General features: G+C 66.5%; 86 protein-coding genes and 3 tRNA genes (1 of these 89 running past the window's edge). 53 read left to right on the top strand and 36 right to left on the bottom strand.

The features are described 5' to 3' along the window. Positions 1-498 precede the first annotated feature (498 nt). The 4 genes from AC3WL8_RS17975 (at position 499) to phbB (ending at position 5,417) form a co-directional block, all read left to right on the top strand. On the top strand, positions 499-942 hold the full coding sequence (locus AC3WL8_RS17975; RefSeq protein ID WP_211979817.1) for a CzcE family metal-binding protein: 444 nt from the start codon (positions 499-501) through the stop codon (positions 940-942). Between the two features lie 459 nt (positions 943-1,401). Further along, a complete protein-coding gene (locus tag AC3WL8_RS17970) occupies positions 1,402-3,480 on the top strand; it encodes a copper-transporting P-type ATPase (RefSeq protein WP_041227967.1) in 2,079 nt (692 codons plus the stop codon). 368 nt (positions 3,481-3,848) lie between these two features. After that, positions 3,849-4,406 carry a TIGR01841 family phasin PhaP3 gene (gene phaP3 / locus AC3WL8_RS17965; RefSeq protein WP_013957051.1) on the top strand — a complete coding sequence of 186 codons (558 nt, stop codon included), beginning with the start codon at positions 3,849-3,851 and terminating at the stop codon, positions 4,404-4,406. Positions 4,407-4,673: 267 nt separating this feature from the next. Beyond that, positions 4,674-5,417: an acetoacetyl-CoA reductase gene (gene phbB, locus AC3WL8_RS17960; RefSeq protein WP_013957050.1), complete on the top strand. Its 744-nt coding sequence runs from the start codon at positions 4,674-4,676 to the stop codon at positions 5,415-5,417. 75 nt (positions 5,418-5,492) lie between these two features. Here phbB and AC3WL8_RS17955 read toward each other — a convergent pair whose 3' ends face one another. The 3 genes from AC3WL8_RS17955 to AC3WL8_RS17945 form a co-directional block, all read right to left on the bottom strand. Beyond that, positions 5,493-5,975: a DUF4440 domain-containing protein gene (locus tag AC3WL8_RS17955; RefSeq protein WP_041227965.1), complete on the bottom strand. Its 483-nt coding sequence runs from the start codon at positions 5,973-5,975 to the stop codon at positions 5,493-5,495. 76 nt (positions 5,976-6,051) lie between these two features. Beyond that, the gene (locus AC3WL8_RS17950; protein WP_211979816.1) at positions 6,052-7,089 is read right to left on the bottom strand and encodes a transporter; all 1,038 of its coding nucleotides are present in this window, start codon (positions 7,087-7,089) and stop codon (positions 6,052-6,054) included. A gap of 85 nt (positions 7,090-7,174) precedes the next feature. Further along, a complete protein-coding gene (locus AC3WL8_RS17945) occupies positions 7,175-8,938 on the bottom strand; it encodes an ABC transporter ATP-binding protein/permease (protein ID WP_211979815.1) in 1,764 nt (587 codons plus the stop codon). A 243-nt stretch (positions 8,939-9,181) separates the two neighbouring features. Here AC3WL8_RS17945 and AC3WL8_RS17940 point away from each other — a divergent pair, with 243 nt between their 5' ends. The 3 genes from AC3WL8_RS17940 to AC3WL8_RS17930 all read left to right on the top strand — a co-directional run bounded on the left by AC3WL8_RS17940 (position 9,182) and on the right by AC3WL8_RS17930 (position 11,316). Further along, on the top strand, positions 9,182-10,099 hold the full coding sequence (locus tag AC3WL8_RS17940) for a LysR family transcriptional regulator (protein WP_211979814.1): 918 nt from the start codon (positions 9,182-9,184) through the stop codon (positions 10,097-10,099). 248 nt (positions 10,100-10,347) lie between these two features. Further along, the gene (locus tag AC3WL8_RS17935; RefSeq protein WP_211979813.1) at positions 10,348-10,779 is read left to right on the top strand and encodes a universal stress protein; all 432 of its coding nucleotides are present in this window, start codon (positions 10,348-10,350) and stop codon (positions 10,777-10,779) included. A 72-nt stretch (positions 10,780-10,851) separates the two neighbouring features. Then, positions 10,852-11,316: a ferritin-like domain-containing protein gene (locus AC3WL8_RS17930; RefSeq protein WP_153954635.1), complete on the top strand. Its 465-nt coding sequence runs from the start codon at positions 10,852-10,854 to the stop codon at positions 11,314-11,316. A gap of 18 nt (positions 11,317-11,334) precedes the next feature. Here the strand turns inward: AC3WL8_RS17930 and AC3WL8_RS17925 are convergent, their stop codons facing one another. The 7 genes from AC3WL8_RS17925 to AC3WL8_RS17895 form a co-directional block, all read right to left on the bottom strand. Continuing rightward, the gene (locus AC3WL8_RS17925; protein ID WP_211979812.1) at positions 11,335-12,900 is read right to left on the bottom strand and encodes a TolC family protein; all 1,566 of its coding nucleotides are present in this window, start codon (positions 12,898-12,900) and stop codon (positions 11,335-11,337) included. Beyond that, entirely contained in the window at positions 12,887-14,866 is a 1,980-nt protein-coding gene (locus tag AC3WL8_RS17920) for an FUSC family protein (protein WP_211979811.1), read from the bottom strand. Before AC3WL8_RS17920 ends, AC3WL8_RS17925 begins: the two co-directional genes overlap by 14 nt. Then, positions 14,847-15,896: a multidrug transporter subunit MdtN gene (gene mdtN / locus AC3WL8_RS17915; protein ID WP_211979810.1), complete on the bottom strand. Its 1,050-nt coding sequence runs from the start codon at positions 15,894-15,896 to the stop codon at positions 14,847-14,849. The genes AC3WL8_RS17920 and mdtN overlap by 20 nt, the downstream gene beginning before the upstream one ends. Then, positions 15,893-16,156 carry a hypothetical protein gene (locus AC3WL8_RS17910; protein ID WP_211979809.1) on the bottom strand — a complete coding sequence of 88 codons (264 nt, stop codon included), beginning with the start codon at positions 16,154-16,156 and terminating at the stop codon, positions 15,893-15,895. The genes mdtN and AC3WL8_RS17910 overlap by 4 nt, the downstream gene beginning before the upstream one ends. A gap of 128 nt (positions 16,157-16,284) precedes the next feature. Further along, entirely contained in the window at positions 16,285-16,563 is a 279-nt protein-coding gene (locus AC3WL8_RS17905; RefSeq protein WP_013957039.1) for a hypothetical protein, read from the bottom strand. A 245-nt stretch (positions 16,564-16,808) separates the two neighbouring features. After that, on the bottom strand, positions 16,809-18,287 hold the full coding sequence (locus tag AC3WL8_RS17900; RefSeq protein WP_211979808.1) for a DASS family sodium-coupled anion symporter: 1,479 nt from the start codon (positions 18,285-18,287) through the stop codon (positions 16,809-16,811). Positions 18,288-18,341: 54 nt separating this feature from the next. Then, a complete protein-coding gene (locus tag AC3WL8_RS17895) occupies positions 18,342-19,289 on the bottom strand; it encodes a lactate/malate family dehydrogenase (RefSeq protein ID WP_492378500.1) in 948 nt (315 codons plus the stop codon). A gap of 207 nt (positions 19,290-19,496) precedes the next feature. On the opposite strand from AC3WL8_RS17895, the gene AC3WL8_RS17890 reads away from it, so the two are divergent. From AC3WL8_RS17890 to AC3WL8_RS17870, 5 genes are all read left to right on the top strand, one after another. Beyond that, on the top strand, positions 19,497-20,084 hold the full coding sequence (locus AC3WL8_RS17890; protein ID WP_153954628.1) for a hypothetical protein: 588 nt from the start codon (positions 19,497-19,499) through the stop codon (positions 20,082-20,084). A 29-nt stretch (positions 20,085-20,113) separates the two neighbouring features. Next, complete coding sequence (locus tag AC3WL8_RS17885; protein ID WP_492378499.1) at positions 20,114-21,133, top strand: hypothetical protein; 1,020 nt, start codon at positions 20,114-20,116, stop codon at positions 21,131-21,133. 239 nt (positions 21,134-21,372) lie between these two features. Beyond that, a complete protein-coding gene (locus tag AC3WL8_RS17880) occupies positions 21,373-24,312 on the top strand; it encodes an HD domain-containing phosphohydrolase (protein ID WP_492378498.1) in 2,940 nt (979 codons plus the stop codon). Between the two features lie 833 nt (positions 24,313-25,145). Beyond that, entirely contained in the window at positions 25,146-26,816 is a 1,671-nt protein-coding gene (locus tag AC3WL8_RS17875) for a sensor histidine kinase (protein ID WP_211979806.1), read from the top strand. After that, positions 26,797-27,462, top strand: coding sequence for a response regulator (locus tag AC3WL8_RS17870; protein ID WP_211979805.1), 666 nt, complete (start codon positions 26,797-26,799; stop codon positions 27,460-27,462). The genes AC3WL8_RS17875 and AC3WL8_RS17870 overlap by 20 nt, the downstream gene beginning before the upstream one ends. Positions 27,463-27,509: 47 nt before the next feature. Here the strand turns inward: AC3WL8_RS17870 and AC3WL8_RS17865 are convergent, their stop codons facing one another. Beyond that, complete coding sequence (locus AC3WL8_RS17865) at positions 27,510-28,433, bottom strand: LysR family transcriptional regulator (protein ID WP_211979804.1); 924 nt, start codon at positions 28,431-28,433, stop codon at positions 27,510-27,512. A gap of 113 nt (positions 28,434-28,546) precedes the next feature. Between AC3WL8_RS17865 and AC3WL8_RS17860 the strand changes: the two genes are divergently transcribed. The 7 genes from AC3WL8_RS17860 to AC3WL8_RS17830 all read left to right on the top strand — a co-directional run bounded on the left by AC3WL8_RS17860 (position 28,547) and on the right by AC3WL8_RS17830 (position 37,407). Further along, positions 28,547-29,635, top strand: coding sequence for a tartrate dehydrogenase (locus AC3WL8_RS17860; protein WP_013957030.1), 1,089 nt, complete (start codon positions 28,547-28,549; stop codon positions 29,633-29,635). A gap of 149 nt (positions 29,636-29,784) precedes the next feature. Further along, on the top strand, positions 29,785-31,140 hold the full coding sequence (locus tag AC3WL8_RS17855; RefSeq protein ID WP_013957029.1) for a dicarboxylate/amino acid:cation symporter: 1,356 nt from the start codon (positions 29,785-29,787) through the stop codon (positions 31,138-31,140). 51 nt (positions 31,141-31,191) lie between these two features. Further along, complete coding sequence (locus tag AC3WL8_RS17850) at positions 31,192-32,442, top strand: glycerate kinase type-2 family protein (protein WP_211982269.1); 1,251 nt, start codon at positions 31,192-31,194, stop codon at positions 32,440-32,442. Then, on the top strand, positions 32,439-33,857 hold the full coding sequence (pyk, locus tag AC3WL8_RS17845) for a pyruvate kinase (RefSeq protein ID WP_211979803.1): 1,419 nt from the start codon (positions 32,439-32,441) through the stop codon (positions 33,855-33,857). Before AC3WL8_RS17850 ends, pyk begins: the two co-directional genes overlap by 4 nt. Positions 33,858-33,867: 10 nt before the next feature. Beyond that, positions 33,868-35,154: a phosphopyruvate hydratase gene (eno, locus tag AC3WL8_RS17840; RefSeq protein WP_211979802.1), complete on the top strand. Its 1,287-nt coding sequence runs from the start codon at positions 33,868-33,870 to the stop codon at positions 35,152-35,154. A gap of 53 nt (positions 35,155-35,207) precedes the next feature. Next, entirely contained in the window at positions 35,208-36,194 is a 987-nt protein-coding gene (locus AC3WL8_RS17835) for a tripartite tricarboxylate transporter substrate binding protein (protein ID WP_013957025.1), read from the top strand. Between the two features lie 109 nt (positions 36,195-36,303). Beyond that, positions 36,304-37,407: a mandelate racemase/muconate lactonizing enzyme family protein gene (locus AC3WL8_RS17830; protein WP_211979801.1), complete on the top strand. Its 1,104-nt coding sequence runs from the start codon at positions 36,304-36,306 to the stop codon at positions 37,405-37,407. Here AC3WL8_RS17830 and AC3WL8_RS17825 read toward each other — a convergent pair. From AC3WL8_RS17825 to AC3WL8_RS17810, 4 genes are all read right to left on the bottom strand, one after another. Next, positions 37,392-38,258 (bottom strand): c-type cytochrome, encoded by an 867-nt coding sequence (locus AC3WL8_RS17825; RefSeq protein ID WP_211979800.1) that lies wholly within the window; start codon positions 38,256-38,258, stop codon positions 37,392-37,394. The two genes, AC3WL8_RS17830 and AC3WL8_RS17825, sit on opposite strands and share 16 nt — an antisense overlap. Positions 38,259-38,301: 43 nt before the next feature. Further along, positions 38,302-39,852 (bottom strand): serine hydrolase, encoded by a 1,551-nt coding sequence (locus AC3WL8_RS17820; protein WP_211979799.1) that lies wholly within the window; start codon positions 39,850-39,852, stop codon positions 38,302-38,304. A gap of 642 nt (positions 39,853-40,494) precedes the next feature. Then, positions 40,495-40,581: transfer RNA gene (locus AC3WL8_RS17815), tRNA-Leu, on the bottom strand. A 103-nt stretch (positions 40,582-40,684) separates the two neighbouring features. Next, entirely contained in the window at positions 40,685-41,590 is a 906-nt protein-coding gene (locus AC3WL8_RS17810; RefSeq protein WP_041228411.1) for a LysR family transcriptional regulator, read from the bottom strand. Positions 41,591-41,710: 120 nt separating this feature from the next. On the opposite strand from AC3WL8_RS17810, the gene AC3WL8_RS17805 reads away from it, so the two are divergent. Further along, complete coding sequence (locus AC3WL8_RS17805) at positions 41,711-42,535, top strand: substrate-binding domain-containing protein (protein ID WP_211979798.1); 825 nt, start codon at positions 41,711-41,713, stop codon at positions 42,533-42,535. Between the two features lie 75 nt (positions 42,536-42,610). On the opposite strand, the gene AC3WL8_RS17800 is transcribed toward AC3WL8_RS17805, so the two are convergent. The 6 genes from AC3WL8_RS17800 to AC3WL8_RS17775 all read right to left on the bottom strand — a co-directional run bounded on the left by AC3WL8_RS17800 (position 42,611) and on the right by AC3WL8_RS17775 (position 45,740). Beyond that, positions 42,611-42,697: transfer RNA gene (locus tag AC3WL8_RS17800), tRNA-Leu, on the bottom strand. Between the two features lie 112 nt (positions 42,698-42,809). Continuing rightward, positions 42,810-43,622 (bottom strand): MetQ/NlpA family ABC transporter substrate-binding protein, encoded by an 813-nt coding sequence (locus tag AC3WL8_RS17795; protein ID WP_013957018.1) that lies wholly within the window; start codon positions 43,620-43,622, stop codon positions 42,810-42,812. 203 nt (positions 43,623-43,825) lie between these two features. Further along, on the bottom strand, positions 43,826-44,146 hold the full coding sequence (locus tag AC3WL8_RS17790) for a type II toxin-antitoxin system PemK/MazF family toxin (protein WP_013957017.1): 321 nt from the start codon (positions 44,144-44,146) through the stop codon (positions 43,826-43,828). Further along, entirely contained in the window at positions 44,140-44,388 is a 249-nt protein-coding gene (locus AC3WL8_RS17785; protein ID WP_013957016.1) for an AbrB/MazE/SpoVT family DNA-binding domain-containing protein, read from the bottom strand. The genes AC3WL8_RS17790 and AC3WL8_RS17785 overlap by 7 nt, the downstream gene beginning before the upstream one ends. A gap of 161 nt (positions 44,389-44,549) precedes the next feature. Beyond that, positions 44,550-44,948 carry a VOC family protein gene (locus tag AC3WL8_RS17780; RefSeq protein ID WP_013957015.1) on the bottom strand — a complete coding sequence of 133 codons (399 nt, stop codon included), beginning with the start codon at positions 44,946-44,948 and terminating at the stop codon, positions 44,550-44,552. 117 nt (positions 44,949-45,065) lie between these two features. Then, a complete protein-coding gene (locus AC3WL8_RS17775; protein WP_211979797.1) occupies positions 45,066-45,740 on the bottom strand; it encodes an SGNH/GDSL hydrolase family protein in 675 nt (224 codons plus the stop codon). 135 nt (positions 45,741-45,875) lie between these two features. Between AC3WL8_RS17775 and AC3WL8_RS17770 the strand changes: the two genes are divergently transcribed. Continuing rightward, on the top strand, positions 45,876-46,352 hold the full coding sequence (locus AC3WL8_RS17770) for an SRPBCC family protein (RefSeq protein ID WP_211979796.1): 477 nt from the start codon (positions 45,876-45,878) through the stop codon (positions 46,350-46,352). Next, a complete protein-coding gene (locus AC3WL8_RS17765) occupies positions 46,349-47,830 on the top strand; it encodes a DHA2 family efflux MFS transporter permease subunit (RefSeq protein ID WP_013957012.1) in 1,482 nt (493 codons plus the stop codon). Before AC3WL8_RS17770 ends, AC3WL8_RS17765 begins: the two co-directional genes overlap by 4 nt. A gap of 25 nt (positions 47,831-47,855) precedes the next feature. Here the strand turns inward: AC3WL8_RS17765 and AC3WL8_RS17760 are convergent, their stop codons facing one another. Continuing rightward, complete coding sequence (locus AC3WL8_RS17760) at positions 47,856-48,125, bottom strand: acyl-CoA-binding protein (protein ID WP_011615505.1); 270 nt, start codon at positions 48,123-48,125, stop codon at positions 47,856-47,858. Between the two features lie 129 nt (positions 48,126-48,254). Between AC3WL8_RS17760 and tsaB the strand changes: the two genes are divergently transcribed. The 4 genes from tsaB to AC3WL8_RS17740 are packed head-to-tail and all read left to right on the top strand — an operon-like array spanning position 48,255 to position 51,538. Further along, on the top strand, positions 48,255-49,013 hold the full coding sequence (gene tsaB, locus AC3WL8_RS17755; protein WP_211979795.1) for a tRNA (adenosine(37)-N6)-threonylcarbamoyltransferase complex dimerization subunit type 1 TsaB: 759 nt from the start codon (positions 48,255-48,257) through the stop codon (positions 49,011-49,013). Then, complete coding sequence (gene rimI, locus AC3WL8_RS17750) at positions 49,010-49,570, top strand: ribosomal protein S18-alanine N-acetyltransferase (protein WP_211979794.1); 561 nt, start codon at positions 49,010-49,012, stop codon at positions 49,568-49,570. Before tsaB ends, rimI begins: the two co-directional genes overlap by 4 nt. Continuing rightward, entirely contained in the window at positions 49,567-50,424 is an 858-nt protein-coding gene (locus AC3WL8_RS17745) for a uracil-DNA glycosylase (RefSeq protein WP_492378497.1), read from the top strand. Before rimI ends, AC3WL8_RS17745 begins: the two co-directional genes overlap by 4 nt. Next, the gene (locus AC3WL8_RS17740; RefSeq protein ID WP_013957007.1) at positions 50,399-51,538 is read left to right on the top strand and encodes a DUF1853 family protein; all 1,140 of its coding nucleotides are present in this window, start codon (positions 50,399-50,401) and stop codon (positions 51,536-51,538) included. Before AC3WL8_RS17745 ends, AC3WL8_RS17740 begins: the two co-directional genes overlap by 26 nt. Positions 51,539-51,580: 42 nt before the next feature. Here the strand turns inward: AC3WL8_RS17740 and lplT are convergent, their stop codons facing one another. Beyond that, a complete protein-coding gene (lplT, locus tag AC3WL8_RS17735; RefSeq protein WP_041227955.1) occupies positions 51,581-52,900 on the bottom strand; it encodes a lysophospholipid transporter LplT in 1,320 nt (439 codons plus the stop codon). Between the two features lie 570 nt (positions 52,901-53,470). Between lplT and alr the strand changes: the two genes are divergently transcribed. The 4 genes from alr (at position 53,471) to AC3WL8_RS17715 (ending at position 57,245) form a co-directional block, all read left to right on the top strand. Beyond that, positions 53,471-54,592: an alanine racemase gene (gene alr / locus AC3WL8_RS17730; protein WP_114130991.1), complete on the top strand. Its 1,122-nt coding sequence runs from the start codon at positions 53,471-53,473 to the stop codon at positions 54,590-54,592. A 95-nt stretch (positions 54,593-54,687) separates the two neighbouring features. Then, positions 54,688-56,049, top strand: a complete 1,362-nt coding sequence (gene radA, locus AC3WL8_RS17725; protein ID WP_010810633.1) for a DNA repair protein RadA — start codon at positions 54,688-54,690, stop codon at positions 56,047-56,049. 2 nt (positions 56,050-56,051) lie between these two features. Further along, positions 56,052-56,615 (top strand): GNAT family N-acetyltransferase, encoded by a 564-nt coding sequence (locus tag AC3WL8_RS17720; protein WP_211979792.1) that lies wholly within the window; start codon positions 56,052-56,054, stop codon positions 56,613-56,615. Between the two features lie 144 nt (positions 56,616-56,759). Continuing rightward, a complete protein-coding gene (locus tag AC3WL8_RS17715; RefSeq protein ID WP_010810635.1) occupies positions 56,760-57,245 on the top strand; it encodes a disulfide bond formation protein B in 486 nt (161 codons plus the stop codon). Between the two features lie 87 nt (positions 57,246-57,332). On the opposite strand, the gene AC3WL8_RS17710 is transcribed toward AC3WL8_RS17715, so the two are convergent. Continuing rightward, positions 57,333-59,267 carry an ATP-binding cassette domain-containing protein gene (locus AC3WL8_RS17710; RefSeq protein WP_013957002.1) on the bottom strand — a complete coding sequence of 645 codons (1,935 nt, stop codon included), beginning with the start codon at positions 59,265-59,267 and terminating at the stop codon, positions 57,333-57,335. 284 nt (positions 59,268-59,551) lie between these two features. Here AC3WL8_RS17710 and AC3WL8_RS17705 point away from each other — a divergent pair, with 284 nt between their 5' ends. The 16 genes from AC3WL8_RS17705 (at position 59,552) to AC3WL8_RS17630 (ending at position 76,951) form a co-directional block, all read left to right on the top strand. Further along, complete coding sequence (locus AC3WL8_RS17705) at positions 59,552-60,514, top strand: MurR/RpiR family transcriptional regulator (protein ID WP_013957001.1); 963 nt, start codon at positions 59,552-59,554, stop codon at positions 60,512-60,514. A gap of 8 nt (positions 60,515-60,522) precedes the next feature. Then, on the top strand, positions 60,523-61,497 hold the full coding sequence (locus tag AC3WL8_RS17700) for an isoaspartyl peptidase/L-asparaginase family protein (RefSeq protein ID WP_013957000.1): 975 nt from the start codon (positions 60,523-60,525) through the stop codon (positions 61,495-61,497). A gap of 52 nt (positions 61,498-61,549) precedes the next feature. Then, positions 61,550-63,454: a dipeptide ABC transporter ATP-binding protein gene (locus tag AC3WL8_RS17695; RefSeq protein ID WP_249221177.1), complete on the top strand. Its 1,905-nt coding sequence runs from the start codon at positions 61,550-61,552 to the stop codon at positions 63,452-63,454. Positions 63,455-63,492: 38 nt separating this feature from the next. After that, complete coding sequence (gene gsiB / locus AC3WL8_RS17690) at positions 63,493-65,049, top strand: glutathione ABC transporter substrate-binding protein GsiB (RefSeq protein ID WP_013956998.1); 1,557 nt, start codon at positions 63,493-63,495, stop codon at positions 65,047-65,049. Between the two features lie 157 nt (positions 65,050-65,206). Then, complete coding sequence (gene gsiC / locus AC3WL8_RS17685; protein WP_013956997.1) at positions 65,207-66,127, top strand: glutathione ABC transporter permease GsiC; 921 nt, start codon at positions 65,207-65,209, stop codon at positions 66,125-66,127. Positions 66,128-66,134: 7 nt separating this feature from the next. Next, positions 66,135-67,049 (top strand): glutathione ABC transporter permease GsiD, encoded by a 915-nt coding sequence (gsiD, locus tag AC3WL8_RS17680; protein WP_013956996.1) that lies wholly within the window; start codon positions 66,135-66,137, stop codon positions 67,047-67,049. A 16-nt stretch (positions 67,050-67,065) separates the two neighbouring features. Then, complete coding sequence (locus tag AC3WL8_RS17675; protein ID WP_153954610.1) at positions 67,066-68,112, top strand: DmpA family aminopeptidase; 1,047 nt, start codon at positions 67,066-67,068, stop codon at positions 68,110-68,112. Continuing rightward, on the top strand, positions 68,112-68,930 hold the full coding sequence (locus AC3WL8_RS17670; protein WP_114130982.1) for a M55 family metallopeptidase: 819 nt from the start codon (positions 68,112-68,114) through the stop codon (positions 68,928-68,930). The genes AC3WL8_RS17675 and AC3WL8_RS17670 overlap by 1 nt, the downstream gene beginning before the upstream one ends. A gap of 79 nt (positions 68,931-69,009) precedes the next feature. Then, complete coding sequence (locus AC3WL8_RS17665) at positions 69,010-69,774, top strand: hypothetical protein (RefSeq protein ID WP_153954608.1); 765 nt, start codon at positions 69,010-69,012, stop codon at positions 69,772-69,774. 63 nt (positions 69,775-69,837) lie between these two features. Then, entirely contained in the window at positions 69,838-70,908 is a 1,071-nt protein-coding gene (locus AC3WL8_RS17660) for a M14 family metallopeptidase (protein WP_211979791.1), read from the top strand. A 241-nt stretch (positions 70,909-71,149) separates the two neighbouring features. Next, positions 71,150-71,776, top strand: a complete 627-nt coding sequence (locus tag AC3WL8_RS17655) for a CDP-alcohol phosphatidyltransferase family protein (RefSeq protein ID WP_013956991.1) — start codon at positions 71,150-71,152, stop codon at positions 71,774-71,776. Positions 71,777-71,780: 4 nt separating this feature from the next. After that, entirely contained in the window at positions 71,781-73,550 is a 1,770-nt protein-coding gene (locus tag AC3WL8_RS17650; RefSeq protein WP_492378496.1) for a bifunctional alpha/beta hydrolase/class I SAM-dependent methyltransferase, read from the top strand. Beyond that, positions 73,547-74,938, top strand: a complete 1,392-nt coding sequence (locus AC3WL8_RS17645) for a phosphatase PAP2/dual specificity phosphatase family protein (protein WP_211979790.1) — start codon at positions 73,547-73,549, stop codon at positions 74,936-74,938. The genes AC3WL8_RS17650 and AC3WL8_RS17645 overlap by 4 nt, the downstream gene beginning before the upstream one ends. Next, complete coding sequence (locus tag AC3WL8_RS17640; RefSeq protein ID WP_013956988.1) at positions 74,928-75,359, top strand: hypothetical protein; 432 nt, start codon at positions 74,928-74,930, stop codon at positions 75,357-75,359. Before AC3WL8_RS17645 ends, AC3WL8_RS17640 begins: the two co-directional genes overlap by 11 nt. Before the next feature lie 6 nt (positions 75,360-75,365). Beyond that, positions 75,366-75,992 (top strand): lysophospholipid acyltransferase family protein, encoded by a 627-nt coding sequence (locus AC3WL8_RS17635; protein WP_211979789.1) that lies wholly within the window; start codon positions 75,366-75,368, stop codon positions 75,990-75,992. Next, complete coding sequence (locus AC3WL8_RS17630; RefSeq protein ID WP_153954602.1) at positions 75,989-76,951, top strand: phosphatidate cytidylyltransferase; 963 nt, start codon at positions 75,989-75,991, stop codon at positions 76,949-76,951. Before AC3WL8_RS17635 ends, AC3WL8_RS17630 begins: the two co-directional genes overlap by 4 nt. A gap of 12 nt (positions 76,952-76,963) precedes the next feature. Here the strand turns inward: AC3WL8_RS17630 and AC3WL8_RS17625 are convergent, their stop codons facing one another. Further along, the gene (locus tag AC3WL8_RS17625) at positions 76,964-77,863 is read right to left on the bottom strand and encodes a LysR family transcriptional regulator (protein ID WP_153954601.1); all 900 of its coding nucleotides are present in this window, start codon (positions 77,861-77,863) and stop codon (positions 76,964-76,966) included. A gap of 243 nt (positions 77,864-78,106) precedes the next feature. On the opposite strand from AC3WL8_RS17625, the gene AC3WL8_RS17620 reads away from it, so the two are divergent. From AC3WL8_RS17620 to AC3WL8_RS17610, 3 genes are read left to right on the top strand one after another with little or no spacing between them, the layout of a single operon-like run. Continuing rightward, positions 78,107-79,102: a Bug family tripartite tricarboxylate transporter substrate binding protein gene (locus AC3WL8_RS17620; RefSeq protein WP_153954600.1), complete on the top strand. Its 996-nt coding sequence runs from the start codon at positions 78,107-78,109 to the stop codon at positions 79,100-79,102. 11 nt (positions 79,103-79,113) lie between these two features. Beyond that, positions 79,114-80,127: an NADPH:quinone oxidoreductase family protein gene (locus AC3WL8_RS17615; RefSeq protein WP_492378495.1), complete on the top strand. Its 1,014-nt coding sequence runs from the start codon at positions 79,114-79,116 to the stop codon at positions 80,125-80,127. 14 nt (positions 80,128-80,141) lie between these two features. Beyond that, entirely contained in the window at positions 80,142-81,290 is a 1,149-nt protein-coding gene (locus AC3WL8_RS17610; RefSeq protein ID WP_153954598.1) for a CaiB/BaiF CoA transferase family protein, read from the top strand. A gap of 64 nt (positions 81,291-81,354) precedes the next feature. On the opposite strand, the gene AC3WL8_RS17605 is transcribed toward AC3WL8_RS17610, so the two are convergent. The 3 genes from AC3WL8_RS17605 to AC3WL8_RS17595 all read right to left on the bottom strand — a co-directional run bounded on the left by AC3WL8_RS17605 (position 81,355) and on the right by AC3WL8_RS17595 (position 84,160). Next, positions 81,355-81,431 (bottom strand) — tRNA-Val (locus AC3WL8_RS17605). A gap of 96 nt (positions 81,432-81,527) precedes the next feature. After that, complete coding sequence (locus AC3WL8_RS17600) at positions 81,528-83,078, bottom strand: class I adenylate-forming enzyme family protein (protein WP_013956981.1); 1,551 nt, start codon at positions 83,076-83,078, stop codon at positions 81,528-81,530. 65 nt (positions 83,079-83,143) lie between these two features. After that, the gene (locus AC3WL8_RS17595; protein WP_013956980.1) at positions 83,144-84,160 is read right to left on the bottom strand and encodes a tripartite tricarboxylate transporter substrate binding protein; all 1,017 of its coding nucleotides are present in this window, start codon (positions 84,158-84,160) and stop codon (positions 83,144-83,146) included. Between the two features lie 329 nt (positions 84,161-84,489). Here AC3WL8_RS17595 and AC3WL8_RS17590 point away from each other — a divergent pair, with 329 nt between their 5' ends. Further along, positions 84,490-84,810 (top strand): helix-turn-helix domain-containing protein, encoded by a 321-nt coding sequence (locus tag AC3WL8_RS17590; RefSeq protein WP_013956979.1) that lies wholly within the window; start codon positions 84,490-84,492, stop codon positions 84,808-84,810. Beyond that, on the top strand, positions 84,803-86,125 hold the full coding sequence (locus tag AC3WL8_RS17585; protein ID WP_013956978.1) for a HipA domain-containing protein: 1,323 nt from the start codon (positions 84,803-84,805) through the stop codon (positions 86,123-86,125). The genes AC3WL8_RS17590 and AC3WL8_RS17585 overlap by 8 nt, the downstream gene beginning before the upstream one ends. Before the next feature lie 6 nt (positions 86,126-86,131). Here the strand turns inward: AC3WL8_RS17585 and AC3WL8_RS17580 are convergent, their stop codons facing one another. The 7 genes from AC3WL8_RS17580 to dapC all read right to left on the bottom strand — a co-directional run bounded on the left by AC3WL8_RS17580 (position 86,132) and on the right by dapC (position 92,818). Beyond that, positions 86,132-87,394: an MFS transporter gene (locus AC3WL8_RS17580; RefSeq protein ID WP_013956977.1), complete on the bottom strand. Its 1,263-nt coding sequence runs from the start codon at positions 87,392-87,394 to the stop codon at positions 86,132-86,134. 377 nt (positions 87,395-87,771) lie between these two features. Continuing rightward, positions 87,772-88,665 (bottom strand): 50S ribosomal protein L3 N(5)-glutamine methyltransferase, encoded by an 894-nt coding sequence (gene prmB, locus AC3WL8_RS17575; RefSeq protein ID WP_492378494.1) that lies wholly within the window; start codon positions 88,663-88,665, stop codon positions 87,772-87,774. Between the two features lie 26 nt (positions 88,666-88,691). After that, complete coding sequence (dapE, locus tag AC3WL8_RS17570; protein WP_013956974.1) at positions 88,692-89,855, bottom strand: succinyl-diaminopimelate desuccinylase; 1,164 nt, start codon at positions 89,853-89,855, stop codon at positions 88,692-88,694. A gap of 19 nt (positions 89,856-89,874) precedes the next feature. Further along, the gene (locus AC3WL8_RS17565; protein WP_013956973.1) at positions 89,875-90,222 is read right to left on the bottom strand and encodes an ArsC family reductase; all 348 of its coding nucleotides are present in this window, start codon (positions 90,220-90,222) and stop codon (positions 89,875-89,877) included. Positions 90,223-90,244: 22 nt separating this feature from the next. Next, positions 90,245-90,628 (bottom strand): hypothetical protein, encoded by a 384-nt coding sequence (locus AC3WL8_RS17560; RefSeq protein ID WP_011615476.1) that lies wholly within the window; start codon positions 90,626-90,628, stop codon positions 90,245-90,247. Between the two features lie 93 nt (positions 90,629-90,721). After that, positions 90,722-91,549, bottom strand: coding sequence for a 2,3,4,5-tetrahydropyridine-2,6-dicarboxylate N-succinyltransferase (gene dapD / locus AC3WL8_RS17555; RefSeq protein WP_013956972.1), 828 nt, complete (start codon positions 91,547-91,549; stop codon positions 90,722-90,724). Positions 91,550-91,618: 69 nt separating this feature from the next. Beyond that, positions 91,619-92,818 carry a succinyldiaminopimelate transaminase gene (gene dapC / locus AC3WL8_RS17550; RefSeq protein WP_013956971.1) on the bottom strand — a complete coding sequence of 400 codons (1,200 nt, stop codon included), beginning with the start codon at positions 92,816-92,818 and terminating at the stop codon, positions 91,619-91,621. A gap of 193 nt (positions 92,819-93,011) precedes the next feature. Here dapC and AC3WL8_RS17545 point away from each other — a divergent pair, with 193 nt between their 5' ends. Beyond that, on the top strand, positions 93,012-93,980 hold the full coding sequence (locus AC3WL8_RS17545; RefSeq protein ID WP_013956970.1) for a DMT family transporter: 969 nt from the start codon (positions 93,012-93,014) through the stop codon (positions 93,978-93,980). 14 nt (positions 93,981-93,994) lie between these two features. Here AC3WL8_RS17545 and AC3WL8_RS17540 read toward each other — a convergent pair whose 3' ends face one another. Beyond that, positions 93,995-94,822 (bottom strand): ferritin-like domain-containing protein, encoded by an 828-nt coding sequence (locus AC3WL8_RS17540; protein WP_013956969.1) that lies wholly within the window; start codon positions 94,820-94,822, stop codon positions 93,995-93,997. A gap of 431 nt (positions 94,823-95,253) precedes the next feature. Here AC3WL8_RS17540 and smc point away from each other — a divergent pair, with 431 nt between their 5' ends. Then, positions 95,254-97,888 carry the 5' portion of a chromosome segregation protein SMC gene (smc, locus tag AC3WL8_RS17535; protein ID WP_041227949.1) on the top strand. Its footprint extends 881 nt past the window's final position, so only the first 2,635 of its 3,516 coding nucleotides appear in the window; its start codon is at positions 95,254-95,256; its stop codon lies off the right edge, out of view.

Raw genomic sequence — 97,888 nt, 5'->3', positions numbered from 1 at the left:
GCTTGTTGTTTCGGTCATAAGGGCGTTTCTTTCGATATCGTCTCATGACCTCAACACACAAGAAATCTGACAGGCTCCGGGGGCGGTATCCCACGCATTGCCGCGGCTTTCAGGCGCGCAGCAGTTCGCCAAAACTAGGTACGTCTCGTCCAGTTGCCGGCTGTCCTGGCCTTGACCAGCCATGGCTTCGAGGGCGCTCAGGAGAAGATCGGCGACGACATATTGTTCTTGCTCGCATGTCCGCCTGAACACGGCAAGGACATCGTCATTCAAATGGACCTTCCCATGGGAGGAAGGTCAAGCAACGTCGGCTGTTCTTCAGGGCAATTATGAATGCCTGCCTTCTGACGTACTCATCCGCGAACGGCATCGCCGACTGGACAGGCTAGTGGCACTACAGCTTACCGGCATGTAATGGCTGCGTAACGCCCCGGTGAGAGATAGCCTCATACCATTGATTCAAGAGGTCGATGCCTCGAAACTTCAATGGAGTGCACCATGAAAACCAACAAGTCCGTGGCTGTCGCGCTGGTTCTTTCGGCGTTGTCCATCTCCACAGCATGGAGCACCGATAAGTCGAAGACCAACGCCGGCGACGACGTGGCGCAGCATGTTCAGCGCCAGGCCGCAGAACCCGCCGCAGCTCCGGCAGCAGCGCAGGTAAGCGCAACGCGTGTCGGTTCGCAGGCCGCCCTTTTTGGCAGCCAGGTAGCTGCAGGAACAGCTTCCCGCACCGTGGCGGTGACCTCCGGCATGAAGTACGTCAACGTTGCGTCCAGCGAGACCGTGACGTTCAGGAGTGGCGAGCAGGAGGCAACGTGGAAGTTTGCCGAATCGATTCGCGGAACGAACGTAGACCTGGGGGTCCTCTTGCCGGGCGTGCCGGATGCTCAAGGTGTACGCGTCTATATCGACCGTAGTCATCTCTTCACCGGCGGCTGACCTCGCCCCTGAAGGCGACTTCTCGTTGGCGGCCAACTCATCCTGGACCCGAGCGCGTTGGCCTTTGAGAGCAGTCCAGCCACCGTGCCTCCTTGCCCTTGACCTTCCAACGATGGGAACCTCTAAGCTGGCGTCATCAGGCGTGACATGGACGTCCCATCTCGAATGGCCGTCATCTTCGCGTAAGGAGCGTGTCATGAAGGTAAAAGGCAAGCCGGATGACGCAGTGGATGCCCGGCCCAACAACTGAAGGAAGCCAGGATGAACAGGACAAGCAACGAACGCGATGCAACCGAGCCTGGCCGCCACAGCGCCGGTGCACATACCTCGGCTCAGGATCAGTCCGATCCTGGTCATCATCACGAGCATGCGCATCACCATGACCATGTTCATGAACAGGCTGGCACTGGCGCCGGGGCGGCGCAGCCAGCTGCCGAGGGAACAATCTATACCTGTCCCATGCACCCGGAGATCCGCCAGGATCATCCGGGCAACTGCCCCAAATGCGGCATGGCGCTGGAACCGTTGTTGCCGGAACTGGATGAAGGAGAGAACCCCGAGCTGGTGGATTTTCGTCACCGCTTCTGGTGGACGCTACCGCTCACCGGTGTGGTGTTCGTACTGGCCATGTTCGGGCATCGCCTTGGCTGGATGCAGGTGTCGACCCAGAGCTGGGTAGAGCTTGCATTGGCGACGCCTGTGGTGCTGTGGGCGGGCTGGCCGTTCTTCGTGCGGTGTTTCCAGTCGATCGTCAACCGCAGTCCGAACATGTGGACGCTGATCGGAATCGGCACAGGTGCGGCCTATGTCTACAGCGTCATTGCGACCGTCATACCTGGCGTATTTCCGCAGGTGTTTGCCGAGCATGGCCGCATCGGTGTCTACTTCGAGGCAGCGGCGGTGATCATTTCCCTCACGCTGCTGGGTCAGTTGCTTGAACTAAAGGCCCGTTCCCAGACTTCCGCCGCCATCAAGTCGCTGCTGGGACTGGCGCCAAAGACGGCGAGGCGTATCGGCCCCGACGGAGCCGAAGAGGACGTGCCGCTCAGCCATGTCCACGTGGGCGACCTGCTGCGCGTGCGGCCCGGCGAGAAGGTGCCGGTCGATGGCGTGGTAACGGAAGGCTCCAGCGCGGTCGACGAATCGATGATAACCGGCGAGCCCATTCCGACCACCAAGCGCGTCGGCGACCGCGTCATCGGCGCCACGATGAACACGTCGGGCAGCCTCGTCATCCAATCCGAAAAGGTAGGCTCCCAGACCGTGCTGTCCCAGATAGTCCAGATGGTGGCGCAAGCGCAGCGATCGAAGGCGCCGATGCAGCGGATGGCGGACAAGGTTGCCGGCGTCTTCGTCCTCGGTGTCATCGGCATTGCGGTGCTGACTTTTGTCGCGTGGGGACTCTTCGGCCCCGAGCCGAGCTGGGTGTTCGGCCTGATCAATGCGGTCGCGGTGCTGATCATCGCATGTCCGTGCGCACTGGGTCTCGCCACGCCGATGTCCATCATGGTCGCAAGCGGGAAGGGCGCTTCCAACGGCGTGCTGTTCCGCGATGCCGCTGCAATCGAGAACCTGCGCACGGTCGATACCCTGATTATCGACAAGACCGGGACGCTCACCGAGGGTCGGCCGGTTTTTGAGCGCGCGATCGGCACCAATGGCTATGCCGAGGAGGACGTGCTGCGGTTAGCTGCCAGCCTGGATCAGGGCAGCGAACATCCTCTGGCTGCCGCGATTGTTGAAGCAGCCCGTGAGCGCGGCCTGCAGTTGGAAAAGCCGGAGGGCTTCGAGTCGAGTTCCGGGATCGGGGTAAGAGGCAAGCTGGGCGGCAGGAAGGTCGCGATCGGAAACACGGCGCTCATGCAAGCTGAAGGAATTCCCATTGATCGGCTCGTGGCGCAGGCTGATGCGCTGCGTGCGCAAGGCGCCAGCGTGATGTATCTCGCCGTCGAAGGCACGCTTGCTGGCCTGCTCGCCGTCTCGGATCCGGTCAAGGCCACCACGCCGGAGGCGCTGGCGCATCTCAGGGAAGAAGGTATCCGTGTCGTGATGGCGACCGGTGACGGGATTGCAACGGCAAAGGCGGTGGCCGGGAAACTCGGCATTGACGAGTTCCACGGCGAGGTGAAGCCGGCCGACAAGCTTGAACTTGTCAGTTCCCTGCAACAGGCAGGCGCGGTGGTGGCCATGGCGGGCGACGGTATCAATGATGCGCCGGCGCTGGCGAAGGCGGACGTTGGTATTGCCATGGGCACGGGCACTGATGTCGCGATGAACAGCGCTCAGGTCACGCTGGTCAAAGGGGATTTGCGCGGCATTGCCCGTGCCCGGAAACTCTCGCAAGCGACCATTCGGAACATGAAGCAGAACCTCGGTTTTGCGTTCATTTATAACGCCTTGGGCGTTCCGCTGGCGGCGGGCGTTCTGTATCCAATGACAGGCCTGCTGTTGTCGCCGATGATTGCGGCGCTGGCGATGAGCCTGAGTTCTGCCTCGGTCATTACCAATGCGTTGCGGCTCAGGAAGGCTGCTACATGAGCCGTGCCGTCAGCTCGGGGCGCCGCGATCCTGTTGCCTCGATCCCATTTCCGCTTCTCCCTCTTGGTGTATTCGGCGATCCGTTTCAAGCGTCCGGGGTGAGGTGCGCCCCACACGTGTCATGCACCGCAACATTTCCACGTAAATACATGTAACATAAGTGCCTTATAGTGCACGTTTATTGTCATGTTTTAAAGACTTTTTGGGTATATACCTAGGGATCAAATTAGAGGAAAGCCTCTAGGATTCGCACTCGGATGGTGCGCTGCAGGATTGGTGGCGCTGCCAATCCGCAAGCCATACGGTGGCGGATTCAATTTGCAGCACTCTTGCGCGAATCCGTTCGATCAATCCACAGGAGATTTCGCATGTCCCCTTTTATGCCCGAGCAATTTGCTGCAGTGCAAAAGTCCAGTCTGAACCAACTGTTCGCGCTGACGAACATGGCTTTTGACGGCTTCCAGAAGTTGACCGAGTTGAACCTGCAGGCAGTCAGGACGACGCTTGCCGAAGGCCAGGGCAATGTCGAAGCGGTGCTGGCCGGAAAGGACCTGCGTGACGTGTTCGCCGTGCAGAGCAATCTGGCCCAGCCCGCCGCGGAGAAGGCGGTTGCGTATGCACGCCACGTGTACGAAATCGCGTCGAACACGCAGGTGGAACTGACCAAGGCGGTCGAGGGCCAGTACGAACAGCACAACCGCAATGTGCAAGCCTTCGTCGACACCTTCGTGAAGAACGCGCCGGCCGGGTCTGAAGCGATCACCGCGCTGCTGCAATCGAGCGTAGCGGCCGCCAGCAGCACCTTTCAATCGTTCCAGGACGCCGCAAAGCAGACGGCTGAAGCCGCCAAGGCCAACTTTGCCAAGACCGCCGCAGCTGCGTCCGGCGCGGCCCAGCAGGCGGCGCCCCGCGCTTCGAAGCAGTAACGGCGTGCGGCCGGCCGTGCCGGCCAGGCCAGCGCGCTGAACAGAGATCGCAGGCTTGCAGGCCAGGGGCATCAGTTCTCCTGGTGTGAAGCACTGCGACGCCAATCTTCCCGCATCGGCATACAAGCCGGGACCGGAATCATCCGGCCCGGCTCGCCCTCGCTATTTTCGCGCCAGGGCAGTGGGAATATGGTCGGGATAGTCAGGGCAAACGCCCGTCCCGGCAAGGCAGGGGTCTTTCAACTTTACGAGAATGAAGCACGCAGCATGACGAAGAGAATTGCACTGGTAACAGGTGGTATGGGTGGGCTGGGAGAAGCCATCAGCATCAAGTTGCACGACGCAGGCCACACCGTGGTGGTGACGCACTCGCCGGGCAATGCGAACGCCCAGGACTGGCTTGCCGCGATGGCCGCCAGCGGCCGCGAGATGCGTGCCTACGAGGTGGATGTCTCCGACTACGATGCCTGCCAGGCTTGCGCTGCGCAGATCCTGGCTGACGTAGGTCGCGTAGATATCCTGGTGAACAACGCCGGCATTACCCGCGACATGGCCTTCAAGAAGATGGACAAGCCGAACTGGGATGCCGTGATGCGGACCAACCTCGACTCGGTGTTCAATCTCACCAAGCCGCTTTGCGAAGGCATGGTCGAACGCGGCTGGGGACGCATCATCAACATCTCGTCGGTCAACGCATCCAAGGGCGCCTTTGGCCAGACCAACTATGCAGCCGCCAAGGCCGGGATGCACGGCTTCACCAAGTCGCTGGCGCTGGAAGTGGCAAGAAAGGGCGTGACCGTCAACACCGTCTCTCCGGGCTACCTTGCCACCAAGATGGTCAACGCCGTGCCCAAGGAAATCATGGAGACCAAGATCCTGCCGCAGATTCCGGTCGGCCGCGTCGGCAAGCCGGAAGAAGTCGCCGCACTGGTTGCCTACCTTTGCTCGGAGGATGCGGCCTACGTGACCGGGTCCAATATCGCCATCAACGGCGGGCAGCACATGCAGTAAGGGCGCTGGGCCAGGCGCCGCCAGGTGAATGCGCGGCGGGGCCCTCGCCCTCGGTAACTGAGGCTCAGGCCTCAGTTACGTCTTCTCCGGCATGGCCGACGAGTGATGGCTTGTAATGAGCCATTGCTTGCCGTCCCAGTGATAGGTGTAGGTAAAGCGGGCCTTCACCACGGCGCCCGTTCGTGCGAAGGTGAAGGTGTAGAGCCCGGAATCCACCGCGGAATTGCATCCCAGCTCAATGGTGCGGAAGTCGATCTTCCCGGACGGACCGTTTTGCAGGAAGTGATGGAAATAGTCCTCTTTCTCCGCGACGGTCAAGCGAGGCTTGTTGGATACCGTCGGAAGAAGAATGGACCGTTCCGCATAGTTGGCCACCACCTTGTGTGGATCGCCTGTCTGCAGTGACCGATTCCATCGATCAAACAACGCCGCAATCTCCTGCTCCGACGTCATCTTGCAGCTTTCTGTGCGCGACGCCTGCGCCGTGCCTGGCGCGCCCTGGTTCATGGCGCATCCCGAAAGCACGAACGCCAGGGCAGCAATGCGAAGTAGCTTCATGGCCGGGTTCCTCAGGTTAGGGGGTTGAGAGCCAGGGGGACACTGCCTGAAGTATGGTATATCCCGCAAGCGTTACCTACCCGGCCTGCTTGCGGAATGCCCAGCGCCCGGCCAGTACCGTGAAACTTGCCACTAGCGCCACCAGTACCCAAAAGCCGTGCGGGTGTCCGGCCAGCGGAATGCCGCCCACATTCATGCCGAAGAAGCCGGCCACGATATTGATCGGAAGCGCCAGCACAGTCACCAGCGTCAGCGTGAACAGCGTGCGGTTGGTTTGCTCGTTGAGCTTGGCGGCAATTTCTTCCTGCAACAGCTTGATGCGTTCGACCAGCGCGGCCAGGTCGTTGAGTACCAGCGAGAATTCTTCGGTCGATTCACGCAACTCCTGCAAGTCCGATTCATGCAGCCAGGCCGGCGGCCGGTTCAACAGCCGGAACAGGGCGCCGGGCTCGGGCGCCAGCAGCCGTTGCAGCCGCACCAGCCCGCGCCGCATCGAACCCAGGTCGGCGCGGTTGCCGTGCAGGCGCTGCGACAGCAACTGGTCCTCGATCTGGTCGACGTTCACACCGGTCTCGCGCACGATCTGCACCAGCACGTCGGCCTGGTCACGCAACAGGTGCACCACAAGGTCCAGTGGCGAGCGGAATGCCTCTCCGCGCCGCACCGCCTCGCGCAGCCGGTCCACGGAACGCAGCGGCCTGGCGCGGGCCGTCACCAGCAAGCGGTGGTCGGCGTGGGCCCAGAGCGTGGAGATATCCGTCGACGTGACGCCGAAGTTGTAGATCACGTCGTTGACCACGGCCAGCAGGGCGGCGTCCAGGCGCTCGATCCGCGTCGAGCGCGAACCCTGCCGCAGGGCCTCGAAGAATTCGTCCGGCAGGGCCAGCTGGCCCTTCATCCAGCGTTCGCATGCGCTGTGCGACAGGTTGAAGTGTAGCCACAGGAAGGGGCGATGGTGCGCGGCGTCCGGCGGTACTGACGGCATCTGCTGCAGCCATGCCGCTGCGGCGCGGGAATCAATCTCGCGCACCGGTCCGCCGGGTTCGAACAGAAAACCGCTGACCAGACCGACCGGGTCCGAGCCATAGCCGGCCTCGACAATGCCCGCTTGCATGCAAACGCCCTCCACATCAAATGTGCCTCGCGCGACGTTAGCACGGCACGATGATGGTTGGGGCCGCTACAAGGCAGCTGGACGCCTACCACCCCAGGCGATAGTCCCTGGTCGGATGCAGCCACCACTTTCCGTTCCCGGGCAGTTCCAGGACCTGGTGGTGGAATTTCAGCAGAGTGGGGCGGTGGCTGACGCTGACAAGCGTCGCCTGCAGGTCGGCCAGCAACTGGTACATGCTTTCCTCATTGCGGATATCCAGGGCACTGGTCGCTTCGTCCAGCATGACATAGCGCGGTTTTGAGAGCAGTACGCGAGCGATGGTCAGCCGCTGTTGCTCGCCAAGAGACAGGACTTTCCCCCAGTCCACTTCCGTGTCCAGGCCGCCAAACCGGCCAGCGATGTCCTTCAGGTTGACCATCTCCAGCAACTTCAGAAGCTCCTCGTCCGGGATCCGCTGGCCAATGTGGTTCGGGTACAGCAGCTGGCTGCGCAGGCTGCCGACCACCATGTAAGGATGCTGCGGCAGGAATAGCATTTCCTGCGGCATTGGCCGCACGATGCATCCCGTGCCGTTGTTCCACAATCCGGCGATCGCGCGCATCAGGGAACTCTTGCCGCCGCCGCTGGCGCCGACGATGAGCAGGCCCTCTCCCGGGTTGACCGACAGGGTCAGGTCGGTGACCAGCGTTCGCTCTTGATTCGGCGTGCGCAAGGTGACATGTTCCAGCGCCAGGCGGGAGTCATGGATGGACTCGATCGTGGTGGCCGGCTTCACGGAGGCTGCTGCCGTCCCGGTCAGCGCGATGGAGAATGTGTCCAGTCGATCCAGCCCCGCCACGAACCGGCTCAGGTCTTCAAAGTTGTCAACGATCACGGTCAGCGCGTTCAGTATGGCGGCAAACGCGCCGGCCGCCTGGATGGCGCTGCCTACTTCAAGCTCGCCGGAAAGCACGCGTGAAGCGACGATGGCGCTGGGCAGCAGGATGGTCAGGAAGCCATAGGCATACTGGAACATGTTCAGGCTCAGCTGCCACTTGATGAGGCGGTCGAAGTTCTGGAAGGCCTTACCGAAACGGCCGCTCACATGGGTTGATTCCAGCGCTTCGCCGCGATAGAACGCGATGGACTCGGCGTTCTCACGCACCCGGATCAGGCTGAAGCGGAAATCCGCCTCCCGCCTTAGCTGGAAGAAGTTCAGGCCGATCAGGACGCGGCCGAAGAAGAAGATGGAGATGAATGTGCCGGCGATGGCATAGATGACAAGAAAGTAGACCAGCTCCCTGGAGATCGACCACAGGACGGCGCTGAATGCAATGAGCTGCAGCAGCGCGCCGATGCCGATCGAAAGGAAAAACAGGGATTGCCGCGTGAAGGTATTGATGTCCTCCGCGATGCGCTGGTCCGGGTTGTCGATCGCGGCATCTGAATTGAGCTTGTAGTAGACCCGGCTTTTGAAATACCGTTCCAGATAGTGACTGGTCAGCCAGCGCCTCCAGAGCAGGCCAAGCTTATTCCTCAGGTAGTAATAAACAGCGTAGATGGGAACTGCCACCATCAGGATATAAAGACACTTCGTGATCGAGGCCCAGAAGCGATCCGCGTCTTGCGCCGCCAGGGCCGAAGTGAATTCACCGGTCTGCTTGACGATCAGTACCTCGGTCTGGGTCTGGCCCAACAGCAGCAGGATCAGCAGGACCAGCAAGCCCGAGGCTTTCCATTTTTCCCGCGAGAACCAGTAAGGTTTTGCAATGGCCCAGTATCGGGTCCACACGTGCCGGGTGGAAGTGACGGGGCGTTTCCCTGGGGCCGAAGTGGTGCCGGTGACTCGCGACTCAGGAACGGCGCTCATATCCCATCTCCCAGCACTAACCGGATTGCATACTCGCCACATGGCCCCGCCACGGGACACGCGGGAGAACGGCAGAAGACTATGAAATGAAATATAGGCTAGCAGAATCGATGCCTGGCTGATTCGTGCTCCCTGGCCGGGCTCAGGGACTGACCCTGGACAAGCGAGTGGAGATCCGACTTGACGCAGGCCGGGAACCTGATTCCAATCCGGAAGTGACCCTTCCGCTATGACAGCCCCCGCATGGACCGCTTCGACTCGCTGCAACTCTTTACCCGGATCGTGGAACTGGGTTCCTTCACCGGCGCCGCCAGCGCGTTGGACATGCCACGGGCCACCGCGACGCACGCCATCAAGGAACTTGAGGCCCGCATCGGCGCGCGTCTGCTGGAGCGCACCACGCGCCAGGTGCGCCCCACGCTGGACGGCCAGGCCTTCTATGAGCGCAGCAAGCGCGTGCTGCAGGACCTGGAAGACGCCGAGACCTCGCTCAGCACGCAGGTGGCCAACCCGCGCGGCACGCTGCGGCTGGACCTGCATGGCACCCACGCCACCATGATCATCCTGCCGCGCATCGGCGAGTTCCGGGAGCGCTATCCGCATATCGACCTGATCGTCAGCAGCGGCGACCGGCTGGTCGACCTGGTCGGGGAGGGCATCGATTGCGTGGTGCGTGCCGGCCGGCCGCGCGATTCCTCGCTGGTGGCCCGGCGTCTTGCGGATATGCCGGAGGTGCTGTGCGCCAGCCCCGGATACCTGGCCGCGCACGGCGCGCCGCAACACCCGTCGGAACTGGCGCAACACATCGGCGTGGGGTTCTTCTCGCGCAACCATGACTACCGTTATCCCTTCACGCTGACCGTCGATGGCGAGGTGCAGGAGTTCAAGGCGCGCGGCTGGATCTCGGTGAGCGATGCCGAGTGCTATACCAGCTCGGCCCTGGCCGGCTGCGGCCTGATCCAAGTGCCGCGCTTCCGCGTGGCAGAGCACCTGCGCGCAGGACGGCTGGTGCCCGTGCTTGAGGCCTGGCCCTGCCCGGACTTGCCGGTGTCAGCGCTGTATCCGTTCCACCGGCAGCTGGCGCCGCGGGTGCGAGTGTTTGTCGATTGGGTGGCGGGGTTGTACGTGGAGCGGTTCGGGCCGCTCCGGGGGGCGGCCTGAGCCAATTCGCGCCCGAATCTGCCGCCACGCCTGAGGCATTCGCCGCGCAGATCGGGGCCGATCATGCGCGTTGGGGGCAGTTCATCAAGGATGTCGGATTCAAGATCGATGGATAAGGGCGAGACGGTGCGTCGGCGTGTGCGCAGGTGCATCCGCGTGGGTGGCGAGAGGCGGATTCTTGTCCATACTGAACTTTGACTAGCGGGCTGTCGCTGCCCGCCGGGATCAATTGCCCAAGGAGAAGAATCGTGTTCAAGCACATTTTGCTGGCTACCGATGGCTCAGAACTTTCAAGAATGGCAATGGACGCGGCCATTGGCTTTGTCAAAGCCGGTGGCGCCAGGCTGACGGCCTATACGTGCATGGAAGAGTATCCCTACGTGGCGTCAGGCGATTCCGGCCATCCCAGGCGCAAGGCCTTCGAGGAGCAGGAGGCCGCGCATGCAACCGCCAGGCTGGAAGAGGTTGTTGCTGCAGCCAAGGCCGCGGGAGTCACATGCGAAACGGATATGACGACCTCGGTACCCTACAAGGGCATCATCGATGCCGCCGCGAGGCACGGGTGTGACGTGATCTTCATGGCGTCGCACGGCCGCAGGGGCTTGGAGGGCCTGCTGGTCGGCAGTGAAACCCAGAAAGTTCTCACCCATTGCCGGGTCCCTGTCCTCGTCTACCGCTAATGAGGGGATTGCGCGGTGCCCGGCTACGGGCGCCGGCTTGCAGTCCGAACCTACCTCAGGGAGGAATCTGCCATGTCGGAAATCGAACAGCAAAAGGTCGTCGGCGTGCTCAATCGAATACTCGAAGCTGAGCTCGCCGGTGTTGTGCGCTACACGCACTATTCATTCCTGATATTCGGCTTCGGCCGCATTCCCATCGTGTCGTGGCTGCGTGAGCAGGCGAATGAGTCGCTGCTGCACGCGCACCAGGCCGGCGAATGGATCACGACCCTCGGCGCCTATCCCTCGCTTGGCATCGGCGGACTTCTGGACAGCCACACGACCGATATCGGCGCGATCCTGCGTGAATCGCTTGCGACGGAGATGCAGGCCCTGGATCTGTACCGTGAACTGCTAAGCCTGGTCGAAGGGCGCTCCGTCGCCCTGGAAGAGTATGCGCGGCAGTTGATCCAGTTGGAGGAACTGCACGCGGGAGATGTGGAGAAAATGCTGCGCAAGCCCGGCCTTGCGGCGGCGGTGCAGCCTCGGCAGGGTTGAGCAGTACACCAGGCGGTATCACCGCACCGGCCATCCACCTCCATCGCGCACCGCGCCGACCGACCCCGTCGCCAGCGCCAATGTCGCCGCAGCGGCGAGCGCCCCGTTATAGGCGTCGGCAGACGCATTGCGCGCCAGCAGCAACTGGTTCTGCGCCAGATTGGCTTCGGTGACAGGCCCCACGCCCTTGCTATACGCGGCGAAGGCAGCGTCATAGGTGGTCTGCGCGGCCTCGGCCAGTGCCCTGGCCGCATCGTAGGCGGCCAGGCTCGATTCGAGCGCGCTCTGGCTGACCACGATCTGGCGCACGGACTCTTCCTTGGCGCGCGTCAGCCTGGCCGACGCGCTGTCGGCGTCGTTGCGCGCCTGTGCCAGCACCGCGGAGCGCACCCCGCCGTCGTAGATCGGTACGGTCACGCCCAGGAACACGCTGGCGCCGTAGCGGTAGCCGTTCAGGTTGACCGTGGGCGGCTGCTGGCCGACCGGCGGAATCGCGGTGATTGCCGAGCCGCCGGACGCGTACGACGTGAATGCAGACATGAACACCTTGGGCATGAAGCCGGCCTCTGCCGCCCTGACCTTGGCCTGGCTGGCGCGTTCGATGGCATAGGCCGCCAGCACGTCTGGCCGGCTTGCAATCGCACGTTCAACGATCTGCTCGATCGAGCTGCGCATGGCCGGCGACAGGAGCCGCACCGGCATCTCGGCTATTTGGGGCCTGGAAAGCGGGGAGATGCCGATGGCCGTGACCAGTGCCAGGTAGGCATCGGTTTCGGCCCCTTGCGCCTGCACCGTGGCGAGATTGGTCTGCGCTCGATTCTGCGTGGCCTGGGCGACTTCCACCACGGTGCCGATGCCGCGCTGGTAGCGCGCCTTGGCGGCGGCAAGCACGGCATCGGCGTTGTGCATCGCCTGCTGCACGGTGGTCGCGCGCGAACGCGCGGCCTGGTAGCGATAGAACGCCGTGCTGACTTCGTGAATGATCTTCTGGTGCGCCGCGGTAAAGCCGATGTTCGCGGCAATCGATGCCTGTTCAGTGGCATCGACAATGCCCGCGCGCTCGCCGAAATCGAACAACAGCCACTGCAGCGACAGCACCGAGACCGCGCCATGCGTCGACGCGTTTGCGCCCAGCGTGCCCAGCGCCGTGGACGAAGCGCTGTGTCCGTTCTGGTAGCCGCCCATCGCCGCCGCGGAGATGTACGGCAGGTAGCTGCTCCTGGCGATGCCGGCGGCCAGTGCGGCATTGCGCGCGTCGTTCCAGGCAATCCGGGTCAGCGGGTTGGTGGATTCTGCCAGGTCGATCAGCTCGGGCAGCGTGTAAGCGTGCGTGGTATCGAGTTCGGCTGGCGGGGGCACGGATGCCAGCGCGTTGTTGGCCGGCAGCGTGTAGTCGGATGGCCGGGTTGCCGGTGCCGGCTTGCTGGCCGCGCCCGGCACGATCTCGCCGGACGCGGTGGTCTCGGGCTGCCATGGCCGGTCGGAGGCCGGCGGGGCCAGGTCGAGCGACGCGGTGGCACATCCGGCCAGCGTCACGGCGGCGACCAGTGTCAGCGGGATCGCCAGCGAATCAGGTTTGCGCATGAATGGAAGTTGGAGAGGTCGCAGCCGGTGCCTCGGCGGGCGAATCCGCCAGGCGCCGGTCGACCAAGGTCAGCAGGGCGTGACGGACCTTGTCGGCTTGTGCATCGTGGGTGCCGTTGGCAGCTTGCGCAGTTGGTGCTACAGCGTCGGTAGCCTGCGGCGTGTGCAATCGCCGTGCAATTTCCGGGTCGCCGGGAAAGCGCTCCGCGAGTAGGAACAGGGGCCCCGCAATCGCATCGAGCGCGGCCAGGCGCCGGCGCCGGTCTTCGATCCAGTCCCGCCCCGGGCTGACCGATGCGGGTTCATAGTTGGCCAGGATCAGGTCCTGCGTGATCTCGCCGTGCCGTGCCATGGCGGCCGCGGCATGGCTGCGTCGGGCATCGGGCCGGCGCGCCTCGGTCAGTTGGTGCCATTGCGTGACCAGTGCCGCCAGTGCCGCCTCGATGCGGCTGGCAATACTGACTGGCCAGATCCGCGTGAAGACCAGGTACACAACCAGATTGCCCAGCACCACGCCAATCACCCGGTCGCGCGCAATGGTCAGGTCAAAGCCCGGTCCGGAACCCTGGATGACGCACAGGTAGTACGCAAACGCCACCTGGAAGCCTGCGTAGGCAATGCGCGGCGAGCCCTGCGCCACCCATGCCGATATCCACGTGCCGGCAAACACCAGCAGCATCAGCCCGCCCACCGAGGTGAGTGATGGCACCACGTAGACAATGGCTGCCGTGCCGATCACCGCGCCGACCAGGCAGCCGGCCAGCCGCAGCGTCAGCTTTTCCACGGTTTCCGCCGCGGTGCCAAGCGACACCAGGTAGCAGGTGATAAAGCAGGTATGAATGCCGGGCCAGTTCAGCTGCTGATACAGCAAGTAGCAGAACATTGCCGCGCCGGTGGTCTTGAGGGCGTAGCGGACATGGGCCGGATTCGAGAACGCGTCGGCATCGAGGAAGCCGCCATGTGCCTGGTCGGCTTGCTCCTGCGGCGCGGGGTCGCCTGGCTCCGCGTAGCGGTTGATGGCGCCGACCAGTTCCGCGGCAACCGCTTCCTGCACGGGCGACAGCCCTGCAAGACCGGGCACGCTCAGCCCGATTTCCACCGGATAGCCGCCGGCATCGAGCATGCGCGCCATGTCGTCGAGCGTAGTGGCGATGGGCACGGCAACGGCTGCCGGCAGTTGCGCCCCGGGCTGCCGGCGTGCGACATCTGCCGCCAGCAGAATCGCCATGGTCGACGACGCGGCCTGCCGCAGTGCCAGCAGATCCTGCGCGTCGATGCTGCCTTCGATCTTCGCCAGCTTCAGCCAGCCTGCGACAGGCTGGACGCCATCGCGCAAAGCCTCGTGCAGCGCCTCTGGGTCACCATCGGGAGCCTGCAGGCTGTGTGCAGCAAGCTGCAGGCAATGGGCCAGGCGGTCGGTCGCCAGCCGGCGCGGCGCCGGGCCCAGCACCAGGTTGACCACCACATTGACGCCGAGGGGAATCGCCACCATCAGCCAGGCATAGAGCAGGGCACGCGTAGCGATTTCGCCAGACGGCACCAGCCCGAGTTCGTCGAGCCCAAAGCCGATGATCATCGCCACGATGGCGCCGACCGGCCGCAGCTTGCTGGCCGAGGCCAGGAACAGTACTGCCGCCGACACCACCGCCATGCACGCCACGCGGCGCAGCGGGTCGTCGACGCTGAAATCGGCGAGCCATATCACCAGGCCGATGATCATGCTGACCAGCACCAGCGCGGCCACGCTCATGACGATGCTGGAGGTACGGTCGGCCCGGTTGATGAAGAAAATCACATAAGCGGAGATGGCCGCCTCAGGGGTGCCGTAGATACTGGTCACCAGTACCGTCAGGGTGCAGGCCACCGTGATGCGCGTGGCAGCTGCCGCACGGCCGGGGAGCGGCGCCAGCAGGGCCCGGATATCCGCCAGGCCCAGGCGCAACTTGTCAGCTGCAGGCTGCGCCATGCCGGATCTCGACGGTTGCGCTCGCGCCCACCCTGGCCAGCGCTTCCGGCGGATCTGCCAGCTTGATGCGCACCGGGAAGCGTTTGGCCACGCGTACCCAGTTCACGGATGGCTGGACATAGGGCAGGGAGCGCGGCAGGTTCACGCGGTCGGTATCGGTGATGCCGACACCGATGCCTTCCACCTTCCCGCGGATGGCCTGGCGCCGGTCGATCATCGAATAGACCGTGGCACAGTCGCCGACATTGATATCAGCCAGGTAAGTCTCGCGGAAGTTCGCCACCGCGAACCATTCCCCGGTATGCACCAGCAGGAACAGCGACTGGTTGGGGAGCACGACCTCGCCGGACAGCACCGTCAGCCCGCTCACGCGGCCGGCATGCGGGGCGCGCACCACGGTGTCGTCAAGCGCACGCCGCGCAATCGCCAGTGCCGCCTCGCGCGCATGCACGGTGGCGATGGCGCCGGCTTCATCACCGACCGCCTGTGCCGTGGCGGCGCGCTGCACGTTGGCCTGCTTCAAAGTCACCGCGGCGTCGCGCTGCGCCACCTGCGCCTGGTCCAGCTGCTGCCTGGGCACGTAGCCGTCCGCAGCCAGCGGGCGCAACCGTTCCACCGTGCGCGCCGTGAGCGCGTAGTTCTGCTCGGCCCGTGCGATCTGGTCTGACGCCACCGCCGCCGTGGCCTGCTCGGTGGCAATCGTGCGCCGCCGCGTGCCAAGGGTTGCCTGCGCCAGCTCCAGGTCGGCACGGGCCTGGGCCACGGCCAGCTGATACGGCACCGGATCGATCTCGAACAGGACATCGCCCTTGGCCACCAGCTGGTTCTCCGCCACATGGATGCGTGCAATCCGGCCGCCTACCGGCGACGCAACGTGGACCAGGTCGGCATCGAGCGAGGCATCGTCCGATGCCGGGAAGCGAAGCGTGCGATGGTAGGCGTAGAAGGACAGCAGGGCGGCCAGCAGGACGATGACCAGGGCGATCAGTTTGCCGCGCAGCGGGCTTTTGCGGAGGCCGGCCATTTTCATAGGATGTGTCCCGTACCCAGTAGCCAGACGATTTCAGCAATCATGACGCCGATCGCCGTATTGACCAGAAGCTGGTAGCGGACCGTTTCCGCCCAGCCCGTCATGATGAAGATCCGATAGGACACGACCGCGCCGGCAATGCCAAGCACGGTGCTCAGGAGCCAGAGCGGGAAATAGGCACCGAACAGGCTGAAGGACGGCGCGCCGGCGCAACCGTAGAGCGATGCCGCCAGCGCGGCGGGCAAAAGCGTGCGTGCCATATAGGTTGGACCAGGATCGATCCACGCAATATAGCAGCGCGGATTCGGGCTTGTCCAAGGCGCGGGCAGCGTGGGCGCGCCGGTTGTCGCGTCGGCGATCCAGGATGATCGCGAACGCAGGCGCGCGGCTATGGCAAATGCTTGCCGGGGAGCGTGGGTGCAGCTCCGCGCGCGTTGATCGGGCGTGCGCTACGCGGGTCGGCGGCTTGCCTGCCTGGCTTTGCCGTATTGAACCTGCGCCCGGTGGGCATGCCGCGATTGCTGTCGGTGCCGTGCGTCGGACCGGCGAACGCGCCGATCCTGACTTCCTCGCCCATTCCCCCCACGACATGCTGCGCAAAGGCGGCCCCCGAGGCGGTAGTCAGCATGGCCATTGCCATCAGGGGGTACGCGTGGATCTTCTTCATATGTGGCTGTTTTCCGTGTGGTGGGCCCGGGCGGGCAAGGTTCAGGCAGCGGAGGGTAATTCAACCGGATGTCCGTGTATGTAAGCTATTGTTAGCGACGCCGGCAGTCGGGTAGGGATGCATGATTGGCGCGAGTTGTTCCAACAATCAAGGAATGGATAAAAGTGCTGCATGGTGCGCACTTGATGCCGTCCGGAGCCATCCCCGATCAGGGGGGCTGGCCCATTTTCCTGCCCGGTGCGGTGTCAGACGTGCCCGAGGAACTGCCACCAAAGCGGGCCGATCACCAGCCAGACGAACATGTAGATAAGGCTCATCAGAAAGCCAGCCTTCCACCATTCCCCCTGGGTGACGTAGCCCGCGCCGAACATGACCGGTCCGGAGCCGATGCCATATTGGGTCAGGCAACCGTTGACATTGCTCAGGACGCCCAGGGCGACCGCCGCGGTGAAAGGCGGGATGCCGGCCGCGACCATCAGCGCCATGGACAGGGGGAAGAGCGCGCTGATATGTGCCGTGGCGCTGGCGAAGAAGTAGTGAATGTAGCAATAGATCGCCGCCACCAGCATATAGACGGCCAGCCTGTGGAAGCCCTCGAGGTGCGCCCCGAACTCCTTGCCGAACCAGGAGACCATGCCGTACTCATTGAGCTTGGAGGCCAGCATGATCAGCAGACCGATCCAGATCATGGTGTCCCAGGCGGACTTCTCGTTCAGGGCATCGTCCCAGGTCAGCACGCCGGTGATGAACAGCAGCGAGACGCCGAGAGCCGCCGCCAGCGTTGCGCCGATGGCCAGGTCCTCACCGAAAATCCAGAGCACCAGCAAGCCAAGGAAAATTGCCGCCATGATAATTTCCTTGGCGGAGATGGGGCCCAGGGCGACGAGTTCCCGTTGGGCCAGGGCCGTTGCATCGGGTGTCTGGCGGATCTGCGGCTGGACAATCCACAGCATGGCGACCGGAATGATGGCCAGGCACACCAGGCCGGGAACCGATGCGGCCACCGCCCAGTCGAGCCAGCTGATCGAGACGCCCTGATCCGCGGCCAGCCTGACCGCAAGGGGATTGCCAGCCATCGCCGTGATGAACATGCCTGCGGTAATGATGTTCGCGTGGAAGGCGCAGAGGATCAGATAGCTTCCCACCTTGCCGCGGGAATCCGGGTCATCGGCATGGCTGCCGAGGACTTCCGCTATCGCCTTGGTAATCGGCAGCATCACCCCGCCGGCGCGGGCGGTGATGCTTGGCATGGCGGGCGAGATCATGAGTTCGGTCAGGGCCAGCCCATAACCAAGTCCCACGGTTCGCTTGCCCAGCAGGCGCATGAACAGCAGGGCAATGCGGCGCCCCAGCCCGGTCTTGATGACGCCTCGGGAAATGAAGAAGGCGAGCATCACCAGCCAGACCAGGTCGGTGCCCGTGGATTTGGTGACGTCGGCAAAGGACACGACACCAGCAAGCACGCCTGCCGTGGCGCCGATGATGGCGACGGCGGCCATGGGCAGGGGGGCGGTCATGATGCCGGCGATGGTGGCGACAAATACCGCGAACATGTGCCACGCCTTCACCTCCAGGCCGGCCGGCGCCGGCAGGAACCAGAGGACGATGCCGATTCCCACCGGGACTAGAAATCTCCAGAGATCTTTGAGATGCCCAGCGGGGGCCGCTGGTTTCGCGGCCGGGGAGCTTGCAGGCGGTGGAGCCTTGGCGGGCGATACATCCATGATCAGCCTCCTGGCGGCGGCGTGGTTCGGTACTCCGGAGCGTGCGCGATGTCCCTACCGGTCCTGCAGCACGCTGTCGGTCGCCTCCTTGACGATGCGCGCGCTGCGCCGCAGGCTCTCGCGCTCGGTGGGGTTGAGTTCCGGGTAAGCCAGCAACTGCGCTCCGCCGCCATTGACCACCATCGGCAGCGACACGCACACCTCTGGCACGCCTTCGACTTCGGGATGTACGATGCCAACCGTGAGAATCAGGTCGGCGTTATGCACGATGGCCTGGCAGATTCGCCCGATCGCACTGGCGATGCCATAGTGGGTGGCGCCCTTGCCTTCCTTGATGAGCTTGGCCGCCTCGTGCACGGAGCGCAGGATCAGATCGCGGCTGGCTGGCCCCAGCCCCTTGCCGGTCCTGGACAGGAAGGTTTCGAGGGGCATGCCGCAGACCGTTGCACCCGACCATGCGATGACCGCGGATTCGCCGTGTTCGCCGACAACGTAGGCGTGAATCCCCGGCGCCACGACGCCCAGCCGCTCGGACAGAAGCGATCGCAGCCGTCCTGTGTCGAGAGAGGTGCCTGTGCTGATGACGCGCTCCCGCGCGCAGCGCAGGCGGTCAAAAACGACGCCAGCCAACACATCGCAGGGGTTGGTCGCGATGACGTAGATGGCATCCGGCGCCAGGGGCGCAATGCGATCCACGATTTCCGCCGCGATGCCCGCATTGGTCTTGGCCAGGTCCAGGCGAGTCTGCCCCGGCTTCACGCCGACGCCGGCAGTGATGACGACGACGTCCGCGTCGCGCGCGTTCTCGTAGTCGCCCGCATAGAAACGATTGTTTCCCCAGAATGCGGCGGAGTGGGCGAGGTCCAGCGCCTGCCCTTCGGCCCGGATTCGGGCAACATCGATGATGACCACCTCCGCGCTCGGGATGGCCACGGCCGCAAACAGGGCCGCCGAGCCGCCAACCAGTCCTGCGCCGACCACGACAATCTTGGGTTGATGCATTGGCATGCCTCCCACGTGCCTGGATAGTCGTATACCTGAATTAGGGCCCAGTCCGTGAGTGCCAACGCAAATGTGGAGTGACGGGCGCGGGGCAGGCGAATAACCGTTCGTATGCTATGGTTTATAGATCTTTTCGGTAGAAGCGCCAGCGTTGTGCCGACGCCGCCGAACGACGGTATGCCACAGACGGGGCTCGAGGAGTAAGTCATGCATCCCAGCAAGCTAATCGTGGCGGCGGTACTTGCCGCGGCAACTCTTCCGGTGCTGGCACAGCCCGAGACTCGCGTGGACACGGTGTCGGGCGTGGGGGCTACCAAGACCACCGGCACGGTCAAGGCGACCGCCACGGTGGTGGCCATCGATGCCGCCACGCGCACCATTTCGCTCAAGAACAAGCAGGGCAAGGTCACGGACGTACAGGTCGGCGAGGACGTGCGCAACTTCGAGCAGCTCCGCGTGGGCGACATGGTCACGGTCGAGTACACGCAGGCCTTGTCAGTGACCCTCGCCAGGCAGAGTGGCATGCGCTCCAGCACCGAACGCGAGACCGCCGACCGGGCCGCTCCTGGCGCCAAGCCCGGCGGCATGGTCGGGCGCGAGGTGACGGTGACTGCCGACGTGGTGGCCGTCAACGCCAAGACCGGCATGGTGACGCTCAAAGGGCCAAGAGGCAAGACGGTGGACGTGCATGTCGAGGATCCGAAGCAACTGAAGGCGGTTCGACGCGGTGACCAGGTGCAGGCCGTCTACACCGAAGCCCTTGCCATTTCCGTCACGCCCAAGCATGCCCGCTGAGTAAGGCGGCGCCGGGTGGGAGCATGCCGATGGGTTTTCTGGGGTGGTTGCGCCGGCGCAAAGCGCAAGTCCACGCGCACGACAGGCAAGAGATTGCCGAGCTGACCGAGCGCGTGACCCGGATCTATCCGCGCTTGCGTCTGGTATCACGCTACCAGCAGCGGCTTCGGCCTGCGCTCGAGCAAGCGCAGGACTACGTGCGCGAACTGGTCCAGGGTCTTCCCGCGCCGCGGGAGGCCAGCATGCAGGCATGGGGTGACGATCCCTATATTCACGCCTTCTTCGGCACGCCGCGTGACGTGCAGCTGGCCTTCAGCCGTTCTCCTGATCTGCGAGCGTTCTTCGGACAGTCGCCCGATACGCCGCAGGCGTTTGCAGTGCTGGGGATGGCGATGACCGAGCGGCGCACGCTCGGGGTTGCGCTGGAAGGCGATGTCATGCGCACGGAAGTGCCGCAAACCACCGTCAGTTTCGGCGATCATAAGGTCAGGATCATCGCTCGCAGCGAGGCCGCGCTGCGCGAGGAAATTGTGCGGCGCATGTTCGATCAGTTCAGCATGGAGGGTCTCGCCCGTTTCGCTGCCGGCAAGTCACGCCGCGACGTTCTCGCGCGCGAGCAGGCGCTGCTGGTGGCGCGCCTGCGCCTGCTCCAGCAGCAAGGCACCGGCATGCGTTCGGTGCTCGGCGGCGATGCCGACGCAAGTCCCGGCGAGCAGGCCAACCTGAGCGGGCAGATTGCCGCGAACGAGCAGGAACTTGCGCAGCTCGGCCCCGAAACCGGGGCGCTTGACCGTCAACTGGAATGTCTGGCTGAGGTCCTGGCGGACGCACGCTCCTGCTTTTCCATCGAGCAAAGACATTTGCGGCTTAGTGCCATGAACGTGCTGCTCGCGACGGACAGCGCGGGGCCGGCATACGACATCGACCTGCTCACTGCCCACGTCCCGGGCGATCCGCCGCTGGTGCGATCCGTCGAACTGGTGCGTTTCGCGCGTGGCGACATGCTGTCGCCCACCGCCCTGATCGAGGAGGCGGAGCGCCTGCTGTGAAAGCGCGGCGGCGACGAGCAGGCGCGGAGTTGTCTGGCCGCGTCCGGCTTTTGCCCGCACTACGCCGTTCTTATCCAGGCACGAACGCGCAAATGCATCCTTGTGTGCACTTTTCCCCACCGAATTGGTGCACACAGCCAGGTGTGGCTTGACGCACAGGCAAACGCATTCGAAGCTTCAGGGCCATAGTTTGCAGCGATTCGCACGCATCGCGCAGACAGTCTCCCCTGGAGGGTCGTATGCGATTGCCAAGAGCTCTTCCGCTGCATCAGTACCTGTGGGTGCTGTTTGGCTCGCTGGTCTTTCTTGTCGGCGCCTTGTCGTGCGGCATCAACTACCTGATGACGAAGGCAGCGTTGGAGGCTGCCACTGCCGACACTACACGCAGGATCAGCCAGCAGATGCTTGATGAGGTCGACGAGTTGCTGGCGCCCGCGCAAATCGCCGTCAAGCTGGTCAGCCATAGCTCTCTTGCGGAGGCCCGGACCCTTCAAGCCCGCATGGCGCGACTCGGCCTGGTGCGCGATGCACTGGAGAACGCACCTGCGCTGCAGTCGCTCTACATAGGCTATGCGGACGGCGCGTTTTTCTATGTTCGATCCTTGCGCCAGGACTCGGACCGGGCCATTTTCAAGGCGCCAGCCACGGCCGCCTATGCCGTTCGCAGTGTCGAACGCAGCGGTACGGCGCCCACCGGGCAGACCAGTTTCTTTGATGCCGATCTGGCTCACCTCTCGACAGTTGACGACACGGACTTTGCGCGCCGGTTCGACCCCAGGGCGCGCGCATGGTACCAGGCCGCCATGGCTTCTGAGGCGCTGGTGCGAACGGATCCGTACCTCTTTTTCTCGGACCGGGAAGCCGGCAGCACCTTTGCCTCACGTACACCCGAGCGCAGAGCCGTAGTGGGGGGCGATTTCCGGCTGGACTTCCTTGGGCAGATGCTGGCAAGGAAGAAGGCCACTGCGAGCACGATGCTGGCGCTGCTTGATAGCCGTGGCAAAGTGCTGGGCATAGACAGCAGGCTGCCCGAATCTTCAACGGCGCCCGACGTCGCCCAGGCCGATCTTCACGCGGCTGCGGGCGCGTATGGCATTCCGATACTCACCGCGCTGGCATCGGCCATGTCATCCAGCGGGGGCGCCCCCAGGCGCGAGACGTTGTCCGTGGACGGGGTAACCTGGTACACGACGACAGACCCGATTCCCGCTCCGAAAGGCAAGCCGCTTTTCCTGTTGTCTGCCGTACCCGAGGACGAACTGCTGGCGGATGCAAGATACCAGGCGTGGATAGGAATAGCCGTCACGGTTGGCATCGTCCTGCTTTGCATGCCATTGCTCTGGTTGGTGTCGCGCCGCATTGCCAGGCCGTTGGACGTCTTGTCAGAAGGGCTGGAAGGGATTCGCCATTTCGACTTTCATCATCCATTGTCGGTACAGACCCAAATCAGGGAGGTCAATGCGCTCAGCAGCGCCACCGAACAAATGAGACAGACCATCAGGCGCTTTCTCATCATCGTGCAGGCCATCGCTGCCGAAGGGCGCCTCGAGCAGCTATTGCCTGTACTGCTGAAAAAGACGCTGAACGAGGCTGAAGGAAAGGCCGGTATCTTCTATCTGGCTGATGGCGATGATCTCGCAGTGGTTGCCGCGCAGGATTGCTACGGCAATGACATGGCACCGGGTCTGTCGCGGCTATCGCTTGGCCAGGCCTTGCCGCTGATCCGCACCGCTGCCAGTGAAGGCAGCCCGCAAAGCGGCTGCCTGACGAAGGACGAACTCCAGTCCGCTGCATTGGGGGCGTTGTCCCTGGGCGAAGTGAATCACGCCGTCGCGATGCCGCTGGTCAATCGGCAACACGAGCTTCAGGGACTCATCCTCGTGCTGCGCGAGACGCCGATGGAAGCCGCCCAGCTTGCCTTCGTGAGCACATTGGCCAGTCTCTACGCCGGGGCGATTGAGGTTCGGGAGCTCACCAATGCCCAGCGCGAGCTGTTCAACGCGTTCATCCGCTTGCTGGCGGATGCGATTGATGCAAAAAGCCCGCACACCGGTGGCCATTGCTCCCGGGTGCCAGAGCTGGCCAGGATGCTGGCTCAGGCGGCATGCGATGCCAGGGAAGGTCCCTTTCAGTCGTTTTCCATGAGCGAGGCGCAGTGGGAAGCCTTGCACGTTGCAGCATGGCTGCATGATTGTGGAAAGGTGACGACCCCCGAGTACATCATCGACAAGGCAACGAAGCTGGAAACGCTGTACGACAGGCTCCACGAGGTGCGCATGCGCTTTGAAGTCCTGAAGCGCGAAGCCGAGATCCGCTGCCTGCGCGGTATCGCCGCGGGGGAGGACGCCGCTGACGCCATCTCGAGGCGAGACACGACGCTGCAGGAACTGGATGACGACTTCGCCTTCGTCGCCGAATGCAACCAGGGTGGTGAATCCATGGATGCAGGCCGCAAAGAACGGCTGCGCCGGATTGCCGCACGCACCTGGACCCGAACGCTGGACGACCGCATCGGCCTGTCCCCGGACGAGCGCGCGCGCAAAGCCGGCATACCCGCTGCGGCACTGCCCGCGCAAGAGCCGCTGTTGGCGGACAAACCGGAACACCTGGTGCCGCGGAGCGTGCACGATACGATTGCCGCTGGCAATCCGTGGGGATTCAAGCGGAACACGCCAGCCTATCTGTACCACCGGGGCGAACTGCACAACCTGATGGTGGGACGGGGTACGCTCTGCGAAGAAGAGCGCTTCAAGATCGAAGACCACATCGTCCAGACGCAGATCATGCTGTCGCGTTTGCCGTTCCCCAAGCATTTGCGCCAGGTGCCGGAGATTGCCGGCAGCCATCACGAGAAGATGGATGGAACCGGATACCCGCGCCAGCTGCGTCAAGAGGATATGAGTCCGCTCGCCAGAATGCTGGCGGTCGCGGATATCTTTGAAGCGCTGACTGCGGCGGATCGACCGTACAAGAAAGCCAAGACGCTGTCCGAGTCGGTCCATATCATGTCAGTGGCCGCGGCACAGCACCATATCGATCCCGAACTGTTCCAGCTGTTCCTGGCATCCGGTGTCTATAAGCAGTATGCGCAACGGTTCATGCACGCTGACCAGATCGACGAGGTTGACATTGCACGATACGGTGTGCGAAGCACGACGCGCGGGAGCGCTGAAACATGACTGATCTGCTTGAGCGATGCCACTCCGCTCCCTGCAATAAAAATCCCCCGAGGCTGTGCCTCGGGGGAGTTGCTGGTTTATGGCCGAGGAGGCTGAGTGCCGGACACGTATTTTTTCAGGGGACTTTTTTTGTAATTCCTTACATGCTGTCGCCAACGAGTCGATCGCGGTTGGTGATTCATGCGCCATCGGTGAACGCGTCGCGTCTATCCGTGACTTTCGCCCCATCTGAATAGACGTCAAATTTTGTGGTCTTCCCCCCATCGGAATATGGGTCTCGCGGCCCCATCGTGCTGGCGCCGTCAGTGTAGACATCCCGCGCCCCGATGCCGGCATAGGCAATTCCGGCACTAAGCGCCGCACTCGCCGCAGCGAGCAGTATGACTGTCTTTATCATTTTTCTTACCTCCATTTCAGGTCGTTGCAAAAACACCGAAACGATTCTTCTTTCGCTTCAGCTTGAGGGTCGCAACTTCGCACAAGTGCAATGAAATGTAGGCCCTGACAGCAAGCATATGAATAAGGCTTTTTTCCGAAAAGAGGCTAGGGGATTGCCCTAGCCGGTCGGCAGGGAAGACTCACCCTGCATTACTGCACGGTGGCGATCGAATCCGTCCGGCCACGCTTACCGCGCGGGGGAGTTCTGAAGTAGATTCATAGTAGTGTTGCGGCACCATGGTTTTGCAGAACTTCACCTTGCATCGATTCGGTGCAGGCTCGTGATTTGCCGCAGCTGCATGGAACATTCACTTTCGCAAGAGTGTCGTCATTCCGCTTAACGATAGAAATGACTGGCTGTGACAGTGTCTGTTCCCGAGGATTTGAAGCGAACAATGTTTATTATCCCGCGCAACTTAAGGCTCAGACTTTTCGTCTATACCGGATTTGTCGCTTTGGCGTATTTCGCAAGTGCAAGGCTGGGACTGGCTTATGCAGTAGTGGGCGGTGCAGTGTCTCTGGTGTGGCCTTCCAGCGGCATCGCCCTCGTTGCGCTCCTTGTCATGGGCTTCGCAGCCGCCCCCGGAATTGCCATTGGCTCCTTTCTTGCCAATATGTCGGTCGGCGTGCCACTGCCAATGGCCGCGCTGATTGGCTTCGGCGCGACGGCTGCAGCCCTGACGGCCACGTTGTTGTTGACGCGCGTGGCCCGATTCCAGATCACCCTCGACCGCATCAGGGACGTGTTGGCCTTCGTCATCCTGGCTGCGGCGGTCAGCACGGCAGTGAGTGCCCTGATTGGCGCGACCGCCCTCTTTGGAGCGGGCCGGGTGTCGGCTTCCGAGTACGGCAAAGCAGTCCTGGAATGGTGGCTCGGTGACATGATGGGGGTGCTGGTGGTGGCGCCGCCCCTGCTCAGCTTGCTTGCGAGTCCTGGCCCTGTGCACTCCGCAAAGCAGGCCGTGGAAGCGTGCGGACTGGCCGTTGCCATCCTCTGGGCAAGTTTCCTCATCTTCGGCGCTCCCGAACTTGCCGGGCACGGCTACTATCCTTCAGCCTTGGCGATTCTTCCGTTCATTATCTGGGCGGCTCTGCGCTTCGATCATCTGGGCACCACCTTCGCAACTCTGATGGTCTCGATCGTGGCCATCTGGGGCACCACGAACGGCACCGGTCCCTTTGCCGCCGAGTCTCCAGTGGATAGCCTTGTGAGATGGTGCGCCTTCGCGAACGTCGTGGCAGTAACCGGGCTGCTGCTGGTGGCGGCACATGCCCAGGAGAAGCGCGTTCATCGCCTGCTGCAGGCATCCCACATCGAACTGGAGCGGCGCGTGCAGGAGCGAACCCGGGACCTGGAGCGGGCAAACCATGAGCTGAAGCAGGAGATGGCGCGTCGTCGTCTGCTGGAAGCGGAACTGATCCGGATCGGCGATCAGCAGCAGAGGCTCATCGGCCGGGAACTGCATGACGGCCTCGGGCAGCACCTCACCAGCCTGGGCTTCTACTGCGCCACCTTGAATCAAACACTGCAGAAGCATGGCCACCCGGCTGCCGCGGACGCGGCTACCATCGTCGGACTGGTGAAGCAGGCGTCCTTGATGACTCGCAAGATTGCCCATGGCCTGGACCCGGTCGCCATGGAATCGGGTGGCCTTGCGGTCGCACTGCAAGGCCTGGCGCAGACGACCTGCGCACTGGACGGCATAGACTGCACGCTGCGCATCGGGTCAGACGTGGACATGCTGGATCCGCCGATGCAGATCAACCTTTACCGTGCAGCACAGGAAGCCGTGAATAATGCGCTGAAATATAGCCAGGGACACCACATCGGGATCGACCTCGAGCGCGAAGGCGGAATGCAGCGCCTTTCCATCAGTGACGATGGGGTGGGGGTCGACCCGGAAAAAATGGAGCGTGCTTCGGGGCTGGGTCTTCACAACCTGCGTCACCGGGCAAGCCTCCTGGGCGGCTCCTGCACGATCACCCGCAATGCTCTGGGTGGCACCACGGTTGCCATCAGCTATCCGATACCAGAGAGTCCGGGCCATGCAACAGCAGCCATCTAGCCCGGGCCGCGCGACCCAGATCCTGATCGTGGATGACCACCCCATCATCCGGGAGGGGTTAAGCCAAATGCTGAATCTGCATGAGGACCTGCACGTCTGCTGTGCGGCCGGTAGTGCCGAAGATGCGCTGGCGTTGATGACCTGCCAGCCTGACATGGCCATTGTGGACCTCAGCCTGCACTCGAATTCCGGCCTGGATCTTGTCAAGACGCTTCGGCAACACTATCCAAAGCTGGCAATCCTTGTCCTCAGCATGCATGACGAAACGCTGTTTGCCGAACGCGCACTGCGGGCAGGCGCCAACGGGTATCTGATGAAACTTGAGGCCACGGAGCATATTGTGAACGCCATCCGCGAGGTGATGGCAGGCAATGTCTACCTGAGCGCCGCCATGCATGAAAAGCTGGCGCGGGCCCTGAAGGCTCCTCAAAAAAACCCGACGGGCTCGATCGCGAGCCTTTCGGAACGGGAGTTCGAAGTCCTGCACCTGATCGGACTCGGCTTCAGCACCCGCCAGATCGCCGCGAAGCTGAATCGCAGCGTCAAGACCATCGAGGCACATCAGGCCAACATCAAGGAAAAGCTGGATATTCCCAACGGCAAGGAGCTGATGCGCTTCGCGATTCAGTGGATCGAGAGCCAATAGGCGTTGAGCTTTTTTCGCCTGCGTGAACGCTTGACTGCTTGTCGCCGCTACTTCCCAAACTCACTGAACTTCGCCGCCAGGAACTCCACGAACAGCCGGATCCGGGACGACAGCTGGTGCCGCTGCTGGTAGACGGCGTAGATGTCTGCCTCCGGCGTCGCGTATTGAGGCAGTACCTGCACCAGGCGCCCGCTGCGCAGGAATCGCTCGATATCCCACTCGGCGCGCATCACGATGCCGTGGCCTTCCAGCGCCCAGTTCACCGCGATTTCGCCGTCATTGGTGGTGAGGTTGCCGCGCACATGGACCGATTCGGTCCGCGCCTTCGCCCCCTTGCCTGAGGTCAGGCGCCATACGCCATAGGCGTCGCTGCCTTGGCGGATGCCGATGCAGTTATGCAGGCGCAGGTCCGCGGGCGTATGCGGCGTGCCGTGGCTGCGCAGGTATTTGGGCGAGGCGCACAGCAGGCGTCGGTTCGGCGCCAGCTTCCTGGCCACGATGCGGGCGTCGGGCGGCTGGCCGAAGCGGATGCAGACGTCGAAGGCGTCTTCGGTCAGCGGCGGCGGGTCGGCGGAGAGCTGGAGCTGGACGTCCACCTCCGGGTAGGCAGCGACATACTCGGAAATCACTGGCGCCACATGCATGCGCCCGAACCCCAGCGTGGCATTGACCCGCAAGAGGCCGCTCGGCCGGCCCTTTGAGCGGGTCAGGATCTGGTCCAGGTCGTCGATGTCGCTGAGGATGCGCCGTGCGTGCTCCAGATAGACCTCGCCCTCCGGCGTCAGGCTCATGCGCCGCGTGGTGCGCGTCACCAGCGGCATGCCGATGCGCGCCTCCATCTGCGCCAGCCGCTTGCTGACCGCGGCCGTTGTGATTCCGAGGCCGCGTGCGGCCGCGCTCAGGCTGCCTGCGGTGGCGACTGATGTGAAAAAGCCCAGCTCGGAAGGCTGAATACCGGACGATGAAGCCATTCCATCTTTAATTTCAGGTTAAGAATGGTTTAACTCTACAAGCGATCCAATACCTTGTCCACGGCCCAGAATCCGCTCCACGTACTCAACGCGATTCAGACCAGGAGACACAGATGAAGACGTACCGCATTGCAACGATCCCCGGCGATGGCATTGGCAAGGAGGTGGTGCCGGCCGGCCGTGAAGTGATGGAGGCACTGGCGTCTGCCGGCGCAGGCTTCCGCTTTGAATTCGAAGACTTCGACTGGGGCGGCGACTACTATCGCCAGCACGGCGTGATGATGCCGGCCGACGGCCTGGACGCGCTGCGCGACAAGGATGCCATCCTGTTCGGCTCGGCCGGCGACCCGCATATCCCGGATCACATCACCCTGTGGGGCCTGCGCCTGAAGATCTGCCAGGGCTTCGACCAGTACGCCAACGTGCGCCCGACGCGCATCCTGCCCGGCATCGATGCGCCGCTCAAGCGCTGTGCCGCGGAGGACCTGAACTGGGTGATCGTGCGTGAGAACTCGGAAGGCGAATACTCGGGCGTGGGCGGCCGCGTGCACCAGGGCCACCCGATCGAGGCAGCCACCGACGTCAGCATGATGACCCGCGTGGGGGTGGAGCGCATCCTGCGCTTTGCCTTCAAGCTGGCCCAGTCGCGTCCCCGCAAGCTGCTGACGGTGATCACCAAGTCCAACGCGCAGCGCCACGCCATGGTGATGTGGGACGAAGTTGCTGTGCAGGTGGCCAGGGAATTCCCGGACGTCACCTGGGACAAGGAACTGGTCGATGCGGCCACGGCGCGTATGGTGAACCGTCCGGCGTCGCTGGACACCATCGTCGCCACCAACCTGCATGCCGACATCCTGAGCGACTTGGCCGCGGCGCTGGCCGGCAGCCTGGGCATCGCCCCGACCGGCAATATCGATCCGGAGCGCCGGTATCCGTCGATGTTCGAGCCGATCCACGGCTCGGCCTTTGACATCATGGGTAAAGGCCTGGCCAACCCGGTCGGCACCTTCTGGTCGGTGGTCATGCTGCTGGAACACCTTGGCGAGAACGAGGCGGCGCAGCGCGTGATGCAGGCCGTCGAAGCCGTGACCGCCAACCCGGCGCTGCATACCGGCGACCTGGGCGGCAAGGCGACCACCGCTGAAGTGACCAAGGCCGTGTGCGACCTCCTCGCCGCCGGCAAGCAGGCGAAGGCGGCCTGAGCGCCAGGCCACGCCAGCCGCGCGTCCCGGCCAGGCCGGGGCGCATCCTGCGGGCCTGCACGGCCCGTACAGCCTTCCGGGCATGAGGAGCAGCCGTTGAGAGCTGCGCCGGGGAGCGCTTTGCCTTAAAGACACAGCAGGAGACAGCAATGATTCATAGGCTGCTTGGCAAGCTCTATGTCCAGGTATTGCTAGGCGTTGGCGCCGGCGTTGCCCTGGGCGTGTGGGCGCCCGATATCGCGAGTGACCTGAAGCCGCTTGGCGACGTGTTCATCAAGCTGATCAAGATGGTGTTCGCGCCCATCATCTTTGCGACGGTGGTGCTCGGCATCGCGCGCATGGAGAACATGAAGGAGCTCGGCCGCGTCGGCGTGCGGGCCCTGATCTACTTTGAGGTGTTGTCGACGTTTGCGCTGGCCCTGGGCCTAGTCGTCGTCAACGTGGTCCAGCCGGGCCATGGCATGAATATCGATCCGGCGCACCTGGACACCAAGGCCATCGCCAGCTACACGCATGCCGCGGAGAAACCGCACACGTTCATCGACTTTATGATGAACCTGGTGCCGACCAGCATCGTCGACGCGCTGGCCAAGAACGACATCCTACAGATCCTGGTCTTTGCCACGTTGTTCGGCATTGCGTTGTCGCATATCGGGGCGCGCGCCAGGCCGGTGGTGGATTTCCTGGATTCCTTTACGCACGGCATCTTCACTGTCGTGGGGATGATTATGCGGCTGGCGCCGATCGCGGCGTTCGGCGCCATGGCCTTTACCGTGGGCAAATACGGCCTGGGCTCGGTGGTCTCGCTGGGCAAGCTGATGGGCACGATGTACATCACCTGCTTCCTGTTCGTGGTGATCGTGCTGGGGGGCGTGGCCCGGCTGTCCGGATTCAGCCTGTGGAAGTTCCTGAAGTACATCCGCGATGAGCTGTTCACCGTGCTCGGCACCAGCTCGTCGGAGTCGGTGGTGCCGCAGCTGATGCGCAAGCTGGAAAACGCCGGCGTCAGCAAGCCAGTGGTGGGGCTGGTGGTGCCTTCCGGCCTGACCTTCAACCCGGACGGGCAGTGCATCTACTACACCATGGCCGCGATCTTCGTGGCCCAGGCGACCAATACGCCGCTGACCATGACGGACCAACTGGTGGTGCTTGGCGTGCTGCTGCTGACCTCCAAGGGTTCGGCGGGCGTGACCGGCTCCGGCTTTATCACGCTGGCGGCAACGCTGGCGTCGCTGGGCAAGATCCCGGTTGCCGGCATGGTGCTGCTGCTCGGTGTCGATCGCTTCATGTCCGAGGCGCGTGCCATCACCAACACGATCGGCAATGCCGTGGGCACACTGGCCATTGCACGATGGGTGGGGGCGGTGGACCGCCGGCAACTGGCCGATGCACTGGACGGCAAGCTCGATGACGAAGCCGATGCGGTGCCGGCGAGCCGGGATGAAACCCCGCTACGCGCACGCATCGCCGCCGCGGCGGATGCCCACGCCAATCTGATGCACTAAGGGGCCGACGTGACCAAGCCATATTCCGAGCCCACCGTGCTGCTGCAGCGCATGTTCGAAGCGGCGGTCGCCGCCGCGCAGCCTGCCAGGACCCTGGCGCGGCACCTGCCGCCGCCGCCGCGCGGACGCACCGTTGTCATTGGGGCCGGCAAAGCGTCGGCGGCCATGGCGAACGCGCTGGAGGCGGCATGGCCCGGCCCGCTTGAAGGCCTGGTCGTCACCCGCTACGGCTATGCGGTGCCGTGTTCGCGCATCGAGATCGTGGAGGCCGCGCACCCCGTGCCGGACGACGCCGGGCTGGCCGCTTCGCAGCGCATGCTGGAGCTGGTGGCGGGCCTGGGCGAGGACGACCTGGTGATCTGCCTGGTCTCGGGCGGCGGGTCGTCGCTGCTGCCACTGCCGCTTGCCGGCATCACGCTTGACGACAAGCAACGCGTCAATCGCGCGCTGCTCAAGTCCGGCGCCACGATTTCGGAGATGAATTGCGTGCGCCGGCACCTGTCCGCCATCAAGGGCGGCCGGCTGGCCGCGGCCTGCTATCCGGCGCGGGTGCTGAACCTGCTGATTTCCGATGTGCCGGGCGATGACCCGATCGATATCGCCTCGGGTCCGACCGTGCCTGACCCGACCACGCGCGCCGATGCGCTGGCCATCGTCAAACGGTATGCGATCGACCTGCCGCCCAACGTGATGGCAGTGCTGGCGTCCGACGCCGCAGAGACGCTCAAGCCCGGCGACCCGCGCTTGCCGCGCATCCGCACCGAGTTCATCGCCACGCCCCGGCTGGCGCTGGAAGCGGCTGCGCAGGTGGGCCGCGAGGCCGGCTATGCCGTGCACACGTTGGGCGACGCCATCGAAGGCGAAGCCCGCGATGTCGGCAAGGTCCTGGGCGGTATCGCGCTGGAAGCCGCCAGGCATGGCCAGCCGTTTGCTGCGCCGTGCGTGCTGCTGTCCGGTGGCGAGACCACGGTCACCGTGCGCGGCGCGGGCAGGGGCGGCAGGAACGTGGAGTTCCTGTTGTCGCTGGCGCTGACGCTGCGCGGCGAACCCGGCATTCATGCGATCGCGGGCGACACCGATGGTGTCGACGGCCAGGAAGAGATCGCAGGGGCCGTGCTCGGCCCCGACACGCTGGAACGTGCCTGGCGCGCCGGCCTGCGCCCGCAGGATGCGCTGGCCGCCAACGACGGCCATGGATTTTTCGAGGCGCTGGGGGATGCCGTAGTTACCGGTCCCACGCTGACCAATGTCAACGACTTTCGCGCGATCTTGCTGACGCGCGCATCTGGAGCATCCGCATGAGACGCATTCGCAACGCCAAGATCGTGGCCACGCTCGGTCCCGCCAGTACAGACCCGGCCACCATCGAGCGCCTGTTTGACGCCGGTGCCGATGTGTTCCGGCTCAACTTCAGCCACGGCACCCATGCCGACCACGAGCAGCGGCTGCACAGCATCCGCGCCATCGAGCAGGAGCGCGGCCGCCCCATCGGCGTGCTGCTGGACCTGCAAGGACCCAAGCTGCGCATCGGCACCTTTGCCGATGGCCCGGTGAAGCTGGCCGCACAGGCGGCATTCCGGCTGGACCTGGATGCCAGCGTGCCGGGCTCGGTGGAGCGGGTCAGCCTGCCGCATCCGGAGATCTTCGCGGCGCTGCAGCCGGGCGCGGAACTGCTGGTCGACGATGGGCGCGTGCGCCTGCGCGTGGAGCGGGGCGGTCCGGAGTACGCCGAAACCACCGTGATCAACGGCGGCACGCTGTCCGACCGCAAGGGCGTCAACGTGCCGGGCGTGGTGCTGCCCCTGTCGGCGATGACCGGGAAGGACCGGTGCGACCTGGACTTTGGCCTGTCGCTGGGCGTGGACTGGATTGCGCTGTCGTTCGTGCAGCGCGCCGAGGATATCGAAGAGATCAGGCAGATCGTGGACGGCCGCGCCGGCATTGTCGCCAAGCTGGAGAAGCCCGCAGCCATCCAGAGCCTGGAAGCGATCGTGGCGGCGTCGGATGCGGTCATGGTCGCACGCGGCGACCTGGGCGTTGAAATGCCGGCGGAACAGGTGCCGTCGCTGCAGAAGCGCATCGTGCGCGCCTGCCGCAAGGCCGGCAAGCCGGTGATCGTTGCCACCCAGATGCTGGAGTCGATGGTCAGCGCGCCGGTGCCGACGCGCGCGGAGGCCTCCGATGTGGCGACCGCCATCTACGACGGCGCCGACGCCGTGATGCTGTCCGCCGAATCGGCCTCGGGCAGCTATCCGGTCGAGGCCGTGCAGATGATGGACAGCATCATCACGCGCACCGAAGCGGACCCGCACTACCACGAAGCCATCCAGGCCTCGCATTCGGAGCCGCGCGCGGAAGCCGCCGACGCCATTGGCTATGCCGTCCGGCACGTGGCGAACCTGCTGCGCGTGCCTGCCGCGGTCACCTACACCAGCTCAGGCTACTCCGCGCTGCGCATGGCGCGCGAACGGCCCGAAGTGCCGATCCTGGGCATGACGCCGCGCGTGGCCACTGCGCGCCGGCTGGCGCTGGCCTGGGGCGTGCATGCGGTGCTCTGTCATGAAGTGGTCGATGTGCTGGAGATGACCGAGCTGGCCAGCCGCACCGTGCTGAAAGAGCAGTTCGGCGTGGCCGGGCAGCAGATCGTCATCTCGGCCGGCCTGCCGTTCACCGTGGCCGGCACCACCAACCTGCTGCGCATCGCGCAGGTCCAGTAAGGGGATCTACATGACTGCAATCAGGGAAATCCGCGGCTACGAGCTGCTCGATTCCCGGGGCAACCCGACGGTGGCGGCCCAGGTCGTGCTGGCCGATGGCGCGGAGGGCTTCGCTGCCACGCCGTCCGGCGCATCCACGGGATCGCGTGAAGCGCTGGAACTGCGTGACGGCGACAAGCGACGCTATTTCGGCAAGGGGGTGCAGAAGGCGGTGCAGCACGTCAACGTCGATATCGCGCGAGCGCTCAACGGCCTGGACGCCGCGGACCAGGCTGAGGTGGATGCCTGCCTGATCCGCCTCGATGGAACGCCAGAGAAGTCGCGCCTTGGCGCCAATGCGCTGCTGGCCGTTTCGCTGGCCAGCGCCAAGGCGGCAGCGGCTTCGGCCGGCTTGCCGCTGTACCGGTCGGTTGGCGCCGGGAGGACAGAGAACCGCCTGCCGCTGCCGATGATGAATATCGTCAACGGTGGTGCGCATGCCGACAACAGCGTCGATATGCAGGAGTTCATGATCCTGCCGGTTGGCGCGCCAAGCTTCTCCGAGGCATTGCGCTGGGGCGCGGAAGTGTTCCATACGCTCAAGGGCGTGCTGAAGGCGCGCGGCTTAGCCACGGCGGTGGGCGATGAAGGCGGATTCGCGCCGGACCTGGCGTCGAACGAGCATGCGCTCGAGGTCATCATGCAGGCCATCGAAGCCGCCGGCTTCCGGCCCGGCCGTGACATTGCACTGGGCCTGGACGTAGCCAGCTCCGAGTTCTATTACGGCGGCCGCTATGCCTTGCAGTCGGAAGGCTGCAGCTATGACGCGCACGGCTTTGTCGACCTGCTGGACAGCTGGGTGCGCCAGTACCCCATCGTCACCATCGAGGACGGCATGGCGGAGCAGGACTGGCAAGGGTGGCGTCTGCTGACCGAGCGCCTGGGCGGGCGCGTGCAGCTGGTGGGCGACGACCTGTTCGTGACCAATGCCGCGATCCTCGAGGAAGGCATCGCGCAAGGCGTGGCCAACGCCATCCTGATCAAGCCGAACCAGATCGGCACGCTGACCGAGACCCTGCAGGCCATCACGGTGGCGGAGCGGGCCGGCTACGCATCGGTGATGTCGCACCGCTCCGGCGAGACGGAAGACACCACCATCGCCGACCTGAGCGTATGCACCGCGGCCACGCAGATCAAGACCGGCTCGCTGAGCCGCTCCGACCGCGTGGCCAAGTACAACCGGCTGCTGTTTATTGAGGCCGAGCTGGGGTGCGCGGCCACATTTGCGGGAAGGCAGGCAATTTCGCAGGTGAATTAGAGCGTCAACCCGCCGAAGCTGGCGGGAAACATAGAATATTCAGGAGACAAATCATGCGTGGTACTGAACTCGTGCGTCGTATTTCCGGTGTGGCCATGCTGGCAGCCGGCTTTATCCTCAGCGGCACTTGCCTGGCACAGGAATGGCCGGCCAAGCCGATCACCCTGGTGGTGCCGTTCCCGTCGGGCGGCACCACCGACGTGCTGGCCCGCGCGCTGGGCGACCAGTTGTCGAAAAGCCTGGGCCAGCCCGTGATCGTCGAGAACCGGCCCGGCGCCGGCGCCACCGTGGGCGCGGACTACGTCGCCAAGGGCAAGCCCGACGGCTACACCCTGCTGATGGGCGCGGTCCACCATACCATCGCCAGCAGCGTCTACAAGAAGCTGCCCTACAGCTTCCAGAAGGACCTGGCGCCCATCGCCACGGTCGCCATGGTTCCCAACGTGCTGGTCATCAATGCCGCCAAGACTTCGGCGAAGAACGTTACGGAACTGGTGGCCCTGGCGAAGAAGGCGTCGCCGGAGTTTGCCTATGGCTCCAATGGCAACGGCACCGCGCAGCACCTGATCGGCACCCAGTTCCAGGCCGCCACGGGTGCGCCGCTGCTGCACGTGCCTTACAAGGGCAGCGGCCCGCTGACGACCGATCTGCTCGGCGGGCAGGTGACGATGTCGTTCGATACCCTGACGCCGGTGCTGCAGCACATCAAGTCGGGCAAGCTGCGCGCCCTGGCCGTGACCACCGCGCGGCGCTCCAGTGTCCTGCCTGATGTGCCGACGCTGGAAGAGGCGGGGCTGAAGGGCTTTGATATCGGCACCTGGTTCGGCGTGCTGGCGCCGGCCGCCACGCCGGCGCCCATCGTGACGCGGCTGAACGCCGAGATCGTCAAGATCGTGAAATCGCCGGACTTCCAGCAGCGCATGGCGGCGGTCGGGGCCGAGCCGATGGCGAGCACCCCGCAAGAGTTTGCCAAGAGGATCCAGGACGAGACGGTCAAGTTCGCCAAGCTGGTGAAGGACGGGAAGGTGACGATCGAGTAGGTGACCAGCGGTCATTCGGTTCCTTGCCTTCTCGCCTATATTGAACTCTGCCCGGCATCGCCTTATGCGATGCACGGGCGGACTGCGGGTAGCGGAAGGAGGGCGCGCCATGAAGATCGCGAGCATCGAAGCCATCGTCCTGCGCGTTCCGTTCACGGTGGGCGGCGTTCCCGCCGCGGGCGTCTGGGGCGGCGCCGGGATGCAGGCCGCCGACTCGCTGCTGCTCAAGGTGTCGACCGACGACGGGCTGGCCGGCTGGGGCGAGACCTTCGGATTCGTGGGGATTCCGGCGGTCAAGGCTGCCATCGAACAGATGCTGGCACCTGCCTGCATCGGCCGGGACGCAACCCAGATCGACGCCATCGGCCTGGACCTGCAGCGCAGGTTCCATGTCTTCGGGCGCAGCGGGGCCATCTTCTACGGGCTGTCCGCGCTCGATATCGCCCTGTGGGACCTCTGCGGCAAAGCGGCCGGGCTGCCCGTTCACCGGCTGCTCGGCGGCGCGCGGCGGGACCGCCTGCCTGCCTATGCCAGCCTGATCCGGTATGCCGATCCCGCAACGATCGCGGTCAACGTCAGGCGGGCCATCGCCGATGGCTACCGGAGCCTGAAGCTGCATGAGGTCGACCTGACGGTCATCCGCGCCGCGCGCGAAGCGGCAGGCCCGGATATCGAGATCACGCTGGATACGAACTGCCCGTGGCCGCTCCATGAGGCCATCGACATGGCGCGCGCGCTGGAACCCTCTTCGCTACGGTGGCTGGAAGAACCCCTGTGGCCGCCGGAGAATTACGCCGGACTGGCCGCCCTGCGCCAGCAGTGCGCCATCCCGGTCGCCGCCGGCGAGAATGCCACCACGCTGATGGAGTTCCAGCACCTGCTCAGTGTGGGCGCCGTCGATGTGGTGCAACCCAGCCCGGCCAAGATGGGTGGCATCAGCGCCTTGCGCAACGTCTTTGCGCTGGCCGAGGCGCACAACACGCAAGTGATGGTCCATACCTTCTATGACGGTCCGGGGCTGCTGGCCAGTATTCACGCCACGGCAGCGCTGGGGGATGCCGCGGCCATGATCGAATGGCGCTATTTCGACATGGACGCGCAAGTGCTTGGCGATGCCGTGGTGCCGCGGAACGGCATGATCGCGGTACCCACTGGCCCGGGCCTGGGCATCGACCCGGATCCGGAGGTCATTCAGCGCTATCGCGTTGCGTGAGCGGGCGCGGCCGCCTTGCGCCCGGCCATATGGCGCAGGTATGCCAGCAGGTCCTTCAGGTCCGCGCTGGACAGCGTCTGTTCGTCGATGGCCGACATGCGCGAGTTCGGCCACCAGCGCAATGACTGCGGGTCACGGATCAGCCTGGCCAGCTTGTCGTCGCCCAGGTACTCCACCGGGTTGTACGGCACGTTCAGGTCGGGGCCGAGGTTGGCGTCGCCGACCCGGTTGAGGGAGTGGCACGAGAAGCAGACGCGCTGGAAGGTTGCGAAGCCGCGCATGACCGGTCCATCGGCAGGCTGGCCAGCGGCGGGCCGGATGGCTGCATAGCGCTCGGCGGGCGACGCGGTGATGTCGATGCGCACGATGCTGTAGGTCCAGTGACTCTCGTTGATCGCCGCGGCGGCGCGCCCGGATGGCACGGTCCAGATCAGGCGGAACGGGCCGATGTCCTGGTCCTTGAGCCTTGGCCACGGCGCGGCGGGGTTCTCGACCGCCAGCCACGCGCGTGGCCCGTCGGCGCGCTCGGCCAGCAACAGGCGCATCGGCAAGTGGGCAACATAGCCATCGCTGGCCGCGGTCGTGGCACTGGCGCTGTCGTTCACCGGCATGCCCTGCAGCAGGGCTGTCAGGGGGATGGCCTTGAATGTGAGGCGGCGCTTCAGGTTGTCGTCATCCACCGGCACCTCGGCCAGGCGCGGATCGCGCAGCAGTTCGTCGCGGGTCCAGCTGCGCTGCTGCGTGCCTGCCGAAATGGTCAGGGTCGCTGGATCCGCGGCGCACGCCGGACCTGCCAGGAACGCCAGGGCGCAGCCAAGCGCGCCAACGGCCTTTGCCAGCCAGCTACTCATGCGTCATTCTCCTGGTTGAATTGGCCCGGCACAACTTGCAGTACTAGCGGACAAACATGCCCAAGCCTTCGTGGTCGTAATACTCCAGCCACACGCGGTCGCTGGAGAACGCTGCCTGCGAGATCGTGCCCGGCGTGGCGTTCTCGTTTTCGAGCGTAAAAGTGAAGACGTCTCCGTCCCAGTGGCTCAGCGGCAGCACTAGCGGGGTGGCGCCCAGCGTCATCACCAGCGTGCCGCCCTGGTCGGCGACCTGCAGCGGGCCGTAGTAGTCGTTCTGGTAGGTGCCGGTGTACGCCGACAGTGCACGCGCCGGCAGCGGACTGGCGGGGCGCGGCTGACCGACCAGGCGGCCTTCCGGCGCCAGCAGCGGCGCGAATGCGTCGCCGTAGATCTTGCCCCAGTCGCGGCGGATGGCGCCGTATTGCACCAGGTCGAAGAACTGTGCGCTCAGGGTTTCCGGAACGCCGATGGGCTGCGCGTTGGTCAGCGTCACGATGGCCAGGTTGAGCGCCGGCAACGCGGTGAAGTTGGTGGCCGCGCCGGCCACGAAGGCGCCGGAGTGGTTGTAGGAGGTCAGGCCAAGTTCGGTGGTGCCGACATTGAAGCCATAGCCGTAGTAGCCGGCAGGGCGTCCGTCGACGGGCGGACTGCTCTGCATCTGCTGGCTCAGCGCGGGGGCCAGCGCGGCGGCGTCGACCACGCGTTGCCCGGCGAACTCGCCCTTGGCGAGCAGCATCGCCAGCCATTTCGCCATGTCGTTGACCGAGGCACTGACGCCGCCGGCGGGGGATTGCGCATCCGGCATCCGGCCCGCGCCTTGCACCCAGTTGCCATTGACTCTGACGTGGCCCAGGGCGCGGTTGTCGCGTGCGGCAAAGTCGGCGTAGCGCGAACTGGTGCGGGTCATTCCCAGGGGTTGGTAGATGGCTTGCTCGGACAGCGTGGCCCAGTCGATCCCGGCCGCGGTGGCGACCGCCTCGGCGGCGGCGGTCAGGCCAAAGTTGGTGTAGGCGTAGACCGCGTGGAACGGATGCAGCGGCAGGTAGCGCAGTCGCGTCAATACTTGCCGGCGGTCGTATCCCATGTCTTCAAGGAGGTCGCCGCCGTGGTCGGGCAGGCCGGAGCGGTGGGCGTAGAGATCGCCGATGGTGACGGCCTGCGTGACCTCGGCGTCGGACAGCGCAAACCAGGGCAGGTGCGCGCGCACCGGCGTATCCCAGCCGATGCCGCCACGGCCGACCTGGCGTGCCACCACGGTGGCGCCGACGGATTTAGACACCGATGCCAGCTGGAACACGGTGTCGGCATCGACCGGCGCGGGGTCGGTCACCAGCCGACGGCCGAAGCCTTTGGCGTAAACGGTCTGGTTGCCGCGCACCACGGCGACGGCCATGCCCGGCACGCGGGAACTGGCCATCAGGTCGGCGGCCAGCTTGTCGAGCTGGGCAATGGCCTGGGTGATCTGGGATTCGGGAACCGGCTCGGGAGGGTTGGGCGGATCGTCATTGCCGCCGCCGCAGGCGGGCAGGGCGGGGACAAGCAGGCCGCCCAGCGCGGCTCCCAGGAAATGGCGACGCTCTTGTAGTTTGCCCACGGTAGGTCTCCGTAGTGATTCTTGTCAGGCGGCACGGCCGCGCCTTTGGATAGGAATAATGTACGCGATCGGTGACGGAGTGGCGAATGCGAAACGTCTTATCGCCGCACTATAGCGGGGGCGGGAAACTGCAAGCCTCGCCGAAGGGTTCGTTGAGCGGGGGTGACAACCCGAAAGAACCTCGGCAGATTCGATCTCATTCAATCAAGAGTCGCGCGGGCAACCATGTTTCCATGGCGGGCCGGGCGGGGCAGTTGCAAGGCTGGCCGGGTCTTCTTCTGCTGAGGTTCCCCGGTATGTCACCCCCGTTGTCAGGCCCGCCACCTTCCTCTCACCTGGGCTGGCGGGCTCTCTCTGGTTAGTAGGAGATAAGCGCGATGCAAATGTCTACCCATCACCCTGCAGGATCCCGGCATATCGTGCCGGCTGGTACGATCGACTCCCTTGAGCAAATGCCCTCCTGTTGCTGGTTGAAATCGAGAGCGAGCGTTCGGAGGGTTGCCACAACGTGTATTCGCTGTTGGCAATGGTGAAGGCGCAGCTGGACCAGACGGCGGCAAAGCTGTGCGCGGATGAATGACGAGTCCGTCGAGGCAAAACAAAAAGCCCGCACTTTCGTGCGGGCTTTTCGCTTTGAAACCTTGGTGCCCAGGAGAGGACTCGAACCTCCACAGTGTTGCCACCGCTAGGACCTGAACCTAGTGCGTCTACCAATTCCGCCACCTGGGCAAGGTGAGCGCCGGATTTTACAGCGCGCTGCGGATTTTGCAAGTCCCTCGGCCGGCTTTGGCGCAAGAAATCCAGTTGAGATGCGGTGGGCCGCTGTTGCTGGTCAATCGGCGGACATTTCAGCCTCAGAAGTGAGGATGTCAAACAGCGCCTTGGCCGCAGGCTGCAACGCTCGGTCGCGACGGCGTATCAGCGCCAGGACACGGTCCACGGCAGGCTCGGTCAGCGGGATGGCGCACAGGCGGGGATGATCGCGTGGCAGTGCCAGGCCCGGCAGCACGGCCATGCCGAGGCGGGCTTCCACCAGCGCCAGCACGCCAACGACGTGGTTGGCTTCGTAATAGATGGTCGGGCGCTGTTCAAGATGGGCGATGGCATTCTCGATCAGGGCGCGATTGCCGCTTTGCCTGGACACGCCGGCCATGCGCTGCCCCGCCAGGTCCGCCCATGCGACCGACTTGCGATCGGCCCAGGGATGGTCGCGCCGCAACACCAGCAGATAGGGCTCGGTACGGATCGGGCGGAACTCGATATTGGGTTCCTGGGAACCCATGAAGTTGAGCCCAAAGTCCGATTCGCCCGACAGCACGCTGGACAGCGCCGCGTTGGCGCTTTCGTCGATCACGCGCACGCGCACGCCAGGATGACGGGCTGCAAACACGCTGATGGCATCGGGCAGCAGATGCGCCGCGGCAGACGGTATCGCCGCCACCGTCACCAGCCCGCGCCGGAGCGCAGCTTCGTCACCAAGGCGGAACACTGCGCTGTCGAGAATATCCAGAGCAGCCCGCGCTTCCTCTAGGAACTGCCTGCCGACGGGTGTCATCTCCACGCGGCGGGTGGTGCGTTCAAGCAGGCGAGAGCCGAGCGTCTTTTCAAGTTTGTCGATCCGGCGGCTCAGCGCTGGTTGCGAGATATGCAGAGTCTCGGCTGCCACCCGGAAACTGCCTTTCTCCGCCGTGGCGATAAATGCCTGCAAATCCTCAAGTGCGAAATTGATGCGTGACATGCATGAAATCATCAGAACATTGCAATTCACAGAATAGTGTTGCGCGACTACTCTGGCAATGCAGAAGAACGAGGAAGACTGGAGCTCTTGCGGCGCCAGCAACGAGATCAAGGAGACAAAATGAAGCTGACCGCCCTGGCCGCCAGAAAGGCCGCACTGGTTTTCCTGGTATGGCTGGCCGCGCCCGCCTGGGCAGACGATATCCATGTGATTACCTCGGGCGGTTTCACCGCGGCATACCAGCAGCTGGTGCCGCTGTATGAAGCCGCCACGCAGGACCGGATCATCACCGCCTACGGCGCGTCGATGGGCAATGCACCCGATTCCATCCCCAGCCGGCTGGCACGCGGCGAGACCTTTGATGTGGTGATCCTGGCGGACTCGGGTCTCGACAAGCTGATAGCGGAGGGCAAGGTGGCAGCGGGCAGCCGGGTGGACCTGGCGCAGTCGCTGATCGGCATGTCGGTCCGCAAGGGCACGCCCAAGCCCGACATCAGCACCGTGGAGGGCCTGAAGCAGACCTTGCTCAACGCTAAATCGATTGCGTATTCAGCCAGCGCCAGTGGGACTTATCTGTCTGGTGAATTGTTCCACCGGCTCGGCGTCGCGGACCAGATCAAGGACAAGGCCCGCAAGATCAACAGCGAGCGCGTCGGCGCCGTGGTGGCCCGAGGCGATGCGGAAATCGGCTTCCAGCAAGTCAGCGAGCTGCTGCCGTTCAAGGAGCTGGATTTCGTCGGCCCGCTGCCAGCCGAACTGCAGCAACGGGTCTTCTTCTCCGCCGGGATGGTGGCTGGCCACCAGAGCGCTGCGGCTTCGCGGTTTGTTCGGTTCCTGGCGTCCCCGGCGGCAGCCACGATCGTGCGAACCACCGGGCTGGAGCCGGTTGCCACGCCGCTGCCGCCGCCGGCGCCCCCGGTCCTGGGGCAGCCGCAAAAACGCTGAACCGCGTCAATGTCCGTTGGCGGCTGTAAAAACAAAAAGCCCGCACTTTCGTGCGGGCTTCTCGCTTTGAAACCTTGGTGCCCAGGAGAGGACTCGAACCTCCACAGTGTTGCCACCGCTAGGACCTGAACCTAGTGCGTCTACCAATTCCGCCACCTGGGCAATGTGAGCGGCGCATTTTACCGAAGGTTCACAAATTTGCAAGCACCTCCGGCGGGCACACGCGGCATCGCTGGCCGGACTGCGCTACGGCGATCCGGTGTGCCACGTGCAATCAGAACGACGGCACCATCGCGCCCTTGTACTGGGCCTTCATGAACTGGCGCACGTCTTCAGACTGGTACGCTGCCACCAGCTTCTTGACCCACGGCTTGTCCTTGTCCTGCGTGCGCACGACGATGATGTTGGCGTACGGGCTGTGGATGTCTTCCAGCGCGAGCGCGTCCTTGGTCGGCTGCAGGCCGGCGGCGAGCGCGTAGTTGGTGTTGATCACGGCGGCGCTGACATCGGGCAGGGCGCGGGCCAGCTGGGCGGCATCCAGTTCCACGAGCTTCAGCTTCTTCGGGTTCTCGGCCACGTCCAGCGGGGTGGCGTTGACACCGTTGGTGCCGGCGCCTGCCTTCAGCTTGATCACGCCTTGCGACTGGAGCAGCAGCAGCGCGCGGTTCTCATTGGACGGGTCGTTGGGCACGGCTACCTTGGCGCCTTGCGGCAGGTCCTTCGGCGACTTCAGGTTCTTCGCGTAGATACCCAGCGGCGAGATATAGGTGTAGCCCACGCTCTGCATCTTGTAGCCGCGCTGCTTCACCTGGCTGTCCAGGTAGGGCTGGTGCTGGAAGCTGTTGGCGTCCAGGTCGCCGGCATCCAGTGCGGCATTGGGCTGCACGTAGTCGTTGAACTCCACGACCTTGACGTTCAGGCCATTGCGCTTGGCCACTTTCTGGACGACTTGCCAGACCTCGGCGTCCGGGCCGCTGACGGTGCCAACGCGGATAGTCTGTTCCTGGGGCGACGCGCTGCCGGCGGCGATAAAACCAAGGGCGGACACTGCGACCGCCAGACGCTTGATGAGAGACGTGCTGCGCATAGGAGTTCTGGAGATATTCTGGTTATGTGGCGAGTGAGACTGTCGCCTGGGCAGGGATCGTCTGACCGGGGCGATGGCCACAGATTAACGCAATTGCGTCCAGATGGCGCAGCGGGAATGAATCTGGCGTCTATTTCTTTTTCGTATGCTTATGAATCCAAATGACGCCAGATTGCCGGCATTAAATGCTTCTGCGTCACGGCTCAGTCTGCAAAGACTTCGCGCAATGTCCGCAAGGTGTCCTCCACAATCCTGTCACTCAGGCCGCCGGCCCGCCTGACCAGCCGGGACTTGTCCACGGTCCGGAGCTGGTCCAGCAGGATCAGGCCAGTCTTGCGCTGGAAGGTCACCGGGACGCGAAACGGTGCCGGCCTGCTGCCGGTGGTCATTGGCGCCACGGTGACGGTGCGCAGGTAGTCGTGCATTTCCGGCGGCGAGAGGATGACGCAGGGGCGTGTCTTCTCGATCTCGCTGCCGACGGTCGGGTCAAGCGCAACCAGCCAGACGTCGCCGCGCGCTACCACTTCAGCTCCGCGTCGTCGGTGTTGGGGAAGTCGCCCAATACCAGGGCGTCGTCACCGGCCGCGGCGATGGCCTGGCTGGCTTCCGCCCAGCCTTGCCGCGGTGCTTGCCTAGGGCGCCGGAGCACCAGCGCGTCATTCACGATTTCCATTTCCACTTCATTCTCCAGACCTAGCTGCGCCAGGATTGCCTTGGGGATCAGGACACCTTGTGAGTTGCCCATCTTGCGGATCGTCGCTTTCATTTCTTGCCCCTCATTGCGCGTCAGCACAATGTTATTACAACGCGAGCGTCAGGGAAACAGGCAAGCCCGATGCCGCATGGAAATGTGACATTTGGGCCAGGCCACGGATACGCGAATAGTCCGAAAACCGCTGGTGTCGCAGGTACGGCGGGCTCAGCCGGCTACGCCCCGTACCCCGCGCCCTTCCATTCGATAAAACACAAGCCATGCCCGAACGGGTCTGACAGCGTTGCCTGCCGCCCCCAGTCAAAGTCCTGCGGCCAGTCCTCGATCTCGGCGCCGGCTTCCAGCGCGCGTTCGATGGCCTGTTCCAGGTTGGCGACGACAAAGTCGAGGTGGACCGGGGTCCAGTGGCGGCGGTAGTCGCGCCGGGTGTCGGCGCGGGTGGTGGGGCGGGTGCCGGCGGGCTTGGCGAGCAGGTAGATCGGAGTATTGCCGCCCAGCATTTCGGCGACGGTGCCGTCGAACAGCTTGCGGTTCAGCGTCAGGCCAAGCCCCTGCGCGTAGAAGTCGATGCCGCGCGGCAGATCGTCGACATCGATATTGATCAGCAACTCCATGACAGCCTCCTGGCGGCGTTCCGTGTGAGAGCGGCCGCATTGTGCGCCGGGTCTCCTGACACCTGCTGTCAGGAGTGATGTTTCAGCCGGCCGCAGGCAGGTGTCAGGAACGGCGCGCTAGGCGCGCAGCATCTGCCACACGACCGGGCGCAGCGCGTCGCCGAGTGCGAGGTGCGCGTCGGCATCCAGGTGCACGCCGTCGACCTCGCTGCTCTGGATCACGGTGCCGGCGTCGAACAGCGGACAGCCCAATTGCGTGCAGACCTCGGCCACGGCTTGCGGCAGGCCCGTCCACTTATGCTCGCCGCCGGCAAACTTGGGCGCCAGCGGGCCGCGCGGGGTGCGGATCGGGGGTGGGGTGACGACCAGCACCGGCGGCACCGGCATGCCAGGCTCGATCGGCGCGCTACGGATGGCCTGCACCAGAGTGGCGATGCCCTGGGCGGCGTGCCAGGCGTTGTGCGGGTGCATCGACTGGAAATCGTTGTTGCCCAGCATCAGGACCACCAGTGCCAGCGGCGAGTGGATTTCAATGCGCTGCGCCAGCCCCTGCAGGCCGTTGCGGCCGGGTTTGAAGGGATCGTCCCAGACCGTGCGGCGGCCGTTCAGGCAGTCTTCGATGATGCGCACCGGGGCGCCGCCTTCGGCGTTCAAGCCCAGCTCCAGCCGGCCGGGCCAGCGCACCGGGAACGGCAGGCGCCGGCGCGTGCCGGGCACGATGCCCCATGACAGCGAGTCGGCGTAGACAAGGATCTGCAGGGGATCGGTTTCGGCCAGCGGCGCAGCGCTCATGCGGGACTCCAGTTGGCGTGGATATTGGTCGATAAAGGGCAATGGCTCGTGTCAAGCCATGTTGCACCGCGCAGACAAAAAGGACTCCCGAACACGCGGAGACTTCATAATATCGAATCATTGCAGACAGGGAGAATGAAGTTGCGTTTCGAGCACTTGGTTGAGATCAACGATCCGGGCAATCCTCAACTGGATCTGCTGACGCCTGACCAGCTGTGGCAAGGGCTGGTGCTGCGCGCCGAGTCGCCCGAACTCTTCGTGCTGGGGCTGGACCGCGCCGAGGTAGTCGGCCGCGGCGACAACTGGATCGATCGCGTGCTGCATTTTGGCGAGGCGTCGATCCAGGATCATGTGGTATTCGAGCCGCGCCGGCAGGTGCGCTATGAAACCGCGGCTACGGCCGAGCATGCCGGCGGCACGCTGACCATGGCGATCGAGACCCCGGGCCCGGGCGCGCTGCTGCTGCGCTTTGTCTACAACACCACCATGCCGGCGGTCGACGCCAGCGGCGATGACCGCTACGCCGAGATCGTCAAATCCGCCTACCACGAGGCCGATATCGACACCGTGCGCAAGATCCGCGAGATCGCTGACACCGGACGGCTGGGGTGAGCGAGGGCTCCGCCACGCCGGAGGGTTCCGGCCAGCGGCCGGGTCTGCCGACCCGGCTGGCGCTGCGTGAGCGCTACGGCGAGCGGCTGCGCTGGCTGGTGCTGGTGACGCTGATGCTGGGCACGATCTCGTCGATCGTCTCGTCCACCATCATCAACGTAGCGATTCCGGACCTGAGCCGGCACTTCGTGCTGGGGCAGGAGCGCGCGCAATGGGTGGCGGCCAGCTTCATGATCGCGATGACGTTGTCGATGCTGCTGACGCCCTGGCTGCTGAATCGCTACGGGCTGCGCCGCACCTTCCTGGGGGCCTCGCTGCTGCTGGGCGCGGGCGGGTTCTTCGGCGGCTTTTCACCGACCTACGGCGTGATGATCGCGATGCGCGTGGCCGAAGGCATCGCCGCGGGCATCATGCAGCCGCTGCCCAATATCCTGATCCTGCGCGTCTTCGAAGAGCGTGAGCAGGGCAAGGCGATCAGCATGTTCGGCTTTGGCGTGGTGCTGGCGCCGGCGCTGGGGCCCAGCCTGGGTGGTTTCCTGGTCGAGGCCTTCGGCTGGCGCTCGATCTTCTTCGTGGTGGTGCCGCTGACGCTGATTGGCGTGCTGATGGCGCGGCGCTTCATGGCGGTGGACTCGATCATGATGGGCGAGCGCCAGCCGCTGGACTGGCGCGGGCTGGGCCTGGCCGGCATTGCCACGGTCAGCCTGCTCAACGGCGTGGTCGAGATGCGCGACAGCGTGCCCGCAGGCCTGGCGCTGTCGGGCTTCGGCGTGCTGATGCTGGCGGCGTTCGTGCTATGGCAGCTGCGCGCGGCGCATCCGCTGATGAACCTGCGGCTCTACAGCTACCGGCAGTTCGCGGCCGGGGCGGTGGTGGCCTTTATCTACGGCGCGGGGCTGTTCGGCTCGACCTACCTGCTGCCGATCTATATGCAGATGGCGCTGGAATACACGCCGTCGCGCGCGGGCCTGGTGCTGTTCCCGGCGGGCGTGGTGCTGGCGCTGACGATTGCCGTATCGGGGCGCTTCACCCACAAGATCGCGCCGCATGTCCAGGTGTCGTTCGGGCTGGCGCTGCTGTCGCTGTCGTTCCTGCTGATGGCGCTGGGCTCGCGCGCCACGCCTTATCTGGTGCTGGTGGCACTGGCGGTGCTGGGGCGGATCGGGCTGGGCTGCATCCTGCCGTCGCTGACGCTGGGGGCAATGCGGGGGGTGGACTTCACGCTGATCGCGCAGGGCTCGAGCTGCATCAACTTCCTGCGCCAGCTGGGCGGCGCCATCGGCGTGAGCCTGGCCGGCGTGGGGCTGCAATGGCGGCTGGCGGAGCACGGCGCGGTGCTGGGCCAGGCCGGCGACGCCGCCGTGCAGGCGGCGCGCATCCGGGCCTTCGATGAAACCTTCCTGGCGGTGGGTGTCGTGATCGCCAGCGCGATGTTCGCGGCGTGGCGGATCCGGCCGCGGCCGGTGCCGGCGGCCTGAAGCCGCCGGGCCTGGCTGCGCCGGCTTAGCTGGCTGCGCCGCTGCGCAGTTCTTCCACCAGCGCGATGTACTGCTCCATCGCCTGTTCGCGCGCGGTGCCGCGCAGGGCTTCCCAGGCTTCAAACTTGTAGCGGCCGACAAAGTCGGTCATGCCGGGCTTGTCGCCGTGGGCATCGCCTTCGCTGCCTTGCTTAAACAGCGCGTACAGGCGCAGCAGGGACATGTTGCTGGGGCGCTCGCTCAATTGCTTGACGTCGATCTGGGCCTGGTCGAAGCGTGCCTGCAGGTCGCTCATGGGGTTCCTCCGTAGGTGCTGTCTGGATTGCGAAAGTTCAGGCCGATGATAGCCGCCCGGCGCCGCCGCGCCGTCCGTATAAAACCGAAGAAGCCCTCGATTCCGGGCGTCACCGGATACAATCGCGCCATGTCCTGGATTCTTGCTGTTGAAACTTCTACAGAGTGGTGCTCGGTCGCGCTCGGACGTGCGGTGCCGGGTGCCGGAGTCGAGTGCCTGGTGCGCCATGAGCACACTGGCGCACGCTCGTCGGCACGCGTGCTGCCGGCTGCCGGCGAACTGCTGGCCGAAGCCGGCATCGCGCTGGCGGACTGTGCTGCGATTGCCTTTGGCGCCGGCCCGGGCTCGTTCACCGGCCTGCGCACCGCCTGCGGCGTGGCACAGGGGCTGGCCTTCGGCGCCGGGCTGCCGGTGGTTCCGGTCAATACCCTGATGACCTGCGCCGAGCGCGCGCGGGCCGCCACCCCGGCGCTGCCGGACGATACCGCGGTGCTGGTGGCGCTGGACGCGCGCATGGATGAAGCCTATTCCGCTGCTTTCCGCTGGCATGCCAGCGCGCGGGAATGGGCGGAAGTTACGCCGATGCAGGTCAGCGCGCCGGAAACCGTGCCGCTGCCCGACGGCGAATTCTGGCTGGCCGGCAACGCAGCCACCGTCTTCGGCGAGCGGCTGGCGGGCCTGGCGCGCGCCGCGCGCGTGCTGCCGGAGGCGATGCCCCATGCGCAGCCGATGGTCGCGATTGCACTGCGCGCACTGGCGCGCGGCGAGGCCATCGACGCTGACCAGGCCATGCCGATCTACCTGCGCGACAAGGTCGCCCAGACCATCGCCGAACGCGAAGCCGTCGCTGCCGCCCGTGCCGCGGCCCAGGCCGGGAGCGCATCGTGAGTGCAGCCTATCCGCTCGATCACCGCAACGACTGGCCGGCCGTGCCCGCCATGCCGGCGCTGCCGGTCGGCTGGGCGCTGGGCCGCATGAGCGCGCTCGACCTGGAGGCCGTGGCAGGTATCGAGGCGCGTGCCTACAGCCATCCGTGGACCCGCGGCAATTTCGAGAACTCGGTCAAGTCCGGGCATCTCGGCCTGACGCTGCGCGACCCGGTGGGCTCGCTGGTGGCCTACGCCGTGCTGATGCCGGTGGTCGATGAAATGCACCTGCTCAATATCACCGTCGAGCCGCAGCGCCAGCGCCAGGGGCTGGGGCGGCTGATGCTGGCGGTGGTGCTGGCCACCGCGCACGCGCACCGCATCCATACCATGCTGCTGGAAGTGCGGCCGTCCAATACCGGGGCGATCGCGCTGTACCAGGCGGCGGGGTTTGCCGAGATCGGGCGCCGCAAGGGCTATTACCCGGCCCTGGGCAGCAAGCGCGAGGACGCGCTGGTGCTGCGCCGCAACTGGCCGGCGGAGGCCGCCGCCAATGAAGGCACGGAGGGCAGGGCATGAGCCGCCGCGCACAGTTCCTGGAAGTCCTGGGCATCCCGACCGAATGGGTGCCGCGCGAGCGCGCGGATGCGCAGGCAGACGCCGCGCCGGAGGCGGCCGTGGCGCAGGCAGCGATGGCTGTTGCCGAGGCGCCTGTGGCCGAGTTTGCCGCAGTGGTTGCGGAACCCGCCATGCCGGTGTCGGCGCCGGTGGCGCCGCCTGTCTCCCGGACACCGGTTGCGCCTGCCCTGGTCCCCGCCGGTCCGGAACCCGGCTCGGCGCAAGCGGGGCGCGAAGCTGCCATCGCCAGCATGGAATGGCCGGCGCTGGACGCCGCCGTGGCAAGCTGCACCGCCTGCGGCCTGTGCCAGAACCGCACCAATACCGTATTCGGGGTGGGCGACCGCCAGGCCGAATGGATGCTGGTGGGCGAAGCCCCCGGCGAGAACGAAGACCTGCAGGGCGAGCCCTTCGTCGGCCAGGCCGGCAAGCTGCTCGACAATATGCTCGGCTCGCTCGGGCTGGCGCGCGGGCGCAATGTGTTTATCGCCAACGTGCTCAAGTGCCGCCCGCCCGGCAACCGCAACCCGGAGCCCGAAGAGGTGGCGCAGTGCGAGCCGTTCCTGCGCCGCCAGATCGCGCTGGTGAAGCCCAGGGTGATCGTCGTGCTGGGCCGCTTTGCGGCGCAGTCGCTGCTGCGCACCACCACGCCGATCGGCAAGCTGCGCGGCACCGTACATAGCTATGAAGGCATCCCCGTGGTGGTGACCTACCATCCGGCTTACCTGCTGCGCACCCTGACCGACAAGGCGCGCGCCTGGGAAGACCTGTGCCTGGCCAGGGAGGTTCATGACCGTGCGGGAGCTGGGGCCTGATCTCTCCCTGACCCGCGGCGGCGACGGCAACAGGCCGTCGGGCCCGCCGCTGTGGCGCCGCGCCGCGTCGGCGCGCACGCGCGACCTGGCCTGGACCACGCTCTCGCCGCCGTTGCTGGCGGCGGTGCCGGGCGCGGCCCCGGCACGCTGGCCTGCCGGCACACTGGCCGCCTGGCAGCACTGGCTGGAAGCCGCGGACCCCGCCACGCTGCCCGCCACCATCGACGAACTGGCCGACGGCCACGCCGCCCCCTCCGCCGACGACCCCGACCAGGACCCCGCCAGCCGCAGCCTGCGGCTGGGCCGCCATGCCGAGCGGCTGCTGCATTTCGCGCTGCGCCATATGCAGGGGCTGTCGCTGCTGGCTGCCAACGTGCCGGTGCGGCGCGCAGGGCGACAGGGTATCCGCACGCTGGGCGAGCTGGACTTTATCTGGCGCGAGCAGGCGTCGGGCGCGGTGGTCCACTGGGAGATGGCGGCCAAGTTCTACCTGATGGCGCCTGGCGTCAGCCAGGTGCCGCGGGCGCAGGATTTCGTCGGCCCGAACCTGGTCGACCGCCTTGGCGACAAGCTGGGCCACATCGTGCACCGCCAGCTCCCGCTGGGCTGCACCGCGGAGGCACAGGCCCTGCTGGGACATACGGTGGACCGCAGCGAGGTCTACCTGCTGGGGTGGCTGTTCTATCGCGATGGCCGGGTGCCGCCGGGGCTGGATGCGCTGGGCATCGCGCCAGACCATCTGCACGGCTGGTGGTCCACGCTCGACGGCTGGGCCGCCCGCGCAGCCGCGCGGCCTGGCTTGCGCTGGTGCCGCCTGCCGCGTACCGGGTGGTTATCGGGCGCGCTGGTGCCCGAAGCCGGCACGGAAGATGTCGGCGCACTGCATGCGATGCTGGCGCAGCGCTTTGCCGACCCGCGCCATGATCACGGCTGGCGGCGCGAATCGCCGGTGATGTTGTGTGAACTGGAGCCGGCCGGGCCAGAGGCGCCGGGCTGGTGGCGCGAATTCTCGCGCGGGTTCGTGGTGCCGCCGGGGTGGGAAGAGCGTGCGCTGGCACGGGCGGCGGAGCCGTCCAGGCCAGGGCAGCAGGCCGCGCCGGGCGACACGGCCTGAGCCACTCGCGCCGGCTGCAGGCAGATGGACGCGGGAGAGACCCTAGTGGTGCTTGTCCTCGCCGATCATCGCCAGCGAGTTGAAGGTGCGAACGTTGTACTTGTGCAGCTTGAGCACCAGCGCCATGGTCACGCAGATAAACAGGCCCAGCGCGATGATGACCACGCCGATCGGCACGTTCAGCTTGATCAGCAGCGCATACAGGCACAGCATCAGCAGCACCGAGACGTTCTCATTGAAGTTCTGCACCGCGATGGAGTGGCCGGCCGACAGCAGCACGTGCCCGCGGTGCTGCAGCAGCGCGTTCATCGGCACCACGAAGTAGCCCGACATGGCGCCCACCACCATCAGGAACACATAGGCGATGGCCATGTACAGCGGCATATGCATGCCCAGCACGTCCAGCGTGACATGGGGCATCGCATCCTTGGTGTAGAACGCCATGATCATCACGGTGGCGCCCATGGCCACGCCAAAGGGCAGCACCGACAGCGACTTGCGCAGCGGGATGCGCGCCGCGGCCAGGATCGCGCCCACGGCCACGCCCACGGCCACCACGGCCTGCAGCAGCGCGCCCTGGGACAGGTTCAGTCCCAGCGACTTCTCGGCCCACTTCAGCACGATGAACTGCAGCGTGGCGCCCACGCCCCAGAACAGCGTGGTCACCGCCAGCGAGATCTGGCCCAGCTTGTCGCGCCACAGCGCCACGAAGCAGTCGCCGAACTCTGCGATCAGCCTGATCGGGTTCTTTTCCTGCGCCGGATAGCGGGCGCCGGTATCGGGGATAAACAGGTTGAAGATCGAGGCGACCACGTAGAACAGCATGATCACCACCATCGCGGCTTCGGCCGGGGTGTCGATGCCGGTGTTGATGAGGGGGACGTCAAAGCGCAGCAGGAGGCTGGAGATATGCACCGAGATCAGCGCGCCACCCACCACGGTGCCCAGGATGATCGAACCCACCGTCAGCCCCTCGATCCAGCCATTGGCCATCACCAGTTTCTCTGGCGGCAGCAGTTCGGTCAGGATGCCGTACTTGGCCGGCGAGTACGCGGCCGCGCCGAATCCCACCACGCCATACGCCAGCAACGGGTGCAGCCCGAACATCATGATGGCGCAGCCGACCACCTTGATGGCGTTGGTGATGAGCATCACCCGCCCCTTGGGCATGGAGTCGGCAAAGGCGCCGACGAAGGCGGCGAGGACGACGTAGGAAAGGACGAAGAACAGCTTGAGCAGCGGGGTCATCCACTGCGGGGAATGCAATTCGGTGAGAAGGGCGATCGCGGCGATCAGTAAGGCGTTGTCGGCCAGCGAAGAAAAAAACTGCGCGGCCATGATGGTGTAAAAACCCTTCTTCATGCTGTCGACTTTTTCTCCATCGCGAACTCCGCTCAGGCTGGGCAGGCTAGCGCCCACCGGGGAGGCCATGGTTTGCAGGGAACCTTGTGCCGCGGCCGTGTCGAATTGTGTCTGAGGTGCTGCGCTGCGGCGTCTTGAGGCTTGCCTGACAGTCATTGACATAATGCTTCGCTTTTAGAACATGGCCGGAGCGTCCGGCTTTATATCACGAAAACATGACATTCCCGAACCCCGGCAAGGGCTCTTTTTGACAGCGGATTGCCGTGCCGATTCCCCAATGACCCCCGGCAACGGCATCCGAATGTGTTCAAATAACGACTGCGATCGCGACCAGCCGACCGGGTCTTCCCTGATCTGGTGCGTGGTCGAACCGATATGGTGACTGGGATACAAGGGCGTGCCAATTCCGCACATTCCCGCATGCCAGTCGCCGCAACATGCTGCTGTACACCGACAGGTGACGTTTGCGCCATCGATACTGAGACAGAGCCGTCCTTCCAGCGCCCGCGCCGGCCGCCCATCCCGCCGGCGCCGCCTGCTTGCTCGTCCGCTTCCTGAGATGTGACTCCCATGCCAAGACCCATCCACGCTGTCATCCATCAACCCGCCCTGGCCAACAATCTCGACATCATCCGCCGCAAGGCGCCGGATTCGCGCATCTGGGCGGTGGTCAAGGCCAATGCCTACGGCCACGGCATCCGCCGCGTCTTTGCTGCGCTGCGGGGTGCCGACGGCTTCGGCCTGCTGGACCTGAACGAGGCCGTGCTGCTGCGTGACCTTGGCTGGCAGGGCCCGATCCTGCTGCTGGAGGGCTTCTTCCAGCCGCAGGATGTTGCCGTCATCGAACAATACCGCCTGACCACCGCGATCCATTGCGACGAGCAGCTGCGCATGTTGGAAAGCGCACGCGCCAAGGGGCCGCTGGCCATCCAGCTCAAGCTCAACACCGGCATGAACCGGCTCGGCTTCCATCCGGCGGATTACCGTACCGCCTGGGAGCGCGCCCGTGCCATGCCCTGTGTAGGCAGTATCGTCCATATGACGCATTTTTCCGATGCGGATAGTGCCCGAGGCGTCGCCCACCAAATCGAGGCGTTCGATGCCGCCACGGCCAACCTGCCGGGCGAGGCCAGCCTGTCGAACTCGGCCGCGGTGCTGTGGCACCCGCAGGCGCACCGCGCCTGGGTGCGCCCCGGCATCATCCTGTACGGCGCCTCGCCGACCGGGCGCGATGCCGATATTGCCGGCACCGGCCTGCAGCCCGCCATGTCGCTGCACAGCGAACTGATCTCGGTGCAGGACCTGCAGCCGGGCGATACCGTCGGCTACGGCTCCTTGTTCACCGCCGAGCGGCCGATGCGCATCGGCGTGGTGGCGTGCGGCTATGCCGACGGCTACCCGCGCCACGCGTCGGGCTGGGGCGAGCAACGTGCGCCGGTGCTGGTCGATGGCGTGCGCACCGAACTGGTCGGGCGCGTGTCGATGGACATGCTGTGCGTGGACCTGACCCCGTGCCCGAAGGCCAAGGTCGGCAGCCCGGTCACGCTGTGGGGCCAGGGCCTGCCGATCGACGAGGTGGCGCAGGCCAGCGGCACGGTCGGCTACGAGCTGATGTGCGCGCTCGCGCCGCGCGTGCCGACCTCGGTGGCGACGATCACGGCTTCGGACAGCGCCGCGCCTGCCGTGGCCTGATCCGGGGCGTTGGTGCGGGCGCAGGCCCGCGCACTTACCATCTGCCGGCCGGGCCACTTGTGGGCCCGGCTCGTTTTTTCCTGCAAGGACATCCGTTGGCCAAGACCAAGACTGTCTATACGTGTACTGAATGCGGCGGCACCACGCCGCGCTGGGCCGGCCAGTGCCCGCATTGCCAGCAGTGGAACACGCTGGTTGAGACGGTGGCCGAGTCCGCCGCGAACAAGCGCTTCCAGCCGCTGGCCGCCTCGGCCACGGTGCGCAAGCTGTCGGAGATCGATGCCGCTGACGTGCCGCGCTTCTCCAGCGGCATCGATGAATTCGACCGCGTGCTGGGCGGCGGCCTGGTGTCGGGCGGGGTGGTGCTGATCGGCGGCGATCCCGGCATCGGCAAGTCCACGCTGCTGCTGCAGGCCCTGGCCAACCTTGCGGGCCAGCGCCGCGTGCTCTATGTCAGCGGCGAAGAATCCGGTGCGCAGATCGCGCTGCGCGCGCAGCGGCTGGGCGTGGAAAGCCCGTCGCTGGGGTTGCTTGCCGAAATCCAGCTGGAGAAGATCCAGGCCACGCTGGAAGTGGAAAAGCCCGAAGTCGCGGTAATCGACTCGATCCAGACGCTGTACTCCGAGGCGCTGACCTCCGCACCGGGCTCGGTCGCGCAGGTACGCGAATGCGCGGCGCAGCTGACGCGCATTGCCAAGAGCAGCGGCATCACCATCATCCTGGTCGGCCATGTGACCAAGGAAGGCAGCCTGGCGGGTCCGCGCGTGCTGGAGCATATCGTCGATACGGTGCTGTATTTCGAGGGCGATACCCACTCGTCGCACCGGCTGATCCGCGCCTTCAAGAACCGCTTCGGCGCGGTCAATGAGCTGGGCGTGTTTGCCATGACCGAGCGCGGCCTGCGCGGCATCAGCAATCCGTCGGCGCTGTTCCTGTCGCAGCACGAAGAGACCGTGCCGGGCTCGTGCGTGCTGGTGACGCAGGAGGGCACGCGTCCGCTGCTGGTTGAGATCCAGGCGCTGGTCGATACCGCCCATGTACCCAACCCGCGCCGGCTGGCGGTGGGCCTTGAGCAGAACCGGCTGGCGCTGCTGCTGGCGGTGCTGCACCGGCACGCGGGCATTGCCTGCTTTGACCAGGACGTGTTCCTGAACGCGGTGGGCGGGGTCAAGATCACCGAGCCCGCCGCCGACCTCGCGGTGCTGCTGTCGATCCATTCATCGATGCGCAACAAGCCGCTGCCGCGCGGCCTGGTGGTGTTCGGCGAAGTCGGCCTGGCCGGCGAGATCCGCCCCAGCCCGCGCGGGCAGGAGCGCCTGAAGGAAGCCGCCAAGCTGGGCTTTACGATCGCCGTGATTCCCAAGGCGAACGCGCCCAAACAGAAGATCGACGGGCTCGAAGTGATCGCGGTGGAACGCATCGAGCAGGCCATCGACCGCGTGCGCCATCTGGACTGAGTATGGACGACGGCATCGCCTTCGAGACCGAACGCCTGCGGCTGCGCCAGTGGCGCGAGGCGGACTATGCGCCGTTTGCCGCGCTCAATGCCGATGCGCAGGTGATGCGCTATTTCCCTGCGCCGCTGACGCGTGTTGAAAGCGATGCGATGGCCGACCACTGCCGCAGCCTGATCGCAGCGAAGGGATGGGGCGTCTGGGTAGCGGAGCGCAAGGCGGACGGTGTTTTCCTGGGGTTTGTCGGACTGCACGAGCCCACCGCGGCGCTGCCGTTCGCGCCTTGCGTGGAGATCGCCTGGCGCTTGGCGCGGCACGCTTGGGGCAGCGGCTACGCGACCGAGGCGGCACGCGGCGCGCTTGCCTGGGGCTTTGAGCGGCTGGGGCTGGATGAAATCGTGTCCTTCACGACACTCGCCAATTCACGCTCGCGGGCGGTCATGGAAAGGCTCGGCATGCGCGAGGATGCCGTGGGCTTTGAGCATCCCGCATTGCCGCCAGGGCATCCGTTGCGGCCCCATTGCCTGTACCGTTTGCCGCGCACGGCGTGGCAGGCAGCCGGCGGGTAGCACCCCTGCGTCAATCCGCCACAGGGCAGGGGGCTTGCGCTGCGTGTGACGCCAACTGCAGGCGCTGCAAAATAGGTAATAATGCGCAGCAATGCCGCGCCATCCACTGACGGCACCGATTATCGGAACACCTGATCGCCAACCATGCAAGCCAACTCCCGCGCCTACTTCCTGCTGATCGCCCTCGTTTCCTTCGGCCTGGTCGGCGTTGCGCTCTACCTGCAGTTTGAAAAGGGCTACCAGCCCTGTCCGCTCTGCGTGATGCAGCGCTTCGCCTTTATCGGCATCGGCATCTTCTCGCTGCTGGCCGCGGTGGCGCAGAACACGCGCTCGCTGTGGCAGGGCCTGGGCATGCTCTCCGGCATCGCCGGCATTGCGGTGGCGGTCTACCACGTGTCGCTGCTGCTCAATCCCAAGGCCAGTTGCGGCATCGACCCGCTGGAAAACTGGGTCAACGCGCTGCCGACTGCCAAGGCGCTGCCTCAGGTGTTCTACGCCGATGGCCTGTGCACCGCGCCGCTGCCGCCGGTGCTGGGGCTGTCGGTGCCGGCATGGTCGCTGATCTGGCTGTTTATCCTGACGCTGACACTGGCGGTGGGGTTGATCCGGCGCGAGAAGAATTTCCGCTGAGTCGGGAGCAAGCCATCGACATAAGAAACGGCGCCATTGGCGCCGTTTCTTGTTTGCGGTGGTGCGAGGGAGGGGACTCGAACCAGATTACGCAATCTGCTCGATCTGCTCCTGCAACTCCAGCCACTTCTCCTCAAGCGTCTCCAGCTCGCCATTGACCTCGCCCTGGCGCTTGAGCATCTCCATCAGCTTCGTCTTGTTGGCTTCGGCATAGCTGCTTTCATCGGCCATGAACTGGTCGATCTCCTCCTTGGCGGTTTGCAGCACCGCCATGCGCTTTTCCACCTTTTCCAGTTCCTTCGTCAACGGCTTGCGCAGTGCTGACAGCCGCTGGCGCTCGTCGGCCTCCGCGCGGCGCTGGTCCTTGCGGTTGACCGCCGCCGCGGCATCGCCGGCGTTCTCTGCCAGGTGCGCGGCGGTGGCGGCATTGCGCTTGGCCGCGGCCTGTTGCAGCAACCAGTCGCGGTAGTCGTCCAGGTCGCCGTCGAACGGCTTGATGGTGCCGTCGGCCACCAGCATGAACTGGTCGGCGGTGGCGCGCAGCAGGTGGCGGTCGTGCGAGACCAGGATCAGCGTGCCTTCGAACTGCGCCAGCGCCATGGTCAGCGCCTCGCGGGTATCGAGGTCCAGGTGGTTGGTCGGTTCGTCCAGCAGCAGCAGGTTGGGCTTCTGCCAGACGATCAGCGCCAGGGCCAGCCGCGCCTTCTCGCCGCCCGAGAAGGGCTCGATCGGCGCGGTGGCCATGTCGCCGCGGAAGTTGAAGCTGCCGAGGAAGTCGCGCAGCTCCTGCTCGCGGGTGTCGGGCGCCAGGCGTGCCAGGTGCTGCAGCGGCGAGTCGTGGTCGCGCAGTGTCTCCAGCTGGTGCTGGGCGAAGTAGCCGATCTGCAGGCCCTTGCCCAGGCGCAGCTTGCCCGTGAGCGGGTCCTGCGTGCCGGCCAGGGTCTTGACCAGCGTGGACTTGCCCTGGCCGTTGGCGCCCAAGAGGCCGATGCGCTGGCCGTTCTGGATCGACAGCGCCAGCTTGTGCAGGATGGTGACGGGCGGCTCGGCCTCGGCATATCCGCAGTCGACGCCGTCGAGCACCATCATCGGGTTGGGCGCGGCGTCGGGTTCGCGGAACTCGAAGGCGAAGCCGGCGGCCACGTGCACCGGCGCCAGCCGCTCCATCTTTTCCAGCGCCTTGACGCGGCTCTGTGCCTGGCGCGCCTTGGTCGCCTTGGCCTTGAAGCGCGTGATGAACGATTCCAGGTGCGCGATTTCCTTCTGCTGGCGCACGTAGGCGGACTGCTGCTGCGCCATCTGCTGCAGGCGCAGGGTCTCGAACAGCGTGTAGTTGCCGCCATAGCGGCGCAGTTGCTGGTTCTCGATATGCACGGTGACGTTGCAGATCGCGTCGAGGAATTCGCGGTCGTGCGAAATCATCACCAGCGTGCCGGGGTAGCGCGCCAGCCAGTCCTCCAGCCAGACGATGGCGTCCAGGTCCAGGTGGTTGGTCGGTTCGTCGAGCAGCAGCAGGTCGGACGGGCACATCAGCGCCTGCGCCAGGTTCAGGCGCATGCGCCATCCGCCGGAGAACGAGGCCACCGGCTGCGACACCTGCGCCAGCGTGAAGCCCAGGCCCAGCAGCAGGGCCTCGGCGCGCGCCGGGGCGGTGTAGCCGTCGGCGTCGGCAAAGGCGGCGTGGGCTTCGCCCTCGGCGCTGCCGTCGCCGCTGGCCTGTGCGGCGGCGATGGCGGCTTCGATCTCGCGCAAACGGGTGTCGCCATCGATCACGTAATCCACGGCGGTGCGGCTGACCGCAGGCGTTTCCTGCGCCACGTGCGCGACGCGCCACTGCGCCGGCACGATGACATCGCCCCCGTCCGGATGCAGTTCACCGCGCAGCAGCGCGAACAGCGTCGACTTGCCGCTGCCGTTGGCGCCGACAAGGCCCACGCGCTCGCCCGGGTTGAGCGTCACGCTGGTGTGGTCGAACAGCACCTTGGTGCCGCGCTGGAGGACTAGCTGGTCGATTCGGATCACGAGAGGGGGAAATGCCTGAGTGAAAAACAGAAAAAGCGCGGAGAAAGCGGGCAACCGCCGGGTCTGGTGCGCTGGCCGGCATTGTAGCGTTTCCGGTGCGCCGCACGCCGTGGCGGTGCAAAACAGCTCGGCAACGTGCACCGCCAATGTGCCTTCGTGCCTCGGCGATTCAGGGATTACCCTTGGTCTCGCAAAACTCTATTTTCTTGTTCGTGCGTTACGTGTAAATTCATTTTCACGAAAACGGCGCCCATCCGGTGACGTCCAGACCAACCGCTTCCACCATGCCAAAAGGCCATTCGATCTCAGACCGCATTGCGCGCAGCTTGCCGGCGCTGACGCCGGCGCACCGCCGCATGGCGGAATACGTGCTGGCCAATCTGTTCCGCGCGGCAACCATGCGCATCGACGAATTTGCCGCGGCGGTGGAGGTGTCGGTGGCCACGGCCAACCGCTTTGCGCGGGCGCTGGGGTTCGACGGTTATCCGCAGTTCCGGGCCGAGCTGGTGCGCGGCTTCGAAGCCACGCTGGCTCCGGTGGAGCGGCTGCGCAGCGAGCTGGAGCGGCCCGCGACCGCGGCCGAAGTCTTCGCCGCCTCGCTGGAAGATGCCGCGGCCAACGCGGAAGCCACGCGCCGCGGCATCGACCCGGAGGCCTGCGAGCGCGCGGTCTCGGCGATCCTGGCGGCGCAGCGTGTCTACGTGGCCGGTTTCGGCGCCAGCGGTTTCCTGGCGGGCCTGCTGCAGCACGGGCTGGAAATGCACTGCCGCATGGTGACCTCGGTGGCAGGCGCCGGCGGCGCCTCGCATGCGGCGCGGCAGTTGTTCAAGCAGCAGCCAAGCGACCTGCTGATCGTGATTGCCTTCCCGCGCTACGTCACGGACACCATCGAACTGGCCGAGCGGGCCAAGTCGCACGGCGGCCAGGTGCTGGCGCTGACCGACGGGCCGACCTCGCCGCTGGCGCCGCTGGCCGATATCGCGCTCTACGCGCAGGCCGGCAACCGGCTCTCGGCCAACTCCGATGCCACCGTGCTGGCGCTGATCGAGGCGCTGTGCGGCGCGGTGGCGCACCGGGCCGAGCGCCCGGTCAAGGCCGCTGCTGAAATGACTGAATTCCTGCTGCCGTGGCTGTACGGCGCGCCGGCCGCGGAGTCCGCCGGCCGTGCCGCGCCCGGCACCCCGCAGTCCACCGAACTCACGGCTGGCGCCAAGCGCGGCCGATCCTCCAACACCCGCAAGTCCTGAGCATCCACATGCAACCAGCAGTCATTGCCATCCACGGCGGCGCCGGCACCATCACCCGCGCGGCGATGGACGCCGCCCGCGAACGCGAATACATCGAAGCGCTGCAACACGTGCTGCAAGCCGGCCAGCGCGTCCTGGCCGAGGGCGGCAGCGCGCTCGATGCGGTCACCGAGGCGGTGCGCCTGCTGGAAGAATGCCCGCTGTTCAACGCCGGCAAGGGCGCCGTGCTGACCCATGCCGGCACCTATGAGCTTGATGCCGCGGTGATGGACGGTGCCACGCTGGAAGCCGGCGCCGTGGCCTGCGTCACGCGCCTGCGCAACCCGGTGCTGGCCGCGCGCGCCGTGCTGGACCACAGCGAGCACGTGCTCTTTGCCGGCGCCGGCGCCGAGGCATTTGCCGAAGCGCAGGGCCTGGAACTGGTGGCGCCGGACTATTACTTCACGCAGGCTCGCCACGATCAGTGGCAGCGCGCTCGCGGCACCGCAGGCATGGCGCTGCTGGACCACGACGCCGCCGCGCTGGCCGCGCAGGGCAAGGCCAGCGCGGCCGATCCGATCGATCCCGACAGCAAGTTCGGCACCGTCGGCGCGGTCGCATGCGACAGCCGCGGCAACCTGGCTGCTGCCACCTCCACCGGCGGCGTCACCAACAAGCGCGTGGGCCGCGTTGGCGATACGCCGGTGATCGGCGCGGGCTGCTATGCCGATGACGTCGCGGCCGTGTCGGCGACCGGCACCGGCGAAATGTTCATCCGCACCGTGGCCGCGTACGACGTGTCCGCGCAGATGCGCTACGCCGGCCTCTCGCTCGAGGATTCGGCCCGGCGCGTGGTGATGGAAAAACTGCGCGCCATCAACGGCCGCGGCGGCCTGATCGCGGTGGACCGCGCCGGCAACGTCACGCTGCCGTTCAACACCGAAGGCATGTATCGCGGTTTCGCCCGGGTGGGCGAGGCGGTGAACGTGTCGATCTACGGCTGACCTGCACCGCACCTGCAAGTCCGAGCATCAAGCAGCAATACAAGGAGTTCCAGTGGCCACTACCCCTGCGCAATCGCACGCTTCCGCATCCGGCACCGCTCTGCCGCCCGAGCGCGTCGTCTCGGTGAACGGGCTGACCGTGCGCTTTGCTACGTCCGAGCGCACCGTCGAGGCCGTGCGCAACCTGTCCTTCCATGTCGACCGCGGCGAGACGCTGGCGGTGGTGGGCGAGTCGGGCTCGGGCAAGTCGGTCACGTCGCTGGCGCTGATGCGCCTGGTCGAACATGGCGGCGGCAAGATCGTCTCTGGCAGCATGGCGCTGCGCCGGCGTGGCGGCGAGGTGCTCGACCTGGCGCGCGCGGATAACGCCACGCTGCGCAGCGTACGCGGTGCCGACGTGGCGATGATCTTCCAGGAGCCGATGACCTCGCTCAACCCGGTGTTCCCGGTGGGCGAGCAGATCGCCGAATCGATCCGGCTGCACCAGGGCAAGAGCCGCGCCGCGGCGCGCGCTGAAGCGCTGCGCATGCTGGAGCTGGTGCGCATCCCCGAGGCGCGCCGCGTGCTGGAGCGCTATCCGCACCAGCTCTCCGGCGGCATGCGCCAGCGCGTGATGATCGCCATGGCGCTGTCGTGCAAGCCGGCGCTGCTGATTGCCGACGAGCCCACCACGGCGCTGGACGTGACCATCCAGGCCGAGATCCTGCAGCTGATCCGCGGCCTGCAGGCCGAGATGCACATGGGCGTGGTCTTCATCACCCACGACATGGGTGTGGTGGCCGAGGTCGCCGACCGCGTGCTGGTGATGTACCGCGGCGAGAAGGTGGAAGAGGGCACTTCGGACGATGTGTTCCGTGCCCCCGCCCATCCGTACACGCGCGCGCTGCTGTCGGCGGTGCCGCGCCTTGGCGCCATGAGCGGCACCGACCTGCCGGCCAAGTTCCCGCTGCTGCAGCTGGACAGCGCCAACGCTGAGCCGGTCGCGCCGCAGGACACCGTTACCCCGGGCGTTGCTCCCATCCTGCGCGTGCAGGACCTGGTGACGCGCTTCGACGTGCCCGGCGGCCTGTTCGGCCGCGTTACGCGGCGCGTGCATGCGGTCGAGCAAGTCAGCTTCGACCTCTATCCCGGCGAGACGCTGGCGCTGGTGGGCGAGTCCGGCTGCGGCAAGTCCACCACGGGCCGCTCGCTGCTGCGCCTGGTGGAAAGCCAGAGCGGCACCATCGAGTTCGCCGGGCAGAACATCAGCAAGATGGAAGGGCCGGCGCTGCAGACCCTGCGCCGCAATATCCAGTTCATCTTCCAGGATCCGTTCGCCTCGCTCGATCCGCGCGTGCCGGTCGGCTATTCGATCATGGAGCCGCTGCTGGTGCACAAGGTGGCCAGCGGCAAGGAGGCCGAGCAGCGCGTGGCCTGGCTGCTCGACAAGGTGGGGCTGGACCCCTCGCACGCGGCGCGCTACCCGCACGAATTCTCCGGCGGCCAGCGCCAGCGCATCTGCATTGCGCGCGCGCTCGCGCTGAACCCCAAGGTGGTGGTGGCCGATGAATCGGTGTCCGCGCTGGACGTGTCGATCCAGGCGCAGATCGTCAACCTGATGCTGGACCTGCAGCGCGAGCTTGGCATCGCCTTCCTGTTTATCTCGCACGACATGGCGGTGGTGGAGCGCGTGAGCCATCGCGTGGCGGTGATGTACCTGGGCCAGATCGTCGAGATCGGGCCGCGCCGCGCGATCTTCGAAAACCCCCAGCACCCCTACACGAAGAAGCTGATGTCGGCGGTGCCGATTGCCGACCCGGCGCGGCGCCACCTGCGGCGCGAGCCGCTCAACGACGAGATCCCCAGCCCGATCCGCGTGGTCGGCGACGAACCGGTGGTGCAGCCGCTGGTCCAGGTCGCCGGCAGCGGGTCGCTCGGCCATTATGTCGCCCGGCATGCCGTCGGCGGCGCTTATTGAAGTCCTGGAAGTCAAGAAGTTACCAAGGAGATTCGACGATGTCTGCACGTATGGTTTCGCCCCGATGGATGGCCGGCGCCTTTGCCGCCGGCGCGCTGGGCATGCTGGCTTCGGCCCCTGTTTTCGCCGCCAAGGATGCCGTGATGGCGGTGAGTTCGACCTTCACCTCGCTGGATCCGTACGATTCGAACGACACGCTGTCGCAGGCGGTCGGGAAGAGCTTCTACCAGGGCCTGTTCGGCCTGGACAAGGACATGAAGCTGGTCAATGTGCTGGCAGACAGCTACGAGGTGAGCAAGGACGGCCTGACGTATACGATCAAGCTGAAGAAGGGCGTCAAGTTCCACGACGGCACCACCTTCGATGCCGCCGCCGTCAAGGCCAACCTGGACCGCGTCACCAACCCGGCCAACAAGCTCAAGCGCTACACGCTGTTCAACCGTGTCGCCAAGACCGACGTGGTCGATGCCAATACCGTCAAGGTCACGCTGAAGGAGCCGTTCTCGCCGTTCATCAACGTGCTGGCGCACCCGTCGGCGGTGATGATCTCGCCAGCCGCGCTGCAGAAGTACGGCAAGGACATTGCCTTCCACCCGGTGGGGACCGGCCCGTTCGAGTTCGTTGAATGGAAGCAGCCCGACCACCTGAAGGGCAAGAAGTTCGCCGGCTTCTGGAAGACCGGCTACCCGAAGATCGACACCATCACCTGGAAGCCGGTGGTGGACAACAACACGCGCGCCGCGATCATGCAGACCGGCGAGGCCGACTTCGCCTTCAGCATCCCGTTCGAGCAGGCCGCGGTGCTGAAGAACAGCCCCAAGGTGGATCTGATCGCGTCGCCGTCGATCATCCAGCGCTACCTGTCCATGAACACCATGGTCAAGCCGTTCAACGACCCCAAGGTGCGCCAGGCGATCAACTACGCCATCAACAAGGACGCGCTGGCCAAGGTCGCCTTTGCGGGCTACGCGGTGCCGGCCGAAGGCGTGGTGCCGCCGGGCGTGGACTACGCCGAGAAGCTGGGCCCGTGGCCGTATGACCCGGCCAAGGCGCGCGCGCTGCTGAAGGAAGCCGGCTACCCGAACGGCTTCGAGACCACTCTGTGGTCGGCCTACAACCACACCACCGCGCAGAAGGTGATCCAGTTCGTGCAGCAGCAGCTGCAGCAGGTCGGCATCAAGGCCTCGGTGCAGGCGCTCGAGGCCGGCCAGCGCGTGGAGAAGGTCGAGAGCGTGCCGAAGCCGGAAGATGCCGGCGTGCGCATCTACTACATCGGCTGGTCGTCGTCGACCGGTGAATCGGACTGGGCGCTGCGTCCGCTGCTGGCTTCCGAGTCGATGCCGCCCAAGCTGCTGAATACCGCGTACTACAAGAACGACCAGGTCGACGCCGATATCGCCGGCGCGCTGCGCACCACCGATCGTGGCGAAAAGGCGCGCCTGTACAAGGACGCCCAGGAACGCATCTGGAAGGATGCGCCGTGGGCCTTCCTGGTGACCGAGAAGGTGCTGTTCGCGCGGAGCAAGCGGCTGACCGGTGCCTATGTGATGCCGGACGGGTCGTTCAATTTCGACGAGATCGACATCAAGCAGTAATGGGTAGATGGTCGGGCGCCGGCAGTACCAAGGTGCCCGATCCACGCTATCCCATCCCAGAGCAGTAAGCAGTAAAGCAGTAAGCCGACAGACGGCCGCCTGCCCGCGACGCGGGGTTCGCAGGCGGGCGGCCCGCGGCCTTTCCTCTTGGTGTGTCATGCTGAATTACTTCCTAAAACGTGTGCTGGGCGTGATCCCCACGCTGCTGATCGTGGCAGTGCTGGTGTTCCTGTTCGTCCACCTGCTGCCGGGTGATCCGGCGCGGCTGGCGGCGGGCCCGGAGGCCGACTCGGCCACGGTCGAACTGGTGCGCAAGGACCTTGGGCTGGACCGGCCCATGCACGAGCAGTTCGTCAATTTCTTCTCCAACGCGGTCCGCGGCGAGTTCGGCCATTCGCTGCGTACCAAGCGCCCGGTAAGCGAGGAGATCGGCGACCGCTTCATGCCCACGCTGCTGCTGACGGTGACGTCGATGGCCTGGGCGGTGGTGTTCGGCATGGTGATCGGGATCGGCTCGGCCGTGTGGCGCAACCGCTGGCCGGACCGCTTCGGCATGACGCTGGCGGTGTCGGGGATTTCGTTTCCCGCCTTCGCGCTGGGCATGCTGCTGATGGAGGTGTTCTCGGTGCAACTGGGCTGGCTGCCATCGATCGGCGCCGACAGCTGGAAGCACTACGTGTTGCCGTCCATCACGCTGGGCGCGGCGGTGGCCGCGGTGATGGCGCGCTTTACCCGGGCCTCGTTCGTCGAGGTCTTGCAGGAAGACTTTATCCGCACCGCCCGTGCCAAGGGCGTGCGCGAGACGCTGGTGGTGACCAAGCACGGCCTGCGCAACGCTATGATCCCGGTGGTGACGATGATGGGCCTGCAGTTCGGCTTCCTGCTGGGCGGCTCGATCGTGGTCGAGAAGGTGTTCAACTGGCCGGGCCTGGGGCGCCTGCTGGTCGATGCCGTCGAGATGCGCGACTACCCGGTGATCCAGGCCGAGGTGCTGCTGTTCTCGCTCGAATTCATCCTGATCAACCTGGTGGTGGACATGCTCTACACCGTGATCAACCCAACCATCCGCTACAAGTGAGGCCGGCATGACTGAGCTTTCCACGCCCGCCGCAAGTGAAGCGGCACCCGCCACTGCCCCCGTGCCGGAGGCCGTGCGCACGCCCTGGACCGAGTTCTGGCGCAAATTCCGCAAGCAGCACCTGGCGCTGGGCGCCGGTGCCTTCGTGCTGGTGCTGGTGGTGATTGCCATCGTGGCGCCGCATATCGTGCCGTACGACCCGGAGAACTTCTTCGACTACGACGCGCTCAACGCCGGCCCGTCGGCCGCGCACTGGATGGGAGTCGATTCGCTCGGACGCGATATCTTCAGCCGCATCCTGGCCGGCGCGCGCATCTCGCTGGCGGCGGGCTTCCTGTCGGTGATCATCGGCGCGCTGATCGGCACCGTGCTGGGCCTGCTGGCGGGCTACTACGAAGGCTGGTGGGACCGCATCGTGATGCGCATTTCCGACGTGCTCTTCGCCTTCCCGGGCATCCTGCTGGCGATCGGCATCGTCGCGATCCTCGGCAACGGCATGACCAACGTGATCTTCGCCGTGGCCATCTTCAGCATCCCGGCGTTCGCGCGGCTGGTGCGCGGCAATACGCTGATGCTCAAGCGGCTGACCTACATCGAGGCTGCGCGCAGCATCGGCGCGTCGGACTGGACCATCCTGATGCGGCATATCCTGCCGGGCACGGTGTCGTCGATCGTGGTGTATTTCTCGATGCGCATCGGCACCTCGATCATCACCGCGGCCAGCCTGTCGTTCCTGGGGCTGGGCGCGCAGCCGCCCACGCCCGAATGGGGTGCGATGCTCAACGAAGCCCGCGCCGACATGGTGACCGCGCCGCATGTGGCGATCTTCCCGAGCCTGGCGATCTTCCTGACCGTGCTGGCCTTCAACCTGCTGGGCGACGGCCTGCGCGACGCGCTCGACCCCAAGATCGACCGCCGTTGAACCTGAGCCGCTGAACATGACCGCATCGACAACGGGCGTGCCGCATGTCGGCAGCCTGCCGGCAGGTCCGCTGGACAGCATTGCCGACGTGGCCGGCGTGACCGTCGGCCATTGCACGCTGGCGGACGGCGCCGTGCAGACCGGCGTCACCGTGATCCGTCCGCATGGCGGCGATCCCTACCGCGACAAGGTGCCCGCAGCGGCTACCGTGCTCAACGGCTTTGGCAAGAGCATCGGGCTGGTGCAGGTGGACGAACTGGGCGTGCTGGAAACGCCGCTGGCGCTGACCAATACCTTTTCGGTCGGCGCGGTGGCGCAGGCGCAGATCCGTGCGGCGGTGGCGGCCAACCCGGAGATCGGCCGCGCGCTGCCGACCGTCAATCCACTGGTGTTCGAGTGCAATGACGGCTACCTGAACGATATCCAGCGCATGGCGGTGGAGGGCAGCCACTATGAGGCGGCCCTGGCCGGTGCCGGTGAGGACGTTGCGCAGGGCGCGGTCGGTGCCGGGCGCGGCATGTCGGCGTTCGGCGTCAAGGGCGGTATCGGCACCGCTTCACGCCTGGCCGGTGGCTATTGCGTGGGCGCGCTGGTGCTGGCCAATTTCGGCACGCCGGAATCGTTGACCGTGGCCGGCCGGCTGGCCGGTCCGGAACTGGTGCAGCGCCTGGCGCAGCCCGACACCGCGGCGCAACCGGAAAAAGGATCGATCATCATGATCCTCGCCACCGATGCCCCGCTGGACGCGCGCCAGTTGCGCCGGCTGTCGCTGCGCGCCGGCGCCGGGCTGGCGCGTACCGGCTCGGTGTTCGGGCATGGCTCAGGCGATATCGCACTCGCGTTTTCGACCGCGTATACCGTGCCCCATGACGCCGCGCGGCCGATGCCGGCCGTCGCCATGCTGCATGAAACCCTTCTCGACCCGCTGTTCCGCGCCGCGGCCGACAGCGTCGAGCAAGCCATCCTGCATGCCCTGTGGCATGCCGCACCGGTGCAGGGCCGCGACGGCCACGGCCGGCGCGCACTGCTGGACGTGATGCCCGAACTGGGCCGAACCGCCTGATGAAAATCCTAGTTTCCACTGATATCGAAGGCGTGGCTGGCGTCTTCCACGCCGAGCAGACGCGCCCCGGCAACGGCGAATACGAACGCGCCCGGGCCTGGATGACCGGCGAAGCCAATGCCGCGGTCGAAGGCGCCTTTGCCGGCGGGGCCACCGAGGTGCTGGTCAACGATTCGCACGGCGGCTTCCGCAACCTGCTGCCGGACCAGCTCGATCCGCGCGCGCGGGTGGTGCTGGGCAAGCCGCGCTACCTTGGCATGATGGCCGGCGTCGAGGCCGGTGTCGACGGCGTGCTGATGATCGGCTACCACGGCCGCGCCCAGAGCCGCGGCGTGCTGGCGCACACCATCAACAGCGGCGCCTTTGCGCGGGTCTGGCTCAATGGCAAGGAACTGGGCGAGGCGGGCCTCTACGCCGCGCTGGCCGGCGAGTTCGGCGCGCCGGTGCTGATGGCCAGCGGCGACGATGTCTTTGTGCAAGAAACCCATGCGCTGATGCCGTGGGTGCGCTACGTCGAGACCAAGTCCGCAGGCGGTTTCGGCAGCGGCACCTCGCTGTCGCCGGCGGCGGCGCGCGAGGCCATTGCCGCGGCGGCGGCAAGCGCGGTGCGCGAGCGCGCGCAGGCGCAATGCCTGCGTATCGCCGCACCGGTAACTTGCACCCTGCAGACCCTGACGCCCGCGCATGCAGACCTGTTCTGCCAGTGGCCGACGCTGGAGCGCCGCGACGGGGTGACGCTGTCCTTCCAGGCCGATTCGGTCCAGGCGGCGGTGCGCATGCTGAACTGCCTGTCGGCGATGTCGTTCATGCTGAAGTAGGGCAGGGCAGATTCGCCGGGGCGATCGCGCAGATCGGCGACAATGGCGGGTCTAGCAAACCAGGCATGACCCGCATCGCATGACCCAGGCACACGACGGGGGCTGGATCCCCGTACGCAAGGACTTCGTCGACCCCGCCACGCGCTGCCATGCGCGGGGCGCGAGCCGCCGCCACCATGGCTTTCCGGCCGGGCAGGCTTATATCCTGCGCGACGGCGCAGGGCATGAATATCCCTTTGGCGACGACTGCGCGCGTGCCGCGGTGCCGCATCCGGGCCTGCTGCGGCAGGTGCCGGACTACACCGAGCGCGATGTGGTGCCGCGCACGGCCTTGCCCGAGGTGGCGCCCCCGTCCCGCCGCCGTGACCCCGCCCAGGCGCAGGCCGCCGAGCGCGCCGCCGCGATCCGCTACCTGGTGCTGCGCATGGAGAAGGTGGCCGCGGTGCCGCGCGTGCAGCCGACAGTGCGCTTCCCGGCGCTCGAGGGCGTCTACGAGCAGTACCAGCGCACCGGCGACATCGGCATGGCGCAGGTGCGCCGCATCTTGGCGATCGAGCGCAGCCCGTCCACGCCGCCGCGGCTGCGCGCCACCAACCTGCTGGACGTCTATACCGCGCATATCAAGCTGGAATGGCTGATCGCGGGGTCCAACAGCGTCGACAACATCCGCTTCCTGCGCAGCCTGCACGACTGGCTGGCCCGTCACCTGGTGCTGACCACCGGCCAGCTGGCCGCGGCCGGGATCGAGATGCATCCGCAGGCGTTCACCGCGCCTGGCATCTGGGGTCCGGGGACGGAGCCCGCGCCGGCATCGCCCGGGTATGCATCCGGATCGCTGTTCTAGCGGCGGGTGGCAAGACCTGCGGATTTGGCGTCTAATGCCTGCATCGCATCCGCCGGTCACGCCATGAGCCATTTTTCTCGCAGCTACGCCGAAGCCCGCCAGAAGTTCCTTGACGCCGCGCGCGCGGCCGGGGCCGCGCTGGCGCAGTTCCCGCATCCCACCAAGCGCGGCAGTGCCGGCGAGGACCTCGCGATCGACGTGGCGCTGGCCGGCCCGGCCGACGCCAGCCGCTGCCTGATGGTGACCTCGGGCACGCATGGCGCCGAAGGCTTTGCCGGCTCCGGCGCACAGGTGACGATACTGCACGACGCCGCGCTGCTTGCCGATTGCGCCGCCGCCGACACCAGCCTGCTGCTGGTGCATGCGATCAATCCCTACGGTTTTTCCCACCTGCGCCGGGTCAACGAGGACAACGTCGACCTGAATCGCAATTTTATGGACTTCACGCAGCCGCTGCCGCACAACGAAGCCTACGCCGAGATCGCGCCGCTGCTGGTGCCAGCGCAATGGCCGCCGTCCGACACCGACCAGGCGCAGCTGATGAAGGCCGTGGCCGAGCGCGGCATGCCGTGGTACCAGGCCGCGGTCAGCCGCGGCCAGTACCAGGATCCGGGCGGCATGTTCTACGGCGGAGACAAGGCCACCTGGAGCAACTACACGCTGTGCCGCATCCTGGCGCGCTTCGGCGCCGGGCGCGAGGCACTGCGCTGGATCGACGTCCATACCGGGCTGGGCCCCTGGGGCTATGGCGAGCCCATCCACATGGGCCCGGACACGCCGCAATCGCTCACGCGCACGCGCGCGATCTGGGGCGAGCGGGTGACCTCGATCTACGATGGCTCGTCGACCTCGGCCAACCTCACCGGGCTGGCCTGGCACGCGGTGCTGCAGACCCTGCCCACGACGGACTATGCCGGCATCGCGCTTGAGTTCGGCACGCTGCCGGTGGGCGAGGTGCTGGAGGCGCTGCGCGGCGACCACTGGCTGCACCAGCACCCGGAAGCCGACGAAAACCAGCGCGCGCTGGTCCGCCAGGCGATGTGGCGTGCCTTCTATGGCGATGCCGACGACTGGCGCGAGGGCGTGGTGGCGCAGGTGACCGACGCAGTGCGGGACACCATTGCTTCCGTCTAGCCGGCAACGGCATCTGGCAGCAAGCGCCTTCTGGTAATGTCTCGATGTTGGCGGTAGAGTGCTGAGCCAGGCACTGCCGCCATGCCTTGGCCGGCACGTGCCGCAGCCGGGCCGCAGTCAGAAAATAACCAAGAACAAGACGGAAGAGGTCGGGGCGGGCCGGGGCGCATGATCCTGCGCGTCGCCGTGGCCTGGCGCACGGCGTCGCTTCCGGCATCAGCTCGGCAGGGAGGCCGGTGCGATGACCCTCTATGAACTGAAGCCCAGGTTCCAGGCCTGGTTGCGCCCCATGGTGCAAGACCTGGCGCAGCGCGGCGTGACTGCCAACCAGGTAACGCTGGCCGCCGCGGCCGGCTCCCTGGCGGTGGGCGTGCTGGCCACGCTGGGCATGCTGGTGGCCGAGTCCCCGGCGCTGTTCCTGCTGTTTCCCCTGTGGTTGTTCCTGCGCATGGCGCTCAACGCCGTCGACGGCATGCTTGCGCGCGAGCACGGCCAGCAGAGCGTATTGGGTGCCTACCTGAACGAGCTTGGCGACATTGCCTCGGACCTGGCGCTGATCCTGCCGCTGGCCGCGCTGCCGGGCTTCAGCCTGGGCCAGGTCGGCACCTTCGCGCTGCTGGCGGTGATCGTCGAGGCCGCCGGGCTGATCGGCCCGCTGGCCGGGGCCAGCCGGCGCTACGACGGCCCGCTGGGCAAGAGCGACCGCGCCTTCGCGGTCGGCGCGATCGCGCTGTGGGCCGGTGTTGGCCTGGGCTTTGGCGCGGCCGCCAGCTGGCTGTGGCTGGTACTGTCGCTGCTGTCGTTGTTCACGATTGCCAACCGGGTGCGCCGCGGTGTCGCCGAGGCCCAGTCCCGCACTGTGGAGTAGCGAGATGGACCGAGCGTCGCCCCGCCAGCCGCAAGAGCGGCAATTCGAGACCCACGACCGCCAGACGCTGTTCTATCGGCACTGGCCGGCCGTGGAGGGCCCGGCGCGCGGCGCCGTGGTGCTGTTCCATCGCGGCCATGAGCATTCCGGCCGGGTCGCCCACCTGGCCGACGAACTGAACCTGCCCGGCTACGAGATCTTTGCCTGGGATGCGCGCGGACACGGCCGTTCGCCCGGCGAGCGCGGCTACAGCCCCAGCCTGGCGGACTCGGTGCGCGATATCCAGACCTTCACCACCCATATCGCCGAGGTCCACGGCATCCCGCTGGAACGCACCGCGGTGATCGCGCAGAGCGTGGGCGCGGTGCTGGCCTCCACCTGGGTGCACGACTACGCGCCGCCGATCCGCGCGCTGGTGCTGGCCTCGCCGGCGTTTAAGGTCAAGCTCTACGTGCCCTTTGCGCGGCCGGGGCTGAAGCTGATGCAGCGCCTGCGCGGCAAGTTCTTCGTCAACAGCTACGTCAAGGCCAAATTCCTCACGCACGATCCCGAGCGGATCGCCAGCTACGACAGCGATCCGCTGATCACGCGCCCGATCGCGGTCAATATCCTGCTGGACCTGTACGAGACCGCGGAGCGCATCGTCGCCGATGCCGCGGCAATCACGGTGCCGACGCAGCTGCTGATCTCCGGCGCTGACTGGGTCGTGCATCGCGGGCCGCAGGACCGCTTCTATGAGCGCCTGGGTTCGCGCACCAAGGAGCGCATCGTGTTGGACGGCTTCTATCACGACACGCTCGGCGAGCGCGACCGCAAGCTGGCGGTCGATGCCGCGCGCCGCTTTATCCTGCGCGAATTCGACACGCCGTCGGCACCGCGCTCCTTGCTCGATGCCGACCAGATCGGCCCGTTCCGCGAGGAATCCGACCGCCTGGCGTCGGCGCCGGCCGGGTTGGCCGCCTGGTACTGGCGCGCGGCGCGGGCCAACCTGAAGCTGGGCGGGATGCTGTCGGACGGGGTGCGGCTGGGCCATGAGACCGGCTTCGACTCGGGCTCGACGCTCGACTATGTTTACCGCAACGCCCCCTCGGGCCGCGGCAAGCTGGGCCGGTTGGCCGACCAGCAGTACCTGGACGCGATAGGCTGGCGCGGCATCCGCCAGCGCAAGGTCCACGCCGAGGCCCTGATCGCCGACGCCGTGCGGCGGCTGCGGGCGGGCGGCATGCCGGTGCGGATCGTCGACATCGCCGCCGGGCACGGGCGCTATGTGCTTGAGGCCCTGGGCGCGCTGGATGGCGGCGGGGCCGCGGTCGAGTCGATCCTGTTGCGCGACTACAGCCCGCTGAACGTCGAGCAGGGCCGCGCCCTGATCGCCGCCAAGGGCCTGGCGGACGGGGCCCGCTTCGAGCAGGGCGATGCCTTCGACGGCGACAGCCTGGCGGCGCTGGCACCGGCGCCGACACTGGCGGTGGTTTCCGGCCTGTACGAACTGTTCCCCGACAACGCGATGGTGCGGCGCTCGCTCGATGGCCTGGCGCGCGCGGTGCCGCCCGGCGGCTACCTGGTCTACACCGGCCAGCCCTGGCATCCGCAGCTGGAATTCATCGCGCGCGCGCTCACCAGCCACCGCGCCGGCGCCGCCTGGGTGATGCGCCGCCGCTCGCAGGCCGAGATGGACGAACTGGTGCGGGCCGCGGGCTTCGACAAGGTGACCCAGCGCATCGACCCGTGGGGCATCTTCACCGTCAGCCTGGCGCGCAGGCGCGGCGCATGAGCACGGTGCCGACGGAGGCTGGCGCCGGGGCGCATCCGGAGCGGCCGGCGGGGCAGCGGCCTTGGGGACTGGCCTGCCTGTTGCTGGCGCTGGCCGGCGCGCTCTTTTTCTCCAGCTACGGCTTTGCCAACTGGCTGGCGAGCCAGCGTGCCAACGTGCCGGCGGTCTATTTCGAATGGGAGCGGGGGATCCCGTTCCTGCCGTGGACCATCCTGCCGTACTGGTCGATCGATTTGCTGTACGGCATCTCCTTCTTCCTGTGGCGCACGCGCGCGGCGCTGCTCACGCACGTCAAGCGGCTGGTGCTGGCGCAGCTGGTGTCGGTGGCATGCTTTATCGCCTTCCCGCTGCGCTTCAGCTTTGCCCGGCCCGAGGCCGACGGCCTGCCGGGCCAGCTGTTCACGCTGCTGGGCGGTTTCGACCTGCCGTTCAACCAGGCGCCGTCGCTGCATATCAGCCTGCTGGTGATCCTGTGGGTCGCTTTTGCGGCCCACCTGCGCGGCGGCTGGCGCTGGCTGCTGCACGGCTGGTTTGCGCTGATCGGGGTCTCGGTGCTGACCACCTGGCAGCACCACCTGATCGATGTGCCCGCCGGCGCGCTGGTGGGCTGGCTGTGCGTTTACCTGTTCCCGATGCAACTGCCCGCGGCCGCGGCCGGCGCGCCGGATGCGCGCACGCGCCAGCTGTCACGCCGCTACACCGTGTGCGCGCTGGTGGCGTTGCTGTGCGCGGTGCTGGCGGTGGGCGCGTCGGTGACGCTGGCGTTCCTGCTGCTGTGGGCCGCGCTGGCGCTGGCCTGCGTCGCCAGGATCTACGCGCTGGCCGCGCCGGCGTGGTTCCAGAAGGTCCGTGATGGGTCGATGGCGCCGGGCGCGCGCTGGGTGCTGGCGCCTTACCTGCTGGGCGCCTTCCTCAATTCGCGCTGGTGGACGCGGCGCGCGCCGCAGCCCAGTGCCATCGCAGACGGCATCTGGGTTGGCCGCTTCCCGACCCGCGCCGAACTGCGCGCGATCGGGGCGGATGCCGTGCTCGACCTGACGGCTGAACTGCCGCGCGCAGCCACCGGCCCGGCGCTTGCGTATTGTTGCGTGCCGGTGCTGGACCTGACCGTGCCGACGCCGGAGCAGTTGGACCAGGCCGTGGCTCAACTCGACGCCTGGCACCGGCAGGGCCGCCGCGTGCTGGTCAGCTGCGCGCTCGGCTATTCGCGCAGCGCGCTGGTCGCCGCCGCATGGCTGGCGCGCGGGCAGGGACTGCGCGACGCCGGCGCTGCGCTGGCGGCGTTGCGCCAGCATCGGCCGGCGGTGGTGCTCGGGCGCGAACATGCCGAGGCGCTGCAACGCTGCCTGGACCGTCCCGCCATGCCGGAGCCCGACGATGGACGCTGAGTTCACGCAACGCACGGATGCCTGGATCGCGCACGCCGTCACCGGCGCGCTGTCGGGCGCGGTGTGGATCGGCGGGGCCGGGCTGGCTTTCGCCGTCGCCACGGCATGGCTGGGGGTGGCCACGCCGGTCCCGCGCGCGCTGGCGGCCGCGTCGTTGCTGCTGGCGCTGCCCCAGCTCTGGCTGCTGCTGCGCGTTGCCATCGACCGCCGGCTGTTCGATGCGCTTGCGACCGCGCAGCAAGGCCAGCCCGACCTGGCCGGATTGGATGGCGCGCTGCTCGAACTGGGCTGGATGCCAGCGCAACGCGCCGGCCGCCCGTTGCCGGACCGCGCCCGCGGCGCGCTGCGGCTGGTGCGCGCGAGCGCCGCGCTGACGGTGTGCCAGCTGGCGCTGGCCTTGCTGACCCTGATCCTGAGGTAACCAACCATGTGGCTTGCCCGCGCGACCGCGCGCGCCATCATCGTCTTCGCCCGGCTGCTGACCGGGATGCGCGCCAACTGGCAGGGCTGCATCCCCGCCGCGCTGCAGCGCGTCTACTTTGCCAACCACAGCAGCCACGGCGACTTCGTACTGATCTGGGGCTGCCTGCCACCCGACCTGCGCACCGTCACGCGCCCGGTGGCCGGTGCCGATTACTGGGAGCGCTCGCCGCTGCGGCGCTTTATCGGCCGCGACGTATTCCACGCGCTGCTGATCGACCGCACCCGCAGCGAACTGGGCAGCGACCCGGTGGCGCTGATGCACGGCGCGCTGGCATCCGGCGACTCGCTGATCCTGTTTCCCGAAGGCACGCGCAATACCACCGACGCGCGCCTGCTGCCGTTCAAGAGCGGCATCTACCACCTCGCGCGGGCCTGCCCCGGGGTGGAGTTCGTGCCGGTGTGGATCGACAACCTCAACCGCGTGATGCCCAAGGGCGAAGTCGTGCCGGTGCCCCTGCTGTGCACCGTCACCTTTGGCCAGCCGGTGCTGCTGGCCGCCGAGGACAGCAAGGAAGCCTTCCTTGCGCGCTGCCGCGACGGCCTGCTCGCGCTTGCCCCGGAGCTGGAATGACCGCCATGCCCACTTTGCACTGGAGCCCCGAGACCTGGCTGCTGTTCGGCGGCCTGTTCGGCGTGCTGCTGCTGGCCTCCACGGTGACCGCGCTGCTGCGCTGGCGGGTGGCGGGCGGCGGCCAGCACGCGGTGATCGACAACCTGGCGCAGCGCGTCTGGGCCTGGTGGTGGATGATCGGCATCATGGGCGCGGCCTTTGCGCTGGGGCGCACCGCGGTGATCGTGCTGTTCTACCTGCTGTCGTTCTTCGCGCTGCGCGAGTTCGTCACCATCATCACCACGCGGCGCGGCGACCATCACGCCATCGTCGCCGCCTTCTTCGTGTTCCTGCCGCTGCAGTACGTGCTGGTCTATATCGGCTGGTACGGCATGTTCTCGATCCTGATCCCGGTCTATGCCTTCCTGATCCTGCCGATCCTTGCGGCGCTGTCGTCCGAGACCACGCGCTTCCTGGAGCGCTGCGCCGGGGTGCAGTGGGCGGTGATGGTGTGCGTGTTCTGCATCTCGCACGTGCCGGCGCTGCTGACGCTGCCGATCCCGGGCTTCGAAGGCCGCAACCTGCTGCTGATCGCCTTCCTGGTGATCGTGGTGCAGGGCAGCGACGTGCTGCAGTATGTGTGGGGCAAGCTGTGCGGCAGGCACAAGATCGCGCCGCTGCTGTCGCCATCCAAGACCGTCGAGGGGTTTGTCGGCGGCGTGGCCAGTGCCACCGCGCTGGGCGCGGCGCTGTGGTGGATCACGCCGTTCTCGCCGTGGCAGGCAGGCGCGATTGCGCTGGTGATTGCGCTGATGGGCTTCCTGGGCGGGCTGGTGATGTCGGCGATCAAGCGCGACCGCGGCATCAAGGACTGGGGCCATATGATCCAGGGCCACGGCGGCATGCTGGACCGGCTGGACTCGGTGGTGTTCGCCGCGCCGGTGTTCTTCCATATCACCCGCTACTGGTGGGTGCCCTGAGCACCCCGGCCCTTACAGCTCCATTTCCTCGCACCACGTCACCACCGCATCGCGGAAGTCTTGGCAGATCGGCGACAGGTAGCCATCGGCGCGCCACAGCACGGCCAGCTCATGCTGCCACGACATGCCCGGCGCCTCGATCGCGGCCAGCCCCTGGCCCTCGGCCTGGCGCAGCATGCGCGGCGGCATGATGCCGAGCAGATCCGAGTGCCGCAGCAGCTCGCCGAAGGCCACCGGCGACGCCGTGCTTTCCACTGCCACGCGCGGCGGCGGCAGCCCGACCGAGGTAAACCGTTCCTCCAGCCACTGGCGCAGGTAGAGCGAAGTGGCCGGCACCACCCAGCGCTCGCCGCTCAGGTCGGCCAGCGTGCGGAAGGCCTCGCGGCGCGGATGGCCGGTGCGGGACACGATCTGCATGGTCAGCGGACCGAGCGGCAGCCAGGCAATGTCCGGCGGCAGGCTGGTCGGGCGCGCGCCCAGGATCAGGTCGGCCTCGCCGTTCTGCAGCATCGCCATCAGGCGCGCGCTCAGGTGGGTCTCGATCGAAAATGTGGCCAGCGGCCGGCTCAGGAAGAAGCGGGCCAGCAGCGGCGACAGCAGCGACGGCAGCAGGTAGGGGATGGCGCCCAGGCGCACCGTGCCCGCGCGCGCCGCGCGCTGCTCGGCCAGTTCATTGCGCATGTCGCCCGCGGCCAGCGAGATCCGGCGCGCATGGGCGACCAGGGTGCGGCCCACGCTGGTCGGCACCAGCCCGCGCGGGGTGCGCTCGAACAAGGGCATGCCCGCTTCGCCTTCCAGCCGCGCCAGCGTCTTGGACAGGCCGGACTGGGTCATGCCGAGGGTGTCGGCGGCGCGGTGCAGGTTGCCTTGCTCGATGACAACCAGGAAAGCTTCAAGATCCTCGAATCGCATGGGGCGTGACGGCGCTGCAATGGCGCGGGGACGGTGCGAGCCATTGTAGCGCCGCCCATTGCCTTCGCCGTGTCAGCGGGGGAGGGGTAGGACAATGCGGCGCTGCGCCATGCCTGGCAGGACTTGACCCGCGCCGCGCGGGAATCACGCCGGGCGGGGTGCTGGCCTAGACTGCGTTGGCATCCCTCGCGCACCGCACTCCCGCGGGCACCACAGAAGGGAGCAAGGACAGGAGACACACCGATGCAACACCGTTCCGCACGGCTGCGCGCAGCCGTGGCCGCCATGCTGCTGGCGGCCATCCCGGCGGCAATCTGCGCCGCCGATCCCGCCTCTGCCGAGCCCTATCCTTCGCGCCCGCTGACCATCGTGGTGCCGTCGGTGGCGGGCAATGTGAACGATGCCGTGGCGCGGCTGATCGGGCAGGAGCTGACTAGGAGCTGGGGCCAGCCGGTCATTGTCGACAACAAGCCTGGCGCGGGCACCACCACGGGCACCAAGTACGTCGCCCGCGCGGCAAAGGATGGTTACACCGCGCTGTTGACCTTCACCGCGCACGTGCAGAATCCGTCGCTGTATCGGGGTATCGGCTATGACCCGATCGCGGACTTCACGCCGGTCAGCGAGGTGGCGATCTCGTCCACCATCCTGGCGGTGTCGCCGGACTTCCCGGCGCGCACGCTGCCGGAGGTGGTGGCATTGCTCAAGGCCAATCCCGGCAAGTATCCGTATGGGTCGTATGGCGCGGGCACGACGGGCCATATCCTGGGTGAGCTGCTCAAGCGCGAGGCCGGGCTGCAGATGGAACACGTCGCCTACAAGGGCGGCGCGCCGCTGGCCACCGACCTGGCGGCTGGCCATGTGAAGCTGGGCTTTATTGCCGTGGGCACGGCCATGCCGCTGCTGCAGGGCGGCAAGCTGGTGCCGGTGGCGATCGCCGGCGCGGAGCGTTCGGCGCTGTTGCCCAAGGTGGCGACCTTCCGGGAGGCCGGCTACAAGGGCTTCGAGCCCGATGCGTGGATGGGGCTGGTGTTCCCCGCCGGCGTGCCCAAGGCACGGGTCGATGCCTTGTCGCGCGAGGTCGCGCGCATCGTGCGCCTGCCGGAGATCGCGAAGAAGATGCAGGACCTGAACCTGGTGCCTGTCGGCGGCACGCCGGAAGCCTTCGCCACGGTGATGAAGAACGACCGCGACAAATGGAGCCGCATCATCAGCGATGTCGGCATCACGCTCGAATGACAGGAGTGCCGATGCAAGCAAACGATTACCTGGGGCTGGTCTGCTCCCGCTGGTGCCACTGGAGCGAGCTGGAACTGCAACGCATCCCGCGCCGCCCGCTGGCACCCGGCCAGGTGCGCATCCGCGTGCGGCATGCCGGGGTGGGCTTTGCGCTGAGCCTGTTTGTGTCTGGCAAGTACCAGCGCAAGCCGCCGCTGCCGTTCACGCCCGGCACCGAGGCCGCGGGCGAGATCATCGAGGTGGCGCCTGATGTCACGCGGCTGCACCCGGGCCAGCGCGTGGCCGCAGCGCTGGACTGGGGCGGCTTTGCCGAGGAAGTGGTGGCCATGGCCGACACGGTCTATCCGGTGCCTGACGGGCTGGAGCTGGCGCAGGCGGCCGCGCTGCCCGTCACCTATGGCACGGTCTGGGCGGCGCTGGCGTGGCGCGCCGCGCTGCATCCGGGAGAAACCATGCTGGTCCATGGCGCCAGCGGCGCGCTGGGCACGGCCGCGGTGCAGGTGGGCCGGCTGATGGGTGCGCGCGTGATCGCCACTGCCAGCACCGAGGCCAAGCGCGAGGCGGTGCTGCGCAACGGCGCCGCGCATGCGCTGCCGTCCGACGCGGCCACGCTGGCGGCAGCGGTCAAGGCGCTGTGCCCCGCGGGCGGGGCCGACGTGGTGTTCGATCCGGTCGGCGGCGATCTCTTCGACGCCTCGCTGCGCTGCGCGGAGCCGGGCGCGCGGTTGTTGTCGATCGGCTATGCCAGCGGGCGTATCCCGCAGGTGCCGGCCAACCTGCTGCTGGTGAAGAACCTGACCCTGATCGGCTTCAACTACGGCTACTACATCGGCTGGGGCCTGACCGACGAGCGCCGGCGCTTTGCGCAGAGGGTGCAGGCGATGGTGGCCGAGATCATGCAGGCGGCAGCCAGCGGCAAGCTGGCACCGCCCGTGCTGCAGCACTTCCCGCTGAGCGACTGGCTCAACGCCGTCGACACCACGATGTCGCGCCGCGCCATCGGCAAGGTCATGCTGGATATCTGAACGGAGAGCACGACATGCACCATGCACAAGCGGCAACGGAAGATGCCATGTTCGACGGCCTGACCGTGCTAGACCTGAGCCAGGGCATCGCCGGCCCGTACTGCGGCCTGATCCTGCGCCAGCAGGGTGCGCGCGTGATCAAGGTGGAGCCGCCTGGCGGCGACTGGTCGCGGCAGATGGGGCGCATCCGCGCCGGCCAGACCGCGATTGCGGTCGCCTGCAACGCGGGCAAGGAGAGCGTACTGCTGGACGCGCGCAGCGGCAGCGGCCGGGCCGCCATCGCCAGGCTGGCGCAGCAGGCCGACGTGGTGATCCAGAACTTCCGCCCCGGCGTGGCCGAGCGCATGGGCGTTGGCTACGAGGCACTGGCCGCGCGCAACCCGGCGCTGGTCTATGTCTCGATCTCGGGCTACGGCCATGCCGGCCCGATGGCGAACATGCCGGCGGTGGACACCACCATGCAGGCTTTCAGCGGCCTGATGCACCTGAACCGCGACAGCGCCGGCCAGCCGCGCCGCATTGCCTTCTACATGGTCGACCTGAGCACCGGGCTCTATGCGGCCCAGCATGCGTCGGCAGCGCTGTACAAGGCCGCCCGCAACGGCCGCGGCCGGCACGTGCGGCTGTCACTGCTGGAGACCAGTGCCGCGCTGCAGTCTTACCTGATGGTGGATGACGCCATGTTCCCCGATGCGGAGCTGGCCGTGGCCAATGCGCCCACCGGGCTGTTCGATGCGGCCGATGGCCGGCTGTACCTGAGCATGCTCAACGACGCAATGTTCGTGCGGCTGGCAACGCTGCTGGGTTTCGACGACTGGCTGGCCGATATCACGCTGCACACCAGCGCCGGCCGTTTGCCGCGCGCGGCGGAGCTGGTCCGGCGCGTGGCGCAGGCCATTGCGGCACAGCCGCTGGCGCACTGGGAGGCGCTGCTGACCGAGCACGATGTGCTGTTCGCGCGCGTGGGCCATGCACGGGACCTGCTGGAGAGCGCGCAATGCGCGCAGGCGGGCGTGTTCGGCCGGCTGCCGCTGGCAGGGATCGGCGAAGTGCCGTGGGCCAACCTGCCAGGCATGGCAGGATCGGAACGGCTGGCAGGCAATGCGCCGGCGCTGGGCCAGCATACCGAAGCGGTGCTGGCGGAGTTCGGCATCGGCAGCTGAAACCGGCGCCGGAAAAGAAAAACGGACGGTGCGCAATGCGTACCGTCCGTGTTCCGTTGTGCGTTGGTAGGCTCGATTGGACTCGAACCAACGACCCCCACCATGTCAAGGTGGTGCTCTAACCAGCTGAGCTACGAGCCTAGCGAAGGCGCGAATTATAGAGACGCCTTTTCGATTGCGCAAGCACCCCCGCGAACTTTTTGCGTGGATGCCTGCGCTTGTGCCGTGCGCGGCGCGTCAGGCGCCGGTGATGCGGTCGCGCAGTTCGCGCTTGAGCACCTTGCCGATGGCGCTGCGCGGCAGGCTCTCCACCTCATGTATCGCGGCCAGCCGCTGGGTCTTGCCCAGGTGCTGGTTGGCCCAGGCCAGCACGTCCTGCGCCGTGGCGCCGCCGCCGGCGCGCAGCGCGACGAAGGCCACCGGGGTCTCGCCCCAGCGCTCCGACGGCACGCCCACCACCGACACGTCTGCCACCGCCGGGTGTTCGCGCACCACCGCCTCGAGATCGCTCGGGTAGATGTTGAAGCCGCCCGAGATGATCATGTCCTTCTTGCGGTCCATCAGCACCAGGAAGCCGTCTTCGTCGAAGTGGCCGATATCGCCGGTGCGGATAAAGCGCTGGCCCTGCGCGTCATGCCATTCGGTCTCGGCCGTCTTCTCCGGCTGGTTGTGGTAGCCGTTCATCATCGCCGCCGAGCGGCCCACCACTTCGCCGGTGCTGCCGGGCGGCAGCTCGCGGCCCTCGTCGTCGATGATGCGCACATCGGCACCGGTGGCGGGGCGCCCCACGGTATGCAGCTTGTCGGGGAACTGGTCGGCGAACAGCAGGCAGCCGCCGCCGCCTTCGGTCATGCCGTACAGCTCGGTCAGCGCGCCCGGCCAGCGCCGCAGCACTTCGGCCTTCAGGGCGGGGCTGAACGGCGCGCTGGTGCAGAACTTCTGCTGGAAGGACGACAGGTCATGGCGGTCGAACTCCGGATGTGCCAGCAGCCGCTGGTACTGCACCGGCACCAGCATGGTGTGCGTGGCGCGATGCTGCTGTGCCAGCGCCAGGTACTGGCCCGCATCGAACTTGGTCATCAGGATCGCCGTGCCGCCCAGGCCGATGGTCGGGAAGAAGCTGGCCAGCGTGGTGTTGGAGTACAGCGGCGTCGACAGCAGCGTGATGGCATGCGTGCCGTAGCCGGTGGCGGCGCCGCGCGACACATGGGCCCAGCGCATGCCGTGCGACTGCACGATGCCCTTGGGGGTGCCGGTGGTGCCGGAGGAATAGATGATGTTGAGCGGCATCTCGGGGCGGATCCCGGGCTCGGTCACCGGCGTGCCGGCGGGTGCCAGCCAGGCCTGGTACGGCTGGCCTGCGTCGCTGCCGTCCAGCGTGACGATGGGCGTGGCGGCCAGCTGGCCGCGCACGGGCTGCAGCACGTCGGCCACGGTGGCATCCGCGAACAGGATGCGCGCGCCCGCGTCGGCAACCATGCCGGCCAGGCTGTCCGGCGTGGATGACGGCGCCAGCGGCGCCACGACCACGCCGGCGCGCACCGCGCCCAGGTACACCGCGGCGTATTCGATCGAGGACGACGCGCAGATGGCGATGGCTTCGCCGGGGCGCACGCCGTCGCGGGCCAGCGCCGCGGCGATGCGGTCCATGGCGGCATCTAGACCGGCATAGTCGAGCACGCGCTCGCCATGCATCAGGGCGCGCTGTGCGGGGCGCTGCGTGGCGTGCTCGCGCACGAGCACGGACATGGTGGTGAAGGGGCGTAGAAGCGGGGTCGGTTGGGTCATGTTCGGCAAGGAGATGCGGGTGCCAGCGTGGCGCACCCGAAGAGCGATGATGGATCGAAGCAGACTTACTGGATCTGTGCGCCGGACTCCTTCACCACCTTGCTCCAGCGGTTGATCTCGGCGTCGATATGGGTGCGCAGCGCGGCGGGCGTCGAGCCCACCGGCTCATAGCCGTTGGCGGCCAGCGTGGCCTTCAGTTCGGGCTGGCGCAGCACCGTGGCAATCTCGGTGCTGAGCCGGTCGATCACGGGCTGCGGCGTGCCGGCCGGTGCCAGCACCGCGTACCAGCCGGTGATGCTGATGCCCGGCACGCCGGCCTCGGCCAGCGTCGGCACCTCGGGCGCGACCGCGGCGCGCTGGCTGCCGGTCACGGCCAGTGCGCGCAGCTTGCCGCTCTTCACGTGCGGCAGGGTGGTGGAGATGCTGTCGAAGGTCAGCTGGACCTCGCCCGACAGCATTGCCGTCACCACCTGTGCGCTGCCCTTGTACGGAACGTGGGTCATCTTGATGCCCGCGACGGAATCGAACAGCTCCCCCGCCAGGTGGCCGGTATTGCCGTTGCCGGCCGAGGCGAAGGTCAGCTTGCCGGGCGCGGCCTTGGCCTCGGCAATCAGCTCCTTCACGTTGGTGGCCTGCAGCGAAGGGCTCCCAGCCAGGATCATCGGCAGGTTGGCCACTAGCGAGACCGGCGCGAAGTCCTTGCGTGTGTCATAGGGCAGCTTCGGGTACAGGCTGGCATTGATGGCATGGGCGGCCAGCACCATGATCAGGGTGTAGCCGTCGGGCTTGGCCCGCGCCAGCGCCTGGCTGGCGATGGTGCCGCCGGCGCCGGGCCGGTAGTCCAGCACCACGGGCTGGCCCAGGCGCTCCTGCAGTTTGGCGGCGACCGGGCGCGCCAGCAGGTCGGCGCTGCCGCCCGGCGGATAGGGAATCAGCAGCTGGATCGGGCGCGATGGCCAGGTTTCCGCGCTGGCGCCGGACGGCAAGGCGGCGGTGGTGACCATGGCGGCCGTGGCCAGCATGCCGGCCAGCCATGCGCGGCGCCCCCGAGCGGGGCGCCGGGATGCGATCAGGGATGCCATCAGTTGTCTCCTCGTTGTGTCGGCCGCGGGCGCAGCCGTTGTCCCTTGTCGCCAAGTCGGGCTGGGATGTTGGTGTCACAAACGGTAAAGGTGTAAGCCCGCCAGCGGAATTCTTAAATCGATAAGTCTGGCTTTTTGCTGGCGAAGCGGTACGGCGGCACCGGCGCGATTCGTTGTGTCTGTCCGGCTGCCCGCTACAGCAATAATCTTTGTGAATGAGGAGATTTTTGCGGTGGGTCGCGATCAGAGGCTTGAATCTTTGCAATCAGGGAGATTTCTTGATTTTCCCGCCTGAAGACACTAAAGTCTTTGCAATCAAGGAGATTTTTGTGCCAGTGACCCTCACCGAACCCGGCGATATCGGCGCCTTCGTGCGCGCTGCCCGCAAGGCGCAAGGCCTGCGCCAGGACGATGCCGCAGGCGCCATCGGCGTCAGCGAGAACTTCATGGTGCGCGTGGAGAACGGGGCCGAAGGCATCCAGTGGGGCAAGCTGTTCCAGGTGCTGGAAGGGCTTGGCCTGCGCGTGGTGGTCGACATGCCGGAGGCGGCGGCACCGCTGGTAGCGGCCGAGCTGGCCAAGCTCAGGCAGCGCCAGGCGCGTAGCCGCAACCGGCGCGCAGCGGTCAAGGGAGGCGACCAGCATGGCTGAGCGCGTACTGGTCGCCAGCATCAACGGCACGCCGGTGGGCGAGCTACATGAGGCCAGCGATGCCTGGTCGTTCCGCTATGACGCGGCGTGGCTGGGCAACCCGCACGCCTTCGCCCTGAGCCCGGCGCTGCCGCTGCAGCCGGAGGCGCTCGCCGATGGCAGCACGATGCGGCCGGTGCAGTGGTACTTCGACAACCTGCTGCCCGAGGACGGCCAGCGTGCGCTGCTGGCACGCGATGCCAGCATCCGCAACGAGGCCGATGCCTTTGCCCTGCTGGCGCACTATGGGGCGGAATCGGCGGGCTCGCTGACGCTGCTGCCGCCCGGCCGCGGGCCGGCCACCGCGCCGGCCCTGCGCCACTTGAGCGACGCCGCGCTTGACGCCCGCATCCACAGCCTGCCCAGCGTGCCGCTTACACATGGCGCGGTCAAGCGCATGTCGCTGGCCGGCGCCCAGCACAAGCTGGCGGTGGTGCTGCAGGACGGCGCGCTGTTCGAGCCCGGCGCGGATACGCCGTCCACGCATATCCTGAAGCCGACCCACCAGATGCAGGAGATCTATCCGCATTCGGTCATCAACGAGTGGTTCGTGATGTCGCTGGCCGTGCGGCTGAAGCTGGAGGTGCCGCCGGTGTACCGGCGCTATGTGCCGTCGCCGGTCTACCTGATCGACCGTTTCGATCGCCACCTCACGCAGCACGGGCAGTGGCAGCGGCTGCATGCGATCGATGCCTGCCAGCTGCTGAACCTGCCGCGCACCTTCAAGTACGACCAGGGCAGCGTCGAGCGGCTGGCGCAACTGGCAACGCTATGCCGCGCGCCAGCGGTGGCGCGTGCACGGCTGTTCGACTGGCTGGTGTTCAACATCCTGGTGGGCAATTCGGATGCGCACCTGAAGAACCTGAGCTTCCTGGTGTCCGATGCCGGCATCGCGTTGGCGCCGTTCTACGACCTGCTCAGCGAGGCGGCTTACGCCACCCGCACCTATGACAAGACCGGCTGGCCGCAGGCGCACCGCTTTGCCTGGCCGGTGCTGGGGGTGGAGTTCTACAGCGATTTCTCGCGCGCGCTGGTGTTGGAGGCAGGGCGCGCGCTGGGCCTAACCGGCGTGACCGCCGAGCGGCGGCTGGACGCCATGCTGCGCGGCATCGGGCTGGCCGCGCAGGCGCTCTATGAGCAGGCCGAGCAACAGAACGCGGCCATGGCGCGGGAGCGCCCGGCGCTCACCGGCGGGTTTGCCGGCGAACTGGCATGCCTGCGCGTGATCCGCTTCACCATCATCGCCGACATGGTGCGGGCGCTTTCCGCGGCCTGAGTCTGGCTAATGACTGGTGGGGTGCGGCTGGCTGAAGAAGTAGGGCACCAGTGCGGCGGCAATCAGCAGGCCCGCGGACAGGAAGATCGCCGCATAGGTGGAGGGCAGCGGCCAGCCACGCACATGGCCGGCATTGGCGATCAGCCCGTAGCCCCATGACGTCAGCGCCGATCCCAGGAACACAAAGGTGTTGAGCAGGCCCAGCCCGCGCCCGCGCCGCGACGGCGGGACCAGCCCGCGGCCCTGCGCCATCACCAGCGGGTGCAGCATGCCGATGGTCGACAGCAGCGCCATCATCGCCACGCCGTAGCCGATGCCGCTGTCCGGCCATAACGCCAGCAGGAACGAGCCCGACATGGCAAAGCACGACCAGCCGGCGATGGCGGTCTTGAGCGTGTTGCGGCGTACCAGCACCGGCAGCAGGAAGGCGGTCAGGAAGCCGGCCAGGCTCAGCAGCGCCAGCGCCACCCCGCGCGGCGCCGAGCCCAGGCCGAACACGTCGGCCAGGTAGGGGCCGCTCCAGGCATTGCGGAAGGCGGTGCCGGCGGACATTGCCACGCACAGCGGAATCAGCGTCCACAACGGCGCCAGCTTCAGCAGCTGCAGGCTTTCCGACAGCATCGCCGGCCACGACGCACTGCGGGCCTCGGCATGGCCCTGGTCGCGCACGAAGCGCCACACGCCATAGCAGGCCGCGACCATGCCCAGCGCCGATATCGCCATCGACGGGCGCCAGCCGATCAGCGAGATGGCCCAGCCCAGCGGCGCCGTGGCACACAGCGCGCCAATCATGCCCATGGCATTGGAGCGGCTGACCACGCGGGTGTAGTCGCGCTCGGACAGCTGCTCGGAGGCGAAATGCAGCAGGCCCATGAAGACCGGCGCGCACGCCAGCCCCAGCCCCACCTGCGCCAGCGTGGCCGCCGCGCCGTTGGGCGCCAGCACGAACAGGATCGACGACACGGCGCCCACCGCCAGCAGCAGCGCGGTCGGCCGCCCCACGCCGTAGCGGTCGAAGGCAACGCCCACGGGGATTTGCGCCACGGCAAAGGCCAGGAAGAACGACGAAGACAGTGCGCCAAAGCCCGCCGGCGACAGCCCGAAATCATGCTGCAGCTCGGGCGCCATCACCGCCAGGCAGGAGCGGAAGAACTGGCTGAGCGCAAAGGCGAACGTCAGCAGGGCGATACCGCGCGCGGCGTGCGCTGCCGGGGCATGGGCGGGCAGGGCGTCGGGCGAACCGGGGAGGCGGGCGTTGCTGGCGGTCACGGCTTCAGCGGCGGCCTGTTCGGGCCGCGTAGTCTCGGTACTGCGCGATCTCGGCCGCTACCAGCGGGCGCAGGGTTTGCCACTGCACCGGCTGCGGAGCGAGCACGCTGTTGTTGTTATCGGAGGAAATGCACAGGCGCACCTGCGCGAGTGGCCGGTTGCATCGGTGCGTACATGCAGGATGCGGGTCGACCGCAGCGGCTGCCAGGTGACAGGCGGCAGGAAGTCGGTCCTGCCGCTGCCACGCTCGGACGGTTCGGTGACAAGACCGAACGTGGTGCCTAGCAGTGAGTGTAGAGCGTGCGCGGTCAGCATGGTCGGCGCGTGGCCGGTGTTCGCCCAGATTGCACGGCAGGCGAGCAGGCCTGCCTGTCTACTCAGCCCGGCAGGGCGTCGTAGGTCAGCAGGAATACCTGCTCATCCCCCGCGCTGACCGGCAGCCAGACGATTTCCAGCTCGGGGAACGCAGCTTCCACGTTGGCGTGCTCGTTGCCGATCTCCACCACCAGCACGCCGCCCGGGTTCAGGCGCGCCTTGGCGCCGGCGATGATCCGCCGCACCACGTCCATGCCGTCGTCGCCGCCGGCCAGGGCGATGCGCGGCTCGGCCAGGTATTCCGGCGGCAGCGCCTGCATCGAGCCTTCGTTGACGTAGGGCGGGTTGGTCAGGATCACGTCGTAGGTGGCGCCATGCGGCAGCGGCGCGTACAGGTCGCCCTCATACAGCCGGATGCGGTCGTCCATCTTGTAGTCGGCCACGTTGCGGCGTGCCACGGCGAGCGCGTCGGGCGAGATGTCGACAGCGTCGACCTTCGCGTTCGGCCAGACGTGCGCGGCCACGATCGGCAGGCAGCCGGAACCGGTGCACAGCTCCAGCACCGGGCCGATGCTGTCGGTCTCGCCGACCCACGGCTCCAGCCCGTCCTGCAGCAGTTCGCCGATAAAGCTGCGCGGGACGATCACGCGTGAATCGACGTAGAAGCGCAGGCCGTGCATAAAGGCCTCGTGCGTGATGTAGGCGGCCGGCACGCGCTCATTGACGCGGCGGTCGATGACCTTGAGCACGGCATCGACTTCCTCGGGCAGCAGGCGCGCGTCCAGGAAGGGGTCGAGCGTGTCGAGCGGCAGGTTCAGCGTATGCAGCACCAGGTAGGCGGCTTCGTCATAGGCATTGGCGCTGCCGTGGCCGAAGGACAGGCGCGCGGCGGTAAAGCGCGAGACTGCGAGACGCAGCAGGTCGCGCACGGTGCGCAGGGGAGAGGGCGTTGCCATGTATGGGTGTCTTTCGGCGAAAAAAATCAGGCGACGAGACGTTCCAGCACGCCGCGGTAAACGTTCTTCAGCGGCTCGATGAAGCGCACTTCAACGTGCTCGTCGATCTTGTGGATGCTGGCGTTGGGCGGGCCGAACTCGATCACCTGCGGGCAGATCCTGGCGATAAAGCGCCCGTCCGAGGTGCCGCCGGTGGTCGACAGCTCGGTCTTGACGCCGGTCTCGGCCTCGATCGCCGACGACAGCGCGTCGGACAGCTCGCCGCGCGGGGTCAGGAAGGGCTCGCCGCCCAGGGTCCAGTCCAGCGCGTATTCGAGCTGGTGGCGGTCCAGGATCGCATGCACGCGCGCCTTCAGGCCTTCCGGCGTGCTGGCGGTCGAGAAGCGGAAATTGAAGTCGATGGTGACGTGGCCCGGGATCACGTTGGTGGCGCCGGTGCCGCCGTGGATGTTCGACATCTGCCAGCTGGTCGGCGGGAAGTACTCATTGCCCTGGTCCCAGACCTCGGCGGCCAGCTCGGCCAGCGCCGGCGCGGCTTCATGGATCGGGTTGCGGCCCAGGTGCGGGTAGGCGATATGGCACTGGATGCCCTTGACCGTGAGCTTGCCCGACAGCGAGCCGCGGCGGCCGTTCTTGACCATGTCGCCGAGCGTGTCGACCGAGGTCGGCTCGCCGATCACGCAGTAGTCCAGGCGCTCGCCGCGCGCGGACAGGGCCTCGACCACCTTGATGGTGCCGTCGTGCGCTGGGCCTTCCTCGTCGCTGGTGATCAGGAAGGCGATCGAGCCGGCATGCGCAGGGTGCGCCTTGACGAACTCTTCCACCGCCACCACGAATCCGGCGATCGAGGTCTTCATGTCGGCGGCACCGCGGCCGTACAGCTTGCCGTCGCGGTGCGTCGGTTCGAACGGGTCCGAATGCCACTGCTCCAGCGGGCCGGTCGGCACCACGTCGGTATGGCCGGCAAAGGCCAGCAGCTTGCCGTCCTTGCCCTGCGTGCCGCGCCTGACCGCCCACAGGTTGGTCACGCGGAAATCGTCGGGGCCGCTGACGAGCGCTTCGCAGTCAAAGCCGAGCGCCTTAAGGCGGGTTTCCAGGATGGCCTGGCAGCCTTCGTCGGCGGGCGTGACGGAGCGGCGGCGGATCAGGTCTTCGGTGAGGGCGAGGGTGGCGGCGAGGGTGGCGGTCATCGGACTACGGAAATGGAAATCAGAACTGGCCGGCGTACTGGTCGGCGGAGAAACCGACCATCACCTTGCCATCGTGGGCCAGCACCGGGCGCTTGATCAGCGACGGGCTTTGCTGCATCAGCGCGATCGCGCTGGCTTCCTGTTCGGCGCGGGCCTTGTCGGCGTCCGACAGCGCGCGCCAGGTGGTGCCCTTGCGGTTGAGCAGCGTCGCCAGCGGCACGTGCTTCAGCCAGCCGCGCAGCATGGCTTCATCCACGCCCTGCTTCTTGAAGTCGTGGAAGCTGTAGGCCACGCCGTTGTCATCCAGCCAGGTGCGGGCTTTCTTGACGGTATCGCAGTTGGGAATGCCGTAGAGCAGGACGGTCATGGCTAGTCTTGATGGATTGGATTCAGCGGAACAGCAGGTTCAGCGCGATCACCAGGCCGCCCAGGCCCAGCGCCACGCCGCCCATGGCCACCGCGGTCATCAGGCGCAGGCGGCGGTCCAGCCGGGCGGCTTCCTTGCGCAGTGCGTCGATGGTGATGGCATGTTGCTCGGCCAGCAGCTTGACGGCCTCGGCCTGCTGCACGGCAGCGGCTTCCAGCTCGGCGATACGGGCGGCGGGATCACGCGTGTCGGCCACTGCGCCTTCCGGCGTTCCATCCTTGCGCTTGTTCTTCTTCAGTTTCTCGATGGTCTTGTTGGCCTGCTCGAGAATGGTGGGCAGCAGGGAGAGCACGGTACTGACGGTGGTGGGATCCAGGGCCATGAGTCGCTTGCGGAGGGAAGGCATGTTCAGCCTGGCCAGGCGGGGTGACAACGGAAATACTGCCCCGGGGGGCGGGCCCCGGAGCGGCGCAGCCGTTGCGGGCTGCGCCAGGCGCGCTCAGTCGCCGCGCAGCAGGTCGTTCAGGCTGGTCTTGGCGCGGGTCTGCGCGTCGACCTTCTTCACGATCACGGCGCAGTACAGGCTGTACTTGCCATCCTTGGACGGCAGGTTGCCCGCCACCACCACCGAGCCCGCCGGCACGCGGCCATAGTGGATCTCGCCGGTTTCGCGGTCATAGATCTTGGTCGACTGGCCCAGGTACACGCCCATCGAGATCACCGAGTTCTCTTCGACGATCACGCCTTCAACCACTTCCGAGCGCGCACCGATAAAGCAGTTGTCTTCGATGATGACCGGGTTGGCCTGCAGCGGCTCCAGCACGCCGCCGATGCCCACGCCGCCCGACAGGTGGACGTTCTTGCCGATCTGCGCGCACGAACCGACGGTGGCCCAGGTGTCGACCATGGTGCCTTCATCGACGTAGGCGCCGATATTGACGTACGACGGCATCAGCACCGCGTTCTTGGCGATGAACGAACCGCGGCGGGCCACGGCAGGTGGCACCACGCGGAAGCCGGCCTTGGCGAAGTCGTCGGCGCTCCAGTTGGCGAACTTGGTCGGCACCTTGTCGTAGAACTGGGCAAAGCCGCCGGCGCTCATCGGCGCGTTGTCTTCCAGGCGGAACGACAGCAGCACGGCTTTCTTGACCCACTGGTTGACGATCCAGTCCTTGCCTTGCTTCTCGGCCACGCGCAGCGCGCCGGAATCCAGCTGGCTGATGACATTGGCGACGGCCTCGCGGATGTCGTTGGGGGCGGACTTGGGCGACAGGCTGGTGCGGTCTTCCCAGGCCTGGTCGATCAGGGCTTGCAGAGCTTGCGTCATATGCGTTTCTTCAGTGGTTATCGGATAAAGGCGCAGCGGTCAGGCTGCGCCGCGGTCATGGGTTGGCGCTCAGCCGAGCGCGCGGCAGAATTCCACGATCCGGCGCGCACCTTCCAGGCATTCCTCGGGCGTGGCCACCAGGGCCATGCGCACGCGGTTGGCGCCGGGGTTGATGCCGTCGGCTTCGCGCGCCAGGTAGCTGCCGGGCAGCACGGTCACGTTCTGCTCGGCCAGCAGGCGCGCGGCGAATTCGGTATCGGTGAGGCCGGTGCGCGAGACATCGGCCCACAGGTAGAAGCCGGCATCGGGCAGCGCCACGTCCAGCACCTCGGCCAGCATCGGCGTCACTTCGCTGAACTTGCGCACGTAGGCGGCGCGGTTCTCGCGCACATGCGATTCGTCGTTCCAGGCGGCGATGCTTGCGCTCTGCACCGCGGGGTTCATGGCGCCGCCGTGATAGGTACGGTATAGCAGGAATTTCTTCAGCAGCGCGGCATCGCCGGCGACGAAGCCCGAGCGCAGGCCCGGCACGTTGGAGCGCTTGGACAGGCTCGAGAACATCACCAGCCGGTCAAGGCCGCGGCCCAGCTTGTGCGCGGCTTCCAGCGCTCCCAGCGGGGCGCGGCCTTCGTCGAAATAGATCTCGGAGTAGCACTCGTCCGAGGCGATCACAAAGCCGTAGCGGTCCGACAGCGCAAACAGCTGCTTCCAGTCTTCCAGCGACAGCACCGCACCAGTCGGGTTGCCGGGCGTGCACACGAACAGCAGTTGCACCTTCTGCCAGACATCGTCGGCAATGCGGTCGAAGGCCGGGGCGAAGTTGCGCGCCGGGTCGCTGTTGGCGAACACTGGGGTGGCGCCGGCCAGCAGCGCCGCGCCTTCGTAGATCTGGTAGAACGGGTTGGGGCACAGCACCAGCGCGCCCGGACGGGTGCCGTCGACCACGGTCTGGGCAAAGGCGAACAGCGCCTCGCGCGAGCCGGTCACCGGCAGCACTTCAGTGGCGGCGTTGACCTTGGGCAGGCCGTAGCGGCGTTCCAGCCAGCTGGCGATGCACTGCCGTAGTGCATCGGAACCTGCCGTTGTGGGATAATTCGCCAGCCCCGCGAGCGACTCTGCCAGCGCTTGCTTGATGAACTCAGGCGTCGGATGCTTGGGTTCACCGATGCCAAAGCTGATGGCCGGCTTGTCGGCAGGCTTTACCTGCGCAAAGAGCACCCGCAGTTTCTCGAACGGGTAGGGCTGGAGCAGGTCGAGGCGCGGATTCACAGTGTCAGTCGGGGCCGGTTAAAACGACGCATTATAGAGGAACGGCGCGGGTTTCCGTGCGCCGGCCCGGCCCGCGCGGCCGGCCGCGAGCACGGATGGCGGGCATCACGCCCTGGTGATGCCGCCGGCGCCGTCCGGACGCTGCCTGCTGTCACCGGCCGGCGGCCCGGCTCGCCTCGCACGGATTCCCTTTATGAGCACAAATACTGTTGCGGCGCAGCATGCGCCGGCCGACCGCCATGCGGTCAAGGCATCGCTTTCCATCCTGATCGGCGCCTCGGTCTGGGGCATCGCCTGGTTCCCGTACCGCGTGCTGGCGGGCTGGGGCCTGGGCGGCATGCACGCCGCGGCGCTGGTCAGCTCGGTCGCGGCGGTGCTGTCGCTGCTGGCCTTCCGCCGGCACCTGGCCGGCCTGCGCCCGCACTGGCTGTTTGTCGCCATCGGGCTGGCGGCGGGCGTGACCAACGCCGGCTTCGTCTGGGGCAGCGTCAACGGCCATGTGATGCGTGTGCTGCTGCTGTTCTACCTGACCCCGGTCTGGACCGCGCTGTTTGCCCGGCTGTTCCTGGGCGAGCGGCTGTCGGCGGCAGGGCTGTCGCTGGTGGCGCTGGCCCTGTTCGGCGCCGGGCTGATGCTGTGGACGCCCGAGGTCGGCGTGCCGCTGCCAGGCTCCGCCGCGGAATGGTCGGGCCTGATCGGCGGCATGGGCTTTGCCGTCAACAATGTGCTGTCGCGCCGCGCCGGCCAGCGCTTCCCGGATATGGACGCACGCGTGCGCACGGTCGTGGTCTACCTGGGCTGCACGGTGGTGGGCGTGCCGGCCGCGCTGCTGCTGGATGGCCCGTCGGTGACCATCGTCCAGGGCGCGCAGGTGAGCGTGGGCATGCTGGTGCTGGGCCTGGCGGCGGTGCTGGTGGTCAGCAACTCGGTGGTGCAATACGGGCTGCAGCGGCTGCCGGCCAACCGCGTGTCGCTGCTGATGCTGTTCGAGATCGTGATCGCGGCGGTATCGGCGTGGTGGCTGGCGACCGAGGTGCTGAGCTGGAAGGAAGCGGCCGGCGGCCTGTGCATCGTGGCGGCCGGGGCCTTGTCGGGGCTGGTGCACCGCAGCCGCGCGCCGGCGCCGGCCGCAGCAGGTGCCGAGGCAGTGGCATGTAACTGAGCCCGGTGCGCGGGTCAGTGCAGCATGACCCGCGACACCACTGCCACCAGCGGCGCCCGCACTGCGCGCTCCACGCCGCGGTGCAGGTGCAGCGGCCGCAGCAGCATCTTCACGGTCATTTCGATAGGGATGTTGCGCCGGATCACGCCGGACACGCGCGCATTGAGCGCGCGCACCTCGGTTTCGGACACGGCCTCTACGCCGCGCTCCATGCGCAACACATTGCGCAACGCGATCGCGGCGTCCTCGTTCTTGATCTCCAGCAGCCGGCGCGCCAGCGCGCCCAGCACGCGCAGCCGGCCCAGCCGCTCGGATGCCGCAAAGCGGTTGAAGTACTGGTAGAAGTGCTTGTAGTGCCGCACCTCGTCGTTGGAGATGCGCCGCGTCAGGTCGCGCAGCACCGGTTCGTCGCTGGCCTGTTCCAGCGCGCGGTAATAGGCGGCGGTGCCGGTTTCCACCACGCAGCGGGCCGCCATTTCCAGGCCCTCGGTCGGTTCGAACTGGTCGATCGAGCAGGTCTTGCTGTACTCGTCGAAGAAGCGCGCATAGCCGCGCTCCCAGTCGAATTCCGGCCAGACATGCTCGACATAGCGCCGCAGCGCCAGCCCGTGCTGCAGTTCCTCGGCCTCCCAGTGCTCGGCAAGCCAGTCGGCCGCATCGGGCACACGGGCGTAATAGGTGGCAAGGTTGCCGGCATAGGTGTCGGACCCGCTCTCGATGAACGAGGCTGACACCAGCAGGTAGAACAGGTCGCGGTCGCCGCGTACGCGTTCCACGTCGATCGCCTGGTAGTTGATGTCGCTGACAGACCACGGCCGGGCGGCCGCTGACGGTTCACTCATGCTCTGTCCTCCTGGTTGGCCAAGGGCTGCGAGGGGCGTTCATGGGTGCGCGGCCCGGAGGGCATCCGAGGTCACGCCGACAGATCAGAGACTAGCATTTACCCTAATAAGTTTCCCAACGGTTGGCCGGCACGGATGGCTGACAGCGCCTGCGGCGCCTGTCAAAGTGCATGCGGAATCGCTTGTAAGGGGCGGAATAGCAAGGGAAATCGGCAATGGGATATGACGCCGGGGCGACTGCCAAACGGGCCGGCGAAGGCATCTGCGATGGTATGATTAGCCCCAATTCTCGGGCCCGAGGGGTATTTTGAGGTGCTGGCGTCACGCCGCGCCGGCTCCCGCGCAGCCCGGCTTTCTGAACAGTGCAATAGCCCCGATACCAGGCCGACCCCGGTTCCTATACCGGAGTGGCCGATACCACACGAGAAACCGTGCGACTATCCTCGATCAAGCTGGCGGGCTTCAAGTCATTTGTCGATCCCACCAATTTTCAAGTGCCCGGCCAACTGGTCGGCATCGTAGGTCCCAACGGCTGCGGCAAATCGAACATCATCGATGCGGTGCGCTGGGTGCTTGGTGAGTCACGTGCGTCAGAGCTGCGTGGCGAATCCATGCAGGACGTCATCTTCAACGGCTCCACCGCGCGCAAGCAGGCTGGCCGGGCGAGTGTCGAACTGGTGTTCGATAATGCCGAGGGCCGCGCTGCCGGCCAGTGGAGCCAGTACGCCGAAGTCGCGGTCAAGCGCGTGCTGACCCGCGACGGCACTTCGTCCTACTACATCAACAACCAGCCGGTGCGCCGGCGCGACATCCAGGACATCTTCCTGGGCACGGGCCTGGGCCCGCGCGCCTACGCCATCATCGGGCAGGGCATGATCTCGCGCATCATCGAGGCCAAGCCCGATGACATGCGCATCTTCCTGGAAGAGGCCGCGGGCGTGTCCAAGTACAAGGAACGCCGCCGCGAGACCGAAAACCGCCTGTCTGACACGCGCGAGAACCTGACCCGCGTCGAAGACATCCTGCGCGAACTCGGCAGCAACCTCGAAAAACTGGAAAGCCAGGCCGAGGTGGCGCAGCGCTTCAAGACGCTGCACGCCGACGGCGAAGAAAAGCAGCACCTGCTGTGGCTGCTGCGCAAGCGCGAGGCCCAGCAAGAGCAGGAACGCCACCAGCGCGCTATCGAGCAGGCCCAGATCGACCTGGAGGCGCAGACTGCGCAGTTGCGCCATGTCGAAGCCGAGCTCGAAACCATGCGCGCCGCGCATTACGGGGCGTCCGATGGCATGCACGCCGCGCAGGGCGCGCTGTATGAGGCCAATGCCGAAGTCAGCAAGCTCGAAGCCGAGATCCGCTACGTGGTGGAATCGCGCAATCGCGTGCAGGCCCAGATCGCCGCGCTGACCGGGCAGCGCGAGCAGTGGCAGGGCAAGGCCGAACAGGCCACCGACGAGCTGGCGCAGGCCGAAGAAAACCTGGCCGTGGCCGAAGGCCGCACGGTCGAGGCGCAGGAAGCTGTCGCCCACAAGAACGACGAACTGCCGACGCTGGAAGCGCAATGGCGCGACGCGCAGCAGCTGCTCAACGAGCAGCGCGCCGGCATCATGCAGGCCGAGCAGGCCCTGAAGCTCGAAGCCGCGCAGCAGCGCAGCGCCGACCAGATGTTGCAGCAACTGGAACAGCGCCGCGAACGCCTGTCGGCGGAAGAAAAGGGCCTGGACCGCCCCGACGAGACCCGCCTGGAGCAGGCCCGCGCCGAGCTGGCCGAGCAGGAAGCGCTGGTCGAGGAAGCCCAGGCCGTGCTGGCCGACGCGGAAGAGAGCGTGCCGCGCCTGGACGAGTCGCGCCGCGCCGCGCAGGCGTGCGTGCACAGCGAAGCCTCCGCCATTGCCACGCTGGAGGCGCGCCTGTCGGCGCTGCGCCAGCTGCAGGAGAACGTGCAGACCGACGGCAAGGTGCAGCCGTGGCTGGCCAAGCATGAGCTGGCCGAGCTGCCGCGCCTGTGGAAGAAGGTCCATATCGAGCCGGGCTGGGAAAACGCGCTCGAATCCGTGCTGCGCGAGAAGCTGGCCGCGCTGGAAGTGTCGAACCTGGACTGGGTCAAGGCCTTCCTGTCCGACGCGCCGCCGGCCAAGCTGGCGTTTTACTCGCCGCCGGCCGCCGCCCGCCCGCTGGAAACGCCTGTCGGCCTGCGCCCGCTGATGTCGCTGGTGCAGATCACCGAGCCGGGCATCCGCGCCGTGATGCAGGACTGGCTGGCCGATATCTATGTCGCCACCGACATGGCGCAGGCGCTGGCTGCGCGCAACACGCTGCCTGACGGTGCGTCGTTCGTCGTGGCCGAGGGCCACCTGGTGGGCCGCAACGCCATCCAGATCTACGCCGCCGATTCCGAGCAGGCCGGCATGCTGGCGCGCGAGCAGGAAATCGAAAACCTGCAGAAGCAGGCGCGCGCGCAGCTGCTGCTGTCCGACGAAGCCAAGACCCAGGCGGTGCGTGCCGAAGCGGCCTACACCCAGGCCAGCCAGGGGCTGGGCGATGCCCGCGCGCGCGCCGAGCAGGCCACCCGCCGCGTGCACGCGTTGCAGATGGACGTGCTCAAGCTGTCTCAGGCGATGGAGCGCTATTCCGCCCGCAGCGGCCAGATCCGCGAGGAACTGGACGAGATCCACGCACAGATCGAAGAGCAGCGCGCCATCCGCGCCGAATCCGAAGCCAGCTTCGAGCAGCACGACGCCGCGCTGGCAGAGATGCAGGCCACCCACGAAGACCAGCAGATGGCCTTCGAGGCGCTGGACAGCAAGCTCTCGGGCGCGCGCCACCAGCTGCGCGACTTCGAGCGCGCCGCGCAGGAAGCCCTCTTTGCCGAGCGCAACCTGGCGAGCCGCATCGACGAGCTGCGCCGCAATATCCAGGTGGCCGCCGACCAGGCCGAACGCATTGCCGAATCCCTGGAAAACGCCCGCGCCGAGCTTGAGACCATCAACGAGCAGACCGCCCATACCGGCCTGCAGGAAGCGCTGGAGCGCCGCGCCGAGAAGGAAGAAAAGCTCACCATCGCGCGCA

The sequence above is a fragment of the Cupriavidus sp. FW305-F7 genome (assembly GCF_058782875.1).
The sequence above is the reverse complement of the archived record's forward strand: the minus strand, read 5'-3'. Positions and strand labels throughout refer to the sequence as shown.

Bases quoted from the DNA above. Each gene is read 5' to 3' on its own strand.
- AC3WL8_RS17585 (WP_013956978.1), top strand. From the start codon at position 84,803: ATGGCTGAGCGCGTACTGGTCGCCAGCATCAACGGCACGCCGGTGGGC.
- tsaB (WP_211979795.1), top strand. From the start codon at position 48,255: ATGTCCTGGATTCTTGCTGTTGAAACTTCTACAGAGTGGTGCTCGGTC.
- AC3WL8_RS17640 (WP_013956988.1), top strand. From the start codon at position 74,928: ATGGACGCTGAGTTCACGCAACGCACGGATGCCTGGATCGCGCACGCC.
- AC3WL8_RS17565 (WP_013956973.1), bottom strand. From the start codon at position 90,222: ATGACCGTCCTGCTCTACGGCATTCCCAACTGCGATACCGTCAAGAAA.
- AC3WL8_RS17630 (WP_153954602.1), top strand. From the start codon at position 75,989: ATGACCGCCATGCCCACTTTGCACTGGAGCCCCGAGACCTGGCTGCTG.
- AC3WL8_RS17905 (WP_013957039.1), bottom strand. From the start codon at position 16,563: ATGAAGAAGATCCACGCGTACCCCCTGATGGCAATGGCCATGCTGACT.
- AC3WL8_RS17920 (WP_211979811.1), bottom strand. From the start codon at position 14,866: ATGGCGCAGCCTGCAGCTGACAAGTTGCGCCTGGGCCTGGCGGATATC.
- AC3WL8_RS17945 (WP_211979815.1), bottom strand. From the start codon at position 8,938: ATGAGCGCCGTTCCTGAGTCGCGAGTCACCGGCACCACTTCGGCCCCA.
- dapE (WP_013956974.1), bottom strand. From the start codon at position 89,855: ATGACCGCCACCCTCGCCGCCACCCTCGCCCTCACCGAAGACCTGATC.
- AC3WL8_RS17795 (WP_013957018.1), bottom strand. From the start codon at position 43,622: ATGCGCAGCACGTCTCTCATCAAGCGTCTGGCGGTCGCAGTGTCCGCC.
- AC3WL8_RS17900 (WP_211979808.1), bottom strand. From the start codon at position 18,287: ATGGATGTATCGCCCGCCAAGGCTCCACCGCCTGCAAGCTCCCCGGCC.
- AC3WL8_RS17610 (WP_153954598.1), top strand. From the start codon at position 80,142: ATGCACCATGCACAAGCGGCAACGGAAGATGCCATGTTCGACGGCCTG.
- AC3WL8_RS17805 (WP_211979798.1), top strand. From the start codon at position 41,711: ATGAAGCTGACCGCCCTGGCCGCCAGAAAGGCCGCACTGGTTTTCCTG.
- AC3WL8_RS17885 (WP_492378499.1), top strand. From the start codon at position 20,114: ATGGGTTTTCTGGGGTGGTTGCGCCGGCGCAAAGCGCAAGTCCACGCG.
- AC3WL8_RS17615 (WP_492378495.1), top strand. From the start codon at position 79,114: ATGCAAGCAAACGATTACCTGGGGCTGGTCTGCTCCCGCTGGTGCCAC.
- AC3WL8_RS17655 (WP_013956991.1), top strand. From the start codon at position 71,150: ATGACCCTCTATGAACTGAAGCCCAGGTTCCAGGCCTGGTTGCGCCCC.
- lplT (WP_041227955.1), bottom strand. From the start codon at position 52,900: ATGAAGAAGGGTTTTTACACCATCATGGCCGCGCAGTTTTTTTCTTCG.
- AC3WL8_RS17665 (WP_153954608.1), top strand. From the start codon at position 69,010: ATGACCCAGGCACACGACGGGGGCTGGATCCCCGTACGCAAGGACTTC.
- AC3WL8_RS17770 (WP_211979796.1), top strand. From the start codon at position 45,876: ATGAAGTTGCGTTTCGAGCACTTGGTTGAGATCAACGATCCGGGCAAT.
- AC3WL8_RS17785 (WP_013957016.1), bottom strand. From the start codon at position 44,388: ATGAAAGCGACGATCCGCAAGATGGGCAACTCACAAGGTGTCCTGATC.
- AC3WL8_RS17890 (WP_153954628.1), top strand. From the start codon at position 19,497: ATGCATCCCAGCAAGCTAATCGTGGCGGCGGTACTTGCCGCGGCAACT.
- gsiD (WP_013956996.1), top strand. From the start codon at position 66,135: ATGACTGAGCTTTCCACGCCCGCCGCAAGTGAAGCGGCACCCGCCACT.
- AC3WL8_RS17925 (WP_211979812.1), bottom strand. From the start codon at position 12,900: ATGCGCAAACCTGATTCGCTGGCGATCCCGCTGACACTGGTCGCCGCC.
- mdtN (WP_211979810.1), bottom strand. From the start codon at position 15,896: ATGAAAATGGCCGGCCTCCGCAAAAGCCCGCTGCGCGGCAAACTGATC.
- AC3WL8_RS17675 (WP_153954610.1), top strand. From the start codon at position 67,066: ATGACCGCATCGACAACGGGCGTGCCGCATGTCGGCAGCCTGCCGGCA.
- alr (WP_114130991.1), top strand. From the start codon at position 53,471: ATGCCAAGACCCATCCACGCTGTCATCCATCAACCCGCCCTGGCCAAC.
- AC3WL8_RS17975 (WP_211979817.1), top strand. From the start codon at position 499: ATGAAAACCAACAAGTCCGTGGCTGTCGCGCTGGTTCTTTCGGCGTTG.
- AC3WL8_RS17955 (WP_041227965.1), bottom strand. From the start codon at position 5,975: ATGAAGCTACTTCGCATTGCTGCCCTGGCGTTCGTGCTTTCGGGATGC.
- AC3WL8_RS17625 (WP_153954601.1), bottom strand. From the start codon at position 77,863: ATGCGATTCGAGGATCTTGAAGCTTTCCTGGTTGTCATCGAGCAAGGC.
- AC3WL8_RS17760 (WP_011615505.1), bottom strand. From the start codon at position 48,125: ATGAGCGACCTGCAGGCACGCTTCGACCAGGCCCAGATCGACGTCAAG.
- gsiB (WP_013956998.1), top strand. From the start codon at position 63,493: ATGTCTGCACGTATGGTTTCGCCCCGATGGATGGCCGGCGCCTTTGCC.
- AC3WL8_RS17950 (WP_211979816.1), bottom strand. From the start codon at position 7,089: ATGCAAGCGGGCATTGTCGAGGCCGGCTATGGCTCGGACCCGGTCGGT.
- AC3WL8_RS17830 (WP_211979801.1), top strand. From the start codon at position 36,304: ATGAAGATCGCGAGCATCGAAGCCATCGTCCTGCGCGTTCCGTTCACG.
- AC3WL8_RS17740 (WP_013957007.1), top strand. From the start codon at position 50,399: ATGACCGTGCGGGAGCTGGGGCCTGATCTCTCCCTGACCCGCGGCGGC.
- AC3WL8_RS17825 (WP_211979800.1), bottom strand. From the start codon at position 38,258: ATGAGTAGCTGGCTGGCAAAGGCCGTTGGCGCGCTTGGCTGCGCCCTG.
- AC3WL8_RS17645 (WP_211979790.1), top strand. From the start codon at position 73,547: ATGAGCACGGTGCCGACGGAGGCTGGCGCCGGGGCGCATCCGGAGCGG.
- AC3WL8_RS17705 (WP_013957001.1), top strand. From the start codon at position 59,552: ATGCCAAAAGGCCATTCGATCTCAGACCGCATTGCGCGCAGCTTGCCG.
- eno (WP_211979802.1), top strand. From the start codon at position 33,868: ATGACTGCAATCAGGGAAATCCGCGGCTACGAGCTGCTCGATTCCCGG.
- AC3WL8_RS17875 (WP_211979806.1), top strand. From the start codon at position 25,146: ATGTTTATTATCCCGCGCAACTTAAGGCTCAGACTTTTCGTCTATACC.
- phaP3 (WP_013957051.1), top strand. From the start codon at position 3,849: ATGTCCCCTTTTATGCCCGAGCAATTTGCTGCAGTGCAAAAGTCCAGT.
- dapD (WP_013956972.1), bottom strand. From the start codon at position 91,549: ATGACGCAAGCTCTGCAAGCCCTGATCGACCAGGCCTGGGAAGACCGC.
- AC3WL8_RS17910 (WP_211979809.1), bottom strand. From the start codon at position 16,156: ATGGCACGCACGCTTTTGCCCGCCGCGCTGGCGGCATCGCTCTACGGT.
- AC3WL8_RS17870 (WP_211979805.1), top strand. From the start codon at position 26,797: ATGCAACAGCAGCCATCTAGCCCGGGCCGCGCGACCCAGATCCTGATC.
- AC3WL8_RS17860 (WP_013957030.1), top strand. From the start codon at position 28,547: ATGAAGACGTACCGCATTGCAACGATCCCCGGCGATGGCATTGGCAAG.
- AC3WL8_RS17720 (WP_211979792.1), top strand. From the start codon at position 56,052: ATGGACGACGGCATCGCCTTCGAGACCGAACGCCTGCGGCTGCGCCAG.
- AC3WL8_RS17780 (WP_013957015.1), bottom strand. From the start codon at position 44,948: ATGGAGTTGCTGATCAATATCGATGTCGACGATCTGCCGCGCGGCATC.
- AC3WL8_RS17635 (WP_211979789.1), top strand. From the start codon at position 75,366: ATGTGGCTTGCCCGCGCGACCGCGCGCGCCATCATCGTCTTCGCCCGG.
- AC3WL8_RS17745 (WP_492378497.1), top strand. From the start codon at position 49,567: ATGAGCCGCCGCGCACAGTTCCTGGAAGTCCTGGGCATCCCGACCGAA.
- AC3WL8_RS17850 (WP_211982269.1), top strand. From the start codon at position 31,192: ATGTTCGAAGCGGCGGTCGCCGCCGCGCAGCCTGCCAGGACCCTGGCG.
- AC3WL8_RS17595 (WP_013956980.1), bottom strand. From the start codon at position 84,160: ATGGCATCCCTGATCGCATCCCGGCGCCCCGCTCGGGGGCGCCGCGCA.
- AC3WL8_RS17660 (WP_211979791.1), top strand. From the start codon at position 69,838: ATGAGCCATTTTTCTCGCAGCTACGCCGAAGCCCGCCAGAAGTTCCTT.
- AC3WL8_RS17895 (WP_492378500.1), bottom strand. From the start codon at position 19,289: ATGCATCAACCCAAGATTGTCGTGGTCGGCGCAGGACTGGTTGGCGGC.
- AC3WL8_RS17930 (WP_153954635.1), top strand. From the start codon at position 10,852: ATGTCGGAAATCGAACAGCAAAAGGTCGTCGGCGTGCTCAATCGAATA.
- AC3WL8_RS17715 (WP_010810635.1), top strand. From the start codon at position 56,760: ATGCAAGCCAACTCCCGCGCCTACTTCCTGCTGATCGCCCTCGTTTCC.
- AC3WL8_RS17775 (WP_211979797.1), bottom strand. From the start codon at position 45,740: ATGAGCGCTGCGCCGCTGGCCGAAACCGATCCCCTGCAGATCCTTGTC.
- AC3WL8_RS17670 (WP_114130982.1), top strand. From the start codon at position 68,112: ATGAAAATCCTAGTTTCCACTGATATCGAAGGCGTGGCTGGCGTCTTC.
- AC3WL8_RS17620 (WP_153954600.1), top strand. From the start codon at position 78,107: ATGCAACACCGTTCCGCACGGCTGCGCGCAGCCGTGGCCGCCATGCTG.
- AC3WL8_RS17810 (WP_041228411.1), bottom strand. From the start codon at position 41,590: ATGTCACGCATCAATTTCGCACTTGAGGATTTGCAGGCATTTATCGCC.
- gsiC (WP_013956997.1), top strand. From the start codon at position 65,207: ATGCTGAATTACTTCCTAAAACGTGTGCTGGGCGTGATCCCCACGCTG.
- AC3WL8_RS17540 (WP_013956969.1), bottom strand. From the start codon at position 94,822: ATGAGTGAACCGTCAGCGGCCGCCCGGCCGTGGTCTGTCAGCGACATC.
- AC3WL8_RS17835 (WP_013957025.1), top strand. From the start codon at position 35,208: ATGCGTGGTACTGAACTCGTGCGTCGTATTTCCGGTGTGGCCATGCTG.
- AC3WL8_RS17865 (WP_211979804.1), bottom strand. From the start codon at position 28,433: ATGGCTTCATCGTCCGGTATTCAGCCTTCCGAGCTGGGCTTTTTCACA.
- prmB (WP_492378494.1), bottom strand. From the start codon at position 88,665: ATGGCAACGCCCTCTCCCCTGCGCACCGTGCGCGACCTGCTGCGTCTC.
- AC3WL8_RS17880 (WP_492378498.1), top strand. From the start codon at position 21,373: ATGCGATTGCCAAGAGCTCTTCCGCTGCATCAGTACCTGTGGGTGCTG.
- AC3WL8_RS17970 (WP_041227967.1), top strand. From the start codon at position 1,402: ATGCACCCGGAGATCCGCCAGGATCATCCGGGCAACTGCCCCAAATGC.
- AC3WL8_RS17855 (WP_013957029.1), top strand. From the start codon at position 29,785: ATGATTCATAGGCTGCTTGGCAAGCTCTATGTCCAGGTATTGCTAGGC.
- AC3WL8_RS17650 (WP_492378496.1), top strand. From the start codon at position 71,781: ATGGACCGAGCGTCGCCCCGCCAGCCGCAAGAGCGGCAATTCGAGACC.
- pyk (WP_211979803.1), top strand. From the start codon at position 32,439: ATGAGACGCATTCGCAACGCCAAGATCGTGGCCACGCTCGGTCCCGCC.
- phbB (WP_013957050.1), top strand. From the start codon at position 4,674: ATGACGAAGAGAATTGCACTGGTAACAGGTGGTATGGGTGGGCTGGGA.
- AC3WL8_RS17700 (WP_013957000.1), top strand. From the start codon at position 60,523: ATGCAACCAGCAGTCATTGCCATCCACGGCGGCGCCGGCACCATCACC.
- AC3WL8_RS17545 (WP_013956970.1), top strand. From the start codon at position 93,012: ATGAGCACAAATACTGTTGCGGCGCAGCATGCGCCGGCCGACCGCCAT.
- AC3WL8_RS17600 (WP_013956981.1), bottom strand. From the start codon at position 83,078: ATGACCCAACCGACCCCGCTTCTACGCCCCTTCACCACCATGTCCGTG.
- AC3WL8_RS17940 (WP_211979814.1), top strand. From the start codon at position 9,182: ATGGACCGCTTCGACTCGCTGCAACTCTTTACCCGGATCGTGGAACTG.
- AC3WL8_RS17560 (WP_011615476.1), bottom strand. From the start codon at position 90,628: ATGCCTTCCCTCCGCAAGCGACTCATGGCCCTGGATCCCACCACCGTC.